General features: G+C 42.8%; 91 protein-coding genes and 1 other RNA gene. 49 read left to right on the top strand and 43 right to left on the bottom strand.

The window, feature by feature from the left end; all coding sequences use genetic code 11:
- Window positions 1-368 precede the first annotated feature (368 nt).
- Entirely contained in the window at window positions 369-1,235 is an 867-nt protein-coding gene (locus tag N7974_RS09190; RefSeq protein ID WP_262965326.1) for a YicC/YloC family endoribonuclease, read from the bottom strand.
- 165 nt (window positions 1,236-1,400) lie between these two features.
- Between N7974_RS09190 and rph the strand changes: the two genes are divergently transcribed.
- From rph to N7974_RS09160, 6 genes are all read left to right on the top strand, one after another.
- Window positions 1,401-2,129, top strand: coding sequence for a ribonuclease PH (gene rph, locus N7974_RS09185; protein ID WP_243220704.1), 729 nt, complete (start codon window positions 1,401-1,403; stop codon window positions 2,127-2,129).
- Window positions 2,130-2,267: 138 nt separating this feature from the next.
- Window positions 2,268-2,876, top strand: coding sequence for an RdgB/HAM1 family non-canonical purine NTP pyrophosphatase (rdgB, locus tag N7974_RS09180; protein ID WP_243220705.1), 609 nt, complete (start codon window positions 2,268-2,270; stop codon window positions 2,874-2,876).
- Between the two features lie 38 nt (window positions 2,877-2,914).
- A complete protein-coding gene (locus tag N7974_RS09175) occupies window positions 2,915-3,970 on the top strand; it encodes a phosphotransferase enzyme family protein (RefSeq protein WP_262965325.1) in 1,056 nt (351 codons plus the stop codon).
- Window positions 3,963-4,478 carry an MOSC domain-containing protein gene (locus N7974_RS09170; protein WP_262965324.1) on the top strand — a complete coding sequence of 172 codons (516 nt, stop codon included), beginning with the start codon at window positions 3,963-3,965 and terminating at the stop codon, window positions 4,476-4,478. Before N7974_RS09175 ends, N7974_RS09170 begins: the two co-directional genes overlap by 8 nt.
- Window positions 4,457-5,395 (top strand): DMT family transporter, encoded by a 939-nt coding sequence (locus N7974_RS09165; RefSeq protein ID WP_262965323.1) that lies wholly within the window; start codon window positions 4,457-4,459, stop codon window positions 5,393-5,395. The genes N7974_RS09170 and N7974_RS09165 overlap by 22 nt, the downstream gene beginning before the upstream one ends.
- Window positions 5,396-5,534: 139 nt before the next feature.
- Entirely contained in the window at window positions 5,535-5,990 is a 456-nt protein-coding gene (locus N7974_RS09160; RefSeq protein WP_262965322.1) for a hypothetical protein, read from the top strand.
- A gap of 192 nt (window positions 5,991-6,182) precedes the next feature.
- On the opposite strand, the gene N7974_RS09155 is transcribed toward N7974_RS09160, so the two are convergent.
- The 3 genes from N7974_RS09155 to N7974_RS09145 form a co-directional block, all read right to left on the bottom strand.
- A complete protein-coding gene (locus tag N7974_RS09155; RefSeq protein WP_243220710.1) occupies window positions 6,183-6,455 on the bottom strand; it encodes an oxidative damage protection protein in 273 nt (90 codons plus the stop codon).
- 2 nt (window positions 6,456-6,457) lie between these two features.
- Window positions 6,458-7,501 (bottom strand): A/G-specific adenine glycosylase, encoded by a 1,044-nt coding sequence (gene mutY, locus N7974_RS09150; protein WP_262965321.1) that lies wholly within the window; start codon window positions 7,499-7,501, stop codon window positions 6,458-6,460.
- Between the two features lie 84 nt (window positions 7,502-7,585).
- Window positions 7,586-9,724, bottom strand: a complete 2,139-nt coding sequence (locus tag N7974_RS09145) for an AsmA family protein (RefSeq protein WP_262965320.1) — start codon at window positions 9,722-9,724, stop codon at window positions 7,586-7,588.
- A gap of 133 nt (window positions 9,725-9,857) precedes the next feature.
- Here N7974_RS09145 and N7974_RS09140 point away from each other — a divergent pair, with 133 nt between their 5' ends.
- The gene (locus N7974_RS09140; RefSeq protein WP_262965319.1) at window positions 9,858-10,151 is read left to right on the top strand and encodes a hypothetical protein; all 294 of its coding nucleotides are present in this window, start codon (window positions 9,858-9,860) and stop codon (window positions 10,149-10,151) included.
- A gap of 64 nt (window positions 10,152-10,215) precedes the next feature.
- Here the strand turns inward: N7974_RS09140 and N7974_RS09135 are convergent, their stop codons facing one another.
- Window positions 10,216-10,818, bottom strand: coding sequence for a peroxiredoxin (locus tag N7974_RS09135; protein WP_262965318.1), 603 nt, complete (start codon window positions 10,816-10,818; stop codon window positions 10,216-10,218).
- 272 nt (window positions 10,819-11,090) lie between these two features.
- Here N7974_RS09135 and N7974_RS09130 point away from each other — a divergent pair, with 272 nt between their 5' ends.
- Window positions 11,091-11,603 carry a hypothetical protein gene (locus N7974_RS09130; protein ID WP_243220715.1) on the top strand — a complete coding sequence of 171 codons (513 nt, stop codon included), beginning with the start codon at window positions 11,091-11,093 and terminating at the stop codon, window positions 11,601-11,603.
- 115 nt (window positions 11,604-11,718) lie between these two features.
- On the opposite strand, the gene N7974_RS09125 is transcribed toward N7974_RS09130, so the two are convergent.
- The 5 genes from N7974_RS09125 to mnmG form a co-directional block, all read right to left on the bottom strand.
- A complete protein-coding gene (locus N7974_RS09125; protein WP_262965317.1) occupies window positions 11,719-12,573 on the bottom strand; it encodes a ParB/RepB/Spo0J family partition protein in 855 nt (284 codons plus the stop codon).
- A 100-nt stretch (window positions 12,574-12,673) separates the two neighbouring features.
- Window positions 12,674-13,051 carry a ParB N-terminal domain-containing protein gene (locus N7974_RS09120; RefSeq protein ID WP_262965316.1) on the bottom strand — a complete coding sequence of 126 codons (378 nt, stop codon included), beginning with the start codon at window positions 13,049-13,051 and terminating at the stop codon, window positions 12,674-12,676.
- Complete coding sequence (locus N7974_RS09115) at window positions 13,048-13,815, bottom strand: ParA family protein (RefSeq protein WP_243220718.1); 768 nt, start codon at window positions 13,813-13,815, stop codon at window positions 13,048-13,050. Before N7974_RS09115 ends, N7974_RS09120 begins: the two co-directional genes overlap by 4 nt.
- A complete protein-coding gene (rsmG, locus tag N7974_RS09110) occupies window positions 13,815-14,447 on the bottom strand; it encodes a 16S rRNA (guanine(527)-N(7))-methyltransferase RsmG (RefSeq protein ID WP_262965315.1) in 633 nt (210 codons plus the stop codon). The genes N7974_RS09115 and rsmG overlap by 1 nt, the downstream gene beginning before the upstream one ends.
- Window positions 14,447-16,318 (bottom strand): tRNA uridine-5-carboxymethylaminomethyl(34) synthesis enzyme MnmG, encoded by a 1,872-nt coding sequence (gene mnmG, locus N7974_RS09105; RefSeq protein ID WP_262965314.1) that lies wholly within the window; start codon window positions 16,316-16,318, stop codon window positions 14,447-14,449. The genes rsmG and mnmG overlap by 1 nt, the downstream gene beginning before the upstream one ends.
- Window positions 16,319-16,394: 76 nt before the next feature.
- Here mnmG and N7974_RS09100 point away from each other — a divergent pair, with 76 nt between their 5' ends.
- Both N7974_RS09100 and N7974_RS09095 read left to right on the top strand, forming a co-directional pair.
- A complete protein-coding gene (locus N7974_RS09100; RefSeq protein WP_262965313.1) occupies window positions 16,395-16,622 on the top strand; it encodes a DUF7230 family protein in 228 nt (75 codons plus the stop codon).
- A gap of 596 nt (window positions 16,623-17,218) precedes the next feature.
- Window positions 17,219-20,362 (top strand): PAS domain S-box protein, encoded by a 3,144-nt coding sequence (locus N7974_RS09095; RefSeq protein ID WP_262965312.1) that lies wholly within the window; start codon window positions 17,219-17,221, stop codon window positions 20,360-20,362.
- A gap of 532 nt (window positions 20,363-20,894) precedes the next feature.
- Here the strand turns inward: N7974_RS09095 and radC are convergent.
- From radC to N7974_RS09060, 7 genes are all read right to left on the bottom strand, one after another.
- Complete coding sequence (radC, locus tag N7974_RS09090; protein ID WP_262965311.1) at window positions 20,895-21,569, bottom strand: RadC family protein; 675 nt, start codon at window positions 21,567-21,569, stop codon at window positions 20,895-20,897.
- A gap of 83 nt (window positions 21,570-21,652) precedes the next feature.
- Window positions 21,653-22,132 carry a nuclear transport factor 2 family protein gene (locus N7974_RS09085; protein ID WP_262965310.1) on the bottom strand — a complete coding sequence of 160 codons (480 nt, stop codon included), beginning with the start codon at window positions 22,130-22,132 and terminating at the stop codon, window positions 21,653-21,655.
- A gap of 63 nt (window positions 22,133-22,195) precedes the next feature.
- Window positions 22,196-23,740 carry a complex I subunit 4 family protein gene (locus tag N7974_RS09080; RefSeq protein WP_262965309.1) on the bottom strand — a complete coding sequence of 515 codons (1,545 nt, stop codon included), beginning with the start codon at window positions 23,738-23,740 and terminating at the stop codon, window positions 22,196-22,198.
- On the bottom strand, window positions 23,733-25,298 hold the full coding sequence (locus tag N7974_RS09075; RefSeq protein WP_262965308.1) for a complex I subunit 4 family protein: 1,566 nt from the start codon (window positions 25,296-25,298) through the stop codon (window positions 23,733-23,735). The genes N7974_RS09080 and N7974_RS09075 overlap by 8 nt, the downstream gene beginning before the upstream one ends.
- Before the next feature lie 7 nt (window positions 25,299-25,305).
- The gene (locus N7974_RS09070) at window positions 25,306-26,868 is read right to left on the bottom strand and encodes an NADH-quinone oxidoreductase subunit 5 family protein (protein ID WP_262965307.1); all 1,563 of its coding nucleotides are present in this window, start codon (window positions 26,866-26,868) and stop codon (window positions 25,306-25,308) included.
- A 1-nt stretch (window position 26,869) separates the two neighbouring features.
- Entirely contained in the window at window positions 26,870-30,157 is a 3,288-nt protein-coding gene (locus N7974_RS09065; protein ID WP_262965306.1) for a DUF2309 domain-containing protein, read from the bottom strand.
- A gap of 8 nt (window positions 30,158-30,165) precedes the next feature.
- The gene (locus tag N7974_RS09060) at window positions 30,166-31,638 is read right to left on the bottom strand and encodes a complex I subunit 4 family protein (protein WP_262965305.1); all 1,473 of its coding nucleotides are present in this window, start codon (window positions 31,636-31,638) and stop codon (window positions 30,166-30,168) included.
- Between the two features lie 272 nt (window positions 31,639-31,910).
- On the opposite strand from N7974_RS09060, the gene N7974_RS09055 reads away from it, so the two are divergent.
- From N7974_RS09055 to N7974_RS09020, 8 genes are all read left to right on the top strand, one after another.
- The gene (locus tag N7974_RS09055; protein WP_262965304.1) at window positions 31,911-32,375 is read left to right on the top strand and encodes an SUF system Fe-S cluster assembly regulator; all 465 of its coding nucleotides are present in this window, start codon (window positions 31,911-31,913) and stop codon (window positions 32,373-32,375) included.
- 15 nt (window positions 32,376-32,390) lie between these two features.
- Window positions 32,391-33,839, top strand: a complete 1,449-nt coding sequence (gene sufB / locus N7974_RS09050; RefSeq protein ID WP_262965303.1) for a Fe-S cluster assembly protein SufB — start codon at window positions 32,391-32,393, stop codon at window positions 33,837-33,839.
- A gap of 127 nt (window positions 33,840-33,966) precedes the next feature.
- Window positions 33,967-34,722 (top strand): Fe-S cluster assembly ATPase SufC, encoded by a 756-nt coding sequence (gene sufC, locus N7974_RS09045; protein ID WP_262965302.1) that lies wholly within the window; start codon window positions 33,967-33,969, stop codon window positions 34,720-34,722.
- On the top strand, window positions 34,722-36,044 hold the full coding sequence (sufD, locus tag N7974_RS09040; protein WP_262965301.1) for a Fe-S cluster assembly protein SufD: 1,323 nt from the start codon (window positions 34,722-34,724) through the stop codon (window positions 36,042-36,044). Before sufC ends, sufD begins: the two co-directional genes overlap by 1 nt.
- Window positions 36,041-37,264, top strand: a complete 1,224-nt coding sequence (locus N7974_RS09035) for a cysteine desulfurase (RefSeq protein ID WP_262965300.1) — start codon at window positions 36,041-36,043, stop codon at window positions 37,262-37,264. Before sufD ends, N7974_RS09035 begins: the two co-directional genes overlap by 4 nt.
- A complete protein-coding gene (sufU, locus tag N7974_RS09030; RefSeq protein WP_262965299.1) occupies window positions 37,264-37,716 on the top strand; it encodes a Fe-S cluster assembly sulfur transfer protein SufU in 453 nt (150 codons plus the stop codon). Before N7974_RS09035 ends, sufU begins: the two co-directional genes overlap by 1 nt.
- A 20-nt stretch (window positions 37,717-37,736) precedes the next feature.
- On the top strand, window positions 37,737-38,504 hold the full coding sequence (locus N7974_RS09025; protein ID WP_262965298.1) for a class I SAM-dependent methyltransferase: 768 nt from the start codon (window positions 37,737-37,739) through the stop codon (window positions 38,502-38,504).
- Between the two features lie 17 nt (window positions 38,505-38,521).
- Window positions 38,522-38,842, top strand: coding sequence for a non-heme iron oxygenase ferredoxin subunit (locus N7974_RS09020; protein ID WP_243220735.1), 321 nt, complete (start codon window positions 38,522-38,524; stop codon window positions 38,840-38,842).
- A 344-nt stretch (window positions 38,843-39,186) separates the two neighbouring features.
- On the opposite strand, the gene N7974_RS09015 is transcribed toward N7974_RS09020, so the two are convergent.
- A complete protein-coding gene (locus tag N7974_RS09015) occupies window positions 39,187-39,534 on the bottom strand; it encodes a hypothetical protein (protein WP_262965297.1) in 348 nt (115 codons plus the stop codon).
- Between the two features lie 365 nt (window positions 39,535-39,899).
- On the opposite strand from N7974_RS09015, the gene amoC reads away from it, so the two are divergent.
- The 3 genes from amoC (at window position 39,900) to amoB (ending at window position 42,871) form a co-directional block, all read left to right on the top strand.
- Entirely contained in the window at window positions 39,900-40,652 is a 753-nt protein-coding gene (gene amoC / locus N7974_RS09010) for a bacterial ammonia monooxygenase, subunit AmoC (protein WP_262965296.1), read from the top strand.
- Window positions 40,653-40,775: 123 nt separating this feature from the next.
- The gene (gene amoA / locus N7974_RS09005) at window positions 40,776-41,525 is read left to right on the top strand and encodes a bacterial ammonia monooxygenase, subunit AmoA (protein WP_262965295.1); all 750 of its coding nucleotides are present in this window, start codon (window positions 40,776-40,778) and stop codon (window positions 41,523-41,525) included.
- A gap of 101 nt (window positions 41,526-41,626) precedes the next feature.
- Complete coding sequence (amoB, locus tag N7974_RS09000; protein ID WP_262965294.1) at window positions 41,627-42,871, top strand: bacterial ammonia monooxygenase, subunit AmoB; 1,245 nt, start codon at window positions 41,627-41,629, stop codon at window positions 42,869-42,871.
- Between the two features lie 1,195 nt (window positions 42,872-44,066).
- Here amoB and N7974_RS08995 read toward each other — a convergent pair.
- From N7974_RS08995 to N7974_RS08985, 3 genes are all read right to left on the bottom strand, one after another.
- Window positions 44,067-44,453, bottom strand: a complete 387-nt coding sequence (locus N7974_RS08995) for a hypothetical protein (RefSeq protein ID WP_262965293.1) — start codon at window positions 44,451-44,453, stop codon at window positions 44,067-44,069.
- 261 nt (window positions 44,454-44,714) lie between these two features.
- Window positions 44,715-45,107: a hypothetical protein gene (locus tag N7974_RS08990; protein WP_262965292.1), complete on the bottom strand. Its 393-nt coding sequence runs from the start codon at window positions 45,105-45,107 to the stop codon at window positions 44,715-44,717.
- A 216-nt stretch (window positions 45,108-45,323) separates the two neighbouring features.
- The gene (locus tag N7974_RS08985; RefSeq protein ID WP_262965291.1) at window positions 45,324-46,052 is read right to left on the bottom strand and encodes a formylglycine-generating enzyme family protein; all 729 of its coding nucleotides are present in this window, start codon (window positions 46,050-46,052) and stop codon (window positions 45,324-45,326) included.
- Window positions 46,053-46,460: 408 nt separating this feature from the next.
- Between N7974_RS08985 and N7974_RS08980 the strand changes: the two genes are divergently transcribed.
- From N7974_RS08980 to N7974_RS08965, 4 genes are all read left to right on the top strand, one after another.
- Entirely contained in the window at window positions 46,461-47,513 is a 1,053-nt protein-coding gene (locus N7974_RS08980; protein WP_262965290.1) for a sialidase family protein, read from the top strand.
- A gap of 179 nt (window positions 47,514-47,692) precedes the next feature.
- On the top strand, window positions 47,693-48,085 hold the full coding sequence (locus N7974_RS08975) for a copper resistance CopC family protein (RefSeq protein ID WP_262965289.1): 393 nt from the start codon (window positions 47,693-47,695) through the stop codon (window positions 48,083-48,085).
- Between the two features lie 2 nt (window positions 48,086-48,087).
- Window positions 48,088-48,741 (top strand): hypothetical protein, encoded by a 654-nt coding sequence (locus N7974_RS08970; RefSeq protein ID WP_262965288.1) that lies wholly within the window; start codon window positions 48,088-48,090, stop codon window positions 48,739-48,741.
- Between the two features lie 7 nt (window positions 48,742-48,748).
- Window positions 48,749-49,861, top strand: coding sequence for a HupE/UreJ family protein (locus N7974_RS08965; protein WP_262965287.1), 1,113 nt, complete (start codon window positions 48,749-48,751; stop codon window positions 49,859-49,861).
- Between the two features lie 153 nt (window positions 49,862-50,014).
- Here the strand turns inward: N7974_RS08965 and N7974_RS08960 are convergent, their stop codons facing one another.
- Both N7974_RS08960 and N7974_RS08955 read right to left on the bottom strand, forming a co-directional pair.
- Window positions 50,015-52,303, bottom strand: a complete 2,289-nt coding sequence (locus N7974_RS08960) for a TonB-dependent receptor (RefSeq protein WP_262965286.1) — start codon at window positions 52,301-52,303, stop codon at window positions 50,015-50,017.
- A gap of 3 nt (window positions 52,304-52,306) precedes the next feature.
- Window positions 52,307-53,665, bottom strand: coding sequence for a HupE/UreJ family protein (locus N7974_RS08955; protein ID WP_262965285.1), 1,359 nt, complete (start codon window positions 53,663-53,665; stop codon window positions 52,307-52,309).
- Window positions 53,666-54,063: 398 nt separating this feature from the next.
- Here N7974_RS08955 and N7974_RS08950 point away from each other — a divergent pair, with 398 nt between their 5' ends.
- From N7974_RS08950 to N7974_RS08940, 3 genes are all read left to right on the top strand, one after another.
- On the top strand, window positions 54,064-54,396 hold the full coding sequence (locus tag N7974_RS08950; RefSeq protein ID WP_262965284.1) for a hypothetical protein: 333 nt from the start codon (window positions 54,064-54,066) through the stop codon (window positions 54,394-54,396).
- A 424-nt stretch (window positions 54,397-54,820) separates the two neighbouring features.
- Window positions 54,821-57,214, top strand: a complete 2,394-nt coding sequence (locus N7974_RS08945; RefSeq protein ID WP_262965283.1) for a Lon protease family protein — start codon at window positions 54,821-54,823, stop codon at window positions 57,212-57,214.
- 51 nt (window positions 57,215-57,265) lie between these two features.
- A complete protein-coding gene (locus tag N7974_RS08940) occupies window positions 57,266-57,883 on the top strand; it encodes a hypothetical protein (protein ID WP_262965282.1) in 618 nt (205 codons plus the stop codon).
- Window positions 57,884-58,395: 512 nt separating this feature from the next.
- Here the strand turns inward: N7974_RS08940 and N7974_RS08935 are convergent.
- The 5 genes from N7974_RS08935 to N7974_RS08915 form a co-directional block, all read right to left on the bottom strand.
- Window positions 58,396-58,752, bottom strand: a complete 357-nt coding sequence (locus N7974_RS08935; RefSeq protein WP_262965281.1) for an HPF/RaiA family ribosome-associated protein — start codon at window positions 58,750-58,752, stop codon at window positions 58,396-58,398.
- A 78-nt stretch (window positions 58,753-58,830) separates the two neighbouring features.
- A complete protein-coding gene (locus N7974_RS08930) occupies window positions 58,831-59,274 on the bottom strand; it encodes a host attachment protein (protein WP_262965280.1) in 444 nt (147 codons plus the stop codon).
- 91 nt (window positions 59,275-59,365) lie between these two features.
- A complete protein-coding gene (locus tag N7974_RS08925) occupies window positions 59,366-59,683 on the bottom strand; it encodes a chaperone modulator CbpM (RefSeq protein WP_262965279.1) in 318 nt (105 codons plus the stop codon).
- Window positions 59,684-59,687: 4 nt separating this feature from the next.
- Window positions 59,688-60,635, bottom strand: a complete 948-nt coding sequence (locus N7974_RS08920) for a DnaJ C-terminal domain-containing protein (RefSeq protein ID WP_262965278.1) — start codon at window positions 60,633-60,635, stop codon at window positions 59,688-59,690.
- A gap of 483 nt (window positions 60,636-61,118) precedes the next feature.
- The gene (locus N7974_RS08915) at window positions 61,119-61,556 is read right to left on the bottom strand and encodes an Hsp20/alpha crystallin family protein (RefSeq protein ID WP_262965277.1); all 438 of its coding nucleotides are present in this window, start codon (window positions 61,554-61,556) and stop codon (window positions 61,119-61,121) included.
- A gap of 681 nt (window positions 61,557-62,237) precedes the next feature.
- Here N7974_RS08915 and N7974_RS08910 point away from each other — a divergent pair.
- The 7 genes from N7974_RS08910 to N7974_RS08880 all read left to right on the top strand — a co-directional run bounded on the left by N7974_RS08910 (window position 62,238) and on the right by N7974_RS08880 (window position 72,866).
- Complete coding sequence (locus N7974_RS08910; RefSeq protein ID WP_262965276.1) at window positions 62,238-65,204, top strand: CheR family methyltransferase; 2,967 nt, start codon at window positions 62,238-62,240, stop codon at window positions 65,202-65,204.
- 101 nt (window positions 65,205-65,305) lie between these two features.
- The gene (locus N7974_RS08905) at window positions 65,306-67,216 is read left to right on the top strand and encodes a PAS domain-containing sensor histidine kinase (protein WP_262965275.1); all 1,911 of its coding nucleotides are present in this window, start codon (window positions 65,306-65,308) and stop codon (window positions 67,214-67,216) included.
- Window positions 67,206-67,847, top strand: a complete 642-nt coding sequence (locus N7974_RS08900) for a response regulator transcription factor (protein ID WP_262965274.1) — start codon at window positions 67,206-67,208, stop codon at window positions 67,845-67,847. The genes N7974_RS08905 and N7974_RS08900 overlap by 11 nt, the downstream gene beginning before the upstream one ends.
- A 106-nt stretch (window positions 67,848-67,953) precedes the next feature.
- Window positions 67,954-68,136 (top strand): DUF2934 domain-containing protein, encoded by a 183-nt coding sequence (locus tag N7974_RS08895; protein WP_262965273.1) that lies wholly within the window; start codon window positions 67,954-67,956, stop codon window positions 68,134-68,136.
- Window positions 68,137-68,558: 422 nt separating this feature from the next.
- Window positions 68,559-69,239, top strand: a complete 681-nt coding sequence (locus N7974_RS08890; RefSeq protein WP_262965272.1) for a hypothetical protein — start codon at window positions 68,559-68,561, stop codon at window positions 69,237-69,239.
- A 49-nt stretch (window positions 69,240-69,288) separates the two neighbouring features.
- A complete protein-coding gene (ftsH, locus tag N7974_RS08885; protein ID WP_262965271.1) occupies window positions 69,289-71,229 on the top strand; it encodes an ATP-dependent zinc metalloprotease FtsH in 1,941 nt (646 codons plus the stop codon).
- 311 nt (window positions 71,230-71,540) lie between these two features.
- Window positions 71,541-72,866: a DEAD/DEAH box helicase gene (locus N7974_RS08880; RefSeq protein WP_262965270.1), complete on the top strand. Its 1,326-nt coding sequence runs from the start codon at window positions 71,541-71,543 to the stop codon at window positions 72,864-72,866.
- Window positions 72,867-73,179: 313 nt separating this feature from the next.
- On the opposite strand, the gene N7974_RS08875 is transcribed toward N7974_RS08880, so the two are convergent.
- A complete protein-coding gene (locus tag N7974_RS08875; protein WP_262965269.1) occupies window positions 73,180-73,479 on the bottom strand; it encodes a DUF2288 domain-containing protein in 300 nt (99 codons plus the stop codon).
- A gap of 86 nt (window positions 73,480-73,565) precedes the next feature.
- On the opposite strand from N7974_RS08875, the gene N7974_RS08870 reads away from it, so the two are divergent.
- Entirely contained in the window at window positions 73,566-74,321 is a 756-nt protein-coding gene (locus tag N7974_RS08870) for a TPR end-of-group domain-containing protein (RefSeq protein ID WP_262965268.1), read from the top strand.
- Between the two features lie 216 nt (window positions 74,322-74,537).
- On the opposite strand, the gene N7974_RS08865 is transcribed toward N7974_RS08870, so the two are convergent.
- Entirely contained in the window at window positions 74,538-75,089 is a 552-nt protein-coding gene (locus N7974_RS08865) for a DUF1415 domain-containing protein (RefSeq protein WP_262965267.1), read from the bottom strand.
- 184 nt (window positions 75,090-75,273) lie between these two features.
- Here N7974_RS08865 and N7974_RS08860 point away from each other — a divergent pair, with 184 nt between their 5' ends.
- The 6 genes from N7974_RS08860 (at window position 75,274) to N7974_RS08835 (ending at window position 81,112) form a co-directional block, all read left to right on the top strand.
- Window positions 75,274-75,639, top strand: coding sequence for a DUF6164 family protein (locus tag N7974_RS08860; RefSeq protein ID WP_262965266.1), 366 nt, complete (start codon window positions 75,274-75,276; stop codon window positions 75,637-75,639).
- Between the two features lie 120 nt (window positions 75,640-75,759).
- Window positions 75,760-77,028, top strand: coding sequence for a formylmethanofuran dehydrogenase subunit B (locus N7974_RS08855; RefSeq protein ID WP_262965265.1), 1,269 nt, complete (start codon window positions 75,760-75,762; stop codon window positions 77,026-77,028).
- Complete coding sequence (locus N7974_RS08850; protein WP_262965264.1) at window positions 77,028-78,695, top strand: formylmethanofuran dehydrogenase subunit A; 1,668 nt, start codon at window positions 77,028-77,030, stop codon at window positions 78,693-78,695. Before N7974_RS08855 ends, N7974_RS08850 begins: the two co-directional genes overlap by 1 nt.
- Window positions 78,692-79,588: a formylmethanofuran--tetrahydromethanopterin N-formyltransferase gene (gene fhcD, locus N7974_RS08845; protein ID WP_262965263.1), complete on the top strand. Its 897-nt coding sequence runs from the start codon at window positions 78,692-78,694 to the stop codon at window positions 79,586-79,588. Before N7974_RS08850 ends, fhcD begins: the two co-directional genes overlap by 4 nt.
- Window positions 79,585-80,400 carry a formylmethanofuran dehydrogenase subunit C gene (locus tag N7974_RS08840; protein WP_262965262.1) on the top strand — a complete coding sequence of 272 codons (816 nt, stop codon included), beginning with the start codon at window positions 79,585-79,587 and terminating at the stop codon, window positions 80,398-80,400. Before fhcD ends, N7974_RS08840 begins: the two co-directional genes overlap by 4 nt.
- A gap of 4 nt (window positions 80,401-80,404) precedes the next feature.
- On the top strand, window positions 80,405-81,112 hold the full coding sequence (locus tag N7974_RS08835; protein WP_262965261.1) for a class I SAM-dependent methyltransferase: 708 nt from the start codon (window positions 80,405-80,407) through the stop codon (window positions 81,110-81,112).
- Window positions 81,113-81,212: 100 nt separating this feature from the next.
- On the opposite strand, the gene ssrS is transcribed toward N7974_RS08835, so the two are convergent.
- From ssrS to N7974_RS08820, 3 genes are all read right to left on the bottom strand, one after another.
- Window positions 81,213-81,392: non-coding RNA, 6S RNA (ssrS, locus tag N7974_RS08830), on the bottom strand.
- A 12-nt stretch (window positions 81,393-81,404) separates the two neighbouring features.
- Window positions 81,405-81,704 (bottom strand): cell division protein ZapA, encoded by a 300-nt coding sequence (locus N7974_RS08825; RefSeq protein WP_262965260.1) that lies wholly within the window; start codon window positions 81,702-81,704, stop codon window positions 81,405-81,407.
- Window positions 81,701-81,922, bottom strand: coding sequence for a TIGR02449 family protein (locus tag N7974_RS08820; protein WP_262965259.1), 222 nt, complete (start codon window positions 81,920-81,922; stop codon window positions 81,701-81,703). Before N7974_RS08820 ends, N7974_RS08825 begins: the two co-directional genes overlap by 4 nt.
- Before the next feature lie 179 nt (window positions 81,923-82,101).
- Between N7974_RS08820 and N7974_RS08815 the strand changes: the two genes are divergently transcribed.
- Genes N7974_RS08815 through ubiH form a run of 3 tightly spaced genes read left to right on the top strand, consistent with a single transcriptional unit; the run spans window position 82,102 to window position 85,202 of the window.
- Window positions 82,102-82,644 carry a UPF0149 family protein gene (locus N7974_RS08815; protein WP_262965258.1) on the top strand — a complete coding sequence of 181 codons (543 nt, stop codon included), beginning with the start codon at window positions 82,102-82,104 and terminating at the stop codon, window positions 82,642-82,644.
- 12 nt (window positions 82,645-82,656) lie between these two features.
- Window positions 82,657-83,967: a Xaa-Pro aminopeptidase gene (pepP, locus tag N7974_RS08810; RefSeq protein WP_262965257.1), complete on the top strand. Its 1,311-nt coding sequence runs from the start codon at window positions 82,657-82,659 to the stop codon at window positions 83,965-83,967.
- Window positions 83,967-85,202, top strand: coding sequence for a 2-octaprenyl-6-methoxyphenyl hydroxylase (ubiH, locus tag N7974_RS08805; protein ID WP_262965256.1), 1,236 nt, complete (start codon window positions 83,967-83,969; stop codon window positions 85,200-85,202). Before pepP ends, ubiH begins: the two co-directional genes overlap by 1 nt.
- A gap of 133 nt (window positions 85,203-85,335) precedes the next feature.
- Here the strand turns inward: ubiH and N7974_RS08800 are convergent, their stop codons facing one another.
- The 3 genes from N7974_RS08800 to N7974_RS08790 all read right to left on the bottom strand — a co-directional run bounded on the left by N7974_RS08800 (window position 85,336) and on the right by N7974_RS08790 (window position 87,922).
- A complete protein-coding gene (locus tag N7974_RS08800; protein WP_262965255.1) occupies window positions 85,336-85,674 on the bottom strand; it encodes a ComEA family DNA-binding protein in 339 nt (112 codons plus the stop codon).
- A gap of 254 nt (window positions 85,675-85,928) precedes the next feature.
- The gene (gene cmoB / locus N7974_RS08795; RefSeq protein ID WP_262965254.1) at window positions 85,929-86,903 is read right to left on the bottom strand and encodes a tRNA 5-methoxyuridine(34)/uridine 5-oxyacetic acid(34) synthase CmoB; all 975 of its coding nucleotides are present in this window, start codon (window positions 86,901-86,903) and stop codon (window positions 85,929-85,931) included.
- 383 nt (window positions 86,904-87,286) lie between these two features.
- Entirely contained in the window at window positions 87,287-87,922 is a 636-nt protein-coding gene (locus tag N7974_RS08790) for an MlaC/ttg2D family ABC transporter substrate-binding protein (protein ID WP_262965253.1), read from the bottom strand.
- Window positions 87,923-88,079: 157 nt separating this feature from the next.
- Between N7974_RS08790 and hemB the strand changes: the two genes are divergently transcribed.
- The 3 genes from hemB to aroE all read left to right on the top strand — a co-directional run bounded on the left by hemB (window position 88,080) and on the right by aroE (window position 90,551).
- Window positions 88,080-89,084, top strand: coding sequence for a porphobilinogen synthase (gene hemB / locus N7974_RS08785; RefSeq protein ID WP_394813083.1), 1,005 nt, complete (start codon window positions 88,080-88,082; stop codon window positions 89,082-89,084).
- A gap of 100 nt (window positions 89,085-89,184) precedes the next feature.
- Window positions 89,185-89,721, top strand: a complete 537-nt coding sequence (locus tag N7974_RS08780; RefSeq protein WP_262965251.1) for a hypothetical protein — start codon at window positions 89,185-89,187, stop codon at window positions 89,719-89,721.
- Window positions 89,718-90,551, top strand: a complete 834-nt coding sequence (gene aroE / locus N7974_RS08775; protein WP_262965250.1) for a shikimate dehydrogenase — start codon at window positions 89,718-89,720, stop codon at window positions 90,549-90,551. The genes N7974_RS08780 and aroE overlap by 4 nt, the downstream gene beginning before the upstream one ends.
- A gap of 18 nt (window positions 90,552-90,569) precedes the next feature.
- On the opposite strand, the gene N7974_RS08770 is transcribed toward aroE, so the two are convergent.
- Entirely contained in the window at window positions 90,570-91,109 is a 540-nt protein-coding gene (locus N7974_RS08770; protein ID WP_262965249.1) for a gamma carbonic anhydrase family protein, read from the bottom strand.
- 170 nt (window positions 91,110-91,279) lie between these two features.
- Here N7974_RS08770 and N7974_RS08765 point away from each other — a divergent pair, with 170 nt between their 5' ends.
- On the top strand, window positions 91,280-91,981 hold the full coding sequence (locus N7974_RS08765) for a M48 family metallopeptidase (RefSeq protein ID WP_262965248.1): 702 nt from the start codon (window positions 91,280-91,282) through the stop codon (window positions 91,979-91,981).
- Window positions 91,982-92,010: 29 nt separating this feature from the next.
- Here the strand turns inward: N7974_RS08765 and N7974_RS08760 are convergent, their stop codons facing one another.
- From N7974_RS08760 to N7974_RS08735, 6 genes are all read right to left on the bottom strand, one after another.
- Window positions 92,011-92,370, bottom strand: coding sequence for a hypothetical protein (locus N7974_RS08760; protein ID WP_243220778.1), 360 nt, complete (start codon window positions 92,368-92,370; stop codon window positions 92,011-92,013).
- Between the two features lie 104 nt (window positions 92,371-92,474).
- Window positions 92,475-93,746 carry an MgtC/SapB family protein gene (locus N7974_RS08755; RefSeq protein ID WP_262965247.1) on the bottom strand — a complete coding sequence of 424 codons (1,272 nt, stop codon included), beginning with the start codon at window positions 93,744-93,746 and terminating at the stop codon, window positions 92,475-92,477.
- On the bottom strand, window positions 93,740-94,450 hold the full coding sequence (locus N7974_RS08750) for a TVP38/TMEM64 family protein (RefSeq protein ID WP_262965246.1): 711 nt from the start codon (window positions 94,448-94,450) through the stop codon (window positions 93,740-93,742). Before N7974_RS08750 ends, N7974_RS08755 begins: the two co-directional genes overlap by 7 nt.
- Window positions 94,451-94,700: 250 nt before the next feature.
- Complete coding sequence (locus N7974_RS08745; RefSeq protein WP_262965245.1) at window positions 94,701-95,282, bottom strand: HdeD family acid-resistance protein; 582 nt, start codon at window positions 95,280-95,282, stop codon at window positions 94,701-94,703.
- 449 nt (window positions 95,283-95,731) lie between these two features.
- Entirely contained in the window at window positions 95,732-96,427 is a 696-nt protein-coding gene (locus N7974_RS08740) for a hypothetical protein (RefSeq protein WP_262965244.1), read from the bottom strand.
- A gap of 163 nt (window positions 96,428-96,590) precedes the next feature.
- On the bottom strand, window positions 96,591-96,771 hold a 181-nt coding region (locus N7974_RS08735; RefSeq protein ID WP_262965243.1), incomplete at its 5' end, for a hypothetical protein.

Genomic DNA, 96,771 nt, shown 5'->3' with positions numbered 1-96,771 from the left:
GTTGATCATTTTAGTGATAAACGGGGTTCTTCAAAAGAAAAAGTGGGACAGCGCCAATCTGCTGTAACGGAATCGATACCCTCTTAATCTTGATAAAATATTGTCTGGACAATGGGGTCCACTTTATTACACAGCTCGGTTAGCCATACAAGTTTGCCGGAAACGTCAACACGCGCTACGCATGAGTGGTCTTATTTCAGTCTACACGTAACATTTGTTATTACTGAATTCCCCGAGATCAAGAATTAAAAAGTTTAAAGGTCGAGTATTACCCATGTTGTGGGCTAACATAAAGTCGTCAGGCACAAAAAAGCCTCAATTTATGAGGCTTTAAATGTGGAGCAATATTCGGAGTGACAGTTTAAAACCTACTCAATATTTTGTATTTGCTCGCGCATTTGTTCAATCAGCACTTTAAGTTCAATGGCTATTTGGGTCATTTCCTTGTCGGTTGATTTAGAGCCCAGGGTGTTGGCTTCACGATTGAGTTCCTGCATTAAAAAGTCCAGGCGTCTGCCAACGGGGTCTTTTTCTTTTAATACGCGCAATACTTCAGTGATATGAGTATCGAGCCGATCCAGTTCTTCGGTAATATCCAGTTTTTGCGCCATAAAAACCAGTTCCTGTTCCAGACGGTCAAAATCGGGTTGTGCAACCAGTTCGTTAATTTTGTCGGTTAATTTATTGCGGATCAGTAGCAGGACTTCGGGCATACGATGACCGGCCAGGACCACAAACCCCTGCATTTTTATACAGCGCTCTTCGATCAAGACTTTAAGTTGAGCGCCTTCGCGTTCCCTAACTTCCAGAAATTTGGCCAGTGTTTGCTTGACCAGATGGGTTATTTCTTCATTAAGGTGGCTTTTGTCAGTGGCGGGTTCTTGCTGAATGCCGGGGAAGGCCAAAATATCCAGCGCTGAAAACGACAAAGGTGCCAGCATGTGCTCTTCAATCGCATCGGTGGCGGCAAGTAAGGCGCGCACTGCATCGATATTAACGTTAAAGTTTTGTCCGTCTTTGGCCTGTTTTTTAACACTCAATGAACATTCAACCTTACCCCGATTAACTTTTGCAGCAATAATTGCGCGCAGATCCGTTTCAATAAAGCGTAAGTTATCAGGGAGTTTTAGGGTGATATCACAGTAACGGTGGTTGACCGAACGTAGTTCACAATTTAGGGTTGAATCTCCAATTCGAGCCTCATTGCCGGCATAAGCGGTCATACTTCTAATCATTAATCACCTGTGAAAGTTATAGAGTAAAAACTGTAAGTATAGCATTCTAATATCCTGACATTTGGATCTTGCCTATTGATACGTTTTGGCAAGAATTTATAAATTGAAAACTTAACGGCTTACAGATCAGGTATACTAAGCAGTTTTAATTTTATCGGAACAGACATGAGACCAAGCGGACGTAATCCAGATCAACTCAGAGAAATAAAATTTACCTGCGGTTATACCAAACATGCAGAAGGCTCTGTGCTGGTTGAGTTTGGAGATACCCGAGTACTTTGTACGGCCAGTGTTGACAGAAGTGTCCCGCGTTTTCTTAAAGGCAAAGGTGAAGGCTGGGTTACCGCTGAATATGGTATGTTACCCCGTTCAACACATAGCCGGATGAGCCGTGAAGCGGCTTATGGCAAACAGGGTGGTCGTACTTTGGAAATTCAGCGCTTAATTGGTCGTTCTTTAAGAGCAGCGGTTGATTTGAAAGCGTTGGGTGAGCATAGCGTCACTATTGATTGCGATGTTTTGCAAGCTGATGGTGGTACGCGTACAGCGGCAATTACCGGTGGATTTGTTGCCTTGTCGATTGCGATAGAAAAAATGCTTAAACGCAAACAGATCAAAACCAACCCGCTACATGGACAAGTCGCTTCGGTATCGGTGGGTATTTTTAATGGCATACCGGTGCTGGATTTGGATTATGCCGAAGATAGCAATGCTGAAACCGATATGAATGTGGTGATGAATGATGCCGGCGCGTTTATTGAGATTCAGGGGACTGCCGAAGGTCATGCCTTTAGAAAAGAAGAGCTGGATGCGATGCTTGAGTTGGCAGGTCTTGGTATTAAGCAATTGTTGGAAAAGCAACAGGAAGCTTTGGAACAATATTTATTAAAATAAAACTTTCAGCTTAAAGCATCACCACGAAGACACGAAGGACACGAAGAAAAAGCCAAGAGTAAAAATTCGTGTCTTCCTGGTGCTTGCTGTTTTTAAGATTTTTTCCTTGCACCTTGCACCTTGACCTTTGAAATCTCTATGACTTTTCTATCATCACAACAAATCGTTCTGGCCAGCAGCAATCCCGGTAAAATTAAAGAAATCCAGACGATTCTTGCCAATCACCTTATTGTTCCACAGTCAGCTTTTAAGGTGACAGACGCCGAGGAAACCGGCTCGACTTTTATAGAAAATGCCATTATTAAAGCCAGAAATGCCGCTCTGCATTGCAACTTGCCGTCTATAGCCGATGATTCCGGACTGGTTGTCGATGCTTTAAACGGTGCGCCGGGTGTTATTTCGGCGCGTTATGCGGGTGTTGGTGCCAGTGATCAGGATAATGTACTTAAATTGCTACAGGAACTGGAAGGTGTTCCTGATGAGCAGCGCAGCGCACGTTTTATTTGCGTGATGGTATTTATGGAGCATGCCAATGATCCTTTTCCGGTTATTGCCCAAGGCGTTTGGGAAGGCAGAATTTTAGACCATGCTATCGGTGCCAATGGTTTTGGCTATGATCCGGTGTTTTGGGTGCCGGAACATCATTGCGCCTCGGCTGAATTATCGGCTGACGTTAAAAATTCAATAAGCCACAGAGGTCAGGCATTGCAAAGTTTAACGGCTTTAATCAAGGCGAGGGAGCTCTAGATGCGACCAATTGGCATTTGCTATTAATCCGATAAAGTATGAATACACTGTTTGCCATCGCTCATCAGTTTGCCAATGATGTTACCGCGTTATCGCCGTTAGGTAACGGCCTGATTAATGATACGTTTCTGGTGACTACGCAATCAGCACCATTTGTTCTGCAACGTATTAATCGCAGCGTTTTTCCTGCACCTGATCAGATTATGGCTAACCTGATCAGGCTTAACCGGCATCTTGAGCAAAAATCCGCTACTGACGTAAAACTGAAAATTCCGGGATTGGTAAAAACTATCGCTAATCAGGATTTTTATCAGGATAAACACGGTGATTACTGGCGCGCATTGAGCTTTATAGCGAATACTGAAAGTCTGGAGACTCTGACTAATTTAAGTCAGGCGCAACAGACAGGCTTTGCACTGGGGCATTTTCATCGTTTAGTGAGTGATCTTGAGCCTTTGCTACTGTACGATACGTTGCCCGGATTTCATATTGCCCCTGATTATTTAAGCCATTATCATCAGGTTTTAGCCCAATCGACCCGGCAACTTGAGCCTGAAAGTCTTTATTGCACAGAGTTTATTGCCAATAATCAGCATTTTGCCAATGATCTGGAAGCCGCCAAACAGCAAGACTTACTGGTCTTGCGGATTATTCATGGCGACCCTAAATTAAATAATTTTCTTTTTGATAAGGACAGTAAAAAAGTCGTCAGTATTATTGATCTGGATACGGTTAAGCCGGGTCTGGTGCATTATGATATTGGTGATTGTTTGCGATCTTGCTGTCACAATTCGGCAACCAATACCTTTGATCTGACTATTTGTACGGCCATATTAACCAGCTACTTGGCCGAAGCAGGTGCATTTTTTTCAGCGGATGATTACCGGCTTTTGTATGCGGCTATCCGCTTAATTCCGTTTGAACTGGGGCTACGCTTTTATACGGATTATCTGCAGGGTAACCGCTATTTTAAAGTCACTGAGCAGAAACAAAACCTGCAACGTGCAGCTGATCAATTCCGGTTGTGTGAGAGCATCATGGCGCAGGAATTTGCCATTAAGGCATTGATAGGGCAGTTAAAAAACCATGAATAATTTAAGCCTCGCCGAGTTAATGCAGCTATTTCCACAGTCTGGGGAACTGGTGTGGATAGGCGTAAGACCTGCGCGAGGTGAACCGATGATTACCGTAAATAAAGTGCTGGCTGATCAACGTTTGGGCTTGATAGGCGATCGTTATAACGGTAGTAGCGGTAAGCGGCAAGTGACATTAATGCAGTGGGAGCATTTATCGGTACTTGAATCGCTTATGGGCAAAGCGATTGTTCCTGAATTATTGCGCCGTAACCTGGTGATTAAAGGTATCAATTTACTGGCGTTAAAAAATCAGCAATTTCGTATCGGCGAGGTGGTTTTTCAAACCAGCGGATTTTGTCATCCCTGTTCAAAAATGGAACAATTATTAGGTGTCGGCGGCTATAACGCCATGCGCGGACATGGCGGGTTAACGGCTCAAGTGTTAACCGGTGGTTTGTTGCGAGTTGGTGATAGTTTGACAGTTTTGCCGCATAGTGAGACGCCTTGCGTAAACAACACTCTGTAGAACAACGCAATCTTGTTATAGGTTTCGCTCTGGTATTGCTTGGTGCCTTAGGTTTTTCAGCCAAAGCCATCCTGGTAAAGCTGGCTTATGCCGCCAATCCTGAAGTTGATGCCATTTTCCTGATGGCTTTGCGGATGTTGTTTGCATTGCCGTTTTTTTTGCTGGTTGCCGTTTGGCACAATAAAAAAACACAGGCATTACCTCTGGATAAAAAACAATGGGCAGTGGTGATCGTTTTAGGCTTGATGGGTTATTACCTGGCAAGTTATCTGGATTTTATCGGGCTGCAGTACATATCAGCGGGACTGGAGCGGGTTATTATTTTCTTGTATCCTACCTTTGTTGTGTTGTTTTCTGCGCTTTTTTACCGGCGGAAAATTACCGCTCGTGTTGGTATCGCGCTGGGTTTGAGCTATATCGGCACTCTGCTGGTTTTTATTGAGCATTTATCGGTAGCGTCATCCGGTCTCTTATTGGGTTCAGGTTTTGTGCTGGGTAGTGCGGTTATTTTTGCCTGGTTTGTTATGGGTAGTGGCGTTATGACGCTACGTATAGGTTCGGCACGTTTTACCGCTTATACGATGACAGTTGCCAGCGTCGCAACCTTGGTACATTTTGCTGTTCAGCATGGCGATAATTTTAGTCGGTTGCTTTCGCTGCCTTACAGCGAATGGCAGCGGGTTTATTATCTGGCATTGCTTATGGCCATTTTTTCTACCGTGTTGCCGGCATTTTTTATGAATGCCGGGATACGTAGAATTGGTGCAGGATCAGCAGCCATTATCAGCACAACTGGTCCGATAGTGACTCTGGTTTTGGCTTATTTGCTATTGGATGAGGCGATTACTTCGCTTCAATTGATGGGGACTTTGTTTGTGTTGGCCGGAGTTTACGTGGTCGGTCGGGTTAAATTATAAATTTTACCTGGATTATTATTGTGGTGTTGTGGAATCGCTATAGCTTTATTTATTGCGCCAGTCAGGCTTGTCTTTCTGGACAATAACCAAAAAGTAGACTAGATTCACCTCTCATCAACCCATTACACAGCAAGGAATTATGAAAAAACTAATCAGCCTTTATATTTTATTATCGGTAATATCTGGTTCGGCGATTGCACAACAGCAAAGTATCGGTAAAGTCGATCGGGGTTTTATATTATTGGATGTTTTGCTTTATCGGCCGGTGGGTGTGGTTGCAACTGTTATTGGTTCGGCAGTATTTGTAGGGGTAAGTCCATTAATTGGACTGGCATCCATACCGGAACCACATGATGCATTTGCTAAAATGACAGAAATTTTAGTTCTCGCACCTGCCGCTTATACTTTTGTTCGGCCTATAGGCGACCAGGATTTTCCTTATCATGCCTCGCCGGATAAGCAACACTTAATGGTAGCACCCAATAACGCTGAAACTCATAAGGATGACGTGTTACCAAAGCCAGCCCAGGCACCTGCCGCATTACCTGATGTAAAATCCCCGCAGAGTTATCCTGACGCTGGTAAGGGCCTGTAGCAAGATCCGTTTGAGCGTTTAGCGATCCTTGCCGCTATAGTCTTTCAGAAATTAAATTTCCATTACATTAAATTTTGAGCCCGTACGGATAACATCCCTTGAAGGGATGGTATCCGTTAGCATCGAAATTATTTATCTGAAAGTCTATAGCGCTCAAAATTGGCTTATTCCCAGCATTATTAAAAGATTGTTTTAAGCTTTGGGTGGAACATAACCTTCAGGCATCTCGTTACTGCCTTCAAACAGAAATTTGGTTCTTTCTTCTGCCAAATAAGCGCGGGCTTTCGGGTCAAAACTGGCCAATTTATTCTCATTAATCAGCATGGTTTGTCTCGTTAACCATTCTTTCCAGGCAGTTTTAGATATTTTTTCATATATTTCCTGGCCTTTAGGTCCGGGAAATGGCGGTTCGTCAAAGCCTTCAGCTTCTATACCCAATTTTACGCACTTAACCATTCTAGTCATTATCATTCTCTTGTATGTTGCTGCAACAGCAGTTTAATAGGTGCCGGTAATCCCAGCAGGTTAATTTGTTTAGCGTTATACCAGACAGTTTGATTGGCTTCCATCACAAAATTTATAAGGTTATCTGTTTGGATAAGCACCGGCGTGTAATCTAAATGGTAATGGGAAAAGGTATGCCGGCGGGTTGCCAGTGTTTGTGAATCGATAACAGGCCTGTTATTTGTTAAGCACCAGTTATGCGCAGATTCAATACTATCAAATTCCGGCAGGCTCCATAAGCCGCCCCAGATGCCGGTCGGCGGTCTTTTTTCCAGTAATGTTTGCTTGTTGTTATTACTCAGTAACAAGAACACAAGTTGTTTAACCGGCAAAATTTTAGAAGGTTTGCGGGTTGGCAGCAGGGATACCGTTTCGGTACTTTTGGCCAAACAATGCTTTTCAAGGGGACAGTCAGCGCATTTTGGTTTACTGCGTGTACAAACGGTCGCGCCTAAATCCATCATTGCCTGAGTGTAATCAGCAACCCGATCTATGGGAGTTAGATGGGTGCTGATTGCCCATAACTGTTTATTAACCACTGTAGTGCCGGGCCAGCCGGAAACGGCTTTAAATCGTGCCAGTACTCTTTTTACATTGCCATCGAGTATGGGGTGGCTTTTTTTAAAAGCGATACTTAAGATAGCGCCGGCAGTGGATAATCCTATGCCGGGTAAGGCGTTAAGTTCAGCCAATGTGTCAGGGAAATAACCTTGCCCTGCTATAAGTTGTGCGGTTTTATGCAGGTTACGGGCGCGAGCGTAATATCCCAAACCGGACCAGCGATGTAAAACTTCATCAACAGGTGCTTGTGCCAAAGATTCCAGAGTAGGGAATTGTTCGACGAAGGCATTAAAGTACGGAATAACCGTAGTAACCTGGGTTTGTTGCAGCATCGTTTCGGAAAGCCATACCCGATAAGGGCTAATGTCTTGTTGCCAGGGCAGGTCTTTTCGACCTTTTTGATCGAACCAGGCGAGAATATGTTGTTGGAAGTCTGACGGGTTCATAAAAGCGTGATAATGTTGTAGGAGCGGCTGAGGTTATCCCCTATCAGTCTAAGGGATAAAGTGCTGTTTATTGGCATTAAGTTGTTAGTGTTTTTTGAACAGGCCTTTTAATAAATCACCAACGCCGGGGCCTAATTTCTTGTCAATTTTATCCGCGATGTTATCTATTTTTTCCTGGTTTTTATCGATAAATTTTTCTATTTTGGCTTTATTTTCGTCGGTTAACAGTGCCGCTACATCCAGTGTGTAAGTTGGTTTACTGAAGGTACCGGCAATAGCGATATTGATAGGCGTATCATGAAGCTGTTCCGGTTCCGTTGCCGTCGCCCCGGTTTTAATGAGTCGGGTATTAAGCTTATAGTCCAGTTTCTCGGTATTCAGATCGGCGTTACCTTTGCCATTGATATGCATTTTAGCCGAGGAAGCAACCAGGTCATTATTCTGGAGCAGGCCCTTATTAAGGGTTGCGGTTCCTGTTATGTTGGAAAACAGCGTCTGATCATTTTTATTATTGACGGTTACTGCAGGTTCTTTAATTAAGGCTTTGGCATCATCAATAATTTTTTGCAGATTAAAACCTTTGACTACGCTATCTTTAAACAAAAAACCAAAGCTGCCATTGAGTGATGATTTAAGCTCATGAGTATTGTTACCTTGTCCTTGCAATTGTGCCGAGGCATCAATGATTCCGCTCATTTTGGCTTCGCCTTTAAAGTCCTTAAGTAAGGGCTCGATTTGTACGCGGGTTATTTTCTCGTTTAAAGTCAAGGTTGGGGTTTGGTTGCGCATATCGATAGCAAGACTGCCGTTATAGGAGCCTTGATAAAATGTTTTGGCAGACTGTTCAGTGTTAATAAGGCTATTTTTTGCATCCAGGTTTAACTGAATATCTTGCATAACCAGGCCGTTAATTTTAAGTTTGCCGAGAGATAATTGACCATCAATATTCAGTTTTTTTAAAGTCTCTACCGGTAAAGCCGAAGCGCCAGAAGCCAAGGCAACTGCGGGGCTAGTGACCGGTCTGGACGATTTGTCGGTAACCGGCGGTAAATAACGATCAACATCGCAAGTATCAGCTGTCAGGTTAAAAGTGATAACGGGCTGAGCAAAGTCGGTAACATGGGTTGAGCCTTTAATTTGCGTCTCATCCAGAGTCATTAGTAAATTTTGTAAATCGACGGAGTTTTCCGTTGCCAGCAGAGTAAAAGTTGCTGCTGACTTGGTCAAGGCATTGGGATCTTGCATGACCGGAATGGCGATGCCCAGTTGCTTTAATACCTCGGATGGATTGAAGGCAGCAATGCTTACAGGGCCCTGAAAAGAAGGCTTGTCATCAAGTGAGCTGCCGGCAATTTCTGCGGTGAGGGTGACATCTTTTGACTTAAGTACCAAACCGGATACGTTAACGGTCTGTTTCGCCAAGTCAAGTGCAGTTGCTGCGACGTTAAGCGTAGCCGTTAGGAATTTTCCGGGAATACTTTCTCCTTCCAGGATTGTTTGTAAGTCACTATGACTTAATACCAAGGTATCGAGTTTTTCATTAACCGTCAGCGCCGTCGTTAATTTAACAGACTGCGTGAGTTTTGTTTCCTGATTTAAAATGACCAAAGATAGATCAATGGCAACCGGCTGATCATAGTCAAACTGATCACTATTAAGGTTAACGTCTTTTATAAGCAGGTGTTTTTCCGAGCGCTGATCATCCCAGTTAATCAGGGCATTTTCTACAGCAATACCACCGATAGTCAATCCAGTCAGGGCATGGCTTGCATCCGGTTTTACGGCATTATTTATAACCGGTGAGGTGGTTTTTATCGTCGCTGATTTTAAATCACTCCAGTTATTTACACCTTGTGAGTTTTTTGTAAGATTGAGTACCAAGCCTTTGACGACGATTCGGCTAATTTCAATTTTTTGTATTAATAGAGGTAATAATTTAACCTTAATTGTGCTTTCTTCGAGGGTTGCGAAGGGGCGCTCTTGAAAACCCACTGCATTGCCCAAGACCATTTGTCCTGTTGAAATGCCTAGCCACGGGAAAATTGAGAGTTTTAATTCGCCTGTTAAGGTCAGGTCCCGACCGGTATTTTCTTTAACGGCGGCGGCAATCTCGGGTTTAAAGTTATTTGGATCAATGAAAAAAGGTAAGGTAATGAGCGTAATCGCTACCAGAAAGAACATTGCCGCAATGATTGATAGTATGATTTTAAACGGTTTTCCCACAATACTTTCCTGGTTTTAAATAAAGTGTAATGATTGTCTATTATGGAATATCATGCAGCACTGACGCCAGTTAAATTCTGGACGGAATCAATGATGTTGTATTGCATATAATAATTAAGAAGGAAGTGAAAAGATGTCGATTTTAGCTATATTTGCAGGAGTTGCTGTGCTGGTGTGGTTTTATCTAACAGCAAAAGATAACGGCGAGGAGCGATTTAAGTGGGCTATTACTGGAATAATAGGCTATTGGCTTGCCTGGGGAGGGGCCAAGCTGGCGATAGTTGCTGTCTTATCCGGATTTGTTGCCAAAAGCACGATACTGGCAATTATACTTAACCAGATCCCGGTTCTTTGTGCTATTGGAGCCGCTTTTTTTATCAGAAAGAAATTGTTGGCAGATGCCGCTAAAAACAATAATCAAGGCTAATTCAAAAGGCCCAAGCTTCAAGTGTTAAACGTCTTAACCTTAAATCTTGGGCCTTAAACTCTAATTACAATTTATCTGCATTTTTATCCAGGTATTCTGCAACGCCGGCAGGGCTTGCATTCATACCGGTGTCGCCTTTATTCCAGCCAGCCGGGCAAACTTCGCCATGCTCTTCGAAAAACTGTAACGCATCAATCATGCGTAATAACTCATCCATATTACGACCTAAAGGCAGATCGTTAACAACTTGGTGACGGACAAGACCGCTACGGTCGATCAGGAAAGTTCCACGATATGCAACGCCGCCATTTGCTTCAACATCATAATCTTTAACGATAGAATGTGTTAAATCAGCAGCCATTGTGTAACGAACCGGGCCGATACCACCTTTGTTGATGGGTGTATTGCGCCATGCATTATGAGTGAAATGAGAGTCTATAGATACTGCAATAACTTCAACGCCACGGCTTTTAAATTCATCCATACGATGATCCAAAGCGATCAGTTCACTTGGGCATACAAACGTAAAGTCTAACGGGTAGAAAAATACGACTGCATATTTACCGCTGGTGGTATCAGAAAAGCTGAATGAATCAACTATTTGACCATCGCCTAAGACGGCAGGAACTGTAAAATCAGGGGCTTGTTTACCGACTAATACGCTCATTAATTATCTCCAAAATGTTGAAAAGGCAAAAGGTTATAGACTTATTATCAGCCACTATCTCAGTGGTATAGGGCTATTCTACACCGTACTGGTAGGTAATTGTCCAGTGTTGAAATTTATAACTTGCTTTTACGCCAGCTTGAGGGATAATTTGTAGCTAATAGACTACAGTAACTCCTGATTTAGATTTTCAAAGCGGATCTAAAATTTGGCTGTATAGCCTTTCTGTTAAATTCAAATAAAATATAGTTCTTGTCGAGGGAGATTATTCTGTGGCAAAAAATAAGCATATAACCGAGCCGGATGTATTTGGCTTTCAAGTACGTATCGTAAGACGCGGCAAAGAGAGTAGCCGTTATTTCTCTCATAAATTGTGGGGCAACAAAAATAAATCCTTGAATGCGGCAATTACCTGGCGAGACCAGATGCTGGTCGTTTTAAAAGGTAGTAAAACACGCTTTCTCAAACCACCCAAAAATAAAACCACTACCGGGGTTACGGGTGTATCCAGAACTATCAAATATGATCATAGAAAAGATAAAAATTATCTATGTTATACGGTTTTCTGGGTAAGCAATGGCAAATCCAGAAATAAAACCTTTCAGGTTGGTAATGTAGATAAAGTCACTGCTGATGATGAATTGCATGCGTTTAGGACAGCCAAGTTATTCAGAATTTGTTATGAGGTGTCAATAGATAACGATATTGAATTTTATGATGACAAATTTGTTGGCTGGAAGAAAACCCGGCTTTATGATGATGAAAATTTAAATGCCGTATTGTAAGCTGCATATTGTAAACGACTTTTATTGATGTTTCTAAGCAGGTCAACTGATTTGGGGAAATAGTGTCGTGGACTGACTGTGAATGCGAGTGAAATATCCCTGGAGAATTTTATTTTCATTCATGCACGCCAAGTTGCCCAATAATTCCATCCAATTCATCGAGACTGGAATAGGCAATAACCAGTTTTCCTGAGCCATTTTCTTTATGGTCAATGACAACTTTTGCACCTAATTTAGCCGTTAAATTATCCTGTAATCGTAAAGTATCGTTATCGACGACCTTTATTTTTTGAATTTTTGGCTCGGCGTGGCTTTCTTTAACCAAGCGTTCTGTCGCTCTTACTGTTAAGCCGTCTTTAACTACTTTATTCGCTATGGCTACTTGTTTAGGTCCGTCCAACGACAACAGGGCGCGCGCATGGCCCATTTCCAGCTGATTATTAAGTAATAATGTTTTGACCTCGGGCTGCAAGTCAATCAGTCTCAATAAATTAGTAACCGTCGTTCGTGACTTGCCAATAGCTTCGGCTATATGTTGATGAGTCATCTCAAACTCATCCAGTAACCGTTTTAACGCTTCGGCTTCTTCCAAAGCATTAAGGTCTTCTCGTTGGATATTTTCAATCAGTGCGATAGCCATTGCGGCGCGATCATCTATTTCTTTGATAACTACCGGCACTTGTGTCAAACCGGCTATTTGTGCGGCACGCCAGCGGCGTTCTCCGGCCACTATTTCATATTTTTCATAAGCAAGTTGTCGTACAACGATGGGCTGAATTATGCCTTGCGCCTTGATCGAATCTGCCAGTTCCTGTAATTTTTCCGGATTGATATCTTTGCGTGGCTGATACTTGCCTCGCTGCAAATATTCTATGGGCAGCGTGTGGAGATGGTGTTGCTCATCTTTAACAGAGATATCGCCTAATAAGGCATCAAGACCCCGACCTAATCCGCGTTTATTTGAAGACATTTTTTCTCTTTATTAATCATTGTATCCGCCAGAGCAATAGTGCTCTAATCCCGCGATGTTTTATTGTAATAATACGGTCTGTTAGACAAATCAGTTTGATTTAAAGATGGCGAACCATCGCTTCGAACTCATTAATCAACTTTCTTAAGTCTTCGGCTTCTTGCAAAAGATGACGGTTTTCTTGTTGGATAGTTTCGATTAATGCCGATGCCATCGCTTCCCGCTCATCTATTACTTTGTTGATTACCGGCACTTCCGTTAATTTTTTAGCTATTTCAGCGTTGTTTTCGGCAATTTTTAGGACAACAACCGGTTCAGTTATTAATTCATCTGAATTGATAGTGTCCGGTGATAGATGATGGTCTTTCTGAGAGCTGTTAATCGGTGAAGTTTGCGGCCGAGCTATTTCCTCTTTAGCAGAAACATTTGCCAATAAAGCTTCAAGACCCCTACCCAAGCCACGTTTTTTTATAGTCATGCCTGGTCTTTTTTGATCATTTCATCTGCCAGAGCCAGATATGCCAAGGTTCCCCGTGATGATTTATCATAACTTAGTGCCGGCAAACCATGGCTTGGTGCTTCGGCCAAGCGAATATTTCTTGGAATACAGGTTCTAAATACTTTATCGCCAAAATACCGGATCAACTGCTCGGAAACATCTTTGGTCAGGCGATTTCTATCGTCATACATCGTCCTTAAAATACCTTCCAGATGTAAATCCGGATTGACGGAGCTTTGGATATTATGCAGTGTACCCATTAATGCTGATAAGCCTTCCAGGGCGTAGTACTCGCATTGCATGGGGATTAATAAACTATTTGCCGCCACCATTGCATTTAACGTCAGCATGTTTAAAGACGGTGGACAATCTATCAGAATGTAATCGTAGTCGGATTTTATCGGACTTAATGCATCAGCCAGTCGCAGTTCTTTGCGATCAGCATGAATTAATTTTACTTCAGCAGCAGTCAGGTCAGCATTTCCGGGAATCACCGAGAAGCCGATGTTGGGGCGATAAATAACGGCTTCTGCGGCAGGCACATCCTCCATTAATAAATCATAACTGGAATATTTTACTTCCTGTTTATCTACACCACAGCCCATCGCTGCATTGCCTTGTGGATCAAGATCTACCAGCAATACTCGCTGTTTGGCGGCTGCCAAGGAAGCTGCCAGATTAACACTGGTTGTCGTTTTTCCTACGCCGCCCTTTTGATTGGATATGGCAATTATTTTTCCCACTAACTTACCTCGGATTCTTTAGTCAATTGTATTCTAACCAGACATCTTTCTGCGGTTATTCCTGGAACGTTGACAGGAATCAGGGTAGTTATTGCTGATTCCAGTTCCGAAACATCAGGTGCTTGTCCTTTCATTGCCAACAGTACGCCATTCTTGTTGAGTAAATGCGCAGTTAATTCCACTATATCAGATAAACTGGCAAACGCTCGGGTAATGGCTGTATCAAAACTTGTTTCGGGATGATATTGTTCAACACGATTATGACAGACAGTGACATTTTTCAGTTTTAACTCAAGGATTGCCTGTTGCACAAACCGTGTTTTCTTGGCATTACTATCCAATAAAGTAAACTCGATATCGGGTAAATAAATCGCCAGCGGAATACCCGGCAGGCCGGCTCCCGTACCGATATCAATAATCCGTTTACCTTCAATAAAGGGCAAAATAGCCAGACTGTCCAGCAAATGCAGGCGCACCATCTCTTCCTTGTCCCGTATGGCGGTCAGATTATAAGCTTTATTCCATTTTTCAAGCAGTTTTATAAAGCCGAGCAATTGCTCAACTTTATCTTCAGCAGTCGATAAATTTAGAGATTCAAGACCGGAAATCAGAATTTTTTTACACGTTTCCATTAGGCACTTTTCTTTTTTAAATAAACTAACAGCAGGGAAATGGCGGCGGGAGTCATGCCGGGTATTCGAGATGCCTGCCCTAACGTTTCTGGCCGCTGCGCTTTAAGTTTTTGGCTTACTTCGTTGGACAGCCCTGATACGCCGTTATAATCAAGGGCATCTGGAAGTCGTAAATGATCGTAGCGCAGTGCTTTGTCAATTTCAGTTTGTTGCCTGACAATATAGCCTGCATATTTAGCCTGAATTTCAACTTGCTCGCCAACCTGTTCAGTAACCGTTTCGCCGCCCTCCATAAATGACAGTAACCGTTCTATATCCACTTCGGGTCGTCGCAGTAATTCCATTAAATTAGCTTCTTTTAGCAAAGGTTTACCCCAGATTTCTTCGACCTGAAGTGCTTCTTGGGTGTCTGCCCTGACCCATTTCTTTTTCAAATCATCCTGCAATCCGGAAATAGCGGCACGTTTAATTTCAAAAGCTTGCCAGCGTTCATCATCAACCAAGCCCAATTCACGACCTTTTTCGGTTAAGCGCAAATCGGCATTATCTTCTCTTAACAATAAACGGTATTCAGCACGACTGGTAAACATACGATAAGGCTCTTGTGTACCACGGGTAATCAAGTCGTCAATCATCACGCCTATATACGCTTCATCACGGCCAGGGCACCAGCTTTCAAGACCCATAACCAAACGCGCAGCGTTAAGTCCTGCAATCAAACCTTGTGCGGCGGCTTCTTCATAACCGGTGGTGCCGTTGACTTGCCCTGCAAAAAACAAAGCATCCATATGCTTGGTTTCCAAAGACATTTTTAAATCTCTGGGATCAAAAAAATCATATTCAATGGCATAGCCCGGACGGATTATTTCGGCATTTTCAAAGCCCAGCATCGAGCGTACAAACTCATATTGCACATCAAACGGTAAGCTCGTGGAAATGCCGTTGGGATAAATTTCATTGGTATCCAGACCTTCAGGCTCGACAAAAATCTGGTGTGTGTCTTTATCGGCAAAACGGACGATTTTATCTTCAATCGACGGACAATAACGGGGGCCGATACCCTCAATAATCCCTGAATAAAGCGGCGATCTATCCAGTCCGGCACGGATAATATCGTGAGTTTTACTGTTGGTGCGGGTGATATGGCAAGGGATTTGGCGGGGATGCTGTTCGCGTTTACCCATAAAAGAAAACACCGGAACAGGACTATCGCCGTGTTGCTCTTCCAACTTACTGAAATCGATGGTTCTGCCGTCAATACGCGGCGGTGTTCCGGTTTTTAAGCGGTCAATGCGAAACGGCAATTCGCGTAACCGGTCAGCCAAGGCAATAGAGGCAGAATCACCGGCACGGCCACCGCTATAATTTTCCAGGCCGATATGGATTTTTCCACCCAAAAAGGTACCAGTTGTTAATACCACAGCCTTGGCCATGAAATTTAAGCCCATTTGGGTTTTAACACCGACCACTTTATTGTCGACCACAATCAAATCAGCGACCGTTTGCTGAAATAGCGCCAGATTAGGTTGGTTTTCCAGTGTACTTCTGACCGCCTGCTTATAAAGCATTCGATCTGCCTGCGCGCGAGTTGCCCTAACCGCAGGACCCTTGCTGGCATTTAATATACGAAACTGAATGCCGCCGAGATCAATAGCCTTCGCCATAATTCCGCCCAAGGCATCAATCTCTTTAACCAGATGGCCTTTGCCTATCCCGCCAATCGCAGGATTGCAGCTCATTTGCCCCAAAGTCTCTATGTTTTGCGTTAACAATAATGTTTTCGCTCCACATCGAGCGGATGCCAGAGCGGCTTCAGTACCAGCATGGCCGCCGCCGACCACAATTACATCAAAATCTTTTTTAAATTTCACAAGCTTTTTTTACTCTGAGTCGCTATATTAATATGTGTCGATTAGACATACTTTTTACTATTATAAGAGGTAAACCATGAAAAAACGTAACAATCCTGACAAAATAGATTGTATTCCTGTTCAAAACCCGGTTGCAAAGTTCGCACACCAGTTTAATAAGGCACATGTCTTTGAAGATAAAAACAAATACCATCGCAATGCAAAGCACAGGAAGCAGGAGGCTTCGCTAATAATTCTGGTTAGAATTATTAGCGAAGCCTCCTGCTTCTTTCAACCCCTGTATTCCACCAGAAATCTCTGGTAAGATTTTTCTGCGTTCATCATTTTTGCGCTTTTGCTCAGTGGGCCTTGTTTAAGGTGATTTCCTGAGAATAATATACCCAGCTTGCTGGTCTTTTTATTCATTTACTGCGTTGTCAAAATAGTTACGTAGCCAGCTACGCGCCTATTTTTCCGCCTCGGCAACTGCTCCTGCGTCTCTTAAGGAGCCTACTGTTGGTGCTCTACTCCTGCATAATCCACAGGGATGTGGTGAATGTAGATATTGCAGGAGCAAATATCTGTCCTTGAAGTCGTTGAAAATAAATAAAAATCCTGTGCCACTTGGGTATATTAATTCTCGGATATCACCTAAAAAATACTGATATCGAACGACAAACCAACATCACTCGGAACTATTTATCGTATTTAGCTATATTTCTCGCCCTAATCATCAGCTTAATATTTAGCACAGGCAGAAGCTATTTTTACTCATTCAAGGCGTGGTAAATTTGTGGGGGAATATCTAAAAATATGACCTTCATTGATTTTGACAAAAACGTATTGTGCCGACAAAGTACAGTAAAATAGTTTTTATTCTGAAAAAATAAGCAATCATTAACGAAATTAGATAAATGTATCATGAAAATACAGCGACATATAAATCCATTTATTTGCTTATTAATGCTGTTTGTCTGCTTAATTACTGTACTGCCGATTTCTCTGGCGTATGGTGTTGAAACGGTAAGGATTGGCGTACTGGCCTTTCGCCCCAAACCACAAACCCTGGCGCAATGGCAACCATTAGCTGTGGCACTCAAGCAGGCTATGCCGGAGCGAAATTTCATTATTGAAGTACTCACCTTTCCTGAGCTCGAAGCTGTCCTTGCCAGTCGAAAAGTGGATTTTGTACTGACCAATCCAGGGCATTATGTATCGCTGGTAAAACGTCTTGGACTGTCAGCACCTCTAGCCACTTTGGCTACTTATGAAAATGGCCTGATTACCACGGAATTTGGTGGTGTCATTTTCAGTCGTGCTGGACAAGCGAATCTCAATACACTCAGTGATATTAAGGGCAAAACCGTCGCAGTCACCAGTACCGACTCTATGGGCGGTTATCAGATGCAGGCTTCTGAACTTGGCCGAATAGGCGTTCATCTGCCGCAAGATGCCAAGCTAATCGCTACCGGCATGCCTCATGATAATGTCGTTCAAGCCGTACTAGCCGGTCGTGCTGATGTCGGTTTTGTGCGCACCGGTGTGTTGGAAGGTATGGTACACGAAGGTATACTTGACATGAAGCAGATCAAGATTATTAATTACCAGTATTTGCCCAATTTCCCATGGCAACTTTCCACTCAGCTCTATCCGGAATGGCCGTTTGCTGCGCTATCCCATATTGACGAAAATCTTGCCAGGCATGTTACGGCAGCGATCTTCATGCTTGAAGAAAATACTACTGCCACGCATGCAATGGGCATACATGGTTTTGTCGTGCCCTCAGATTATACACCGGTGGTCGATTTGCTTAAGGAACTGCGTTTACCACCTTTTGATGAAGTACCTAAATTTACTTTTAACGATATATGGGCACGGTATTTCTGGCAAATGACGGGGATTTTGCTTGCTATAGGATTGATCTTATTGCTGGGAGTGTGTCTGCTGTTTACGAGTCGAAAACTGAAATCAAAGCATCGTGTCGTACTGTTGCAAAAACAACAGTTACAGGAAAGCGAAGCTCACTTAAATGCCATAATAGAAAACGAACCAGAGTGCATCAAAATATTGGATAAACAGGGTCGATTGATACAGATTAATCCGGCCGGCTTGGCGATGATCGAAGCCGACTCCTTGGAACAAGTCGTTGGACGCACTTTGCTTGATGTTATCTTGCCCAAATATCACAAAGCTTTTGTTGAGTTGAATAGGCGAGTGCTTGCTGGGGAAATTATGGATATGGAATTTGAAATACGGGGTCATAAAGATGGACATCGCTGGTTGAAGACCCGAGTCGTAACAATGCATCAAAAGGACGAGACAGTTTTATTGGGTGTCACACGCGACATTACCTTGCGTAAACAAACTGAAGATGCATTGCGTAAATCACATGAAAAGATGCAGTCTCTTTTACAATCCATGGCTGAAGGGGTTTATGGTGTCGACACTAACGGAGATTGTACTTTTGTAAACAAGTCATTCCTAAGAACTCTTGGTTATGAACAAGCTGATGAAATTATTGGTAAACATATCCATGAACTTATTCATCATTCACATGTGGATGGCAGCCGTTATCCAGCCTCAGAATGTCAAATGTATGCAGCTTACCAGCGCAATGCCGAAATTCACTGTACGGATGAAGTTTTTTGGCATAAAAATGGCGAAGCAATACCGGTAGAATACTGGTCACGACCCATTGTACTGGATGGTATGACTACGGGTGTAATTGTCACTTTTATTGATATTACCGAACGTAAAAAAGCAGAGGAAACCATACAGGCCGGGGCTTTATACTCTCGTAGCTTAATTGAAGCAAGTTTAGATCCATTAGTCACTATTAGCGTCGATGGTAAAATAACCGATGCCAACGCCGCTTTAGAGCAAGTTACCGGTATCAACCGTGATCAGCTGATTGGTAGTGATTTTGCAGATTATTTTACTGAGCCGGAGAAGGCGCGCGAAGTTTATCAGCAAGTATTTTCACAAGGTGCAGTCAAAGACTATCCTCTAGCGATTCGTCACCTGTCAGGTAAGGTCACAGATGTGCTTTATAACGCCACATTATATCGTGATGGTACCGGTAAGGTCGTTGGCGTTTTTGCTGCGGCTCGCGATGTGACAGGGCGTAAGGCAGCTGAAGTTAAACTGCGTATGTTATCCACGGCCATTGAACAAAGTCCTACTTCCGTCGTCATTACTGATCTTGATGGTGATATCCAGTATGTTAATCCCTGCTTTACTCGGGTTACAGGCTACAGCCTGGCTGAAGCAATTGAAAAAAATCCACGTATACTTCAATCCGGGCTGACTAAAGAAATAGTTTATGATGCAATGTGGGATAAGCTTCTTAAAGGGCAACCTTGGGTTGGTGAGTTCATCAATAGGCGTAAAAATGGTGAAATCTATTATGAAGAAGCTTATATTTCTCCAGTTAAAGAAGATGATGGCACTGTAAGTAACTATGTGGCGGTTAAACTGGATGTTACCGCACGCAAGCAGATGGAAGAGGAGGTGCGTCAATTGGCATTCTACGATTCTCTTACTAACCTGCCTAACAGACGCCTGCTTAATGACCGTTTAAGTCAAGTTCTGTCTGCTATGAAGCGCAGTGGTTGCTATGGCGTCGTAATGTTTCTTGATTTAGACAACTTCAAGTCGCTCAATGATACCCATGGTCATGTAGTCGGTGATTTACTACTGATTGAGGCTGCAAATCGGCTTGTGAGCTGTATACGTGAAATGGACACCGTTGCACGCTTTGGCGGAGATGAGTTTGTGGTGATGCTTGCCGAGTTGGATGAAGATCAATCCATAGCAACATTACAGGCTGAAATTGTGGCGGAAAAAATACGAATCACCTTGTCTGAGCCTTACGTATTTAGCATCCTCCATAATGCACAGCCAGATACAACGGTAGAGCATCGCTGCACAAGTAGTATTGGAGTGATGGTGTTCAATGGGAGTGAAGCTGATCAGGACGACATTATGAAATGGGCGGATGCAGCAATGTATAAAGCAAAAGATGCCGGGGGTAATCTGGTTCGCTTTTATAATGGTAAGGCTTGAGTAATTGTGCCGGGTTCAGACAGTTAGCGAGCTAATCCTGACTGCGGAGGGGCGTTGTTGAATAAGTCAAAACCTGTCACAAAAACTCGCTATAACATTGTCAAGGCTTCTGGAGCTGCTTAAAAGTCAAACAGCAGATAAAACGATGAATGTTGCAAATGTCGTTTGCAATATGACCGTTTTCCGAGAAACCGAAAAAATCTATTCGTTAGAAAAGAAAGATTCAACTGGCTAAACACCAAGTCAGAAGCAGCCGCAATATCAATGATTTTATCAATAGGATTTGTACCCTTTGTGGTCAGTTAAAATTCGATTGCCCACTCTATTTCACATATAGACTTTCAGATAAATAATTTCGATGCTAACGGATACCATCCCTTTGAGGGATGGTATCCGTGTGATTTAAATTATCGTGCAGTGGAAGTTTAATTTCTGAAAATCTATAGAGCCCATTTTTTATGCTGCAAAGTCGGTCGGAGTTTGTAATTCACAGGAAATTGCCCAAGTTAGTTGGCGTTTCAGATAGGTGATACTACAGCAAACCATGCTCGGCAAAAGAGTAGGGGTCGCCATCACCAATAATAAAATGATCTAGTACGCGTATATCGAACAAGGTTAACGCTTGTTTAAGCTTATCGGTGATTTGCTTGTCAGCTTGGCTGGGTTCGGTGATGCCGGAAGGGTGATTGTGGGCAAAAATGACTGCCGCTGCATTATGATACAGCGCCTGTTTGACAACTTCTCGGGGATAAACGCTGGCACCGTCTATGGTTCCCCGGAACAATTCCTCCAGTTTGATAACCCGGTGCTGGTTATCAAGAAATAAACAGGCAAAGACTTCGTAACTATAACCGCGTAATTGTGCGCTTAGATAGGCCCGCGTAGTTTCGGGACTGGTTAAGGCGCTGCCCCGTTCGAGTATTTCTTTAAAATGGCGCTTGGCCATTTCCAGTACCGCCTGGAGTTGGGCATATTTGGCGCTCCCCAAGCCGTAACCCAAGCAAAATCGCTGTTGGTCTGCATTGAGTAAGGCTTTTAAAGAGCCGAATTCTGCGAGCAAGTCACGGGCTAAATCGACTGCCGATTTGCCGCGCGTGCCGGTTCGTAAAAAAATAGCCAGCAGTTCAATATCGGTTAAGGCGGCCGAGCCTCGTTGTAACAGTTTTTCTCTGGGTCTATCTTCTGCGGGCCAATCCTTAATAGCCATGAGACATTCCTTAAAGCAAGTTAAGATGGCCAATCATAAAATAATTTGACTGCTCTTGCCATAAAAATGCCTGGTTTTAACGCTTAAAGCCCCAGGTCGCTTAAGTTTGGATGATCATCAGGACGCTGGCCTTGTGGCCAGTAAAATTTGCGGTCGGCTTCTTTAATGGGTAAATCATTGATGCTTGCGTAGCGACATTGCATTAAACCGTATTGATCAAACTCCCAGTTTTCATTGCCATAAGAACGAAACCATTCGCCGCTGTCATTACGCCACTCGTAAGCAAAGCGGACGGCGATCCGGTTGCCGTTAAAGGCCCAGAGTTCTTTTATTAAGCGGTATTCCTGCTCTTTTGCCCATTTGTGGGTAAGAAACGCTATGATTTGTTCACGACCTACGAGAAATTCTGCACGGTTTCGCCATTGACTGTCAATCGTATAGGCCAAGGCAACGCGTTGTGGATTCTGATTGTTCCAGGCATCTTCAGCCAAGCGAACTTTTTGGATTGCTGTTTCAAGGGTGAAAGGCGGAAAGGGCGGGCGTGCTTCCTGGATTGCGTTCATTGAATACTCTTGAGTTAGTGATGCAAAATTAGGTGGTCGACTGTTGGTCATGAGAAGTTATTTTTAACGTTTTACCACTCCCGCAAGTCTGCTGTTTCCTTGCATGGATTGATCCAGCAAATGCGATAACCAAACTTCTGCGGCGACCTGATTGGTTTTAAGTATGCTATTTGGCAAAAAACCAAAGCCTAAAATTAACAGCGCGGTTACGCATAACAGCGCCAATTCACGCGGCCGTAAATCCTGTGCCTGACTAACGGCGGATTGAGTGATGGGACCTAAAAATGCCTTGCGGGTAAAAGACAGCATATAAGCGGCGCTGAGTACTGCACCTGCCAGTGCGGTAATGCCCAAGCCTGGGTGAGCGATTAAGGCACCAAAAATCAATAATAATTCCGCAGGAAAACCGCTGGTGCCGGGTATTCCGATACTGGCCAATACGAACAAAAAATAAAAGCCGGTTAAGCGTGGCATTACTTTAGCCAAGCCGCCGAGGTGTATAACTTCGGTACTCGCCAGTCGATGCTGAATAAAACCGGCAACGAGCATTAAGGAACTGGCAATCAGCGTAAAATTAAACAACTGAAAAATGGCCCCTTGAATACCTTGTATGGTTAAGGAGGCTATACCAATTATTACCAGACCAACATGACTGATACTGGCATAAGCCAGTAAGCGTCGTAAATTGGTTTGTTGCAGTGCTATCAATGCGCCATAAATAAGTGTGATGGCACCTAATATACCTAATACCCAACTGTATTCAACAGCGGCAGACGGGGCTAAAGGCATGGTAAAACGCAGTATCCCGTAGACGCCCAATTTCAGGCCGATTAATAAGGCCGTTATTTGTGTCGGTCCTTCCATGGCGGCAGTGGGTAACCAGGTATGAAAAGGTATTAACGGCGCTTTAACGGCAAAACCTGCCAGCAGTAATAAAAAAACAACAGCCTGTAAATTATCGGGTAACGGCGTGTCCAGAAGTACCGGCAAACTGAAGGATAGATCTTCAGGAATAAGACCCTTTACATCAGTCGCGTGATTAATGGCCAGTATGATAATGGCAAACAATAACGGGACGCCGCCAAACAGCATAAACAGCGTGTATTTTAGCGCTGCACTACGCCGCTGGGGGCCTATGCCCCATAAGCCGATTAAAAAAAAGATAGGCGGTAAAGTCAGTTCCCAAAATAAAAAGAACAGCACCATATCCAGCGCCGAAAACACACCGATAGTAATACCTTCCAGCGCCAGTAATAATGCAAAATGAAAGGGTTGCAGATGTTGTACCGAATTCCAGGAAGCAATAATGGCCATCAGCGTTAATAGCGCTGACATGGGTAAAAATAATACCGAAATACCATCAATTCCGATCAGGAATTCAATGTTCAGGCTGGGTATCCAGGCATATTGTTCAACGAGTTGGAAATCGTCACCTTTAGCCGCATTAAACAATAGCAACACAGCGACAGTCAGTATCAGTTCGAGACTGGCAATAGCCAGTGCGATTTTTTTAGCCAGTTTTATATTGCCGGTAATGCCGGTTGCAATAGCGCCCAGTAACGGGAACAGAATAATAAGGCTTAGTAGCGGAAAATCGGCTTCACTCATGTTGCTTGTCCTCGGAGGGCCAGATCATACGTTCAGTTTTCTGGGAGCCGTGCATGGGGTAATGCGCGCCTATATCGGTGGCTTCCTGATCTATAAAGTTTAGCCATGGCGTTGTGTAAAAGCCGGTAACAATCAGTAATAAGCAAATCACCACAGTGATAATACGCTCTGTTCTGACGGGGTGATGAGTGCTGCTATAAGGTTGGTGAACCCGCTTGGGAGTTGCTATAAATATCTGTTGAAAAGCCCGAAGCAAAAAAGCCGCAGCAAGCACATTACCCAGTAATATTGCTATCGCCAGTAACCAGCCATCTTCTTCAATCACGCCTTCAATGAGTAAATGAGCGGCATCATATCCGGGGGTGCCGGGCATGACCATCGTACTGAGTGCCGAGATTAAAAACAGCAATGCCATGGCCGAATTGGTATCAAATAGCCCGCCCAGACGCGGGATAAAAGCCGTGCGAGTGCGCTCATAAATCAAACCGACACTATATAACATGCCAGCTGTCGCAATGCCGTAAGCAATGGAAAGCAAAAGACTGCCTTCCAGACCGTATTCGTTAAAGCAAAAAATACCGATTACCAGCATTCCGGTATGGCTAACGACGGCAAAAGCCAGTAATCTGCGAATATTAATTTGTATCAGGGCGAGTAGCGCACCATAAAAAATACTGAATAGACTTAATGTTAAGACAAATTCTGACCATTGTTCGGCGACGCCTGGAACCAGGGGTAAAACAAAACGAATCATGGCATAAATACCCAGTTTTAAACCGACTATAAAGATAGTGCCGCTGGCGACCGTGCCTTGTTCCGCGAGTAATGGCAGCCAGCCATGAAACGGAAACAAGGGCATACGAATGGCAAAACCAAAAAACAGGAGTACAAAAACCAATACTTCGTCATGTAAATAAGCGTTATTTTGTTTTAGCGTCAGCCAGTCAAATGTTAGTACATGCTCTGAATCGATTAAGCCAAAAGCAAGAAACATAAAACCGGCCAAGGTTAGCAGTAAGCCGCTACCCCAGTATTGCAGTAGCAATGTGACCACCCAGCGCCGGTTTAGCCCGGTTCCGGCATGCAGTGTTAACAAAACCACCGGGATAAGTTCCAGCATACACCACAGCCAGAACTGCATCAGGTTAAGCGCTGCAAAAGCACCGATCAATATGCCTTCATAACCCAGCAAACAGGCCATGAACAGCCGATCCATGGCATGCCGGGTAATTAAGGCATAGGTCAGTGTTAGTAGTGTTAAAATAGCAGTCAATGGAATAAATAAAATATTTGCGCCATCAACGCCGACACTATAACTAAACCACCCAAAATGAACTTGTTCGGCCAGATGAATGCCAGGATTGCCGGAATCGAAAATAGCCAACAGGTAGATGCCGAGTAAAGCTGTCAAAAGGGTTCCAGAGAAACTCAAACGCAGGGCAACAGTCGATGAGCGTGAACACAGGATAGCGACCATGGTCGCAAGTGGAGTCAGTGTCAGTGTCGTGAGTAGTGGGAAGGCCGCAGATTCTGACCAAAAAGTAATAAGCGTATTCATCAGCGTCTCAAAATACAACCAACAATGTTATAAATACAAACAGTACCAGATAACGCGGCCTTAGTATTAATTGCTCAAATTTATTGGCGGCATGTCCCAGTTTTCGGCCATAGCGGTTGGTGTCCTTACCTATGCTGCGTAAAACGAAGCGGGCTTCAAACCAGTGCATCAGGGCAGCAAACCATTCAGTGAGTTTACCTGCCAGGCCGCTACCGTGAGCAAATTCATCCGTCTCATTATCGAGTCGTGCGCCAAGTATTTTTTCTTCCAGTTGCGCCAGTGACGATATGGTATGGATGGCCGGAGCAGGGGCACCCATAACCCGATCAATAATATGATCATCAAAATAGTTAAGGTCGTGTGCCAGTCGGCGAATTGGTCTTACCAATGTCCAGTCCGTTATTTGATCCAGCCAGAAGCGCTGTACTGAAGCAACGTAAGCCCAGCGAAGTCTCGCGATTGCAGGAGTCACTAATTTTACGGGATTATCCTGTACATTGTGCATCAGTGACGGTGCTGTCAAGAACAGATAACCGCGCACGACAGCATGAGCACAAAGATGCCAACTGGCCAGTTCCCAAAAGCCCAGGCCACACTCCAGAAACATCAGTCCGAGTTGGCCGGAGGTAGAAAAAATCAACGAACTTTTCACATCCGTCTGGGTTAAGCCAACGATAAAACTATAGATTGCCGTAGCGCAACCGGCTATCGCAAGTACTGCCATAGCAAACGGTGCCTGTTCAAAAACGGGTTCTAAAAGACAGACCAGATAAACGCCGGCATGCACCATAACCCCGCCATAAAATACCGCACTTGATGGTGTTGGCCCTTCCAGTGCGCGCGCCAACCAGGGAGTGAAAGGCAATTGTGCTGATTTTGCGAATGCCGCTACAGCAAAACACAAGGCAATTCCGGTGGCTTCGCTGGTACTCAGTTGTGCCGAAGCTGCATTCAAATCGTTCCAGACAATACTGTCTGCCCAGGCATAACTTAATCCTGTTCCCAGAATAAACCCGGCATCGCCGATACGGTTAGTAACAAATACCCGTGTTGCATTAATGGCAGCAATCGGGCGATTATAGGCATAGGCTATCAACAAATAAGAACAGAGTCCTGCAATTTCCCAGCCAAAAAATGTACCGACGGCATTACCTGATAACACCAGTAACAACATGCCAGAAGCAAAAAGACTTAAGATAAAGAAAAAGCGATGAAAGCCGGCCTCCCTGTGCATATAATTAATGGAAAAATGCAGGATGATAACCAACAGCAATGAAAACAGGGCTGCCAACACGACGTTAAAACCTGTCGTGATAAAGTTCACTGAAATATGCAAATTATCGCTGTCCAGCCATTGACCTGTATTTAATTCGCCGGTATTTTTTCCCAGTAAATCAGCGCCCAGTAATGCCAAGGCAAGCAGACAGGACATGCTGATAGCCCAGGTAGCGATAATTGCTGTGGTGCTTTCGCCGGCTTCGCCACTTAGGAGTTGCGCTATCTGACCGACGCCGATCAGAACGGCGGCAATAAAAGGCAGTAAAGGAATTAGAACAACTAATGCATCCATTTTAAGATCCCGACAGTTTAGATCTGTCCTGAGCCTGTCGAAGTGGCTGTTTAATCAGCGCAGGTGGAACAGGTAGGGTTTGGTCGCGGTAGCAATCCTCTGACTTGTCGTAAAGAGCCAAAGCCTTTACTTCTGCTTGCCAACGCACAAATCCCGTATTGGGTTCAAAAATAAAAATTTCACCGCTGTCCGGATCTTTAGCGCTTAAATGAATCCAGCCGCCGCCTATCAGTTCGCGTAGATCTTTCTGGTCGGCGTAAATACGTTCCAGCACCGATGTTTTTGCTTCTACCAAAAGTTGCAAACGCATTGCTTCGTGAATTTCAATCATTTGCTGCGGCAGACCGGTGCGTAAATCACTGCTGGCGCCTTCCATGACACCAAAAAAACCGGTAACATTATGGGGTACTTTAGAACCGCAACCCAGGCGTTCGTTATTAACGGTGGAAAAGTAATACTCAAGATTAATACCTGCACCTACCGGCCCGACCGCCAACAATATGCCTTCAAGTAATTTTCCGTCAGTGTCTTGAGTGGGATCATAAGAAATTAAAAAGACACGGCGGTCAAAAAATACACCTTGTGTCAATGAGCGGCGACCCACTACGGCAGAGGCATTAGTGGCATGACCCAACTCAGGTCTGGTCTGGGAAAAGTCAGTCGCACGTTCCTTTATATGCGCCAAGGCTTCTTTGGGCGTTGGCTGGCGCGGTGCAGAAGCGAGTCGGCGGCAGCGTTCGTGTGCCGACATTTGTTGGGCATGGCGCAGGGCCTCTTGTAATTTGCTTAAACTGGCTAATTGTTCAGGAGGAACGTCAGCCAGATCGTACCAAATGATGGTTTCATTGCAGGTATTGTGTTCAGCACCGATAAACCAAGTATCAGAAGGAATGGTGATGCCACGATCAAGCAATAGTTTGCGTATTTCAGGGCGGTTCGCCATCGCTGCGAATACCCGTCCATTAGGGCCGCCATGACGGCCACTACAAGCACCACAATCATAAGCTGCCAGATGCGGGTTATTTTGACTGATAGAACCGTGTCCCATCAGGACAATCAGTTCCGAAAATTCGTAAGTTAAGCCGGTATTACGCAGTAAGCCGGCAACACGATCTGCCTGTTCGCCGTCAGTAAATCCGGATTTTGGCTGATCCGATGAGGCAACGGCTATGTTATCGGTTGAGGTGAAATTTAGTTGAGTCTTAACGGGTGGCGATATCCGCTGTGCCATACTTGCCAGTAAGCCGTATTGAGTTTTTGGCAGCAGTGATTTTGCCAGCAACGCCAGTAAAGCCAGCGGTGCAATTGCATCAATAATGGGGTGGGACAACAACAGGTTGCGACGCAGGCCATGATGCAGGCAATTGGCAAGCCACTGATTAAGTTTCCGTCCCCGGTTATGGCAAGCTAAAGCCTTATCGTTGCCGATACGTGGCACTTCCTGAACTTCATGGGCAGGTGTCACTACTACGGGACACAAAGGTGTCACTTTGCGGTCATCAAGACCTTTGTAATTCATGGCGATCCCGAAAAAACCGGCGGTACCCAAGGTTTCAATCGCGGGGTTAAATTCTTCAAGATGGCGGCGAAAAGCTTCTTCACGATCATCCATGCAGAATATAAGTTGTGCGTCAGGACGGCTTTCGCGTTTAGCCCAGCGACCACGATGATGATTGGCCCGCAACGCCTGAAAAAAGCTTTCCCGATAATTGTTTTCGTAAGCGTACAGCCAGATTTTGCTACGTTGAGTGATGGTAAATTCATCCAGTAGAGCCAACATTGCCAGCAGGTCTGTTTCTTGTAGCGCCTCAATATCCGTGGCATTGAGTCCCAAATGTTGACATAACCGAAACAAGCGCCAGCAACTATTGTGAAGGGTATGCTGAGTGCTGTTTTCAGCTATCGGACTGCACTGCCAGGTCCATATAAGATCAGCAAGTTGTTGCCAATCAGCACGATTGTGGCGATCGGGATCTGTTTGAATGAGTAGTGCTTCGGCTCGTTGAGTCAGATATTCCGGCAAGTCGCCCTGATAAACCGATTGGCGTACCGTGAATTCGGACAGGTTTTTGCGAAAATAAGCCCGGAGTGTGCTGATTTTTGCTGCACATTTCCAGGTATCCCGGCAGACTTGATTTAGCCAAAGTCTATCCAACGTTAATCGAATGGCAAGGTAATCAGCAAGTTGGGGAGATGCGTCATTTACTGCCTGGTAGTTAGGGTGATGTTGCCGCCAGTTAATAAGGCCTGACCAGCCGGGTAATTCAAGTGCCAGTCTACGCAAATAACCGGCCCACTGTATGGGTGGTATTTCTAACTGGGTCAGTTGCAGAATAATGGTATCGACTGCATCCTCAGGTAATTCTGACATAATTTGTTGCCAGTCAGGCAGCTCATGTAAAAAAGGATTGGCATCATAAATGACGGTTGCCCGCCAGGCAGCATAAAGTCCTAAATGACGCCTTTCAGGTGTGTGCCAGGAGGCAACGCCTTCGTCCATCGCCGATGCACAGATGCGGATCAGTTGAGGGTGCACGTCATCAAGGATATCTACTCCGCTTAATGCAAGGATAAAACCGCGTAAAGTGATGCTATCGCCTACTTGGGATAACAATTGATCCAGTGCGGTAAAGTCGTTACGATGCAGCGTTTCCAGGGGGTTTTGTAAGCCCTGATAAGCTATCAGCCATTCTTCAGCGTGCTCCAGTGACAAATCAAGGAGTGCCTCGGGGTGCAAGGTGGCTTGTTGTAAATCAAGTTTGCTTAAAATACTTTCCCAAAGCGTTTTGATAACGGCATCTTGATGGCCATCATCGGCAAATAGACGACTACGAATTGGCTCCGGCACACCCATTTGTACCGTATTTAAAGCCTCTAATTCTTCTATCTGCCAATTTAACTGACTAACGCTAATGCCGGTTAAATCAAATAATAGCGCAATGCAGTAAATATCTTTTTGCGTGATGACATGATTTTTTAGCGTGCAAACAATTTGCTCGGTCTTTAAGTCAGGGCACTTTGCCAGTGCGGCGGTCAAGTCATTGTCGTTAATACGCCCTTGCTGATAAAAAAGGCGGCTTTGTATTTCAGGAAGGTAAGCGCTAATACCTGTTAAGGTTGTAAATGCTGCCAGTGCATCTTCAAACGGTAAATGTTGAAAGCCATGTAAGGTATTGTGATGAACGAAATCAATAATCGGTGCCTGTCCGGGCAGGATATGATCCAAATCATTCAGCGCAGCTATGATCTGTTCACGAGGGTTGGCAGAGTTTAAAGATGATTCTTGCATGGTCAACGCTATAAAAGTCGCTGACTGATTTGTTGGTTTATCTGCGCAATAGTTGCCGCTGACAAATCAATCAATGGCGCAGGGAGCAAACCAAACAAGACAATACCGGCAACCAATAATCCTGCCGCCAAAATTTCGGGGGTATTAAGGTCGGCAATTTTTTGCATTTGCGGTTTGACCGGACCGGTAAATAACAGCCCTATAGTCCGCATGGCGTAAGCCGCACTAATCAAAATACTGATGCTGAAAAATATCATTAAGCCACCCCATTGTTGAAAGCCCCCGATAAGTGCGTGTAACTCGGCGATAAAGCCAACTGAGCCGGGTAGTCCCATCGCAGCAAGTAACGTTAAGGTCATGAATAAGGTAAAGCGTGGCATTACCTGAACCAGTGAACTGTAATCTTTAATGTTGCGGGTATGAGTACGTTCATAAAGTAGCCCCACCAGCAGAAACATGGCGGCGGCAATCAGGCCGTGAGCCGTCATTTGCAATACTGCGCCGGTCATTCCTACTTCATTTAAGGTCGCAATGCCTAATAAAACAATACCCATATGACTCACTGAAGAATAAGCGACCATGGCTTTAAGATCACTTTGCCGCCAAGCCAGCAAGCCGCCATAGAGCATTCCGAACAGCGCCAGAAAAACCAGAAATGGTTGCAAGATATGCGCCGCTTCAGGGAGCATGGTTACCGCTCTTATCAGGCCATAAGCCCCCATTTTTAGTAAAATTCCCGATAGCAGAATACTTATCGGACTGGGTGCTTCAACATGGGCTAGCGGTAGCCAGCCGTGCAGCGGAAAAATCGGCATTTTAACGCCAAAGCCGATTAAAAAGCCAAGCAGTACTAAAATTTGCTCATAACGAGGCATGTCTTGCGCGGCCTGATGCATCGTCGTCATTAAAGAGCCGCTGTGTTCAAGGTCATACTGGCTAATGGCCAGTAAACTGACCAGCATAAAAACCGAGCCGCCCATCGTGTAGAGTACAAAGTTAAGGCTCGCGGTATGTCGACGTTTACCGCCCCAGCGACCGATAAGAAAAAATAGCGGGATTAACGTAACTTCCCAAAATATATAAAATAGTGCCCAATCTTGTGCCAGAAAGACGCCCAACATGCCAAATTCAAGCAACAAAATACAAATGTGATAACCCTTGATACTGCTGGAAACAGTAAAAGAAGCCAGCAAGGCAATAGAGGTAAGCAGGGTTGCCAAAATCAGCATTGGCATGGATAGTCCGTCAATACCTAATGCGTATGCACTACCCAAGTTGGGATTGAGCGGAAAATATTCGCCAAATTGCAGCGCTGCGTTGTGCTGATCATATAGGGTTAATAACCAACAGCTCAGCAAAAATGCCAGGGTAGTAAACAAATTCGCAAGTATGCGGATGATGCGGGTATTCTGTCCGGGAGTAAAAGCCAGTAGTAAGACTCCAGCCGCCGGAGTCCAGAGCAGTAGGCTGAGAATCCCCATGAATTGTATGTTCCTTAAGGCTAAACGTTATCCAGCCGTTTACAGTGGCTTGTAATTATACGTTCAAGCGTTTAATTGGCAAGTTTTAGAGTCCAAAGTAAGCAATCAGTTAGTGAGTTTCGTTGCCACTTAAAATAATTGCATCCATGCGCTGGACGTTTTATCTTTGTAAATTTAGTGAGAAGGTAATGTTTTATTGATGCGATAATTACCTAGCTCTTTACTGCGAATTTAAATAGGACTAGAATAGTACACAATCATTTGGAGCAGGTATGTTACGGTTAAGTAAATTAACGGATTATGCAACAGTCATTTTAAGTTTTATGGCCAGAGATAATACACAGCTGCATGCAGCGATGGAAATAGCTTCAGCTACGGGAATTGCCTTGCCTACCGTGAGTAAAATTCTTAAGCTTTTGGTCAATGCCAAGTTGCTGATTTCAACGCGAGGGGCCAAAGGAGGTTATGCCTTGGCCAGGGCGCCGGAAAAAATTAGCATAGCCGCCGTTATTAGTGTTTTAGAAGGGCCTATTGCATTAACTGAATGCAGTATTTCCCATCAGGGTTGTGAGCAGGCTTCCGGTTGTGACATTCGTGACAGTTGGAGTTTAATTAATCAGACTATCCATAATGCGTTAGAGGCATTAACGTTAGCCGATATGATTAAGCCGGTTCAGTTGCAAAATCCAGCCTGGAAACAAGAAATCCTGATCCCCATCGCCAGTTTATATCGTTAGTATAGAGAGTTTTTTATGTCAGCAAGTACACAAGAAATCAACAACCTTATCAATAAGGAATACAAACAAGGGTTTGTTACTGAATTGGAAACCAATACCTTTCCGCCCGGACTGGATGAGTCGGTTATTCATAAGTTGTCGAAGATTAAAAATGAACCTGAATTTATGTTGGAATATCGCTTAAAAGCCTTCCGACATTGGCAAACCATGAAATCTCCAGAATGGGCATTTGTTAAGTTCCCCCCTATAGATTATCAAGCTATCAGTTATTATTCCGCGCCCAAACGCAAAGAAGACGGTCCACAAAGTCTGGATGAAATTGATCCGCAAGTTTTGGAGGCTTATAAAAAACTGGGTATTCCGCTGGACGAGCAAGAGCGTTTGGCTGGTATTGCGGTTGATGCCGTTTTTGATAGCGTCTCTGTGGCAACAACTTTTAAAGGCAAACTGCATGATGCCGGCGTTATTTTTTGCCCCATTTCTGAAGCCTTGCGCGATCATCCTGACTTGATCAAACAATATTTGGGTTCAGTGGTGCCGCATACCGATAATTATTTTGCGGCTTTAAATGCGGCAGTATTTACGGATGGCTCTTTTGTTTATATTCCTAAAGGTGTGCGTTGCCCAATGGAATTATCAACGTACTTTAGAATCAATGCCGCCAATACCGGACAATTTGAAAGAACTCTGATTATTGCCGATGAAGGCAGTCATGTCAGTTATCTTGAAGGTTGTACTGCGCCTATGCGTGATGAAAATCAGCTGCATGCGGCGGTCGTAGAATTAATCGTGATGAAAGATGCCGTCATTAAATACTCGACTGTGCAAAACTGGTATCCGGGCGATAAAAACGGCTTGGGTGGTATTTATAATTTTGTTACCAAACGCGCCGATTGCCGTGGAGACAACTCCAAAGTGTCATGGACGCAGGTAGAAACAGGTTCGGCAATTACCTGGAAATATCCCAGTTGTATTTTGACGGGTGATAATTCAATCGGTGAATTTTATTCAGTCGCACTGACCAATAATTATCAGCAAGCCGATACCGGCACCAAGATGATTCATATTGGCAAGAACACCCGTAGCACGATTGTTGCCAAGGGCATTTCTGCAGGCAAAGCACAAAATACTTACCGTGGTTTGGTCAAAGTATTGAAAAGTGCCGAAAATGCCCGCAATTATACCCAGTGTGATTCTTTGTTGGTTGGTGATAAATGTGGTGCACATACGTTTCCGTATATTGAAGTTAAACAGCCTTCGGCACAAGTTGAGCATGAGGCGACTACTTCAAAAATCAGCGAAGACCAGTTGTTCTTTTGTCAGCAACGTGGACTGTCAGCAGAAGATGCGGTGTCAATGATTGTTAATGGTTTTTGTAAAGAAGTGTTCAAGGAATTACCAATGGAATTTGCAGTAGAAGCACAGGCTTTGTTGGGATTGAGTCTGGAAGGTTCTGTAGGATAAAAGGACGTAATGATCGGATTACCAAGTCGGTCAGTCATCCAGTAAATGCGAAAATTAAAGACACCCGGTAACTAAAACTGGCAACAGTCCCGGTGTGAAATCCATTAAATAATACAGGTAAAACAACATGCTCAGCATAAAAAATCTTCACGTTAGCGTTGGCGACAAACCCATTCTTAAAGGTATTAACCTTGAAATAAAGGCCGGTGAAATCCACGCCATAATGGGACCCAACGGTTCCGGAAAAAGTACTTTGTCCCATATATTATCCGGTAAGAGTGGTTATACCGTCACCGCCGGAACTGCCACTTATCAGGGTAAAGACTTATTGGCAATGCCACCTGAAATCAGGGCGCGTGAAGGCGTGTTTCTGGCGTTTCAATATCCGGTAGAAATTCCTGGCGTCAGTAATATTTATTTATTAAAAGCTGCGCTCAATTCTATTCGTAAACATCATGGGCAACCGGAAGTGGATGCAATGGATTTTTTAACCTTGGTAAAAGGCAAGATACGTTTACTTGAAATGGATGAGAAATTTCTTTACCGCGCAGTAAACGAAGGCTTTTCCGGCGGTGAAAAGAAACGTAATGAAATTCTGCAAATGGCTATTCTTGAACCCAAGTTGTGTATTCTCGATGAAACGGATTCCGGTCTGGATATTGATGCGTTAAAAGTGGTTGCAGAAGGTGTAAATTCTTTACGGTCTACTGATCGTGCTTTTGTGATGGTAACGCATTACCAACGCTTGCTGGATTATATTAAGCCTGATTTTGTGCATGTTTTGGCGCAAGGTAAAATTGTTAAATCAGGTGGTGCAGAACTGGCTCTGGAGCTTGAAGAAAAAGGCTATAGCTGGCTTGAAGATACTCAGGCGGCAGCATAATGATAACGGCATTGGCAAGCCGTTATACGGCAGAATATCCAACAATAGCGCCGGTATTGTGCGGGCAATCTTTGTCGTGGTTGCAGCAATTACGCGCTGAGGCCTTAAGCCAATTTTCTGCGCAAGGCTTTCCTTCCCCAAGAGAAGAAGAGTGGCGTTACACCAATGTGTCGGCAATCGAGAAAAAGTTGTTTTCGCCGGCAACAAGCATAGCAACAAGTGCCATTGATAAAGAGTTGCTTAAATCATATCAGTTAAAAGATGCGTGGTCGGTCGTGTTGATTGACGGACATTTTTCAGCCGAGTTTTCGGTTTTAGAGGGTTTGCCTGAAGCGGTTTCTGTTCTGAGTATGAGCGACGCTTTGGAAAAACAGCCGGAAACACTGGAAAAATACATTAATCAGGCAGTTAATAACGATAAACATGGTTTTATCGCTTTTAACACCGCCTGGTTTGGCGACGGTTTGTTTATTCATATTGATGCCAAACAGGTGCTGGAAAAGCCGGTGCAAATTTTGCATCTGGCCACCCGTGCTGATGTTTTGACTGCCACGCGCACGGTTATTGTGGCTGACCAAATGGCAGAAGCCAGTATTATAGAAACCTTTGTCGGTTTGGATAATGCCTATTTATCGGCTGCTGTCACTGAAGTTTTTGTTGGTGCAAATGCTGATGTAACATTATATAAGCTGCAGTGCGAGTCTGAAAAAGCCTATCATTTCGGCGGGACTTACGTTCAACAAGCCAGAGATGCACGTTTTACCCATCATAATTTTGCTTTTGGCGGCTTGCTGGCGCGTTGCGATATTCATGCCGATTTGGATCACGCTTCCGAGTGTGAATTAAACGGTTTGTATTTGGGTGTCAAACGTCAACATATCGATAATCACACCCGAATTAATCATCTAAAGCCGCACGGCATCAGTCGTGAGCTTTACAAAGGTGTACTGGATGATAGAGCCAGAGGTGTTTTTCAGGGGCGGGTGATTGTGGCTGAAGATGCTCAAAAAACTGATTCACAAATGAATAATCGCAATCTGCTTTTATCAAATGACGCTGAAGCCGATACCAAACCACAGTTGGAAATTTATGCCGATGATGTTAAGTGTGGACATGGTGTTACTGTCGGGCAACTGGATGAAAAGTCGATATTCTATTTGCAATCACGTTGCGTTGATGAAGAAACGGCGCGTAATATGTTGACGTTTGCTTTTGCCAACGAAATGGTCGATAAGATTAAAATTAAAGATTTACATGATAAAGTGTTGGAGCAAGTGTTGGTCCGTTTCCCGCAGGAAGGCGTTAATAAGGAGTGGTTATGACCGTGTTTGATGTACAGAAAATACGCCAGGATTTCCCTATTCTTAAGGAGAAAATTCGTGGCAAGGATCTTGTTTATCTGGATAATGCCGCCACTTGCCAAAAGCCGCAAGCGGTTATTGACAGCATCGTGCATTTGTACAGCCATGATTATGCCAACGTACATCGTGGCGTACATACGTTAAGCGTTCGCTCTACCGATAAATTTGAAGGCGCACGTACCAAAGTTAAAGACTTTATTAATGCGGCCAGCGAAAAGGAAATTATTTTTGTTAAAGGTGCTACCGATGCCATTAATCTGGTTGCGCAAACTTACGGTAAAGCCAACGTAAAGCCCGGTGATGAAATTATTATTACCGCGATGGAGCATCATTCGAATATTGTGCCCTGGCAAATGCTCTGTGAGCAAACCGGTGCAGTATTGAAGGTTGCGCCCATCAACTTGCAGGGTGAATTGATATTTGAAGAGTTTGAAAAACTGATCAATGATAAAACCAAGCTGGTTTCCGTGGTCCACATGTCTAATGCACTGGGTACGATTAATCCCGTTAAAAAGATTATCGCTGTAGCGCATGAAAAAGGCATACCTGTTTTACTTGATGGCGCGCAGGCGATTCCTCACATGCCTGTCGATGTGCAGGATCTGGATTGTGACTTTTATGTTTTTTCCGCGCATAAGCTCTATGCCCCGACAGGTGTTGGTGTGCTTTACGGAAAACAAGCATTGTTGGAAGCTATGCCGCCGTATCAAGGCGGTGGTGACATGATTCGCAAAGTCACTTTTGAAGAAACCGAATACAATGTCTTGCCCTATAAATTTGAAGCCGGTACGCCGAATATTGCCGATGTTGTTGGTTTGGGCGCGGCTATTGATTATCTCAATGCTATCGGTATGGATAAGATTGCAGCTTACGAGGCTGAGTTACTGGTTTATGCTACGGAAAAAGCGCAGCAAATTAAAGGTCTGCGAATTATTGGTGAAGCTGGCCATAAAGGTGCTATCTTGTCTTTTGTTCTTGATAAAATACACCCACACGATATTGGCACCATGCTTGATAGTTTAGGTATAGCAATTAGGGCAGGGCATCATTGTGCCATGCCGGTGATGGATTTTTTTCAGGTGCCCGCGACAGCAAGAGCCTCTTTTGCCATGTATAATACGAAAGAAGAAATTGATGTGTTAATGAAGGGTATAGAATCTTTAATAGAGGTATTTGGCTAATGTTTGATGATTTACGCGACCTCTATCAAGAGGTTATTTTTGACCATAATCGCAACCCGCGCAATTTTCGTATCATTGAAAATGCCGATAGAAAAGTCGAAGGATTTAACCCTCTATGTGGTGATCGCCTGACTTTATATTTGCAAATGGATGGCGATGTGATTGCCGATGCCAGTTTTCAGGGTTCAGGTTGTGCTATTTCTACCGCATCTGTTTCGTTAATGACTGAAGTTGTTAAGGGAAAAACCGGACAGGAAGCTGAAGCGTTATTTAAAAAGTTTCATGAAATGACGACGGGTAAAGATGAAAACTTTAATCTTGAAGCGATTGGTAAGCTGGCCGTATTAGCAGGTGTGCGTGAATATCCGGCACGGGTTAAATGTGCGACACTGGCTTGGCATACCCTTGACGCTGCGTTGAAAAATGAACAACAAGCCATTTCTACAGAATAAGTATTATTGTTAATAATTCAGTGCAAAAATACACCGGAAAACTGGCCGTACTCTATCAGGGGCATGGCGATAGCCTGCCTTTTCAAGAGCTTGCACAAAGGCTAAGCGTTCCTTTATATCACTCAATTAATAATGACAGCGAGGAGAGTTTCTTTTTAACGTGGCGCGATGGTTGTTTAAAGTTGCTTGATAAAGAGCTGCTTAAAAAAGGCGGACTGGTTGTTGATATAGAGCCGCGCAATGGTGAGCAACGATCATGGCCAGCACCTAAAGATGGTGCTTTGGCACATGCGCTCGGGCGAAAAACGAGAACGGTTGTTGATGCAACGACAGGATGGGGGCAAGATAGCTTACATATCTTTCGTATGGGCTATCAGGTGCTTTGCATGGAGCGTTCGCCTGTGATGGCCGAGTTGCTGCTTGATGGTTTTAAACGCCTGGCTGACTTGGAGTGGATGCAGAGTCTTAATCTTCAGTCGCCACGATTACTCATCGGTAATGCCATAGATCTGTTGGCAACTTTAGAATCTCAGCCAGACTGTATTTATCTTGATCCGATGTTCCCGCCCAAGCGTAAAAAGTCCGCTCTGCCCAAGAAAGCAATGATGGTTTTACGTGATTTGTTGGGGGATGATCAAGATAAAGAGCAGCTTTTTGCGTCCGCTTTAATGGCTGCCGGAAAGCGGGTGGTAGTAAAAAGTCCGGATTACGCAGAGCCTTTAGGTGGTAAGCCTAATGAAAGTTTTCATGGGAAATTATTACGTTATGATGTTTATTTTAAAAGCTAAAGATTCGGGAATAAAGAATGTCTGATTGGGTAGATGTGATAGATCAAAATGCACTCGCAGATGGCGAAAACATGGTTGTTGATGTTGATGGAACTGATGTGGCGGTCTTTAAAATAAAGGGTGCTTTTTATGCCATTGAAGATGTTTGTTCACATGACGGTGCGGAAATTGCCAGTGGACAACTGGACGGCGATGAGATTGTCTGTCCTCGGCATGGTGCGCGCTTTTGCGTTAAAACGGGTGAAGTTAAATCGCCTCCCGCTTATGAAAACATCACCTGTTTTCCGGTACAAATTAAAAACGACAGAGTTCAGGTCAGAGATAATCGCTGGGACTAATATAATATTAACTTCGACATATAAATCTTTCTTTATAGGCAATTTGCCTACAAAAATACAGGATTTCCCGCTTAACAATGTGTGGTTTTTACTTGCATTGAGTACTTCAAAAAGATTTCCCCGGATATGAAAATCAAAAAAACTTTCAGGTCTTTCCAGTTAAATTGACATGATTTGTAATAAATTTTTAAGATCGGTATATAGACTTAACTGCCATATACCTATTTTATTTAACAGGCTGTTGCTGTCCGGGGATTGAGCAATTCCTCAGAATGCAAGATTGTTCGTGTTGCTGAACTTTATTTGTTAACTCAAATAAGTGTTGAATAATGACTGGGTATTTATCAGTCAGTCACGCCTGACAGGCCGATAATAGACCAGTTGTCAAAATCAAGAGAACCTTCCTCATTGTCACCATTATTATAAGTAATGCGGCAAGCATATTTTTTGGTGCTGTTACTAACGGTGACTTCAGCGCTGATAAGATACTGATAATTTCCCAGAGTCCATGCGTTTAAAGGTTTTTCAGGAAAGGCTACGGTTGTATCAGGTCCAAGTTCGGATTTGATGTAATTATTACAATGCGTGAAAGCAATTCCCGACATCGGTGTCGATATGGCTATTGGACTGGCTTGGTCTTTGCTATCCACCAGAAACAGGTCTGACGCAGCAGTCTTATATATAAAAGGCATGACAACTTTATATTGGGTTAAAAGAAGAACAGTTAATCCCGCTATAAGTATTAATATTTGGTATTTTTTCATAAAATTCAGGTAATTAAATAAGGGTTAATTATCGATATGTTTTGGCTAATTTTAACAGGAATCAGGATATTAAGCGCAGGTAAATTTTATATGAACGCGAATAATTACAGAAAAATGAAATTGAGAATGTTTTTGACTTGACAAGGTTACTTGAGCTGGTAGACTGACTGCTCACTAAATTGACTTGGTGGCACCGAAGCTTAATTTATTTTAAGTTGAAGTGGGAAAATGGAGTTGTACCATAGAATCCTGGTTAATTAAGCCAGGAATTTGTTAATTTTTAGGAGGTAGAAATGGCAGCTACAACTGAATCAGTTAAAACTGATGCTGCGGAACAACCGCTGTTGAAAAAAAGAAATCTCGTCATGGGTGCAGCACTATACATAGTGTTTTACGCCTGGGTACGCTGGTATGAAGGTGTTTATGGCTGGTCTGCCGGTCTTGACTCATTCGCGCCAGAATTCGAAACATACTGGATGAACTTCCTGTATATCGAATTTGTATTGGAAGTAATCACTGCTGGTCTTTTGTGGGGTTACATGTGGAAGACTCGTGATCGTAAAGTGATGTCAATCACTCCAAGAGAAGAGTTGAGAAGACATTTCACACATTGGACTTGGTTATGTATGTACGGTATCGCTATTTATTTTGGCGCTAGCTACTTTACAGAGCAAGATGGTACTTGGCATCAAACTATTGTTCGTGATACTGACTTTACACCAAGTCATATCATTGAATTTTATTTGGCATATCCAATTTACATCATCACTGGTGGTGCTTCTTTGTTGTATGCAAAAACAAGATTACCTACCTATAAAGAAGGTTTACATTTGATGTATTTAGTGGCTGTAGTTGGTCCCTTTATGATCTTACCAAATGTTGGCTTGAACGAATGGGGTCACACCTTCTGGTTTATGGAAGAGTTGTTCGTTGCACCTTTACACTACGGCTTCGTATTCTTCGGATGGGCTGCTTTAGGTTTGTTAGGTGTTGTAAACACAGAAGTTGGTGCTATCTCCAAACTTCTGAAAAAAGACTTGGCTTAATATCAAGTCTTGGTTGTAATAATTAACTATCTCCTGGCTGCTTCGTCTTTTTTCACGACGAAGCAGCAAAGTAGAAAAGTTAATGATTAATAAAAATAATTTAAATCCTTTAGGAGGTAAGCTATGAGCGCATCTCAATCAGCTGTACGTTCACGCGCAGAAGCAGTAAAAGCTTCACGCACGTTCGATTGGCTAATTTTGTTTACAGTGTTTTTCGTTGTACTTGGTGGTTATCACATTCACTATATGTTAACCGGTGGTGACTGGGATTTCTGGACTGACTGGAAAGATAGACGTCTATGGGTAACCGTAGCACCAATCGTTTCAATCACTTTCCCTGCTGCTGTTCAAGCATGTTTGTGGTACCGTTACCGCTTGCCTTTTGGTGCGGTAGTTTGTGTATTAGGTCTGCTTTTAGGCGAATGGGTCAACAGATACTTAAATTTCTGGGGCTGGACATACTTCCCAGTAAACTTCTGCTTCCCATCTAACCTGATGCCCGGCGCTATCGTTCTTGATGCTATCCTGATGTTAACAGGTAGTGTTACAGTAACTGCAGTTGTCGGTGGTTTGGCTTGGGGTCTGTTGTTCTATCCTGGCAACTGGCCAATCATTGCTCCATTACATGTTCCTGTTGAATATAACGGCATGATGATGACATTAGCTGATTTACAAGGTTACCACTATGTAAGAACCGGTACACCTGAATATATCAGAATGGTTGAAAAGGGTACACTGAGAACATTCGGTAAAGACGTTGCTCCAGTATCAGCGTTCTTCTCTGGTTTCGTGAGTATCATTATATACTTTTTGTGGCATTTCTTTGGCAAATGGTTCGCTCAAACAACTTTTATCTCTAGCGAGTCTCTGTAATTTCAGGGTCTTAAATAAAAACGATAAATTTGGAGAGCTGGCTATTAGTAATTGATGCCAGATTAACTAAAAAAGATTCTCTATTAAATAGAGGGGGATATATGAAAATATTAAAAGACAAGGTTGCTAAATTATCCTTTGTCGCACTGCTGATTACTGTTACAGCAGCGATGTTTTACGTACCAACTGCATCTGCTCATGGTGAAAAATCTCAAGCCGCATTTATGCGTATGCGGACTATTCACTGGTTTGACCTTAACTGGTCAAAAGAAGAAGTGCCAGTTAACGATACAATGACAATTTCCGGTAAGTTCTACGTTTTTCAGGGATGGCCTGAAACTGTTGACAAACCAGAAGTATCATTCTTGAACGTTGGTATTCCAGGTCCAGTATTTATTCGTGTTGGTTCATGGGTTGGCGGTCAATTAGTTCCACGTTCAATTTCTTTGGAATTGGGTGAAACTTATGAATTTAAAGTATTGTTGAAAGCACGTCGTCCAGGTGACTGGCATGTTCATGCTATGATGAACGTACAAGGCGGTGGTCCAATCATCGGTCCAGGTAAATGGGTAACTATTACTGGTTCTATGGCTTCATTTGTTAACCCAATCACTACTTTGACTGGCGAAACTCTTGATCTGGAAACTTACAACCTTGGTAATACTTACTTCTGGCATGGTCTGTGGTACTCCATAGGTCTGTTGTGGTTAGTATACTGGGCACGTAAACCAATGTTTGTTCCACGTTCAATTGCTGTTGAAGCTGGTAAAGCTGATTCATTAATTAGTGCTACTGACAAGAAAGTTGCAATGGGTTTTGCTGCAGGTACTATCGCTATTATTGCCTTTTCAATGGCAAGTACTAACGAAAAGTTCCCTATCACAACACCTCTTCAAGCTGGTTTGTTACGTGGTATGAAGACAATTGAAATGCCTGCGAAGACTGTTAGCGTTAAAATTGAAGATGCTACTTATCGTGTACCTGGTCGTGCCATGCAAATGACTATGACTATCACCAACAATGGTGATTCAGGTGTTCGTTTAGGTGAATTCAACACAGCTGGTGTACGTTTCTTGGATCCTGAAGTTTCTGTTGACGAATCAGGTTATCCTGATGATTTGTTGGCTGAAGAAGGTTTGACTGTTAGCGATAACAGCCCAATCGCTCCAGGTCAATCAAGAACAGTACAAGTTACTGCTTCTGATGCTGCATGGGAAGTATACCGTTTAGCTGATTTGATCTACGATCCAGATAGCCGTTTTGCTGGTTTGTTGTTCTTCTATGATGAAGCTGGTAACCGTCAAATGGTTACTGTTGACGCTCCATTAATTCCATCTTTCATCTAATGAAATAATTAACTGGTTGCTTCGGTAATCAGTTAAGGAATTGAAAAACCCCCGTCACTTTTAAGTGGCGGGGGTTTTTTTTTGAGAAAATTTAGGCTATCCGAAATATTTTTCAGAAATATATGGATCTACTGACTGACGAAAAGTTTGGTTAGAGCTAATAGTTAAGCTTTAGCTAATGGCGAAGTGTAATGAATTCAAGTAATGCCTGCATTTCGGCATCAGTTTTTTAACATCACCAATATCATCAATAACCAAGACTTGATGTTTATCCATGCATATCATTACCGTTATTAAATCCAGAGTCTGCTTGGTTTGTTAGTGGCTTTCGACAAGAGCTATCACTGAAAGCCAATTGATGCTTAAGGCGTGTTGCTCAAGCCCACCAGTAATTGTCGTAATTATAGGCCGACTCAAAATCTAATATCGCCCAATCAATACGATGTTTACAATGATCTGGTCTTTAAGTGCGATAACCTGTTGTTCAGAGAGCGTAATAAGTTCGACCGGAGAATAGATTAGCAAAGCTTTTTTCTTGTCGTAAGTGTGCTTTTCCAGTCCATTTTCACGCCCGTTTTTGATAATGGTTGCTTAAAAAATCCGGAAAATGGCAGGTGTCACTACTTGGCCTTGTTGCTCTTGATGGCGATAATAATATCGCATGAGAGTTGGCAGCTTGGTTTCTTTTAGTAGCATGTCGATGGTTTTAGGAATAGCTGGGTTATATTCGTGCGATGTAAATGACTTCGTAACAGACATTATTATGTTTGCTAAATCCTGTTTCTATGTCAGATAATAAAGAGTGTCCCTATACAGTTCAGGTGATGCCTTGAATGTAGTGTTATCGATTCCTAAGCTGGTCTCAGTGTCGTGTCATTTTCTATCGTCTATGCCCACTAAGCTAATGATTCATTTGCAGCATCTCTGCGCTTAAGCAGGTTATGCCATTCTATGGGGCAATAGCTTATTTACGGGCCGTAAAGAACGAGCAACTGAATTTTATCGCAGGCATAAAAAAAACCTCGTCACTTTTTAGTAACGAGGTTTTAATTCATTATCTTGACGATAATAAATTTATGCTATAAAAGACGAAAATAAATGATTAATACCATATATTAAATCAAATCATCAATGTGCTTTTATAGTTGGAAAATTTTACAACGCTGCATGTAGTTGCAGGAAGTAAGTCGCCAATTTACAATAATCCCTTCAATGCCAAGAAACCTTTTTGAGCGTCTCTTAATTCTTGTTCAGCTTCTTGTGTAGCGCCTTCATTTATGTGTTTACGAGCTGCTTTAAGTTTGCTGTGGACTTTGTCGCGAGCGGCAAATACTTTATCACTAGCATTGATTTCTTTACTTGCAGCAAGTACGTCCTTAATAAGATCAGAGACTTTCTCTTTGTCTTCGCCTTTGGTGATCGCATCAATAGCAAGACCGGTTTTTGCTGCAACCATATCAATTGCATCAGCTGGAGCATAAGTAATACGGCCAGAATCTGTTTCAGCAAGAGCGGTATTTGAAACAGCTCCCATAGATGATGCAATAAATAAAGCCAGAGCTATTTTTTTTAAGTTTTTCATAGTATTAATTTCTCAAGTTGTTGGTCGATTAACGTTGTTAATGCAGTTCGCTAAAATAAATTTTTCTACAAATAGAATTATCGACAATACCTGTAAAAACATTACAGGCTTAATAACTACCTAACGTTAAGTTTATTCATACTTAATTAGGCTGCATTTTTGTAAGATAGATAAACCACAAAATCTTACTGGAAATATAATAGTCTAAAAATACAGTATGCGAAATTAATTAGATAATTTAATCGATAAAATTACTTATTATTAGTGAGATGCGTCGTATACTTTTCTCATTTCTGAGTAGACAACCAAGCCTGCTTTTATTTCTGTTAATGCTTTTTCATTGTCATTATTGATAAAAGCTTCACGTGCACTTTTTAAATGTCCATTCAATTTTTGACGTGCACGTTCAGTTGCTTCATAACGGAATTCTTTTACTGATTGACGTGCATCATTAAGTGCTTTTAAAGTTTGATCGCTCTCGCCGCCTTTTTCAAGCAGGCTTTTAGCTTCTAACATTGACGCTTCAGTTTTATTGGCGGCATCTTCAACGAGTGCGTTTTTATCTACTTTTTCTTCAGCAGAAAAAGCGATTGGAGACACTGCCAGCATTGATGCTGTGATGATAAGAGTCGCTGCAATTTTTTTCAATAACATATTGTTTTTATCCCCTGGTTTATTTTTTAAGATATTAAATTTAAGAAATGTATAACAAAAGACATTCAATTAAAACAAATGACTATTGCTAATTTATATTTTAACACAAATTCTGCTTCGGAATAGTCTAAAAAAGGATAGGTAACTATTGTTGGTTCGATGAACAGTAGGTAAAAATATCGTAGTAGCGCCAACTATAATTATTATCTCATAGAGTTACTGAATTTCTTTCAAAAGGCGAAAACCAACATCATTGGTACGGCTAACGGGTAAGCCGCTGTAACGTATCGATGACCGTAAATTAACCGCTTTGCCAACCCAGCTACCGCCCCTATAAACACGATATTGGCCTGATTCTGGACCTATAGGACTTTTTTCAGGGCTGTTGTGGTAATAGTTGGGATCGTACCAGTCTTGTACCCATTCCCAAACGTTACCATGCATATCATACAAGCCCCATGGATTTGGTTTTTTTTGGGCAACTTCATGACTGGCGCCACCGTAACCTTCATCACCAAACCAGGAATAATCGATTAAGTTTTTTGGTTTGTCACCAAAGGAATACAGGCTGGTGCTGCCAGCGCGTGCCGAGTATTCCCATTCTGCTTCACTAGGTAAGCGCAAAGTATTGCCGCCTTCTTGTGTATTTAAGCGTTTAATAAATTCTTGGGTATCGTTCCAGCTTACTTTCTCTACCGGCTTATAAAGGGCTTTGGATTTACTGGGATTATTACCCATCACTGTTTCCCATTGTTTCTGGGTAATTTCTGTTTCACCAAGATAAAACGGTTTTTCAATGCAAACCCGATGTTGGGGTGATTCAACAGGACTGCTTTCTTTGAGATCCGTATCTTTGCCCATAAGAAAACATCCCGCTTCTATTTTGACAAATCGAATGCCGGCAAAGGATTTGTACTCGGCTGCTTCTACAGACTGCCAAGACATAAATATTGCTGTCATGGTAAAAGCAAATTTTATTGTTATGTTACATTTCATGACATACCCATTATTTGAATGATGAATTAGACGCGTAGTTGGCTACGTAACTATTTTGACAGCTCAGTAAATGAATAAAAAGACCAGCAAGCCGGGTATATTATTCGCAGGAAATCACCTTAGGATTTATTATATAGTTTTAAAGAAAATCATCATCTATTTTTTCGCCTGTGAGGGTGAAATCACTAACCCCCTATTTTATGTATTATGTACTTATTTTTTTGTTTGCGAGCACTAGGCATTGGCATTGTTTCAGTATTCTTAACTGCTTGTTTTAATGCGCAGTCTGGTTCTCTAATTCATTCAACCGACTATTCAAAACCAACCTTCGATTTAAGTGAGGTGACGAGCTTTGATGTGACTGGGAATAATGGCAAGATTCACGCGTTGGTTGCGGGTAAGTTTACAAAAAAAGATAGTCGTGTTGCCGTACGTTATTTATCCTCGGATGATGGTGGTGCGCATTGGACAACAGCCATTAATGTCGTTAACGATGCAAATCTTATCGCGGTACGTGGTAATGATATTCAAATAGCGGGAGCAGGAACTAATTTAGTGGCAATTTGGCAAACAACAGGAGAGTTGCCAAACATGGGGCCGATGGTGACATATTATTCTCATGATAGTGGTATAACATGGCATGCCGGTAGCAATCCAGCCGTTGATAATAACGGCGATCAATCGCATATTGATATGATCGTTGATGCCAAGGGTGTTTTTCATGTTGTTTGGTTGGCTGACCCGGAAGAAAACGGTTACCAAAGTTTACGTTATGCACGCTCGCTTGATGGCGGCGAGCATTGGCAAGCCAGTCTGAAGTTGGATGATTCAACGTGTTCATGTTGTTGGAACACTTTGGCCGTTTCCCCCGCAGGTGTTTTAAGCGTGCTATATCGGGATATGAAACCCCGTGACATGGCATTAATGCAATCATCCGATCAAGGCGTAACATGGCGACATGCCGGTATGGTCGGTGATTTTAAATGGCAATTTGATGGTTGTCCTCATGTTGGTGGCGGTCTGGCAGTTGTCGATGAGGATACTTTATATAGTACCGTTTGGACCGGTGTTGAAGACAGGGCGGGTTTATATACACTTCGCTCTGGCAACAATGGTAAAAGGTGGAGCGCTCCACAAGCACTCGGTGGCTTGGCAAGCCATAGTGACATTGCCGCCAATAAACAGCGGGTTGTGGGGGTATGGGATGAAAGAGGGCCGGATGGGTCAAGTATTTTTTCAGCTCAATCCCAAGATGGCGGTATTTCATGGTCAACTCCAACACGCTTGTCATCAGCCGGTATCATGGCAACTCATCCGCGTATCACGCTGACCTCGCACGGTTTTTTGGCAATGTGGACGGAGAAACAAAGTAAACAGCCCGGCCAGTGGGTAGTTAAAATACTTGAATAATAAGCATAAACAATGTCAAAAATTAGTTTTGACATTGTTTAATCCATTCGTTCGAAAAAAGGTCGAGTAGCAATTGTTATGAAATCGAGGCTTTCTTTTTAACTGGGTATTGTGCCATAAGGGTTATATAATAGCCGCCTGATTACTACCGACAGATTACTTCTTTAGCCGTAGATATTATGACTCACTGCCAATATTATAAAAAAAATCATTCCCTGTTTTCAGGGCTTATCCTGCTTGCTACGATGGCTATGCCTTTGCCATTATTTGCTCATGCAATTATGGTACGATCTGCACCCGAGGCAAACGCCATTTTGTCAGAGTCGCCCAAACAAATCGATGTTTGGTTTAACGATAAAGTGGGTACGGAATACAAGGCGCTTGCCGTAATTGATAGCAAAGGCAAACGAGTTGACAATAAAGATATCCAGCAAGAAACCTTTGACCAATCCCATCTTTATACAACGGTACCAACCTTACCTCCTGATACTTACACAGTGCGATACCGCGTGGTTTCGATTGATACGCACATTGTGACAGGCAAATACCAATTTATTATTAAAGCCCCTTGATTATGAAAAATAGACGCGTTGTTACCTGGACTTTTAGTTTATTACTGTTTGCTGGTCTCCTGACAGGATGTGATCAAAACAAGTTGGGTACCCAGCCAGATATCCCTGACCTTAACAGTGTAGGCTGTTTAATTACCAATGATTTTTACGCTGTGCATCTTAGTGTTTATGTTAAAACGTCTACTGCCAAACAAGATAGTACTGACAGAGCTGCTTTATTAAAGCCTTATTGTCAGGAACTACCTGATACGGGTAAAGCTTTTTTTGCTGCCGATTTAATCGATCGTGATATTCGTAAAACACCTATCGGTATTCGTGTAGTTGAACTTGAGCTCATCGGTACTGATGATAGTAAGCCCGAAGATTTTAAAGAAGTACGGACGCTTACCGAGGTCGCCCCCAAGATGTATACAAAAGGCGTCGTTGAAGCCCAAGCCGATATTGATAAAAACGGTTATTACGCCATGTATTTATTGATTGGTGGTGATGAAGCGATTTCTGATGAAGATAAAATGAGGATTCCTTTTCATGTCGGTGGCGATCCAGATGCTTTACCTAAAAAGACAGTCATGTTGATTGCCGGTGGGGTAGTAACGCTGATAGTTTTTATCATTGCCGGACTGGTTTGGTATCGCAAAAAACAACAATCAATTTAAGGTACCGATGTTAAGTAAAATAATTGCCGTCATTTTATTACTGGGTTATGCCCAGTACAGCATCGCACATGATCCGGGACTTAGTTCTGCCGATTTAATCATCAAAACATCAGGAGTCCATGCCAAAATAACTTTCTCGTTGCAGGATATTGAAGCTTTCGTACCCATGGATAACGATCAGGATGCAGACGTGACGGCTGCCGAGCAGGACGGCGCGAAACCAAAAATTGCCGAATGGGTAATGCAAGGTGTTCAACTCGTTCTGGATGGGAAAACTGTTCAGCCAGTTGGCGCAGGAGTGGTGACCTTTGATCAGAAAAATAATGCATTTATTGAATTTCAGTACGCACAAAAACCTGACCGGCAACTTAACTTTCAGGCGGATTTTTTAAATAAACTAGCGGCTAATCATAAGCAGTTTGTCACCATAAAAGATGAAGCCGGGCACGGTATAGGCGAAAAAATGCTATCTCAGGCCGATAGTACGATAGCGTTGATGTTGCCGGAAGTTGGCGCGGGTAACGAGGTAAACGACAGCGATAGGGTGGAGAGCCAAAAAACCGCTACTTTTATAGATTTCTTACTGTTGGGCATAGAGCACATTCTGACAGGATATGATCATTTGCTATTTTTGTTTTCTTTACTTGTTGTCACACGTAGTTTTTGGCCCGCACTTAAAATCATCACTTTTTTCACTATTGCCCATTCAATTACATTAGGCTTGGCAGGACTTAATATAATTGATATACCCAGTAGTATCGTCGAGCCATTAATTGCCGGGACAATTATCTATGTTGGTGTGGAAAATATTATTCGTGGTGATCATCCGAAAGGACGCCAGTGGCTGGCTTTCTTGTTTGGTTTAATACACGGTTTTGGTTTTGCTGCCGTATTACGGGAAATGGGTATTTCCTCCTACGAAACCGGTATTATGCTGCCGCTATTCTCCTTTAACCTCGGTGTGGAATTGGGGCAGATCACTGTTACAGTAATCTTTTTACCCATTATTTGGTGGCTACACAAGCAACCGAGAATAGGAGCAAGACTGACGCCTGTTTGCTCGATTTTTGTCTGCTTGGCGGGTGCTTATTGGTTACTGGAGCGAACTGTATTCAGCTAAAGGTTATTATCTGAATAGGCTTAAAACGATATGTAGTGGGAATTTAATTTACTGAAAAACTACAGCATATTTAAGCTAAACATAAAGCTGATACATTTGTATTTGATGTGAGTTTTATCGGGTTGCCAAAAAGTAGCAACCCGATCTTTCGATTTAAAAATTGACGGTAATGGTTCCACGTACCATTCTTGGTTCAACAGGATGTTTCATAATGCCATACTGGGAGTTGGCTCCGGCGGGATAGGCATTTTGATAGGCGTAGGCAATATCGTTGGCATTCGAACCAAAAATATTGAAGAGATCGATTTCAAATTTATACTTTTTTTTGTGTTGGTAACCTGCACCTAAATTGACAATACTGGTATTACCTGCCCAGTACGTACCCGACTCATCCAGCGGTACTTCACCAAAATGGCGTAAGCGTACCGTACCAAACAAACCGTTAGGCGCTACTGCTGTTGCCCCCACAGTGATAACCCTACCTACCGAGTTAGGTATATAACTATTGGTCGCATCTTCAGGGGTGGTTGCAAAGTGTGCAGAAGTAAAGGCAAAGTCGGCATCCAGCGTCAACCAATCGGTCGGCTTGTAGTAGTTGGTCAGTTCTACGCCGTAACGATGGGATTTCCCGTTGACTTCCGTGGTGCCGGCATCCCCGACAAAGACCAGTTCCTGGTTACTTTCCAGCCACCAAAACGCCAACGTGCTGTTGAGTCCCTTAATAAAACTGGTGCGTATGCCGGTTTCAGCACCCCGTGAACTGGCCATCGGCGATATTCTGGCCGAGTTACTGTCCAGCGCAGAACCGTTAGTTGGATCAAGTTGAATGGTCGTGCCGCGTGCATCGTTGGAGTGATAACCGTAACCGGCATTGGCAAAGTATTCAGTGTTGTACCAAGGGCCGAGGATGAGGCTTAGCTTGGGGCTAAACATTGCTTGACTGGCATTGCCTGAATTGGCGGCATTGACAAGCGGGTCATGGGTGCTGGTGTCGAGTACTGTAACATCGTTATTGATAAAATCACCCCGTAAGCCGGCAATAGTACGCACTTTTGCATGCCAATAAGTTTGATTTTTGAAGTAAGCGCCGCCGGTGCTTTGGCTGACATCGTTACGACTGACAGTACTGAGATATTGTCTGTTAACGGTGCGATCCAGCCCTACGTTCATAATTTCATCGTGGCGAAATTGCAGGCCATAAGTATTGTCCATATCAAAACCAAACAGCTTGTTGTAACGCGTATGTTCGATGTTACCGCCAGTCTGTACCCGATGTTCAAACTGGTGAATCTGGTCGCCTTGAGTCGGATTGTCGAGATAACCGGTAAAATTGGAATAGAGATCCAGGTCGGTATAAAGCGCGTAGATATTGGCGTCATTTTGCCAGTTATCGCCTTTGTTCCAGAGATTACTTGATAAGCTAAAGCGGTCGGTGTCGCCGCCGTCGCTTGGATCCATGGTGCCGTACTGGCTGAGCGAACCGTTATCAATTGATGCCTGCGGAATCTGGTTGGTCGCCGTCCAGCTGTTGGTGTAGGCTTTGGCATTAACCGAGGTGCCCCAAGTACCTTTATCCAGCGTATAGCGCATCATGCCGTTAAACTTCTTGGAATCTTCAGGTTGCTTCCACACGCCGTTGTAAAAGTTAAATTCGCCTGCATAAAGTAAATTACCGCTACCGACCTTATTGGAATTGGCAATCAGGGTGCGGTAATAATCATATTCACCCGCAGTAAATTTCATGATGCCCTCAGGCAATTTGTCCATTGAGAACATTTTTGAATATCCCGCCGAGGAAAAATCACCGACTTCTGCATAATAAGGCCCCTTGCCATATTCAATATTTTTGACCAGTTCGGGAATGACACTATTGATGTCCATATAACCCTGTCCGTGAGCATGAGTGGACATGTTCATGGGAATGCCGTCAACATAAGTGGTAAAGTCGGTGCCATGGTCGAGATTAAAGCCGCGCAGAAAATACTGGTTGGCCTTGCCGGAGCCGCTATGCTGAGTGGCTAATACGCCGGGTATAACTTCCAGTACTTCACCACTACGTGACAGTGGCCGATATTCAAATTGCGCCTGGTTAACTTCCCCTTGCGATGCTGAACCTGCGATGCCGATTAGATCTTTTGTGCGCGCATCTTCCGTAACGAACATCTCATCAAGCTCCAGGGTTTCATTTTTGGCAGTTTTTGACGGAGTTTTTGTCGTAGTGGTCGGCGTTTTTTTTGCTGTTTTGGGTTTGGTTTTTACCGTTGCTTGAGCTTTGCTGTCTTCCGTCTCGGTAGTTGCTTCGGTTGTCGTCTCGGCTATTGTCGTGTCGGCATAACCGAGCATAAATGCACAGGCAAACAGGGCCAGACCTGCTTTCTGCAAGTGACGTGTGTGTGGTTTACCGGACATGTTAAATGGCGGAAATAGGGGGTGGTTTTTCATTTTCTACCTGAAGTTATTGTTATTAGTGATGTTTAAATGACTTATCGATCGGAGTGACCAATAGTGTCGGTCGATGGGGAGTAGCAAGGCAAGAGTCAAGATAGACAAGTGTGAATTAAGACTTGTCTGTGTTACTGGTGAATTACCGGGAAATAAAGTACGGCTGATAGCGAAGTTTAGCGGGGTAAAGCTTTTAAAGAGGTGCGAATTGCCGAAAGCAAGTTCGTTAAGATCGGGTAGTGTGACAACAACGGAGGCTTGTAAATCTGGCGGCGAAGTTGCACCTACACCATTCGTTAAGAAGCTGGTGGCGAGTGTATAAAAGGCATGGAGTAAATCGAAATAACAGCTGGTTTTGAGCGATGAACCAGAATTATTATCAGGAGTAGGGGGTAAAAAAACAGCGGCAGGGCAAAAACGGGACGTGTTATTAACAACCAAAAGCGTAGGTGGTGAGGTCGCGCCGACACCGCTGGTTAAAAAGTCAATACCTGGTTGATGATTACTTGGCAAGCCGGTTGTGGCTAATTTATCTGCGCTGAGCTTGCCGGTTTTATCACTGGCACACGCAGGTTCGCGCTCCCTGATGAGAGAGTAATTCTGGAGGTGATATTGTTCAATTTCTGCATGGATAGCGCCGTTATCATCGTTATACAAGCGTTGCCGATTATGACTGCTGTTCGATGGCGCAGAATCTATAGCCAAGGTTAATTCATGGGATTTATCGGTTTGTGTGGGTACAGTTGACTTAGCCGTTGAACTATTGGTCGCAGATTGCGCGTAAGCCAAATGGCTAAGGAAAAAGGCAAAGAGCAGCACCATTAAGCGTACGGCTAAAATACCTGCGCCATGTAGTAGTAAGGTAGCTACCATAAAGCCCAAGGTATAAGAGATCAGGCTTACTGAAGTGGATATTTCCTGGCCATGGGCAAAGCCGTGGAAAAAAGCGAAAAATGCGACAATGACGAGATTGGTTTGGCTACTGAAGCGAATTTTTCGAGTAATCAGTACGGTGAATACCAGGCAGGAAAATAAAATAATAACTTCCGCGCCAGGAATCAATAATCCGGCAGCTCCTGCCAAACCACCCAGACTCATCACGCCGACAAAAGTTAACGGTAGCATCCAAATGGCTTGTCCGCGCAATTGCGCGGCCCAAATACCCACAGCAAGCATGGTGAGCAAATGATCACCGCCGTGTAAAGGATGGGTGAAACCGCTACTCCAACCGCCGATATCAACCGCGACTCTCAAACTATTAATCAGCACTATTACCAACACTACCAGCAAGCCCACCGCGAGCATTATGCGCTGGCGATTATGCAAAGCAAAAAGTATCAAGTTATTAATAGGGGCGTTCATTAAGTAGTTGGATTACACTCAAACGGTATTTAAGGATTCGGAATTCTCAACTATTTTTCAGTGTTAGGCAAGTTTAAGTTACTTTCTGGGGCGATTTTTTAATCTTCTACTGATGCCCGTTTACTTTTTATGATGATTTATTGGTGCGAATAGAAATTAGCCTTCGGATGTGAATCACGACTAACAAAAATGTCCTCATAGCGACACTAAAGCGGTTTATACAAATAATTATGTGACATCAATTACAGCAGATAAACGACACGGTAATTGACGTGGCAGATTGTCGCGCGGCAATCTGCCACATTTTCCAAGTCAGGCTTATCAATTAGACTAACAGCGGCTTATACATCAGCTCCTTATTAAATCAGTTTAATGAATCTATCTTCTGGAGATAAAATATGAAAAAAAATAATTTAATTATTCTTATCGTTGCTATGGTTATAGTTATGGCAACCGCGTTTAAAGTGACTAATGCTGAAAGTACTCAAGCAGCAGAGGCTGACAACAATCCCAATCACTCAATGAAGCGTTGGGTAAATAATCCTGAAGATACCAAAGCTGTTGATAGTATTAAAGAAGAGCAATCCGTGGCCTGGTTTGTGGCTCACTCTAAAGTGGCCCGTGAACAAAATAAAGCTTGTTATGATAATCCCGGCATAAAATCAACACCTAACTGTGTTAATTCATTACGCGCACTGGAAATAAGTTTTGCTGGTGCCAGCGGACGTTAATAAGTAAACAGGTCAATGCGGGTCAATATTTTAGCTATTGCGCCCGCGTCAAAAATCAAGCCTAATTACGCGCAGTTTGATTTATCGTTAACGGCTCAAGGACAATGCAATAGGTGGGGAAACAATCAGTAAGCCGGAAAGTTCTACACCAGAAAATTACTTCAATACCAGTTGATTAGAAATCAGCATATTTTTTATGTTAGCCTGTTCTGTTTTTTTCCAGCAATCCCCGTCACACTTTATGCACTTTATCACTAAAGTGTCTCGCCTTCAGGATTTGGCTACTGTCTTAAAACCGCACAGCACAAGTTAGGCCTGGTTGATAAGCTCCTTTACAAAATCAAAATTAAATCTATTCTACTAAGCACAATGCTATTTAACGTCCATCAGTAGCAACCTCAATATTTCAGGCAGATTTTATAACATGAAAAATATACGGCTGGATCCTTCACAACTCTATAAGCCTTGCAGTATTGAACAATTAAAATTCGATTCCACTGAAGAGCTTGAAGATATAGATATTACCGTTGGTCAGGAACGCGCCACGGAAGCGATAAAATTTGGTATTCGTCTACATAAAAATGGTTATAACATTTTTGCAATGGCACCTGCCGGTACCGGAAAATTAACTGCAGTGAGACAGTTGGTTGAACACGAAGCCAGTCGACAAGGCATTCCTTCTGATTGGTGTTACGTAAATAATTTCAGTCAGCCTGCCAAACCATCGGCAATTAAATTGATGCCGGGGCAAGGCAAATATTTTAAGGCTGATATGGAGCAATTAATTGACGAGTTAAGTGTTGCTATACCGTCGGCTTTCGATGGCGATGAATACCGTTCCAGAGAGGGTGAGATTGAAAGTCAATCCCGACAACGAGAAATTAATGAACTTAGCCAATTACGTGATAAGGCCGCTAATGCACAGGTGGTTTTTATAGAAACGCCAACCGGTTACGGTTTTTCTCCCGCCGATGAGAACAATGAAATTATTAATCCCGAACAGTTTAATAAGCTTGATAAAGATAAACAGCATGAAATAAAAAATTCAATCATTGCGTTACAGGAAGATTTAGCCCAATTATTAAAAAATTTCCCGGCCTGGCGCAAGGAAGCCAAGCGCCAGTTACAAGCGTTGAATCGTGAAACAGCTGAATTGGCGGTCAATCATACTATTGATGAATTGATCGAGAAATATGCGAAACAAGAGACTATTCTTGGTTATTTAAATGAGGTACAAAAAGATATTATTGAGCATGTCAGGGATTTTATACCGCGTAGCGAAAAAGTAATTTCTTTTATGGAACTACCGCAAGAACCAAATCCGTTTAAACGCTATCAGGTCAATTTGATGGTTGATTTTAGTGAGATGAAATCCGCACCGGTCATTTTTGAAGATCACCCAAACTACAGTAATCTCTTGGGCCGTATAGATCATCAGGCTTATATGGGCTCGCTGATTACCGACTTTACCATGATTAACCCCGGAGCCTTACATAAAGCCAATGGCGGCTATCTTATACTTGATGCCAGAAAATTGTTGATTCAGCCTTATAGTTGGGAAACTCTTAAAAGAACCTTACAAGCTGGTGAAATACGTATTGAATCGCTGGAGCGGGCACTTAGCTTAATTAGTACATCATCATTGGAACCAGAGCCCATAACACTCAATGTTAAAGTCATTCTGGTAGGCGACCCGCTGATTTATTATTTGTTAAGTGCCTATGACCCGGAATTTCATAATCTCTTTAAGGTTGCCGCTGATTTTGATGACTCGGTTTCCAGAGAAAACAGCAGTCATGACTATGCGCGATTACTGGCAACCATTGCCCGCCGCGAGAAATTACGACCACTGAGTCAAAATGCTGTCGCCAGAATTATGGAGCACAGCTCCAGAATGGTCGGTGATGCAGAAAAGCTGTTAACCCATTTGGGAGCGATTAAGGACTTGTTAACGGAATCTGACTATTGGGCGGAAGATAACGGTCATGTTCATATAACTAATAGCGACGTGCAACAAGCTATAGATCATAAAACCCACCGGCTCGATAAAATCAGAGAAAAATTATACGAACATATTGAGCGAGGTATTGTCTTGATTGATCTTGACGGAAAAGTAACCGGCCAGATCAATGCGTTATCCGTGTTGCAATTGGGCGAGTTTAGTTTTGGACAGCCCTCGCGTATTACTGCAACAACCCGGTTAGGTAGCGGTAAAGTCGTAGATATAGAGCGTGAGATTGAATTAGGCGGGGCTATTCATTCAAAAGGAGTGCTTATCTTATCCAGTTTTATCGCGGCTCGTTATGCGCGAAAAACACCGTTCTCGGTAGCTGTAAGTCTCGTCTTCGAGCAATCTTACGGTCATGTGGAGGGGGACAGTGCTTCTCTGGCTGAACTTTGTGTTATTTTATCTTCCATTGCCCAGATTCCTTTAAGGCAGGATATTGCCATTACCGGTTCCATAAATCAATTGGGTCATGTCCAATCTATAGGCAGTGTTAATGAAAAAATTGAAGGATTTTTCGATATTTGTACCCAAAAAGGACTAACGGGCACACAGGGTGTTATTATTCCTGCGACCAACATCAAGCATTTAATGCTTCGCTGGGATGTCGTACATGCGGCTCAATCGGGTCAATTTAGTATCTATGCCGTAACGACTGCAGATGATGCGTTGGAGTTATTGACTGGAATGGATGCCGGTATTGCCAACGAGCAGGGTATCTATCCGCCGGAATCGTTTAATGCCCATGTCGAGTCTCAGTTATTGCAATTTACCCTGCTTAAAAAGAGTTTTAATCGTAAATCCACTGATTAAGTCTAATTGCCTTACTGCTTTTAATCGCTGAAATGATCTGCGATTTTTATATTGACTGTATTTCTTGCCGAGGATTTGATGATGACTACCCAACTTGAAATACTGCTCGATAAAATAAAAATCCTGGAAGCCGAGTTGATTGAGGAATTACAAAAGCAAGAGGAAGTATTTTCTTGTCAAATCAAAAAGCGACAAATTATTTTTGAAGAAAGTGTCATTATTCAGCATAAGCAATATGCCAAACAGTTATTCTATTACATCACTGACGCACCATTAAAACATATACTCAGTACTCCGTTTATCTGGAGTCGTATTATTCCTTCACTGCTCATGGATGTGAGTATCAGTTTATATCAAGGCGTTTGCTTTCCTGTTTATGGCATTCCTAAAGTAAAGCGCCAAGACTATATTATTTTTGACCGGCAACACCTTCAATATCTTAACCTGATAGAAAAAATAAACTGTGCTTATTGCAGTTATATCAATGGGTTGTTCGCTTATGCACAGGAAATAGCGGCACGTACCGAACAGTTTTGGTGTCCTATTAAACACGCCAAACGCATTAAAGGCCTGCATAGCCGTTATCAGAAATTTACCCGTTATGGGGATGCAAAAACCTATCGAGCCCATTTCAATACAATCAGGCATGATTTTAAAGACTTGGAATAAAATCATGGTATTTGTGCGTGAAGTGGAAGTTCCACCCATCCTTGGTATCCTATTGATATTAAATAATATCATTGTCAATTAATTGATTTTTAATGCTTGTTTGGGTTACCAGTCAACCAAGCCGGGACAGATACCATCCCTTCAAGGGATGTTATCTGTGTGCGCTTACAGTGATATGAATTGGAAGTTTAATTTCAGAAAGACTATAGGAAGTTTTATCGCCAATTACAAATGATCCAGCCTCGCTTTCTGCGATACTATTTCAGTGAAAACAGACTTTAGGCTACCCACCTAAAACGGGACAATTTAATGGTAAATCGTTCGCTGAGCGGAGTCGAAGCGATTTGTCCGCTTCGACTCCGCTCAGCGAACGGTTTCTTATGATGATTTATCATTAAGGACGGTTAAGCTTTTTTCTTGTCCCGTCCTTTCTAAAGTGAGTAGTCAAACTTTACGGCTATGCTAAGGTTCAATAATCTCATGATTTTTTCTGGCACGAAATAACGTACGATTCAGATGCTTTGTGAGCCATGTGTTTTAACATCGCCCCGCTGGACTCTGGCGTAATCTTCCAGTTGTCTGGTTGCTGCGTTAAAGGCGTCACGTATGGCTACATAAATATCTTCATGCCCCTGTTTGTCATAGTGTTCCTTGCTGATAACCAACTCTTTATTCGGCGTGGTGATATCGATGCGGATATGATATTGATTGCCTTGATGATGGTGTTGATGTTCGGATTCAACCGCAACCCGGCAACTCATGATGTGGCTATAAAACCTGTCCAGTTTATCGGTTTTTTCGCGAATTTTAGCTTCTACAGCATCAGAATGAGGTATGCCGCGAAATGTAATTTGTAATGGTATTTGCATAATAATTCACCTTTTTGTAGTAAATTTAGCTCATTCAAAGAAAATTGACAAAATGTACTGCTTTGGTTTTTTAATATATCAATGACTTGGCAAATAGGTGGGAAGATGTTTACGAATATCATCGATACTATGGGTTGTGATATTTTTATCGAGTTCAAAACAGACCAGTTTTTTAATATTTTCCGATATTTGGTTGCGTAGCAAGCCAAGAAAAGAAGGATCTGCAATCATCAATAATTGTTCAAATTTATTGGCGTTATGCGCTTCTTCCAGATAAAGGGCAATACGATGGGCAAAGTTATCTGCTTCATGTTTTTTCGGATCGGTAGCTTGTTCAAAAGCATGTCCCATTTTGCCATCGCCTTTAACCTTTCCTGGTAGATCGGACGTCATTTCCCGATCATGTAAACGACCTTCCGTATGAGCCATGGCTTCGATTTCTTCTAAAGGCGAAGCCGGCGTTTCAGCAGTAAAAAAGCGGGCACGGCAGTGATCAGCGACGAGTATTAAGGTGGATTTCATACTGATTTCCTCTTGGGTGGATTATTTTAAATAATATGTTTTTTGGTAAATTCCGGTATGGTGAATGTTTAAAACAAAAAAAGCGGGTTGTTCAGATATGTTCCAGTGTTTTTATTTGCTTACGCAGACTTTCAAGCTCTTCGAGCAAATCAAGTGCCAGAGCAATTCCGGCCAGATTAATCCCTAAATCTCGTTGTAATCTTAGGGCAGTGCGGGCGCGTCTCATGCTGGCTCCTGAAAAACGCCATAAACGACTATTTTCGCCTTGCGGTTCAATAATACTTTCCTCAACTATACTGATTATCCAGTCGGCATGGACATCACAGGCTCGGCAAAGTTGTGCGAGTGTCAGGCTGTCTTCTTCAATGACCGTTCCCGTATGCACTAATGATAAATCATGTGGGCTCATGGTTTTATATCCCCAAAGCCTGTCGTGGATTAAAAGTAAATTCTTTTTGCATGTTTTTATAGACCGCTTTGGCTTGCTCGGTATTTGCCTGCGGCAAGGCAATTTGCAGTACTACATAGAAATCACCAGGTACCTGAGCAGGTAAGCCGCGACCCGTTAAGCGCAGTTTGCTACCTTGCCTGGAATTGGCCGGTATTTTCAGATCAACACTACCGTTCGGTGTCGGTACTTTTATTTTAGCGCCTAAAGCCGCTTCCCAGGGCGTAACGGGAAGATCAAGGTAAACGTCAGTTTCGGAAACGCGATAAAACGGATGATTATTAAAAGCAATTTCAAGGAACAAATCCCCAGGTTGACCGGTACCTGATCCGGGGCTACCCTGACCTGTCAGTCTGATATGTTGGCCCGGTTTAATGCCTTTGGGAATCTTGATATTCAGATTTCTATGTTTAATCTGCACCTGGCCTTGTGCATTCATTTCAGGGGTGCTCAGGGAAATGTTACGTGTTGCACCATTAAAACTGTCTTCCAGATCAATATAAATTTTTGCATGGCTGTCCTGGCCGCGTGCATGGAGACCATATTGTCCTTTGTCACCTGGACGGAATCCTGAGTGGCCAAATAATTGTTCAAAAAAATCACTGTAAGCCCTCTCTTCATCACTTGTGAAGCCGCCACCTTTAAATTCAAAGCCTTCGTTCCAGTTTGGTGGTGGCCTGAAATCCTGCCCGGCTTTCCAGTTGGCACCTAATTGGTCATAAGCAGCGCGTTTTTCAGGATCTTTGAGTACTTCATAAGCTTCTCCAAGTTCCTTAAACTTGGCCTCGGCATCTTTTTCCTTGCTGACATCAGGATGATATTTACGTGCCAGTTTACGATAAGCGCGTTTAATTTCATCCTGACTGGTATTGCGGGAGAGCCCCATGATTTTATAGTAATCTTTATACTGCATAGTGATGTTTTTTACCGGATTACAAGTCGTCTGATCTGTTGATCAAGATAAAAAATCCTCTCCATCAGGAGAGGGACAACCCATGGAAAAGCTAAAAAGTTGTAAATAAAGTAACAATTCTGCGACAGAACAATGCAATGGATTCGCCGATCATGAAATAATTTTTTATGATTCGATACTTTATACTCCGCACGGTCACAACTCGGTTTTCTGATCGGCCATTTTATCCGATAGCGGCGTTGTAAAAACAGTTACATATAGATATTCAGATAAATAATTTCCATGTTGACAGATACCATCCCTTCAAGGGATGTTATCTGTATGAGCTTACAGTGATATAAATTAGAAATTTAATTTCTGAAAGTCTATAACTAGCTATGCGCCTGTTTTTGCACCTTACTCTCGAATAAAATCACTCGATCATAAATTCCGTAAACATGACCGCGCGGAGTATATACTGACGTAGCTAACAAAAATTGAGAGCTATTCTTCTGACGATATATTGATGCGTTTTGGCTTAACAGCTTCCCGCTTGGGAATAATAATCTCAAGTACGCCGTATTTGCATTTTGCACTAATAGCTTCATTATTAGCAGAATCAGGCAGACTGAAGCGTCGATAAAAAGAACCGGAAGTCCGCTCAACTCTTTTATAACCTTCATTTTCAGTTTTGGCGGTAGATTCTTTGGTGCCTTTTACAGTCAGTACGCCAGCCTCCATGCTGACGTCAATATCCTCCGGTTTGACGCCCGGGATATCGGCATGAATAATAAATCTATCAGTTTCTTCTTTTATATCAACCGCAGGTTCCCATTCGGCAGTTGCAATTGATCCTTCATTGTTTTTTTCATCCTGAGAACTTAATAATTCTCTTTGTAATTGGTTTAATAAACTCCAAGGTTCATAGCGGGTAATGGCCATTTTTGTCTCCTTAAAATAAGCTGATTAGTAATATGTTTTAGCAGCACCAAAAAAGTCGTTATTCTGGAAGGGAAGCGCGAATACATAACTATGGATGGTATTTTTCATGAGTTTGAAGTTTAAACAGACTCCTGTATCCATGCTGGTATGATCGTGCTGAGACCTAAGTTTTCTTGTTAATCAGATAACATAATATTAAACATCAAAAGCACTATTTTAAAGCAGGAAAATCGTACATTTTTATGCTACTTTCGTTTTAATTCTTCAGAAACGCGAGTGAGTTATTGGTTTAAGTTAAGAGCCATATATTCTGTCTTAGGTTTAAAATTGTCAATTAATGGATATATCAACTATATTTATTAGAAATTACTTTATACCAAAATTAAAGCAAGAGCTATAGGTACAAATACTTAAGTATTTGTACCTATCAATGATCGCTATTACTGACAGCAGTTAATAAATAGATTTTGATAAAGCTTTTTAATATCATTTTTTCATTGGTGATCGCTGTATTTGGTCTTTTCTAATAAAAAACAGAACCTCACAGGACGATTTTTGACATTAAGCATTAATATAATATGTTTAATATATAGTTTATATAGGGATATTCTTAAAAAAGTTATCTTGATGTGGGCATTTTTTTATATCAGCAGTTAAGTAATCATGCAAAGGTCGATTTAAGTGAAATCCATTAGTCACAAAAGAGGTAATTACAATACACTCGCTATTGCAGCAGATAGCGAACTGCCTGTAGTTGGTATAGGTGCTTCAGCTGGTGGACTGGAGGCGCTGGAAATATTTTTTTCCAATTTATATCCTCATACCGGCTGTGCTTATATTGTTGTCACTCATCAACTCCCCGGGTATATAAGTCTTCTACCTGATTTGCTGACGAAATTTACTGACATGCCGGTTTTAGCTATCCAGGATGGTATTTCGCTGAAAAGGGATCAGGTTTTTGTGTGTCCGCCGGGAAAAAACCTGGCCTTACTCAATCGCCAATTACACCTTATGGATTGTTATGATCATGGTTTTAAAAACCTGCCAATAGACTATTTTTTGCGTTCACTGGCAGATGATGTCCGGGAAATGAGCATTGGTATTATTCTTTCGGGGACAGGGACTGACGGGACATTAGGCCTTAAAGCGATTGAGAATGTGTCGGGAATGACGATGGTTCAGGATCCCCAGACCGCCAAGTTTGACGGTATGCCCAGTAGTGCAATAGCGATTGCTGGTGTGGATTTTGTACTGCCCCCGGAAAAAATGGGTCAGCAGTTGATTGAATACAGTAAAAGTGTCCGCTTTAAAAACATTAACCGGGACCAGCCTGATGCTTCTGTGGATTCTGAATCCATCAAAAAAATATTTATTTTACTGCGTAACAGAACAGGCAATGATTTGTCGGCTTATAAGCCAATTACGATTAAACAGCGTATAGCCCGACGCATGAATATTCATCAGATTAAAAGTTCCGGCAACTACGTGCAGTTTTTACAGGAGAACCCTAGTGAGTTGGATAAACTCTTCACGGAGCTTTTAATTAATGTTACCAGTTTTTTCAGGGATGCTCCCGCATTTGATGCATTGGGTTCGTTGGCTCTGCCCAAGCTCTTTGAAGGCAAGCCCGATAACCATGAATTGCGTATATGGGTTACGGCTTGTTCCAGCGGTGAAGAGGCTTATTCAATCGCGATTCTGCTCAAAGAAACTCTGGAGAAAACAGGCAAACAGTTACGCTTTCAGATTTTTGCTACTGACCTGGATCCCATGGCTATTAATCGTGCCCGCGAAGGTGTTTATCCTGCCGGGATTATGGTCGATGTTTCACCGGAACGTTTGCAACGATTCTTTACGCTGGAAGATAGTCAATATCGTATCAATAAAGAGATTCGCGACACGGTGATATTTGCTACGCAGAATTTGATTCAGGATCCGCCTTTTACACACGTAGATTTGATTAGTTGTCGAAATCTGTTGATCTATCTAAACGCTGATTTGCAAAAGGATATTTTTCCACAGTTTCATTATGCATTGAATAGTAATGGCATTCTGTTTCTTGGATCATCAGAATCCATTGGCAATTTTGATAACCTGTTTTCAGCAATTGACAGGAAATGGAAGCTATATCAACGTAAAGATGCTCCGACCAGTTTTCTGTTATCAAAACTTGGTTCGGTTCCCTTCAGCGCTGGTGATTTATCATCTGTTCCAGTTAAGTTGGGTAGTACCGAACCCAAGACTGGTAATATTGCCCGGCAAATAGAACAATTATTACTCAACCGATATGCACCGGTTAGTGTCATTATTAATGAAGACGGTAAAATTGTTTATATTCACGGTCGTACCGGTAAATATTTTGAATTCGCGACGGGCCAGCCAAGCTGGAATATTAGTGAGATAGCCAGGGATGGCTTGAAATTACCTTTGTTATTGCTACGTAAAGCGATAAAAAAAGGTAAGGAAGTCGTTATTAGTCGCGGAGTCAGGGTAAAAACTAATGGCGATTACGAAACTATAGATTTAACACTGGAAAAAATTATTGAAGCGGAAGCGCTAAGGGATTTATTTTTAATCACTTTTTATCCGCAGAGTAAAGAACAGGCATGTCAACTCACTGAGAGCATTAACAAGACTGCGATGCTTATTGATAACCCGGATGAACAGCGGAAGCTTGAGAGTGAGCTTTTCTTTGTTAAAGAATCTCTCAGAACCACTATCGAAGAGCTGGAAGTTACTAATGAAGAGCTTAAATCGTCCAACGAAGAATTACAGTCAACCATCGAAGAGCTACAAAGTGCCAATGAGGAGTTAGAGTCTTCCAAGGAGGAAATGCAGTCACTCAATGAAGAGCTAAATAGCGTTAACAGTGAGCTGCAAAAAAAAGTTGAATTACTTGCCGATAGCAATGATGATATGCAAAATTTATTAAATAGTACTGATATTGCCAATATCTTTCTCGATGGAAATTTAAAAATAAAACGTTTTACCCGACAAGCCAAAACAATTATCAAGCTGATTGATAGCGATATAGGCAGACCGCTTGCCGACCTGGTTTCTACACTCAAATACGAGCATCTGATTGATGATGCTAAAACGGTACTTAAAACCCTTGTTTATAAAGATACCGAGGTACAGTCGGTAAATGATAACTGGTATTTGTTACGTATTCTTCCCTATCGGACTACGGAAAACATGATTGATGGACTGGTCATCAGTTTTGTTGATATAACCCGTCTTAAAAAAGCAGAGCAATCGGTGCAGACAGCCAGATTAACAACGGCGATTGTTAATACAGTAAATCAACCACTATTGGTACTGGATGATAAGTTGGATATACTCATTGCCAACCCTGCATTTAATCAGGTCTTTAATAGTGGAAAGGCAGATATGACCGGGCAATCGCTATTGACAATCAATGCGTCGGCGTGGGATTGCGTCCAATTATATAATCATTTAATGGACACATTAACCAGTCATATTGCTTTTGAGGATTATTGCCTGGATATCAGTTTTCCGGTTATTGGTAACAAACACTTAATGATTAATGGTTGTATTTTGAAACAATCACCAGGTAGTCAGGCCCTGATTTTGTTGGCTATACAAGATGTCACCAAGGATGTTACAAGGCAGCAGAAACCGGCCTGAATTACGCAAGAAATTACCTGAAACAGGGAGCTACTTTTCTGTCGCTGAGTAATTACAAAAATTAATAATTATTTCACCCGTATTCAAGAAAGGTATGCGCAATGGTCACTGAAATCGTAGAGAAGGAGGATTCCGGAATGCTCCGAAAAGAAGCAGAGAAGTTAGTGACGATACGCAAGGAGAATGCCCAAAAAAAAGCGGATGCCAGGCTTGGTAAATCGGGTGCTGATCTTGCCGGTATGTCCGATACAGACATTGAAAAATTATTGTTTGAATTTCAGGTTCATCAAATAGAACTGGAGTTGCAAAATGAGGAGCTGAAAAGAACACATCAGGAACTCAGTGTCTCTCATGATGACTTTGCACGAATTTATAATTTATCGCCTATAGCTTATCTGACGATAAATGAACAAGGGCTTATCAAGAAAGCCAATATTGCCGCAACACAGCTATTGAGCCGTTCAGAAGAGCCATTGGTCGGCAAGAGGTTGGGTAAATTTATTCATCCTTCAGATCAGGATAATTATTATTTTTTTATGCGTGATCTTGTCGTAGATAAAAATAAACACATTCTAAATGCAAAGCTGGTAGTCAAAAATAGCGAGGTTACAACATCTGAATGCCCTGGTTTTGGGCTTTATGGGTGTTCACGGGCATTATGCAGTCACAATAGCGATCTCGTTTATGTAGAATTACGCAGCACAGTTAACAATAATTACGCTAATGATAGCCAAATATACCTGACAATTCAGGATGTCACTGGATATAAATATACTCAGGCGACCATCTCTTGCCTCAATAAAAAACTGGAACAAAAGATTTTTGAGCAGACTTCCAAGCTGATTGAAAGCAATCAGGAGCTAACCCAAAAAATTGAAGAACTCAATTATTCAAAACACCAGTTGTGGGAACGCGAAGCCAAGCTGACGGCTATTTTTGACGCTTCAATTGAGGGAATTATTACTATTGATACGTTTGGTGTCATTTTATCGACAAACAAGGCCGTAGAAACTATTTTTGGCTACAGTGAGCAAGAGCTGGTCGGTTGCAGTTTTGATAAACTCATGTCGCCCTTGCAGAAAAAAAATCAGAGGCAAAATGTAACAGCCAATATACCTGGTGTTATTGGTTTAACCCGTGAAATAGACGGATTATGCAAAGATGGATCTATCGTACCGCTGGATGTTTCTCTCGTGGAATATGCAATAGATGGTGCAAAGTATTTTACCGGTATATTTCGCGACGTGAGTTTGCGTAAGCATCAGGAGCAACAAGAGAAAGAACATTTGGAAGAGCTTGCTCATGTAACCCGTGTTGGTCTTATGGGCGAAATGGGTTCAGGTATTGCGCATGAAGTTAATCAGCCGTTGACGGCGATTACTAATTATACGCAAGCCTGTTTACGTTTTATTGGCGCTGAAAACCCTGATCTGGTGCAACTGGGTGACATATTATTCAAGATTCATCAGCAGGCGCTAAAAGCGGGGCAGATAATTCACCGTATGAAAAACTTTGTCAGTCCAAGAAAGATATGTCGTACCAGTGTCGATATTAATACCTTGGTCGAAGATGCGGTCAGCTTAAGCGCCAATGCTTTTAAACAAAGTAAAATCAAGCTTGAACTTGATTTGGAAAAAAACCTCCCTGAAGTGACTATTGATGATGTTCAAATTGAACAGGTTTTATTAAATCTGATTAGAAACAGTATTGACGCATTAAAGGATATGCCGTCCACAACACAGCGAAAAATAAAGGTTCATACTCGTTTGAAAAATATCAATGAGATAGAAGTTAAAGTAAATGACAATGGTTCTGGAATTGATGAGGCTCAAAAAGACAAAATACTAAATCCTTTTTTTACTACAAAATCAACAGGAATGGGTATGGGTTTATCGATTAGTCGTTCTATTATTGATGCTCATGAGGGCATTTTTAATTTCAAAAGTAAACCGGAAAAGGGCACTACCTTTTATTTCACCTTACCGATAAAGAGAAAATATAATGAGCAGTAATAAATTCGAAGCTTTGGTTTATTTGGTTGACGATGAGTTTTCGGTACGTGATTCACTGGCGCTGATGATTGAATCAACCGGGCAAGCTGTTAGAAGTTTCGATTCCCCCGAGGCCTTTTTAGATAACTATGATCCCCAACAATTGGGTTGCCTGCTTTTGGACGTTAGAATGCCAACCATGAGCGGGCTTCAGCTTCAGGAAGAATTATTGATAAGAGATATTTTTATCCCTATTATATTTATTAGTGGCCATGCCAGAATTCCGGATTCGGCAAAGGCCTTCCGGGCGGGAGCGGTGGATTTTCTGGAAAAACCGTTTGATAATGAAATATTGTTGGAGCGCATTGCTGAAGCCATAAAAAAAGATCTGACGAACAGAAAACAACTGGATGAATATAATAAAATAAAACAGCGTCTGGCTTATTTAACGGTACGTGAAGGTGAGGTGCTATCTCAGATCGTTAAAGGTCATTCCAATAAAGAAGTGGCAAAAATGCTGGACATTAGTAATCGAACGGTAGAAGCGCACAGAGCTCGTATCATGGAAAAAATGCAGGCGGAATGTCTCGCTGATCTGGTGATGATGACAACACATTCTACTATTTTTAATATCGGGTCAAATAAAAGCTGAATTTTGCTACCAGTAGGTATTTATACGTATTGTCAGCATTGGCTTTTTGTTTATAAAATAGAATCTGAAGAGTGTCTGTTTGTTTTTTTAGATCTTGGGAGTAGAAATGAAAACTGACAATGATTCATTATATGATATTGATGGTAGTGAAATTGATTTGAACGAATTTCGTGAAAGGGTTGCAAAAAATGCTTATTACAGAGCCGAGAAAAGAGGCTTTGAAGATGGTTATGAGCTGGAAGACTGGTTTGAAGCCGAGCAGGAAATACGTGATGAAGGTCGATATTAATGTTAGCTCTGGCGTCTTACAAATCTTGATTTTCGATAACAGATGCCCTGGCTTAAAAGCAAACAATTGGAATCAATGATGTCCATTTTCAAATGTCCACTGTAATTAATAGTTGCTCATGATTAATCCTGATGTATTGAGTTATTATTACAACCTCTGCAATATTCAAAAAACGCTGTTAATCTACTTTATATAAAGTCTAAGAAGCGTTCAAACTAATTAATTTTTATCGTTATAAAACAACAGTTTTAACCAACTTACTAATTCTGTCATATCGTAGCACTATACTGGTTTTATAAAATGATGATCTATGAGTATTAAATTATCGTTGTTGTAATCATACTGATGGTGACTTTTCCCTGAATCCACATTAATCTCAAAACAGATTAGCTAATTGACTATCCGACCAAATGGTACTAAAAATGAAACGTAATAAAATAATCGACGATAGTAAACAGCATAGATTACAGCAGCATAAACAATGCATTGCTTTTCATGAAGCGGGCCATGCTGCGGCAATTTATTTAAATAATAAAGCCAGAAATCTGCCACCTATTTTCTTTCAGATTATATTTAAGGAGATAAGCGATACGGCAGATTACGACGGATTTGTATCTGAAGGAAGTCATGATGACTGTGTGGCAAGAGTGGAGGGAGGACGCCTGATTCAATCGTTACCTTATTCAGTTGATGGGTTGGCGCATAAGTTAGTTGATCACAATGAAGCGATGGCTCCTCTGGTAAAGGATTATATAAGAGCCTTTGAAGCTGACATCATTAATTTACTTATTGGGCCGCTGGCTGAAGCCAAATATGTTCATAACAGGGATGATGAGTTATTTAATCATCAGTTAGTTAATTTGAAATCACTGGAAAATTATGGTGGTAGTTCAGATATTAGCTTGGCACGTGAGTATATAGAAAATTTTTCTGCAAGCCGGGAGCAGCAAGATGAAAAACTTCATGAGTTATTTTTTCTGGCATGTGATTTTGTAAAGGATCCTTTAAACTGGAAGTCAATTACCGAGCTGGCGAACCATATATTGGTAAGTGACAAAGCTATTATTAGCTGCGAAGAAGTCGCCTCTGTACTTCAGTCGTAAAAAGATTGGCTTTCAAGTCAAAATATGACATAGATAAAGGCAGGTTGTAATGAGCGAGCCAAAAAATACCATTATTCAGTTTATTGTTACGTTACTGGGTAGTCTGAAAAACAGGATAAGCTCATTATTTGGCACCCTATTCAGGTCAAATCCGGAGCTTGAGCTCAATAAACCTGCGGATACTCAAGCAAACGGGGCAAAGCAAAAAAGCTTCATTTACTTCGCGCTGTTTTTAATGGTGATGCTGTATCTGCTAAACAGCATTAACGAGGTTCAGCGCGATGAAATTTCCTATAGTCAGTTTCTTAAATTAGTTAGCGAAGCAAAAATTGATAAGGCTGTCGTGACTGAGCGTGTTATTACCGGCGTGATCAAGTCTGATGAACCAAAAGAGTCAGGTAAGCATTTTGTGACCGTGCCTTTATGGCAAAATGACCTTGCCCAAATGTTGGCACAGAATAAAGTGGATTTTATCGTCAGAAGCGGAGAAAACTGGCTAACCAATCTATTTTTTAACTGGATTATTCCGATATTTATCTTTGTACTTATCTGGTCATGGGTTATGCGCAGGGCTACTGCCGGAGCGCAGTCCTTTCTCAATTTGGGTAACAAGGTTCGCATTCATCAGGATACCCAAACCAATATTACCTTTGCTGATGTGGCTGGTGCTGATAGTGCCAAACAAGAGTTGAAAGAATCCATCGACTTTTTAAAAACGCCTGAAAAATTTCAGCGCTTGGGCGGGCGAATGCCCAAAGGCGTATTGCTGGTAGGACCGCCCGGAACCGGTAAAACCTTGCTGGCCCGTGCAGTTTCGGGAGAGGCAAAGGTGCCGTTCTTTAATATCAGCGGTTCCGAATTTATAGAGCTGTTTGTGGGTGTTGGCGCTGCCCGCGTTCGTGAATTGTTTGAGCAGGCACGCAGTAAGGCTCCGTGTATTATCTTTATTGATGAGCTGGACGCCATCGGGCGTTCGCGCGGAGGGCCTGTAGTCATGGGTGGACACGATGAGCGGGAGCAGACCCTTAACCAGCTGCTAACTGAAATGGATGGCTTTGATACGTCAGTCGGCGTGGTGGTTATGGCGGCGACCAATCGTCCCGAAGTGCTTGATAAAGCCCTGCTACGTGCCGGTCGTTTCGATCGCCAAATTATCGTTGATAAGCCGGATTTACAAGACCGTATCGAAATACTTAATTTGCATACTAAAGCCATGACCTTGGCTGACGATATTGATATCGCAGTTATTGCAAAACGAACGCCAGGTCTGGTCGGGGCAGATCTGGCTAATATAGCGAATGAAGCGGCTATTATGGCGACACGGGTTGACCATGAAAAAGTTGAAATGGAAGATTTTGAAGCGGCTATTGACAGGATACTCGCCGGACCCGAAAAGAAAAATCGCGTACTAAACCCGGAGGAAAAGCGCCGGGTTGCTTACCACGAGGCCGGGCACGCCATGGTTGCCGAACATGTAGCAACCGGACAGCCGGTGCATAAAATTTCTATTATTCCCCGAGGCGTGTCGGCACTGGGTTTTACCTTGCAATTGCCGGTAGAGGAAAAATTTCTGTCTACTGAGCATGAGCTAAAAGACCAGATAGCCATTTTACTGGGTGGACGTATGGCAGAAGAAATTGCCTTGGGCAGTATTTCAACGGGTGCCCAAAATGATCTTGAAAAAGCCGGTGACATTGCTCGTAGCATGGTTTGTAGTTTGGGTATGAGTAAAAAACTGGGGCCTATGACTTATGGCAAGCGCCAACAACTTCAGTTTCTGGAAGCAGAAGTCTCTGAATATCGTAATTACAGCGATGAGACTGCCCGTATCATTGATACAGAAATAATAATATTGATTAAGGAAGGAGAAACCCGCGCTCTGGAAATAATTACCGCAAACCGCAACGCATTGGAAAAACTGGCTAATTTGTTACAGGAAAAAGAAGTGATTAATCGGGAAGAGATGATTGCTTTGCTTGAGAGCAATTAATATTAATAATTGAAATTCTTGTTTTTGCAATCATCGCTAAGTGCCTGCGATGCAATAAAAATCAACATCTCTTTTTCATAAGCTTTTTTTGTGACATGTAGAGTAAATAACGATAGAGCTTTGTCGGTAAGGCTTAATAAGTTCTTTTATATATCATTGATTTATAAGTCATGTCATAATAAGAAATATTAAATTTATAAGCAATAACTCAGGTAAAAACGGTTTTTGCCGTAAGCTGCTTATTTGTAATTTATTTCTAAAATGATCATTATCACTTGATAATGAACGAGCTATCTTACCAGAGGTTTTTAATGACTTTCGAACAACTCGGTTTAACCGAGCATCTCCTTAACGCTGTAGCGGATCAAGGCTACACCACACCTACACCGGTACAACAAAAAGCCATTCCATTAATCCTTGACGGCAGGGATGTATTGGCAGGTGCGCAAACGGGTACAGGAAAGACCGCCAGTTTTACGCTGCCATTATTGCAAAGGTTGGCCGAAAACCATGACCCGCATCAAAAACCGCATAATATTCGTGCCCTGATTTTAGTGCCGACCCGTGAATTGGCTGCACAAGTCTATGAAAGTGTTGTCACTTACGGAAAACATTTGCCTTTACATGTGGAAGCGATCGTTGGCGGTGCCAGCATTGGTGTACAAACCCGTAATTTACGCAGAGGTTGTGACATTGTAGTGGCAACACCAGGGCGTTTGATTGACCATGTGAAGCAACGTAATATTAATCTGTCAAACGTAGAAATACTGGTTTTGGATGAATCCGACCGCATGCTGGATATGGGCTTTATGCCCGATATCAAGCAAATCATGGCGCTGATACCCAAGAAACGGCAGAGTTTGTTATTTTCAGCTACCGTGCCTAATGCGATCAAATCTCTGGCTTCACAGATGCTGAATAATCCCGTTGAAGTTGAAGTTGCCAAGCAAAATGCAACCGCTGAAAATGTGACGGAACTTGTTTATGGCATAGATCGTGAACATAAACGTGCCTTGCTGTCTTATTTGATTGGCAGTAATAACTGGAAACAAGTACTGGTATTTGTGCGTACCAAGCACGGCGCTGATCGTCTGGAAAAACAATTGATTGAAGACGGTATCCGTACCACGGCATTACATGGCGATAAAACCCAGGGTGCGCGCAACAAGGCTTTGGAATACTTTAAAAATGGCAAGGTATCCGTATTGGTTGCAACCGATATTGCTGCCCGTGGTTTGGATATTGATGACTTACCGCATGTGGTTAATTTTGATTTGCCGCAAGTACCCGAAGATTATATCCATCGTATTGGCCGTACCGGACGTGCCGGTTTAAGTGGTGTGGCCTTATCATTGGTCTGCCCTGAAGAAGCTTATTATCTGGTGGAAATTGAGCGGCTGCTCAAGCGACAAATTCCACGGATTGCTGATACCGGTTATGAGCCAGTGTCTTTGAAGATTGCTGACGCACCTAAAAAGAACGCCGCCAATAAAGATACCGGTAAAAAAGATTTACGGCACTCCAAAAAACCGGCAGCTCGTGCCGCTACCGCCAAGCCTGCTGACAGTAAACGGTCGGACAGCAAGCGTATTGAATCAAGAGGCAAGGGAAGATCAGGTTCAAGACGAAAGGATTAAGCCAATCAACCAGTCGGGTTAGCTTATTTAAGTATAGCGAGATAATGTAACCCGACAGGGTGTGCGTCGGGTTACGTTATCACTTGGCAAATCACTCCCACCCAATAGCTGTTGTAGACGAGATTCTACCTTCCGTTATTGATAGTTACGTATCTTTCTCATTCATCCGTAATCGGATCTATAGATTTTCAGAAATTACATTTCCAATTAGTATTGCTGTAAGCTCATACAGATAACATCCCCTGAAGGGATGGTATCTGTCGACATAGAAATTATTTATCTGAAAATGTATATGAACGTTAAATAAACCGGCTTACTTCTGAACCAAAATCCATGGTTTAACCACAACCGCCCAAACTTCGCTATCGGCTTCCAGCCACTCAAGGGCTTGCTGATCGGATACCAATGCAATCTGCTTGTTTTGTAGCCATTGTGCGACCTGATCTTTATTGTCGATGGAAAATTGGTAGGCAACATCGACCAAATCCAGAGGGGAGGCAACAAATACTGCCGTGCCACTGGCAAAAAAACGCTGTAATTCTTGCCAGGCAATTTTTGATGTCTCCAGATTAACTTTTTCTCTGGCAATATCAACACAGTTTGATTCATTCATGGTTTAAACATTTAATAGTGTCGTTAGAAGTAGAGCTGTTATTCTATATTAATTAACTCACAACCAATCATTTAGGAGTCATTGTCATGTCGCTGTTAGCATCGTTCACCAAAAAATCCAAACTCAAAGCAACCATTCAGCAAACTGCGCAGGCGCGCAAAAGTGAAGGCAATACCGCTGATGGCTTATTTAAAGCTGCCTATCAAGGCTATGCTGATGTTTTACATGATGATCCGCTGCGTGCTGAAGCTTTATATAATTGGGGCTTTGCTTTATTGCATCAGGCAAAAACCAAAACCGGTGACGAAGCGGCCTTGATTTATCAGGATGCCATCCATAAGTTCAATTTTTGTTTGCTGATTAATCCCGATTATCTGGCGGCGGCAATCAATGGCGGTGTTGCTTATATGGATTTGGCCAGACTTAAAAAAGTAAAACCGGATGATGAATTGTACGAATGTGCCAAACAACAGTTCGACAATGCCAATGCTATTCAAAAAGGTGCTGCATCTTATAATCTGGCCTGTATTTATGGCCTGCGCGCTGATAAGGACGCGTGCCTGAAAGCACTGGAAAGCGCCAGAGACAGAGGCACTTTGCCGGAAGCTGGCGAGATCCTGAACGATCCGGATTTGGCTGGCGTTAAAGAACTAGATTGGTTTGTAGCGTTTATGGAAGCGTTAAACAAAAAAGCTGAAGTAGAGCCTGAAAATGAAGAGCCCGTTGTTAAGTCCACCGGATCTAAATGGAAGCTGGTTGAAAAAAACTTTAATTCCGAAGAAATCGCTACTGAAGAAGTAGCGACAACTGAAGAAAATACCGAGGAAGAAAAAGCAAAATAATTTTTGGCAGACAGGGTCTCCGACGCCATGGAGACTGTGAAAGTATTATCAAAAAGCGGATTAAAAACATTATTCACCACGAAGTACACGAAGAAAAATAATCGATTTTATTCAATGTATTGAAAGCTTCGTGCTTTCGTGGTGGGTTTTTTAATTTTGTACTAAAACGAATGCTTTCAAAGTCTCTAGGGTTATATCCTACGATTGGTTAGCCATTCAAGATGGATAGCACGCGGCCAATAACGCCTGCATTTTGGCAAGTCCCAATTTACGTGTTAATTCAATATTATGCTCCGGGATTTCTTCAGGATGCGGGTAGGTCGCTATGGCTTTTTCAAGGCTGCTTTCCCGTAACAGATGCAATAGCGGGTAGGGTGAACGGTTGGTGTAATTAGCCGGATCGTTTTGTTTGGCGCCTTCAAAACAGTAATCCGGATGAAAGCTGGCTAATTGGTAAACACCTTCATAATCCTGTTCAATTAATAGTGTTTCGGCAAGTTCAAGAAAATCCAGATAATCATCGAAGCAGATAAAAGCTTTGTCATAAATCAACAGAGTTGTTTCAATGTCGGGGTCGATATTTAAGCGGTCACATTCCAACATTAAATTTAACAGGCAACTTTCAATTTCAGTGTCATGGCTTGCAACAAAACGAATACTTCCCCGCTCCAGTTCACGTTTGGCGAACGGACAAATGCCGTATTCAATGACAATGGTTTTTAACCATTTTTGCGTTGCATCTATCAATTGTTGATCGTTATCTGCCATAGCTTGTGTGGTATTTTTATAGGTTACGGGAAAATCTGTTGGTGATGTCGAAGGTATTAAATTTGGTAATTTTAAATCAATCAATGATTTGATGGTGTTGGTGAGTTTTGTCAGTATGTGACAATCTATTGCCGCTATAATATCTTATTTTAAGTTACTCGCCTCCACCAATCACAAAAAAATCATGACACTATTATTATTTTCCCTGCGCGGTGTGCCCGAAGACGAAGCCGATGAAGTTCGCGAATTATTAACTGCGGAGCACATCGATTTTTATGAGACTTCAGCCGGTAACTGGGGAATGTCTATGCCTGCTTTATGGCTTAGGGATGAAGCTGATCTGGAAAAAGCCAGGCAATTACTCCATGTTTATCAACAGCAGCGATTTTTGACTTCCCGCGAGGATTATTTACAACTTAAAAAATTGAATCAACAAAAGACACTGTTGAAAGCCTTTATTGAACAGCCGTTGCTTTACTGTGCTTACCTGTTTGCGATGGTACTGGTTGTTTATGTATCGGTTAAATTGTTGCTTGAATTGGGCTTGTAAGAGTCGGTTAAAATGAGACAGTACCAGCAATTAAGGTTAGAATGTCGGCACAACATCACCGGTAGCTAGTGCTGTAAAAGTGTCTGGTGAGTGAACTAACTATAACAAAAGGACAGCTGAATGACCGAGATAACTGAAGTACCGAGTCCTTTTTGCGGTATTGGGACGGATGACCTGACCATCAAGGTTGATGGGGTATTGCTGAAAGTAATTGAAAATGGTTGTGCGGTTAATACGCCTGCATTTGAGCAGCCAATTACCGACATGAGTGCCAGGGTTGATGGCAAAGAAGTCAGTCTGGATGTGGCCATTGCGAGAGCCGCAGCGATATTAAAAGACACCAGCCTGCCTGTAATTGGTGGCTGTGCAACCGATGTTAACGGCATGCGGGGCTTGTTGGCCTTGGCGGATCGTTGTGGAGCCGTGGTTGATCATATCAACTTTACCGGTGCCCGTAATAACTTTTTGGCGCTGCAAGATTCTGGCTGGATGAATACCACGCTGGCAGAAGTTAAAAATCGTTGTGATTGTTTGCTGATTGTTGGTACGGATCTGGAAGCATTTGCGCCACGCTTTTTTGAGCATTATTTGTGGAATAAAGAATCCATGTTTTTGGATGATACCAGTCATCGTGAAGTAATTTATTTAGGTACAGCGCCTTCGGGTGATGCATCAACCTCGCCAAAGGGTAAAAAAGCCCGGGTTTTTGAATGTGCCACTGAAGATTTGCCGGAAGTTGTTGCCGTATTGAGAGCGCTGGTAAAAGGCCAATTGATCTGTGCTACAGCGGTTTGTGGTATAGCGGTTACTGATTTGCAAACGATTGCCGATAAATTAATCGCCGCCAAATATGGCGTAGTGATCTGGGCGGCGGGTGCTTTGGCTTATGCGCAAGCGGAATTAACCGTGCAGATGCTGTCAGAAATGGTTAAGGATGTTAATAATCAAGATACGCGCTGTTCCGGCTTGCCGTTAGGTGGTAAAGAGGGTGATCAAACAGCCAATCAGGTATGCGGATGGACAACAGGTTTCCCGGCACGCACCCGTTTTAGTTCCGGCTTTCCTGAATATGACCCGTTTTTAAATGATACCAACGTATTATTGGCAAATGGTGAAGCAGATGCTTTGGTTTGGGTACATGCCTTTAACGTTAATGCGCTACCACCGGTAACGACTGTACCGACTATTGTGGTTGGTCGCTCGGGCATGACGTTCGCAACAGAACCGGATGTTTTTATTCCCGTGGGCACACCGGGTATTGATCATGTCGGTCATGCCTATCGCATGGATAATGTAGTCGCCATTCGTTTAAAGAAATTACGTGATTCCGGTTTGCCCAGTACTGCTCAAGTACTGAATGCCATTGAACAAGCTTTGCAGGTAAGATAATGTTTATAAAGTTAACAGGTGGAACTGTCTATGATCCCGCAAGCGGAGTTGATGGTCAGCAGCAAGATATTTACATTCAAGACGGACGTATTGTTAAAAAACCGACTGAAGATGTTAAGGTCGATAAAGAATATGATTTAAAAGGTAAAGTCGTCATGTCTGGCGCGATTGATATGCACACGCATATTGGTGGCGGTAAGGGTAACATTGCCCGAACCCTGTTACCGGAAGATCATCGCAATGATCCGGTGCATCGCAGTGATATTACCCGTTCCGGCTGTGGTCATGCCATGCCCAGTAGCTTTGTTACCGGCTATCGTTATGCGGAAATGGGTTATACCGCCGGGTTTGAGCCGGCCGTACTGCCAATTAACGCACGTCAGGCACATATGGAAATGGCGGATATCCCTATTCTGGATAAAGGCGGTTATGTCATGATGGGTAGTGATGATTATTTACTGCGTATGCTGACTGCCAAAAAAGACCAGAAAGCCATTAATGACTATGTGGCGTGGACAATGCACGCGGCTAAAGCTATCGGCGTTAAAGTCGTTAATCCCGGTGGTATTAGTGCGTTTAAATTTAACCAGCGCAAGCTGGATCTGGATGAGCAAAACGCACATTATGGCGTAACGCCGCGAGATATTTTGCGCGTATTGGCAACAGCGGTTAAAGAAATTGGTGTTACCCATCCTTTACATGTTCATGGCTGTAATTTGGGTGTACCGGGTAATATGCAAACGACGCTGGATACCATTCAGGGTATTGGCGGCTTGCCGATGCATTTAACGCATATTCAGTTCCATAGTTATGGCACCGAAGGCGATTTCAAATTTTCTTCCGGCGTTGCCGAGATTGCCGAAGCCATCAACAGAAATAAAAATATCACCATTGACGTGGGCCAAATTCTGTTTGGTCAAACGGTTACGGCATCCGGTGACAGCATGCGTCAACATGCCAATCATAAACATGGCAGCCCCAATAAATGGGTGACGATGGATATTGAATGTGATGCCGGTTGCGGTGTTGTCCCTTTTAAATATAAAGATAAAAACTTTGTTAATGCCTTGCAATGGGCGATTGGTCTGGAAACCTTTTTACTGGTTGATGATCCATGGCGCATTTTCCTGACTACTGACCACCCGAATGGCGCGCCGTTTACCAGTTATCCGCATTTGATCCGTTTGTTAATGGACAGAAGTTTCCGTAATGAGGTGTTATCAACCATTCATCCCGAAGCACAAAAAATGACTACACTGGCCTCCATTGAACGTGAATACACGCTACAGGAAATTGCCATTATGACCCGTGCCGGAGCGGCTAAATTGATTGGTTTAAAAGATCGTGGTGGCTTGAGTGCAGGCAACTGGGCTGATATTACCATTTACACCGACAATAACGATCGCCAAAAAATGTTTGAAAAGCCCGATTATGTTTTTAAAGACGGCCAGTTAGTTGTCGTTAATGGCAAAGTGGTTTCTACAAAATGGGGCACAACCCATGTGGTCAGGCCTGATTTTGACCCTTCTGTCGAAAAAGGCTTGAAAGATTATTTCGACCGTTTTCTAACCATGAAACTGGGTAACTTTAAAATGAGTGATGATGAAATCACTGAGGATGGACGCGGTAGTATAACCGTGCATCCATTAAATGGAGATGTCGCATGATTATTAACGGCGTAACTATAGACGCAACGTTTGCCGAAGCGTTTCCAATGAAAGCCACCCGCGCCATTATTACCGCGCAAAACGAAAAATGGGCGCTGATTTCAGCGCAGGCCATGACCGGTTTTGCTACTTCAGTAATTGCTTGTGGTTGCGAAGGCAGCATAGAGCGTATTTTAGATCCGTCAGAAACGCCTGATGGTCGCCCCGGTGTATCGGTTATGATATTTGCCATGGGTGGCAAAGGCCTGGCCAAGCAACTGGAAACACGGGCAGGACAGTGCGTATTAACCTCGCCTACTGCGGCGTTATTTGCCGGCATTGATGGCGGTATCAGAATTCCTTTGGGTAAAAATCTGCGTTATTTTGGTGACGGTTTTCAGGTATCCAAACAAATTAGTGGTAAACGTTACTGGCGAATCCCTGTTATGGATGGCGAGTTTTTAGCGGAAGCGACCACCGGTCAAGTCGATGCTATTGGTGGCGGTAACTTTTTAGTACTGGCCGAATCACAACCGCAAGCGCTGGCCGCCTGTGAAGCTGCCATTGAAGAAATGCGTAAAATTCCCAATGTGATTATGCCTTTTCCTGGCGGCGTCGTGCGTTCAGGATCTAAAGTGGGTTCAAAATATAAAACCTTGGGCGCATCAACCAATGATGCCTTCTGTCCGACTTTAAAAGGCATGACCAAAACCGAATTATCACCCGAGATTGAATCAGTCATGGAAATTGTTATTGATGGCTTAACCAAGGAAGACATCGCCAAAGCCATGCGGGTTGGCATTCAAGCTATCTGTGATTTGGGTGCAGCCAATGGCATCAAGCGTATTAGTGCCGGTAATTATGGTGGCAAGCTGGGGCCATTTCATTTTCATTTACAGGAGATTATGGCATGAGCGCTTTAACTTTTACGTTAAAACACAGAACAGCTCAACGTGTCGATATGTCGCCGCTGGTGTGTCATCTTTTAAAAGAGTTGAAAGTCGCCGATATTGCCGCTTTAACGTTGCAAAGCGGCAAGCACAAGTTGCGTGTTGATGAGTTGTTCACCATTGAAGGCTCTGATGCACAAAACATCGTTATTAAAAACAGCGTTGATAATCTTGATTTTATTGGTAAAGAACTCGACGGCGGCTGCATAAGTGTCAGTGGCGATGCCGGTGCTTATTTAGGGTTTGGCATGAAAGCAGGCGAGCTTAAAGTATCGGGTAATGCCGGACTTTATGCCGCTTGTGAAATGAAAAAAGGTTACCTTGAAATTGCCGGCAATACCGGGGATTTTTTAGGTGCGGCACTGCCCGGTAATAAAATGGGCATGAAAGGCGGTACAGTTCTGGTTAAAGGTAATGCGGGTGAACGTGTTGGTGACCACATGCGCCGCGGCAATATCCTGATTGAAGGCAATGCCGGAGATTATTGCGGTTCACGCATGACGGCAGGAACCATTGCAGTTATGGGGCAAACGGGCCGATATTTAGGCTATGCAATGCACCGGGGCACTTTGTTGTTATGGACTCAACCGCAGCTGTCAGCCAGTTTTAATGATTGCGGCGCTCATACGTTGGCATTTTTACCTATTTTATTTGCATCATTTAAGTCGTTGAACTCAAGGTTTGCTGATGTATCAAGTGCATTCAATCGTGTCCAGCGTTACGCAGGTGATATGTCGGAAACGGGCCATGGTGAAGTGTTGGTTAGAATAGCTTAACGTTATGGGGTTTGCTTTAGACAAAGTTGTACCGTGGGGACGTTCTTACGATGAATACCTGGCCATGTTTGCTCTTACTGAAGTTGATTTGGGGCTTTCTATTCTTGGTTGCGGCGATGGTCCGTCTGGATTTAACGCCGAACTGACCAAGCGCGGCGGGCGTATCGTTTCAGTTGATCCGCTCTATGTTTTTGATGCCTTGCAGATTAACAAGCGCATATTGGAAACCTGCGAAACGGTAATGCTTCAAATACGTAAGAATCGGAACGACTATATCTGGAATGCTATCTCTTCTATTGACGAGCTGGAACGTATTCGCATGTCGGCGATGGATACATTCCTTGCCGACTACGAAAACGGAAAGAACAGCCAGAGATACATTGATGGAGAGTTACCGGTGTTACCTTTTGAGAATGGAAAGTTTGATCTTGCTTTGTCATCTCATTTCTTGTTTCTCTATAGCATGCACTTGTCTGCCGAGTTTCATCTTCAAGCGCTTCAAGAAATGTTACGTGTTGCTCGCGAAGTAAGAATATTTCCATTGCTTACCCTTGATGGTGCTCATTCGCCACACTTGGATTTTGTCACCGAAAGCCTTGCTAACCAAGGTTATCATATTGAAATAAAACCGGTTTTATATGAGTTTCAACGGGGTGGGAATGAAATGCTGATTATTCAATCTGGCTGTGATGGTGGTGGGAATTTAAATTAGCGGCCAGCCTAAAATATCAACGATGAGTCTGGAAATAAAAAATTGATGGTGGAGATACAGTTTTTCTATAAAAAAGAGGTTTTTTTTCTATAGAAAAACTGTATCTCCCACCTGCGCCGCTATGTACTTTCGTCCTTGAACCGGAAGTTCAAGTGGGGACTTAACCGGCAAATCAGGCTTCCCGTATAAAACGGGCATGCGCACCAGTAACGGAAGTCGTCCCCGGGGTAAATACAGGTTCAGGAAACACCCAGCACACTCTCGAACGCTGCAGGAGATACAGGTTAATATTCTAGCGGTTTTCTAAAACATTTTCTATCTTTTGACTCAATTTAGTCAGGCATTCATTTAACTTTTGGTTTAGCTGGCTATTTTGATTTTTCACTATTTCTAGTTCATGAGCCAAGTTAAGCGCTGCCATAACTGCAATTCTGTCCGGGCCATTTATTTTTCCGGAGTCGCGCATTTTACGCATTTGCACATCAAGCTTCTGGGCGGAATGAACAAGAGCATCCTGTTCTTCAGGATCGCAGGCAATTCTGTATTCTTTGGCCATAATCATCAGAGATATTGGCTGGGGTTTGTTATTCATGAGCCGAGCTCCATTGCTTTTAGTCGGTTAATCATTGCTTCTACTCGGGTTTTGGCTAACGTGGTCTTTTCCAGTAATTGCGCTTTTTCCTGAGCCAAGGTTTCTTGTTTAATTTTCAGAGAACTGTTTTCATCTTTTACATGCTGATATTTGTCGATGAGCCGATCCAGTTTGTCTTCGAAATCTTTTAATTCTAAAGGTAGAGAGTTGTCTGTCATGTTGGTAGCTAAAGTTATTGCCGGTAATCGGGTGCTTTTAAGAGTTTTTGGGGTAGCAACGAGTGACTTTTACTACACAGAGTTACTCGCTCAGTAAGTTAAAGTGAACAAATATTAACCGAGTTAATTATCAATGGTAGCATAAGGTATATTTTTTTTTTAGTGATAGTGAAATTATTATGTCTTATAACGCGTGTAACTCAATAATCGTACAAAGTGATGCCGAGCTTTCAGCTGCTGAAGCTCATGGCCTGGCGACCGGCTTGTTATGCATCAATGAGCAGGCGGACAGCGCCTATTGGTTGGCCGAGTTGTTGCAGGATAGCGATTCTGTGAATGATGAAAATCAATATGTATTGGTAAGATTGTTTGAGGAAACACGGCGCTTATTGGGCAGTGACGAGTTTGAATTTGACCTGTTTTTGCCAGAAGACGATACCTCGTTGGTTGAGCAGGTTGAAGCCTTAAAAAGTTGGTGTAGGGGGTTTCTGTTTGGTATTGGCTCAGGAGCATCAGGTGCAAAATGGCCCAAAGAAGCTCGTGATATACTGAAAGACATTGCCGAATTTACCAAGCTTGATGCCAATGCAGAAGGTGAGGAAGATGAGCAGGCTTTTATGGAAATTACTGAATATTTGAGGTCGGCTGTATTATTACTCCGCGATGAGTTGGGTAATAGTAGCCGCGACGATGATGACATTGACGACGACTTTATTGATTAGGTGGCGAACAACATGAAACAAAGTGAGTTTAAAAAACGACGCAAGCAGTTAATGCAAAGCGTTGGTAAAGGTAATGTTGCCTTAATAGGCAGTGCTTCAATGCACACGCGCAATCGGGATGTGGATTTTCCATTTCGGCAGGACAGCGATTTTTATTATTTAACCGGTTTTAATGAGCCGGATGCTTTGGCTGTATTTATCCCTGGACGTGAAAAAGGCGAATACATTTTATTTTGCCGTGAATTTGATGAAAAAAAGGCCTTATGGGAAGGCGCTCATTCAGGGTTGGAAGGAGCAACAGGCCATTATGAGGCGGATGATTCTTTTCCGATAGATGATTTGGATGATATTTTGCCGGGTTTGTTGGAAAACAAAACGAAAGTTTTTTATCCGATGGGACATGATCTGGAGCTGGATAATAGCTTGCTGGAATGGATCAATCATATCCGCAGCCAGTCCCGAAGTGGTGTCGTGGCACCTGCAGAGTTGGTTTGTTTGGACGTTATTTTACATGAGATGCGTCTGTTTAAAAGTCCTGCCGAATTGAAGCTAATGCGTCGTGCGGCAGAGGTTTCGGCAAATGCTCATGTTAAGGCCATGCAGGTCTGTAAAGCCGGGCTGTATGAATATCAGATAGAAGCTGAAATGATTTATCATTTTATCCAAAATGGTTTGCGTGCCGTGGCTTATCCTTCAATTGTTGCTGGTGGCAAAAATGCCTGCACGCTACACTATACTGAAAATGCTTCCAAATTAAAAAGCGGTGACTTACTGCTGATTGATGCCGGTGCAGAATGCGATCATTATGCTGCCGATATTACTCGTACCTTTCCAATTTCCGGGCGATTCAGCGAGCCGCAAAAACAACTGTATCAACTGGTTTTAGATGCACAGGCGGCAGCACTTGAACAAATCAAACCGGGAGTGCCATGGAATATGGCGCATGAGGCTTCAGTTGAAACCATTACGAAAGGCTTGGTCTCTTTAGGCCTGCTCAAAGGCAAGCTGAAAAAATTGATTAAAGATGAAAAATATAAGTTATTTTATATGCATCGCATCGGTCACTGGCTGGGAATGGATGTGCATGATGTGGGTAATTATAAAATTGACCAGGAATGGCGATTGTTGGAAGCCGGTATGGTTTTAACTGTAGAACCTGGCTTGTATATTCCTGCTGATTGTAAATCCGTCGATGAAAAATGGCGGGGCATCGGTATTCGTATTGAGGATGATATTTTGGTTACCGCTCAAGGTTATGAAGTATTAACCAGTAATGTACCCAAAGAGATAGCAGAAATTGAAGCATTAATGCAGGCAATCTAATGCAACAGAATTATGATTTGGTGATTGTTGGCGGTGGTTTGGCAGGTAATTGCCTGGCGTTATCATTAAAAGATACCGGCTTGAAGATTGCTATTGTTGAGGCCAATACACCTGAACAATTAAAGGCTTCTTCTGCGGGTGACCGGGCTTTGGCATTAGCGGCAGGTACTGTTATGGTGCTTAATACCTTGGGTATTTGGCAGGGTATTAGTCATGCCGCTACCGCGATACAGCATATTCATATCTCTGATCGTGGTCATTTTGGTAAAACGCGCCTGTCGGCACAAAAAGAACACGTAGATGCCTTGGGATATGTGATTAGTGCGCGGGATCTTGAAGCGTACGTTGCCAATCTGGTCGCTGAATCCACTATAGAGCTGATTTCTCCTGCGCGTGTGGTGGGTTTGATGTCTGGCGATAACGAGGTCTGCATCAGTTTAAAGCAGGGTAATGATTCATTAACCCTATCAGCCCGATTATTGGTCGGGGCGGACGGCGGTTTATCATCAGTTCGGCAGTTGCTGGATATCGCTCAGCAGACCACCGAGTATGGCCAAACGGCATTGGTTACTACCGTAAAATCAACACTTCCCAATAAAAATACCGCCTTTGAGCGCTTTACGGCTTCCGGGCCGTTAGCCTTGTTGCCGATCGCTAAAAATGAATGTGCAGTCGTCTGGACGCGCACGAATGAGGATGCTAACGCCTTGATGTTGGGGAGTGAAGCAGATTTTCTGGCTGAATTGCAACACTGTTTTGGCTTTAAGCTGGGTCAATTTAGCTTAACAGCACCCAGACGTGCTTTTCCTTTATCGCTTATCCGTGCAGAAAAAATGGTTGCCGGTCGGGCGGTTATTATAGGTAATGCCGTGCATCAGTTACATCCTGTGGCAGGGCAGGGCTTTAACTTAGGACTGCGGGACGTTGTACAATTGGCTGAAATGTTGGTCAAGCAACATGAACAAAATCAAGATATTGGTGCGGCTGATTTTTTAAAAGACTTTGCGCTATCCAGAAAGAAAGATCATGACCGGACGATTGGCTTTACTGATACGGTAGTAAAGATTTTTTCCAATGAGTGGTTGGCATTGGCAGTGGTTAGAAATATCGGCTTGGCTTTATTGGATCATATTCCCGCTGCAAAAACCTTGCTGACGCGCCATGCGATGGGGCTGGCCGGACGTACGCCGACTGAGTCGCCGGTTATCCCAATAAATAGGATGTCCCCCCCGTAGGATGTGTTGAACGCAGCGAAGTAAAGCGCATCGATCAATCAGCCTTGATGCGCTTCACTGTTGTTTCTGCACATCCTACAAATGTGTTGTTTTATTTTTTCGTCTTGATCAGGGTGGAATCCCTTATAACAATCTATTTGGCTTTTTTGGGTTCAACCACGGCCTTGGGTTCAACGGCTGTTTTTGGTTCGGCAACTGCGGCAGGTTCTGTGGTTGGCGTATCACTGAGCAAAATGTCTTTTTTGTTTTTTGCGAGGGTTTTTTCACCGATACCTTTTACGTTGGTTAATTCTTCAGCTGTTTTGAACAAGCCTTTTTCGGTACGGTATTTTACGATGGCTTCCGCTTTTTTCATGCCAATGCCTGACAGGGCATCCGAGATGGTCTTCGCATCAGCGGTATTAATATTAACGGGTGTGGCAAAGGCGTTGAAAGCAAATAAAGATAATAACAATAGCAGTAGTTTTTTCATGATTGTTCCCCTAAAAAAATTAAGTTGCCAAGAATAATTCTGTTACTGCAAAAATGCATAAAGTAATCTTTTTGGAAGCAAAGTCAAGTGCTTTTTTTTGGTTATTATTTTGTTATATCTTTATGTAATCAGTTGCTTACGAGATTTCAGTGGTGATTTTTCATTAAACAACTGCTGGAATAAGACCGCCCAAATCTGCCGTGCCTTTGAAAAGCCTTATTTCGTCCTGCGAGATTACTGATTGGCTGTCACTGTTACGCATTATTGGCAATAATAATTGCCCGCTTTGGCGCCGGTAGGCCTTCGCAGGTTAACTCGGAGTTTTCTGGATCAAGAAAATCCTTGAGAGAATGAAACTGCATCCATTCCGTGCTGCGTTGTTCTTCAATACTGGTCGGGGTGACATCAATCAGGCGAATATTTTTAAAACCACAGCGTTTTAGCCAGCTTATCAAGGTTTCACAGGTAGGTAAAAACCAGACATTACGCATTTTGGCATAACGATCTTCGGGTAATAACACTTCTCCTAATCCGCCATCAATAACCAGTGTTTCCAAGACCAGTTCACCGCCGGGTTTAAGGCAGTCTTTTAATTCCATAAGATGATCAATAGGCGAACGGCGATGGTAAAGCACGCCCATGGAAAAGACCGTATCAAACAGCTTTAAACCATAAGGCAGCTCTTCTATACCTAAGGGCAGCACATAGACCGGTGCTTCGCCATGCAGTTTTCTAATCAATTGAAACTGCATGACGTTAAGCAGCAAAGGGTCTATACCGACGACCATTTTTGCTCCGGCACCGAGCATACGCCAGCAGTGATAGCCATTGCCACAGCCTACATCCAACACCAGTCGATGGTTAAGTGGTGTAATATGGTTTTTTAGCCGATCCCATTTCCAGTCTGAGCGCCATTCAGTATCAATATTAATACCAAACAAGTTATAGGGGCCTTTACGCCAGGGATGTAATGTTCTGAGTAGTTGCTCAAGCTCCATCCGGTCAGCTTCAGACAGATCATTTGCTTGGCCTGTTTGTACGGCATCAGCATCCAGCAAACGGTGCGTGGTGGGTAATTCAGGCAGGTTCTTGATTGCCGACTGCCATTGCGATAAGGTGCCGTGTTTGTTGGTGTTAAACGCACTGGCAATCTGTCCGGGTAACAGGTTGGCCCACGCATCGGCTTTTGCATCCAGTAAAATATTATATAGCGGTTGATAATCAATCATTTAAAAAGTTATTTGTGGCATGGTTAAGCGTAAAAGAAGACCTGGAGGCTGTCCGAGAATAGGAATCGTAGCGAGGGAAAGCCATTTTTAGTCAGATTTTTTGGTCATTTGAGGCGAATAGTTGTTCTATTAAACGAAAATGAGCGGGAAATCTGGCATAAATGGATTTTCCGTAGTAGGTTTTCTATTCTCGGATAGCCTCTCAGCATTGGAAGCATATACTGCTTGATTGAGGGTATAGATATGGCGGGGCTAAAAAATATAAACTCCAGTCTTTCAGAAATTAAATTTCCAATTCATGTGATTGTATACACATACGGATAACATCCCTTCAAGGGATGGTATCCGTTAGCATCGAAATTATTTATCCAGGAAACTAAAACTTACGAATTTTTAGCGGCAAGCGCTTCGGTATTACGTTTTGCTAACGAATCAATAACAGCGGTTAATGAACCCTTGGTCTGAATTTCATTGGAAAAAGTCGTGCGGTAGTTAGTTACCAGACTAACGCCTTCAATCATAATATCGTAGGCTTTCCAATCACCATTACTCAGGAACATGCGGTAATTAACGGCAACAGGCTGTAGGCCAGGCTGTAATACTTCTGTTTTTACGATAACTTTTGTCGCGTCACCTTCCATTTCAATGGGCAAATAGCGGATAGACCAGTCTTTAAACTCGACAAAGGCACGTGAATAGGTTCTTACCAAGAGTGTTTGAAACTCCTGTTTAAAATGATTTCGTTCCTCAGGTGTTGCTGTTCTCCAGTGCTTACCCAATACCAATGAAGAGATTCTGTCAAAATCGGTATGTGGTAAGATAGCTTCATTAACAAAATGTGCAACTTTTGCAAAATCCTTAATGAAGGTTTTATCCTGCATTTTTTGCTGTAATTTTGATGAAGCGCCTTCTATGGCTTGTTGTGGAGGTAGTAAATCAGCTGCCATCACTTGAGTAACGGGGATTAACGCTATCAATGCTGAAAAAAAACCAAATAACAGGTAGGGTTTAACGTTCATAAAGTCCTCTAAAATAAACTAGTGTAGGGTTGTTATATTTTTCAAATATCAGTAAGTAGTTTCCCTGATACGATAAATTTTTTGATCCGTTGATCGGAAAGGCCGTTGATTGAGACCCGAGATTTTAACTTTTTCTAAATCCAGGAGTATGGACAAGATGACATATAATAACATCAATTTTCCTCACACACGCATGAGAAGAATGCGTTATAACGATTTTTCCCGGCGCTTAATGCGCGAAAATCGTTTGTCTGTGGATGACTTGATTTACCCGATGTTTGTGACTGAAGGCACAAACAGGCAAGAACCTATTTCATCCATGCCGGGTGTAGAACGATTTTCCCTGGATTTACTGCTTGCACAAGCCGATGAGATTAATGCGTTGGGCATTCCTGCCATCGCACTGTTTCCGGTGACACCTGCCAATAAAAAATCAGCTGATGCTGCCGAAGCTTATAACCCTGACGGATTAGCTCAGCGCAGCGTAAGAGCACTAAAGAAAGCCTTTCCTGACTTGGGTATTATTACCGATGTTGCTCTTGATCCTTTTACCTCACACGGACAGGATGGACTGATTGACCAGAATGGCTATGTCCTTAATGATGAAACTATTAAGGTTTTGGTCAAACAAGCTTTGTCTCATGCTGAAGCGGGAGCCGATATTATTGCGCCTTCTGATATGATGGATGGCCGTATTGGTGCAATAAGACAAGCGCTGGAAGCGCAAAACCATATCAACACCTTAATACTTGCCTATTCTGCCAAATATGCCTCCAGCTTTTATGGTCCGTTTAGAGATGCTGTAGGCTCTGCCGGAAATCTGGGTAAAAGCAATAAATACAGTTACCAGATGGACCCTGCAAATTCTGATGAAGCCATGCGCGAAATTCAGCTGGATTTACAGGAGGGTGCAGATATGGTCATGGTTAAACCCGGAATGCCCTATCTGGATATTATCCGCCGGGTAAAAGAACAATACGGCGTTCCTACTTTTGCTTATCAGGTTAGCGGCGAATATGCCATGATAAAAGCCGCATCCATCAATGGCTGGCTGGATGAAAAGGCCGTTGTTATGGAGTCCTTGCTGGCGTTTAAAAGAGCTGGTAGCGATGGAATTCTGACTTATTATGCCAAGTCTGTTGCTCAATGGTTGCAAGAGTAATATTTAAGCGCAGTAGCTTTTTACCGTATTTTTTCATGACGATTAGCGGTGCTTTTATTAATCGTCTATTTTTCCTGATATCTAAAGTAGAGCCTATGACATGTTAGAAGACAAAGACAGTGTAGCCCAAAGACGTTTTTATACCGAAGAACCTATTTTAATTTTGCTGCTTATCCTGTCCCTGGTCGGTGTGCGCATAACCGACTATTCGCCTATAGACGGCTATGCGTACTGGATGATTATGGTTTTTGTGTTTGCTTTTTTTGCAATAATTATTGGATGGCTGCAATCAAGGCAACGTATGACTGATTTTAAGAAAATATTACGGGAACAATCCATTCATTGGTTTACGTCTTTGCTGGTGGTGGAAGGTGTTTCTTTATTACAAAAAACGGATCACATGACCCGGGAAAATGCCGCGTTGGTTATTATGATGGTCTTGGCGCAGTCAACCATTCTTGACGGATTACGAGTCGGCTGGCGTTTTAGTGTCGTAGGTATTTTTCTGGGAGTGTCCGCCATTATTGCCGCACACTGGCAACATTTTTTCTGGATTGAATTATTTATCGCCCTATTAATTGTTGCCGGAACAATCCTGGCGCAATCCTGGTTGGAAAAAAGAGCAGAAGAATCATGATGATAGTCGATCACTACGCTGTTTTTGGTCATCCCATTAAGCACAGCAAATCACCACGCATTCATAAGATTTTTGCCGAGCAAACCGGCCAGACGCTTGATTATAAGGCACAAGATGTTCCTGCTGAACAGTTTTCTGCGGCTGTGGCAGCATTTTTTGCCAATGGCGGGAAGGGCTTAAATTGCACCATTCCGCTGAAAGAACTTGCCTGGGCTTATGCAGATGTTAAAACAGAACGTGCTTATATGGCCAAAGCGGTTAACACCTTGGCGTTACAAACGGATGGCTTAATTCTTGGTGATAATACCGATGGCATTGGCTTGGTAACTGATTTAACCGGCAATCATGATATTACTTTGGCAGGCAGTCGGATCCTGATTTTGGGGGCAGGTGGAGCAAGCAGAGGGATTATCGCTCCCCTTCTTGAGCAATCTGTACATTCCATCGTTATTGCGAATCGCACTGTTGATAAAGCCATTAATCTGGCTGGCGAATTTACTGCTAAAGGTTTAATTACCGGCTGTGGTTTTAGCGATTTAAAAGGCCGGCAATTTGATTTAATTATAAATGCCACCTCAACCAGTTTGAGTGGTCAATTACCGCCCTTGCCGGAAGCCTTACTTGTTAAAAACGGTATCTGTTATGATCTTGCCTATAGTAACGAACCGACGGTTTTTGTACAGTGGGGGCAGGAAAATAAGGCGCTAAAAAGTCTGGATGGTTTGGGAATGCTGGTAGAGCAGGCGGCAGAAGCCTTTTTTATCTGGCGAGGCATTCGCCCCAAAACCCGACCGGTTATTGAGCTGCTTAATAAAGAACGAAAGTTGTAAAAAAGCGGGTTTTCAAATTTATGTCTTTTCCTGCTTTAAATATTCATTTTTTAAGTGCACATACTGTTGTGCCGAATACTCCAAAAATTCTTTTTCGGATTCTTTTAAATGTCTTGCCTGTTTGGCTGGAGAGCCAACATATAAATAACCGCTTTCCAGCTTTTTTCCTGGCGGAACCAGCGAGCCTGCACCCAGCATGACATAATCTTCGAGAACAGCGTCATCCATAATGATTGCGCCTATACCAATCAGGCAATAATCGCCGATGGTACAAGCATGTACTACGGCCCTATGGCCAATAGTGACACCTTTGCCGATAGTTAACGGATGACCTTGGGGCGAAAACTTGCCGGCATGAGAGACATGCAAGACACAACCATCCTGAACATTGCTGCCATCACCGATTTTGATACTTTCAACATCGCCTCTGATGACGGTTGCAGGCCAAATGGATACATCATTGCCTAGCGTAACATCGCCAATAACAACGGCGCTATCATCGATATAAACAGACTCACCGATGCTCGGCTCTTTATCATTAAATTTTCTGATTGACACAATACACGGCCTTATTTTTTAACATGGACCCAAAAAAATGGGATACTGATATAAAGGATGGTTTTAACTCCGAGGTACAATTCTTGCCTAAGAACAGCTTCCCAGGCGCTTGATCATATTATGAAGCGATAAATTACCTAAGTCACTCACTCTGATTTTTAAGGCATTGCATGACTGTCATACAAGGAAACGGCTTTGTTGCCGAAATAATTCGATCTCCCAAAAGAAAAACCTCAGCCATAAAAATACAAAAAGGTCAGGTATTTGTTATGGTTCCCGAACGCTTAAGTATGGCTGTCATTGAATATTTAGTCACTCAAAAGACTCGTTGGATAAAAGAAAAGCTGGCGCTACATCAGGAAATTTTTGCCATAAAACCGAAAGAGTTTGTATCCGGTGAAGCTTTTTCTTATCTGGGCAAACAACATCGGTTAACCATTGAAACCGGACTTTATCCGACTATTACACAGCACAGTGACGAACTGGTGGTGTCAGTCAGGGATAAAGCTGCCGATAATAGCAAGGCAATCAGGCAGATGCTGATTAAGTGGTATAAGCAGCAGGCCGAATTTGGGTTGCGACAAAAGACGGAGAGCTATTCCAGAATTATTGGCGTTAAGCCATCATCCGTTATTATTAAAGCGTTTAAATCCAGATGGGGGAGTTGTAATGCCAGTGGAGGCATTCAATACAACTGGAAAATTATTATCGCACCGGATTCGGTTATTAATTATGTGGTCATTCATGAATTATGTCACATCCTGCACCATAACCATTCCCCCTTATTTTGGAAAACCGTTGAGAGGTATTGTCATAATTACCGGGATTGTAGTGTCTGGCTAAAAATTAATGGCGCCCGTCTGGAAATTTAAGCAGGGCATGCACAGTATGCCCTGGATAATCAGAGTTTAGCTTTTGGGTTAAACGATGTTAAGGCGATTATCAGAAAAATAATCAGCAGTATTGGCCAGAAAAAGGGTACAACAATGGCAATCCCCAGCAAGCCTATAAAGGCGGCCGTCATAAACAAGAACATGCCAACACCTAAAAACAACAACACGATTAGCACCCCCGTAATTAACATGATCACTAAAGCTGACGGGATAGCCGCAAAATGCAGCAACGGACTGGCAACCGGTGCACCGTTTACCATCAGGCTAAATTGGCCGACATCAGGGTGAAATAAATAGCTGAATATCGCAATGATCAGTCCCACTATAAATACTTTTGTCATCAGTTTGGTTTTACCTTGGTGTTCCATAAATCACCTCTCTTACGAAGATTGGCTGGTTGTTAAAAAAGTAAACAGTAAGTCCTTAAAGTTATATGTGGATTGAACCTCCGTTCCAAACATTTTAAAAGATCTTACCAGGCATAATTATAAGTGTATAAAATTGAGATGATAAATAAAAATGCCAGCCATGCCGCGCCAAACAAGACCGAACGATTTCTTGCCAAAGCAACGGCATAAGCGGCTTTTAGCAAATTATTACTACCGCTTGCCAATATCACGGCAGAGACAAGGGCCGAATCCGAGACAATAAATTTGCCGCTGAGTAATGACAGAATAAACGGATCAATATCAGTAAAACCGACAATAACAGCCATATATTTAAGGCCGTGACTACCATAATTACTGGTGACATACTGCGTGATAAAGGCAAACAGCATAAACAATAACGCAAATAAAATAGCGGTTGATAGCTCCAGAGGATGCTTTACTTCAGTGGTTTCGTGTAATACCGGGGCATGGTTTCTAACGGTTAACAAGCCAAAAACTGCCAATGAAGAAATAAAAATGATAACAATGAAGGGTGCCAATAATTGCATCGCCACACTTTTGTCAAACACAAAAATAATCGCCAGCAAGCGGATATACATCATGATGGTGGCGATAATCAGTGCTGACGATACTTTCCGTCCTGAGCTACTATCAAGGCCATGAGCCTGGCGTCCGATAACAACAGTGGCCGCTGTGCTGGAATAAAGTCCGCCCAATAGTCCGGTAATCAACAGGCTGCGACTTTTAAAGAAATAATTGTTGACCAAGTAACTTAAGTAAGAAAAGCCGGAAACGATAATAACGGCAAGCCATACCCGGTAGTAAGTAACCGGTAGCATCGGTGCGATGGCTTGGTCGGGTAGTAACGGCAAAATAACACCGGAAATAACAAGAAATTTGGCCAGTGTGGCAATTTCTTCATTAGCCAGTTGATCAGAAAAATGATGAATCAGCGTTTTTTCACTTAATATCAAAATGAGTACGACAATAAAAAGTACCAGAAACCAACCGGGGAAAAGGCTGGTGATAGGGCCTATTAAATAAATCAATAGGGCAAACAGGGTACTGAATAGTGAAAATTGTTTCGTTGCCGAGAGTCGCCAGTAAAAAACCAACAGCAAAGCGCCCAGCAACAATAAGCCGGCCGCAAACAATAACCGACTCGGGTCCATGGTATAAAGGATAAAACCCAATACGCCAATCAAGACAAAAGTACGGGTGCTACCAAAATGTAATTTGTAGTTATTGGCGTGATGGTAGCTGCGAAACTCAAGACCGACCACAAAAGAGAAGCCCACGGTCATGATAAATTGTAATAACAGCGGTGGGATACCGCGATAAAACTCCATTAACATGAGGGGCCGGAGGGTTCTGTGCTTAGTCGATTGATGGATTCACCGGCTATTTTGGTAACATAAAACAGTACGGTTAATAACACGATAACGCCTAGTGCCAGTAGTGGATAAGAGACACCGCTCTGCTGCGTTGATCCACTGACCAAGCCGGCCAGATGTTTAGTGGTATAGCCCATGTACACCAAACTACAATTGTAAATCAGGATACCGCTGGTTGCGGCCAGATAAGTCCAAAATTTGACCTGAGTGACCGCCAATGCATAACTTAACATCGCAAACGGCAGCGGTGTTAGTCGCAATAAAAACATTAGCTTAAATGGCTGACTGTTAATCGCAGTATCCAGAGCGGCCAAGTGCTGATGTTTGGAAATAAAGCTAATAACCCGGTCTTTAATTAAATAGCGACCCAGAAAAAAAATAAGCGCAGAGGCCAGATAAGTCGCTATAGCCATATAAAGCTCTGCGGTTCCCAGTGAAAATAATAAACCTGCGGCAAAACAGAGAGTATCAACCGAGACAAAAACCGGTGTCAAAAGTACAAATAAGACAATAAAACCGAGTGGCGCAAAAGCGCCCAGCTTTTCAATCTTTAATTCCAAATTAGGAAGATAAAGCTCCAGTTCATGGCCAATGACGACGATAATGGCGGCAAGCGCCAAAATGATTGACAGCTTCTTGGTGATGGACAGGTCTTTAAGATGCATTGTGCTGTTTTTCCTTGAGAAAACGAGCTACCAACCAAGGTAGCACGTAAAAAATAATATAGCGGTGCTTTAACACATCGTGCCGTGCGCGCCAGAGAGTGTAAGTTTTAATACCCGTAAAGGCGCGCACAGCACGCCCTACTGTTACTGGCTATCTTGGTAGCGCCTTTAACGCATCGTAGGGCGTGCCGCGCGCGCCAGAGGAGTTGATTGTTAATACCTATAAAGGCGCGCACGATAAGCCCGGTTATTACTGGCTATCTTTGTAGCGCAGGCTGATATTGACTAATGACCAGCCGCCAAAAAACAGATTAATACCAAAAAACAGGCCTAATATCCATTCGGCTGTTCCGGGCCAACCCATCCAAATGACCAGCGCCAAAATTAACGCCGTTACCCCGCTAAAAAATACCCAGCCCCAGTGGTTTAATGGCCGCATCATTAGCGCGAAAGAAATCTTGGCGATACCTTCCAAAGTAAAAAATAGCGCCATTAACAGGGTTAAGGTGAGCACCCCGCCTAACGGTTTTGCCAGAAATAGATAACCGATGACCAGTTGTAACAAGCCCATAAACAGCCATAAGCCGGAACCCGGCATACGTATAAAAAACAACGCCCGGGTAAGCAGAAATATACCCCCAAGCACAAGAATCCAGCCTAATGAGACGACTATCGCTACGGTAAAAAAATACGGGATTAAAATGGCAATAGCGCCCAAGATAATAAGGAAAACACCTTCCGCAAAAAATAATTTCCAATGGGTCTGGAAGTAATGCTGCATTTGCTTTTTTAGCTGTTTTATTTCAATGGTACTGCTTTCTGTTTCGGTCATGGCTTTTCCTCATAACAGGTTGAGTAATTTATCGGTGGCGCGTATTTTCAGGCATTTTTAAAGTGTACCAGCGTTTTTCGGCCTTTTTATGAAATAGGCAAGCTGAAAGACTCACCATAATCAAGGAGTCGCAGGATATTATATATCCATATAAGGAAAATTATGCACTGGCAAATAGTATGGGTATTCCAATACCGATTACCAATCGGCATCAATAATTTATCGATAGTGGTACAAGGAGGCAGGGCAAAGTAAAGTGGCTATAGATTTTTAGCTAAAATAAATTGGATATTGACAGATAATATCCCTTCAAAATATTAACGATTGTTAGCTGTATCGGCTTAAAACGATGTCCTTGCCTGGCATAATGGAGCAATTAGCTCTGGTATTTAAAACACGGCGTTATTATCCATCAGCACCTTACGACGAAAAAAACCTGCCCTATGCGTTTAGTTACCTTTAACACTAACATCCAACACCTTACTCCATTGTCCTACCTGTTTATCGCGCAGGCGGTAAATGCCGCGATATTTCCACAGTGCCACGGTATCGAATGATGGCAAGGGCGTGGGATCCTCAAAGCTGGGTGACATTTTAATGGTCAGCAAACTAAAAGTCCCTGTGCCATAATCAGCTTCAAGCTCCAGAGCGTCAGTGCCATTATGTTGCCAGTGCAAAACCGGATGTCCGCCTTTAAAATCAACGGTCAACTCTGGTTGCAAGGTGGCAGTATCCGGGCCGGGGCTTTGTGGGGCGATGATATGCAAGGCTTTACCAATCGCTTCAGTATAATTTTTATGCTTCTTAATGCGTACAATCAAGGCACCAATAAAGCCGATAATATCCCCGTAAGGTACCGATGTCGGCGCAGTAGTAATCACCAGAGGCGCAGGTAAATTAACCGCTGTACTTTTTGGGCCATCGCGGATTATCCGTTTAAAAGCATAAATGCCATCGGTATAGTTTTGCGCAGCGTCTTCCAGCTTAAGGCAATAATCGAACCAATCAAACCCCGCTTTTAGTTGTGTCAAATCAGCGGCACTGATTTCCAAAATAGTGGCATAGATCGTTAACTGGCTATTTAGATGTTGTAAAAGTGCTCGTTTACCGGCATCGGTAGTAGGAATAACTGGTGTCTTGGTCATGATGGCAATCCTCGTTGAACAGAAAATAAGTGTCTAGTTAAATTATCCGCCGCTAAATAATGCACTGTCTGTCAGGTAAAAGGCAATATTTTTTTTAAGAGCCGGGATATTTTGGGTAAATAGTGCCAATTTTTAGCTGGCTGTCGCCAGACTCAGGATATGGTTAGTGCCAAGCATGTGAAGAATCCCGGGATTTACGTGAAGAAATCCGGGATTCACGTGAAGAAATCCGGGATTCACGTGAAGAAATCCGGGATTCACGTGAAGAAATCCGGGATTCACGTGAAGAAATCCGGGATTCACGTGAAGAAATCCGGGATTCACGTGAAGAAATCCGGGATTCA

This window comes from Methylobacter psychrophilus, from assembly GCF_025583945.1.
Classification (GTDB): domain Bacteria; phylum Pseudomonadota; class Gammaproteobacteria; order Methylococcales; family Methylomonadaceae; genus Methylobacter_C; species Methylobacter_C psychrophilus.
This window is presented reverse-complemented; position numbering and strand designations above follow the sequence as displayed.

Excerpts from the sequence above, each read along its gene's own strand:
- N7974_RS09190 (WP_262965326.1), bottom strand. The coding sequence starts at position 1,235 with ATGATTAGAAGTATGACCGCTTATGCCGGCAATGAGGCTCGAATTGGA.
- rph (WP_243220704.1), top strand. The coding sequence starts at position 1,401 with ATGAGACCAAGCGGACGTAATCCAGATCAACTCAGAGAAATAAAATTT.
- rdgB (WP_243220705.1), top strand. The coding sequence starts at position 2,268 with ATGACTTTTCTATCATCACAACAAATCGTTCTGGCCAGCAGCAATCCC.
- N7974_RS09175 (WP_262965325.1), top strand. The coding sequence starts at position 2,915 with ATGAATACACTGTTTGCCATCGCTCATCAGTTTGCCAATGATGTTACC.
- N7974_RS09170 (WP_262965324.1), top strand. The coding sequence starts at position 3,963 with ATGAATAATTTAAGCCTCGCCGAGTTAATGCAGCTATTTCCACAGTCT.
- N7974_RS09160 (WP_262965322.1), top strand. The coding sequence starts at position 5,535 with ATGAAAAAACTAATCAGCCTTTATATTTTATTATCGGTAATATCTGGT.
- N7974_RS09155 (WP_243220710.1), bottom strand. The coding sequence starts at position 6,455 with ATGACTAGAATGGTTAAGTGCGTAAAATTGGGTATAGAAGCTGAAGGC.
- mutY (WP_262965321.1), bottom strand. The coding sequence starts at position 7,501 with ATGAACCCGTCAGACTTCCAACAACATATTCTCGCCTGGTTCGATCAA.
- N7974_RS09140 (WP_262965319.1), top strand. The coding sequence starts at position 9,858 with ATGTCGATTTTAGCTATATTTGCAGGAGTTGCTGTGCTGGTGTGGTTT.
- N7974_RS09135 (WP_262965318.1), bottom strand. The coding sequence starts at position 10,818 with ATGAGCGTATTAGTCGGTAAACAAGCCCCTGATTTTACAGTTCCTGCC.
- N7974_RS09125 (WP_262965317.1), bottom strand. The coding sequence starts at position 12,573 with ATGTCTTCAAATAAACGCGGATTAGGTCGGGGTCTTGATGCCTTATTA.
- N7974_RS09120 (WP_262965316.1), bottom strand. The coding sequence starts at position 13,051 with ATGACTATAAAAAAACGTGGCTTGGGTAGGGGTCTTGAAGCTTTATTG.
- rsmG (WP_262965315.1), bottom strand. The coding sequence starts at position 14,447 with ATGGAAACGTGTAAAAAAATTCTGATTTCCGGTCTTGAATCTCTAAAT.
- N7974_RS09100 (WP_262965313.1), top strand. The coding sequence starts at position 16,395 with ATGAAAAAACGTAACAATCCTGACAAAATAGATTGTATTCCTGTTCAA.
- N7974_RS09095 (WP_262965312.1), top strand. The coding sequence starts at position 17,219 with ATGAAAATACAGCGACATATAAATCCATTTATTTGCTTATTAATGCTG.
- radC (WP_262965311.1), bottom strand. The coding sequence starts at position 21,569 with ATGGCTATTAAGGATTGGCCCGCAGAAGATAGACCCAGAGAAAAACTG.
- N7974_RS09085 (WP_262965310.1), bottom strand. The coding sequence starts at position 22,132 with ATGAACGCAATCCAGGAAGCACGCCCGCCCTTTCCGCCTTTCACCCTT.
- N7974_RS09080 (WP_262965309.1), bottom strand. The coding sequence starts at position 23,740 with ATGAGTGAAGCCGATTTTCCGCTACTAAGCCTTATTATTCTGTTCCCG.
- N7974_RS09075 (WP_262965308.1), bottom strand. The coding sequence starts at position 25,298 with ATGAATACGCTTATTACTTTTTGGTCAGAATCTGCGGCCTTCCCACTA.
- N7974_RS09070 (WP_262965307.1), bottom strand. The coding sequence starts at position 26,868 with ATGGATGCATTAGTTGTTCTAATTCCTTTACTGCCTTTTATTGCCGCC.
- N7974_RS09065 (WP_262965306.1), bottom strand. The coding sequence starts at position 30,157 with ATGCAAGAATCATCTTTAAACTCTGCCAACCCTCGTGAACAGATCATA.
- N7974_RS09060 (WP_262965305.1), bottom strand. The coding sequence starts at position 31,638 with ATGGGGATTCTCAGCCTACTGCTCTGGACTCCGGCGGCTGGAGTCTTA.
- N7974_RS09055 (WP_262965304.1), top strand. The coding sequence starts at position 31,911 with ATGTTACGGTTAAGTAAATTAACGGATTATGCAACAGTCATTTTAAGT.
- sufB (WP_262965303.1), top strand. The coding sequence starts at position 32,391 with ATGTCAGCAAGTACACAAGAAATCAACAACCTTATCAATAAGGAATAC.
- sufC (WP_262965302.1), top strand. The coding sequence starts at position 33,967 with ATGCTCAGCATAAAAAATCTTCACGTTAGCGTTGGCGACAAACCCATT.
- sufD (WP_262965301.1), top strand. The coding sequence starts at position 34,722 with ATGATAACGGCATTGGCAAGCCGTTATACGGCAGAATATCCAACAATA.
- N7974_RS09035 (WP_262965300.1), top strand. The coding sequence starts at position 36,041 with ATGACCGTGTTTGATGTACAGAAAATACGCCAGGATTTCCCTATTCTT.
- sufU (WP_262965299.1), top strand. The coding sequence starts at position 37,264 with ATGTTTGATGATTTACGCGACCTCTATCAAGAGGTTATTTTTGACCAT.
- N7974_RS09020 (WP_243220735.1), top strand. The coding sequence starts at position 38,522 with ATGTCTGATTGGGTAGATGTGATAGATCAAAATGCACTCGCAGATGGC.
- N7974_RS09015 (WP_262965297.1), bottom strand. The coding sequence starts at position 39,534 with ATGCCTTTTATATATAAGACTGCTGCGTCAGACCTGTTTCTGGTGGAT.
- amoC (WP_262965296.1), top strand. The coding sequence starts at position 39,900 with ATGGCAGCTACAACTGAATCAGTTAAAACTGATGCTGCGGAACAACCG.
- amoA (WP_262965295.1), top strand. The coding sequence starts at position 40,776 with ATGAGCGCATCTCAATCAGCTGTACGTTCACGCGCAGAAGCAGTAAAA.
- amoB (WP_262965294.1), top strand. The coding sequence starts at position 41,627 with ATGAAAATATTAAAAGACAAGGTTGCTAAATTATCCTTTGTCGCACTG.
- N7974_RS08995 (WP_262965293.1), bottom strand. The coding sequence starts at position 44,453 with ATGAAAAACTTAAAAAAAATAGCTCTGGCTTTATTTATTGCATCATCT.
- N7974_RS08990 (WP_262965292.1), bottom strand. The coding sequence starts at position 45,107 with ATGTTATTGAAAAAAATTGCAGCGACTCTTATCATCACAGCATCAATG.
- N7974_RS08985 (WP_262965291.1), bottom strand. The coding sequence starts at position 46,052 with ATGTCTTGGCAGTCTGTAGAAGCAGCCGAGTACAAATCCTTTGCCGGC.
- N7974_RS08975 (WP_262965289.1), top strand. The coding sequence starts at position 47,693 with ATGACTCACTGCCAATATTATAAAAAAAATCATTCCCTGTTTTCAGGG.
- N7974_RS08970 (WP_262965288.1), top strand. The coding sequence starts at position 48,088 with ATGAAAAATAGACGCGTTGTTACCTGGACTTTTAGTTTATTACTGTTT.
- N7974_RS08965 (WP_262965287.1), top strand. The coding sequence starts at position 48,749 with ATGTTAAGTAAAATAATTGCCGTCATTTTATTACTGGGTTATGCCCAG.
- N7974_RS08960 (WP_262965286.1), bottom strand. The coding sequence starts at position 52,303 with ATGAAAAACCACCCCCTATTTCCGCCATTTAACATGTCCGGTAAACCA.
- N7974_RS08955 (WP_262965285.1), bottom strand. The coding sequence starts at position 53,665 with ATGAACGCCCCTATTAATAACTTGATACTTTTTGCTTTGCATAATCGC.
- N7974_RS08950 (WP_262965284.1), top strand. The coding sequence starts at position 54,064 with ATGAAAAAAAATAATTTAATTATTCTTATCGTTGCTATGGTTATAGTT.
- N7974_RS08945 (WP_262965283.1), top strand. The coding sequence starts at position 54,821 with ATGAAAAATATACGGCTGGATCCTTCACAACTCTATAAGCCTTGCAGT.
- N7974_RS08935 (WP_262965281.1), bottom strand. The coding sequence starts at position 58,752 with ATGCAAATACCATTACAAATTACATTTCGCGGCATACCTCATTCTGAT.
- N7974_RS08930 (WP_262965280.1), bottom strand. The coding sequence starts at position 59,274 with ATGAAATCCACCTTAATACTCGTCGCTGATCACTGCCGTGCCCGCTTT.
- N7974_RS08925 (WP_262965279.1), bottom strand. The coding sequence starts at position 59,683 with ATGAGCCCACATGATTTATCATTAGTGCATACGGGAACGGTCATTGAA.
- N7974_RS08920 (WP_262965278.1), bottom strand. The coding sequence starts at position 60,635 with ATGCAGTATAAAGATTACTATAAAATCATGGGGCTCTCCCGCAATACC.
- N7974_RS08915 (WP_262965277.1), bottom strand. The coding sequence starts at position 61,556 with ATGGCCATTACCCGCTATGAACCTTGGAGTTTATTAAACCAATTACAA.
- N7974_RS08905 (WP_262965275.1), top strand. The coding sequence starts at position 65,306 with ATGGTCACTGAAATCGTAGAGAAGGAGGATTCCGGAATGCTCCGAAAA.
- N7974_RS08900 (WP_262965274.1), top strand. The coding sequence starts at position 67,206 with ATGAGCAGTAATAAATTCGAAGCTTTGGTTTATTTGGTTGACGATGAG.
- N7974_RS08895 (WP_262965273.1), top strand. The coding sequence starts at position 67,954 with ATGAAAACTGACAATGATTCATTATATGATATTGATGGTAGTGAAATT.
- N7974_RS08890 (WP_262965272.1), top strand. The coding sequence starts at position 68,559 with ATGAAACGTAATAAAATAATCGACGATAGTAAACAGCATAGATTACAG.
- ftsH (WP_262965271.1), top strand. The coding sequence starts at position 69,289 with ATGAGCGAGCCAAAAAATACCATTATTCAGTTTATTGTTACGTTACTG.
- N7974_RS08880 (WP_262965270.1), top strand. The coding sequence starts at position 71,541 with ATGACTTTCGAACAACTCGGTTTAACCGAGCATCTCCTTAACGCTGTA.
- N7974_RS08875 (WP_262965269.1), bottom strand. The coding sequence starts at position 73,479 with ATGAATGAATCAAACTGTGTTGATATTGCCAGAGAAAAAGTTAATCTG.
- N7974_RS08870 (WP_262965268.1), top strand. The coding sequence starts at position 73,566 with ATGTCGCTGTTAGCATCGTTCACCAAAAAATCCAAACTCAAAGCAACC.
- N7974_RS08865 (WP_262965267.1), bottom strand. The coding sequence starts at position 75,089 with ATGGCAGATAACGATCAACAATTGATAGATGCAACGCAAAAATGGTTA.
- N7974_RS08860 (WP_262965266.1), top strand. The coding sequence starts at position 75,274 with ATGACACTATTATTATTTTCCCTGCGCGGTGTGCCCGAAGACGAAGCC.
- N7974_RS08855 (WP_262965265.1), top strand. The coding sequence starts at position 75,760 with ATGACCGAGATAACTGAAGTACCGAGTCCTTTTTGCGGTATTGGGACG.
- N7974_RS08850 (WP_262965264.1), top strand. The coding sequence starts at position 77,028 with ATGTTTATAAAGTTAACAGGTGGAACTGTCTATGATCCCGCAAGCGGA.
- fhcD (WP_262965263.1), top strand. The coding sequence starts at position 78,692 with ATGATTATTAACGGCGTAACTATAGACGCAACGTTTGCCGAAGCGTTT.
- N7974_RS08840 (WP_262965262.1), top strand. The coding sequence starts at position 79,585 with ATGAGCGCTTTAACTTTTACGTTAAAACACAGAACAGCTCAACGTGTC.
- N7974_RS08835 (WP_262965261.1), top strand. The coding sequence starts at position 80,405 with ATGGGGTTTGCTTTAGACAAAGTTGTACCGTGGGGACGTTCTTACGAT.
- N7974_RS08825 (WP_262965260.1), bottom strand. The coding sequence starts at position 81,704 with ATGAATAACAAACCCCAGCCAATATCTCTGATGATTATGGCCAAAGAA.
- N7974_RS08820 (WP_262965259.1), bottom strand. The coding sequence starts at position 81,922 with ATGACAGACAACTCTCTACCTTTAGAATTAAAAGATTTCGAAGACAAA.
- N7974_RS08815 (WP_262965258.1), top strand. The coding sequence starts at position 82,102 with ATGTCTTATAACGCGTGTAACTCAATAATCGTACAAAGTGATGCCGAG.
- pepP (WP_262965257.1), top strand. The coding sequence starts at position 82,657 with ATGAAACAAAGTGAGTTTAAAAAACGACGCAAGCAGTTAATGCAAAGC.
- ubiH (WP_262965256.1), top strand. The coding sequence starts at position 83,967 with ATGCAACAGAATTATGATTTGGTGATTGTTGGCGGTGGTTTGGCAGGT.
- N7974_RS08800 (WP_262965255.1), bottom strand. The coding sequence starts at position 85,674 with ATGAAAAAACTACTGCTATTGTTATTATCTTTATTTGCTTTCAACGCC.
- cmoB (WP_262965254.1), bottom strand. The coding sequence starts at position 86,903 with ATGATTGATTATCAACCGCTATATAATATTTTACTGGATGCAAAAGCC.
- N7974_RS08790 (WP_262965253.1), bottom strand. The coding sequence starts at position 87,922 with ATGAACGTTAAACCCTACCTGTTATTTGGTTTTTTTTCAGCATTGATA.
- hemB (WP_394813083.1), top strand. The coding sequence starts at position 88,080 with ATGACATATAATAACATCAATTTTCCTCACACACGCATGAGAAGAATG.
- N7974_RS08780 (WP_262965251.1), top strand. The coding sequence starts at position 89,185 with ATGTTAGAAGACAAAGACAGTGTAGCCCAAAGACGTTTTTATACCGAA.
- aroE (WP_262965250.1), top strand. The coding sequence starts at position 89,718 with ATGATGATAGTCGATCACTACGCTGTTTTTGGTCATCCCATTAAGCAC.
- N7974_RS08765 (WP_262965248.1), top strand. The coding sequence starts at position 91,280 with ATGACTGTCATACAAGGAAACGGCTTTGTTGCCGAAATAATTCGATCT.
- N7974_RS08760 (WP_243220778.1), bottom strand. The coding sequence starts at position 92,370 with ATGGAACACCAAGGTAAAACCAAACTGATGACAAAAGTATTTATAGTG.
- N7974_RS08755 (WP_262965247.1), bottom strand. The coding sequence starts at position 93,746 with ATGTTAATGGAGTTTTATCGCGGTATCCCACCGCTGTTATTACAATTT.
- N7974_RS08750 (WP_262965246.1), bottom strand. The coding sequence starts at position 94,450 with ATGCATCTTAAAGACCTGTCCATCACCAAGAAGCTGTCAATCATTTTG.
- N7974_RS08745 (WP_262965245.1), bottom strand. The coding sequence starts at position 95,282 with ATGACCGAAACAGAAAGCAGTACCATTGAAATAAAACAGCTAAAAAAG.
- N7974_RS08740 (WP_262965244.1), bottom strand. The coding sequence starts at position 96,427 with ATGACCAAGACACCAGTTATTCCTACTACCGATGCCGGTAAACGAGCA.